We start from the raw sequence: 110,192 nt of genomic DNA, 5'->3' as shown, positions 1-110,192 counted from the left end.
TCGCGCGGGAGGACGGCGACGTCGTCGCCTCGTTCGACCCCGCGGCGGTGTCGGTACCCGAGGAGTACGAACCCGACCAGTCCATTCTCCGCGAGCAGTCGGCGTTCGAGCAGATGCTCGACGCCCTCGTCGCCGCCGGCCACGACAAGCAGGAGGCGGTCGCCGGCGTGAACGAACTCCAGCGAGAACTCGCCGTGAGCGTCGAAGCCGCCGCTGCGGTGTACGCGAAGCGCCGAGGCGTCGACGTGAGCGACGCCGCGAGGAAGGCGGCGGACGAACTCGGCGGGTGAGAGCGAAGGGCGCGAACCGCGCGCCCTAAACCGCGGGGCGACGAACGGCGGGCATGGTCGAGGACAGACTGACGGACGGCAAGCGAATCGCGCAGTTCGTCGCCTCGGAAGTCGAGGGCCACGAGGACCTTCCCCTCGGGGTCTCCGACGCCGACCCGGACGTCGAACCGACCGAGGACGGCGCACTCGCGTACCGAATCGTCCGGACCGGGGCCGACGGCGAGAAGGGGGAGGACGGCGACGCCGTGGCCGAGGTGTACGTCCACCCGGACCGCGCGCGGGCGGAGTTCGTCGCCGCGGTGGACGTCGCCGCCGAGGCGGCCGACGCCGAGGGTCTGCGCGTCCGTCCGAAGGCCGTCCGTCCGCCCCGGACGCTCGTGTTCGTCGAGGACGGCGCGCAGGTGAAGTGGTTGCTGCCGGCGCTTCGGGCCGTCGCAGAAGAATGAACGTGACGGCCGAAAGGGAGTGAAACGGCACGAAACGGCATCTAAGTACCGAGTAACCAAATTGCGTCCCGTGCTTTGCTTGACCGGGGTGTTACTATGCCCCGAAAAGGCGAAGATGCGGACCCACGGCGCGCACAGAGCGACGCAACGGTGACGGAGCGACGGAACCCGCAGGAACCCGCCGGCGAGGTTCGCGCCGAGAATCAACCGGCCACGGACCAACGGCCCGCCGGACGCCGGGCGGAAGCCCGCTCGGGACTCGGCACGCTGTTCGCCAGCGCCGCGTTGCGCTGGGGACTCGGCATCGCCGGCTTCGTGCTGTTCCTGTTCGCCATCGGGCAGGCCGTCGGCCTCAACCTGCTGGGGATGTTCGCAGAGGCCCTCAGCACCGAGACGGGCCGGTGGCTCCTCGTGGCGGTGTTCGCGCTGTTCCTCATCGGCGTGGCCCGCCGCGGAATCGTGAGGACGTTCCGTGCGTAGCGTTCGCGGCTCGCGTCTCGCCTTTTTCTGACGCCGGGTCGGCCGGGCTACAGTTCCGCTAACAGCGTCGGCAGCCGCGTCGTGAGCTCCTCGCGCGGGACGTGCGCCGCCGCCTTCGGGTCGGGCTCCGGGCCGCCCTCGAAGATGACCTGTACTGGGACGAGTCCGGCGGCGGCCGCGCCCCCGATGTCGGCGTCCACGTCGTCGCCGACGTACACCGTCTCCTCGGGCGCGGTGCCGAGCGCTTCGAGGAGCGCCTCGAACGCCGCCGAGTCGGGCTTCCCGGCGGGGAGTTCGCCGGTGACGAGCGCCGCGTCGAACGCGTCGGTCCACCCCAGCGTCTCGAGTTTGTCCCGCTGGGCGACGCGCGGGCCGTTCGTCAGGAGCCCGACGGCGTACGTCTCCCGAAGCGTCGTCAGAAAGTCGCGCGCGCCGTCGATGGGGACGAGGGCGTCGGCGATGCGTTCGCGGTACGCCGAGGCGAGCGCCTCCGGGTCGGCGTCCGACCCCCGCTCCGCGAGCAGGTGCTCGAAGATGGGCGTCCGCGTCTCGCTCGTCAGGTTTTGACTGTGCGCGTCGAGGTACGCGCTCCGCGACAGCTCCGGCGCGCCCGTCGCCGCCGTCGCCTCGTTGAGAATGGTCGTCCGGTCGCTCGTCGGTACCGCGAGCGTGTAGTCTAAGTCGAAACCGACCGCCCGGATAGTCACGCTCCGAGGTTGGGGCGGGACGGGCATGACCCTTATCCTTCCCCGCCGACAGTTCCGCCGCCGTCGGCGTCCGAATCGCCGACGTCCCGTGGCGACGGGATTTTTGGCGATCCGTCGCAACACGAGGGACAATGACGCTCGACCCCGTCCACGTAGACGGCATCGCGAACCTCGCGAGCTACCTCGCGAAGCGCGTGGACGACCACGAACACACCGACCTCGCCCGGCGCGTCTGGGAGGAGTTCCTCGAACCGCTGTACGGCCCCGACGGCGACGTCGTCCTCGACGTGCTCGGAGAGAAGCGCCTGCAGGCGGTCGAAATCGACGATATCGCGCTGACCGACGCGCCGTTCGAGACGGTACACGGCCTCGACTCCGGCACCATCAACCCGACGACGTTCAAGAACGGACTCGTCCTCGACTTGGCGCAGGCGGCGATGGCCGCCGTGCCCTCGGACCTCGACCTGCACCGGTGCCGGAGCATCGTCGCCACCGCCCACGCGAACGACGCGAGCGTCGCACTGGACGAACCGTGGCGCAAACTCGACGACGGGTACTGTCGCTGGCGGGTCGTCCAGTCCCCCCGCGTGAGTCGGTACGCCGAGGGCGTCGTCCACGCCCTCTCGCTGTACCTCGCCGAGAGCACGCACGCCCTCGAACACGCCGACGAGGTGGAGGACTTGCTCGTCCTCGACGGACCACTCTACCCGAAGGAACTGCTGAACTGGCGCGACAGGGACGAGGAACTCAGCGAGTTGGCGCGGGAGGCGAAACCGCGGAGCGTCGTCGAGAACTACGTCCGACTGGTCGAGTCGTTCGTCCGGCGGGACGTCCCCCTCGTGGGGTTCGTGAAGAACCCGAGCGCGAAGCACGTCGTCCGGACCGTCCGCGAGCGAGAGATGGAGGCCCCGTGGACCGACGACACGGCGTTCTTCACGCGCCTGTTGGAACGCCGCGACGCCCCCGGACACGGGAACGAGGGGCGCAGGACGCGCGACCTGACGTTCACGAACTGGTTCCGCTCCCGCGGCGGGTCCGACAGAGCGCTCTCCTCGGACGGCGACGCATACGGCATCGACCGGGAACTCGACGCCGACCTGTACGAGGTGACGTTCTTCGTCGTCTACGACCCCCGGACGGACGTGCTCTACCGCGCGGAAGCGCCGTACGCATTCACCCGGAAGGAGGAGACGCGGCGAGCGCTCACGACGCAGATTCTGCGCGACGTGGCCGCCCAACGCGGCCCGCCGGAGGCCGTCGAGAAGGCCGACGAACTGGCGCGCATCAGCGCGCACGAGAAGGCCGCCCTGCGGCGGAAGTTAGAAGACGAGTTCGAGTCCGACGCGGTGCGCCGGTACGACGACGTTCGGTGGGGTCCAGACGAGTAGCGACTCAGGCGGCGTCCGGTTCGGTCTTGACGACTTCGATGTTCACGTCGTCCTCGGCGACGCCGACGCGGGCGAACTGCGTCTTCACGTGGTCCCTCGCGGCGTTCAGCGCCTGCTCCCGCGTGTCGAACCCGCGCGGCATCGGCGCGTCGAACGCGACGTTCAGCGTCCGGCCGCCGATTTCCGTCTGCGTGCCGCCGCTCTCTACCTCGTAGAACTCGTCGCAGACCCAGACGTACGGCGCGTCCTCGTCGGGCGCGCCCTTGAACGACGGGGCCCGTTCGCCCCGTTCGTATATCGTCCCCGTCAGCGTCGTCCCGCCGCCGTAACCGCGAACTAAGAGCATGGCCCACGGTACGGTCCCGAGGGTGAAAAGGCGCGTGGAGCGAGGAGGAGGCCCACGGGAGGCGACGACGAGGCCCGCGGGGGTCCGCGCGCGAGAGGACGGCGATGGGTGGTGTTTTTAGTCGAGGGACTCCCTGTCGTGGAACGTCATGGTGGACCTCGGCGACTTCGAGGAGGAGATGAACGGGGGGAACGGGTCGTCCGACTCGGCGGACGCGGGCGAGTCGGCGTCGGACGAACCGGCCGCGCCGGCCCCGACCGGTTCGGGCGCGGGGGCGTCCGCGGCGGGGGCACCCGGCGCGCCGAACGGGTCGAGCGAGGACGACCTCTCGTTCGACGAGATGGACGTCGAACCGACGGGGTCGGACCGCGGCATCGGCGCGATAGCCGTCTCGAAGGGACTCCGCGTGGCCGAGGACGGCGAGGACACGTCGCTTCGAGCGTTCGTCACGACGGGGAACCGAGAGAACGTCCGCCTCGGGAAGTACCTCCTCGTCCCGTACCCCGACGACGAACTGCTGTTCTGCCGCATCTGCTCGCTGGAGTACGCCCAAGAGTTCCAAGCCGACGACGCCACCGAGATACACGCCCGCCGCGCGATGCGGCGCGACGACTTCGACGAACGCGACTACAAGTTCGTGGCGACGCTCGACCCCGTGGCCGTCCTCTTTCGGGACGGCGCGGAGATGAAGCGCCGGATGGTGGACCGCGTGCCGAAACCGCGCGCGATAGTCGCGGAGGCCGAAGACGCCGAGCAGATAAAGACGGGGCTGAACATCCCCTCGGAAGGCGTCTTCCTCGGCCACCTCTCCGTCGGCGGCGAGAAGGTTCGAACCGCGGCGGAACCGCCGACCATCGACTACCGCCTGAAGGACGACTACGCGGACGGCGACCCACTCGTCTTCCGGCACACCCTCGTCGCGGGCGGCACCGGGTCGGGGAAGACGCACGCCTCGAAGAACCTGCTGCGGCAACTGCTTGATTCGGACCGGACGTACCGGATGGACGACGGGCGGAACGCGCGGATGGCCGTCGTGCAGTTCGACCCGCAGGACGAGTACGCCCAGATGCACGACGACAACCCGTCAATGTCCGACGACGCGGCCCGCCGGTACGAACGCGAGGGCATCGCCCACGGCGGTCACGACGACACGCTGGCGCTCGTACCGAAGGAGGACGGCGTCCCCTACGGCGGAGAGAACCACGGCGCGGAGCAACTGGAGTTCACGATTCCGTTCTCGATGGCGCGCGAGAGGCCGTGGTTGGTCGCGGGCAGTAGCCTCAACGAGAACCAGTACCCCGCGTTGCGGGAACTCCTGCGGCGGTTCTTCCGCGACCACGGCGACGACGGCACGTACGACGAGTTCCTGACGTTCCTCGATAACCCGGCGTTGAAGGAGGAACTCCACGAGGCGGGGCGCGTCCACGAGGCGACGTACGACGCGGTCAAGCGCCGCGTCCGCGGCGTCCCGAACGGCGTCTTCGACCAGTCCGCCCGGCCCGTCACGGAGTTGGACCACGAACTCGTCCGGCCGGGCGGGTTGACCGTGATTCCGACGTACCACCTCTCTTCGAGTCGCGCGAAGGAGATGTTCGTCCTCGCGGTGTCGAGCATGCTCATCGACGACAAACTGTCGAACGCGCCCGACTCCCGGCGTATCAAGGAGACGCCCCTCGTCCTCGGGATGGACGAGGCGCACAACTTCCTGTCGGACGCCGACACCGTCCAAGCCCGCAAAGTCGTCTCGAAGTTCACGGAGGCGGCGAAACAGGGCCGAAAGGAGCGACTCGGCCTGTTTCTCATCACCCAAGACCCCCAGGACATCGCCGAACCCGTGTTCAAGCAGGTGAATACGAAACTCGTGTTGAACCTCGGCGACGACGACGCGATAAAGAGCGTCAACATCCCGCCGAACCTCGAAGGGAAGGTGCCGTACATGGAGAAGGGCCAGATGGTCGTCTACTCGCCGGACAACTCCGAACCGGTCGAACTGCTCGGCCTCTCGACGTGCGTGACGCGGCACGGCGAGTGACGGCCGCCCCCTCGGAGTCCGGCGAGTCGTATCCGCGAGCCGACAGTTGCGCGGAGTTTTACTCGTCCGTGCCGTACGTTCTCGTATGTCGAAACACCTGCTCCTGCCCGTCGATGGGTCGCCGCAGTCCGTCGAAGCGCTTCACTTCGCGTCGTCGGAGTGGGACGACGCGACGGTGACGCTTCTGCACGTCATCGACCCCGTCGCCACGGACCCGCGCCCGAGCGCCCTGCCAGGCGGGTCCGAGGAGTGGTACGAGGAGATGCGCGAGGAATCCGAGGAACTGTTAGCGAAGGCGCGGGCGGCGTTCGACGACGACGCCGACGTTCGGACGCGAACCGAGGTCGGTCGTCCCGCCCAGAGCATCGTGAGCGTCGCCGGCGACGGGGAGTTCGATCACATCGTCATGGGGAGTCACGGGCGGGAGGGCATCTCGCGCATCCTCCTCGGCAGCACCGCCGAGTACGTCGTCCGGCGGTCGCCGGTGCCCGTCACAATCGTCCGGTGAGGGGTGGGTGTCACCGGCGTAACCGGGTTACACGGGCGGTACGAGGCCTGAGAACACGATCTAGAATCGGCCATCCGCGCCGGTGTCCGCCGGTACTTGTACTCGTCGGCCCTACCGAGACGTGATGGAGTTCAGCGAAGTCGTCGAGAGCAGACGTTCGGTTCACCAGTACGCGGACGAAGCGCTAGACGAGGAGACCATCGAGGGCATCTTCGGACGCGTCCGGCACTCCCCGTCGAGTTACAACCTCCAGCCGTGGGAGTTCCTCGTCCTCACGGAGGACGAGAACCGCGAACGCCTCCGGTCCGTGGCGTACGACCAAGAGCACGTCACCGACGCGCCCGTCGCCGTCGTCGTCCTCGGCAACAAGGACCCCTCGGCGCACGCCGACGCCGTCCTCGACGACTGGGTGAACAAGGGGTACCTCCCGAACGAGAAGGCCCGAGACGCCGTCATGGAGAGCATCGACGGGATGGCCGCCCTCCCGGAGGAGGAGCGCCGCATCTGGACGGTTCGCTCGACGACGCTCGCCGTGTCCGCGCTGATGAACGCCGCGTGGGACGAGGGCGTCGCCACGTGCCCCATGGGCGGGTTCGACGCCGAGGCGCTGGTCGAGGAGTTCGACATCGACGCCGAGCAGTACGAACCCGTGATGCTCGTCACGATGGGCTACCCCGACGAGGACGCCGCCGACGTGGCGAACGAACGGAAGTTCCGCCGCCCCGTGGACGAAATCGTCCATTTCGACGAGTTCGACCCCGTCGATTCGACGCAGCTGCCCGAGGAGACGCCCGCGTCCGCCGACGACTGAATCGGGCGTCGCGTCGGTTCCCTCCCCGTCTTCTCCTTAGCCACTCTTCCCCGGCCCGCCTCCCCCGGCTGGACCGTCTCGCACCCGATTCGCGGACTTCGACTCCCGCCGCGAGAGTTCTCCGCGGACGGACTCGCCGCCAACCTTGTGAATATCATCCACGTTAACGATACTGACTAGATTCAGTTCTGACATACATGCAATTTATCTTGATAGTGCAGGATGGAGATTTAATTCCGTTACCAAGTCGCCTCCGTACGTCAGTTTTCGACCAAAAAGATTGTAAATATAATATCAGAATGTCAGGCACAGATGGCAAATGAATTATACCTGGCCAGAATGTACATCGGGTGCCATGTCCGACAAGACGCTGCAGGACTGTGAAGAGACCACACAATCGGGTGTGGAGCAAGAATCGCGAGACGCACTCGGTCGTCGGGCGTTCGTCGCCGCAGGAGGCACTGCGCTGACGCTGGCACTCGCCGGTTGTTCCGGCGGTGGCGGCGGCGAAGAAACCACGACCGGAGGTGGCGCTGGCGAAGAGACCACGACCGAAGGCGGCGCCATGGGTAACGAGACGACCACCGAAGGCGGTGCTCTCGGTAACGAGACGAACACGACCACCGAAGGCGGCGCTCTCGGTAACGAGACGAACACGACCACCGAAGGCGGCGCTCTCGGCAACGAAACGACCACCGAAGGAGTCTAAGTCGGCGCTCTCGGACTGAGTTCGAGTATCGTTTCTGGGTGGGATCTCCTTCCTTCACGGGATTCTGCGATGGCCGCGAGACGCGAGCGTCGCTGGTGACGCGTCAGAAGATGTTCGCGCGGCCGTAGACGCTGATCCCCTCGTTCGTGAGTTCGTACGGTTTCGTCTCCCGGGAGTGGTTCGCGTCCCGTATCTTCTGAATCTCGATGGCCAGACGCGTCTCGCGGAAGTCGTTTGGACGGACGTACTGGAGCACGAAGACGGCGTCAGCGAGGTATTCGACGATGCCGTGCCGCGAGACGTACGGGTTGTCGTCGCTGGCCTCGGAGGTGAGCATCGTCGTCACGCCCGCCTCCTTGAGCGACCGGGCGAAGTTGAACACGCGGGTGCGGCGCGTCGAGGGGCGGTCGTACATCATCTCCAAGAGCGACACGGAGTCGAGGACGAGGCGGTCCGCGCCGAACTCCTCGACGAGTCTCGGGAGGTCGCTCTGGATGCTCTCTAAGCTGTTGGCCATCTCCACGGGGTCTAAATCGACGACGGCGAGGCGTCCGTCGGACTCGTACCTCCGGAACGGCCAGCCTTTCTCCTCGGCGGTGTCGAGGATGCGCTCTCTGCTCTCTTCGAGGGTGATGAACGCCGCGCTTTCGCCCGCTTCGAGCGCGTGGTTCAGAAACTGGAGGCCGAACGTCGTCTTCCCCGTCCCGGCGGAGCCTATCGCCACCATCAGCGACCTGACGGGGACGCCGCCGAGAATCATCTCGTCGAGGCCGTCGATGCCGATGTCGAGGCGGTCTATCTCCGACTCGAAGTTCTCCTCGTCGAACTCCTCGGGGCCGCCCTGCGGCGGTGCGACGTCGAAGTCGCCGCCCGCGCCGAACGGCGCGCCGCCGTCGTCGGCCCCGAACCCGCCGGAACGGTCGCGGACCGGCCCGCCGAACTCCCCGCCGAAGGGGTCCGAACCGGAACCGGACTCCGCGCCGTTCGGTCCGGGCGCGTTCTCCAACGCCGACGCGAAGTCGTCCCAGTCGGCGTCGGCGTCGGCGTCTCGGGCGTCGGTCCCGTCGGTGACCGAGTCGCCCCCGTCGGCGTCGCTCGATTCGGCGTCCGGGGCGTCGTCGGCCGCCTCCGAGTCGTCGGCGTCGTCGTCCCGGAGAGCGCGTTCGAACCAGTCGTCATCGTCGTCACCCACGTCTCCCACTCCCTCGACGGGTGCGGCCGCGCGGCGTACGGGTCACGTCCATCGCAGTCGTCGGAAGGAGGAAGTCGGAGTGCATGAATGTTGCCCGTGGCTGAACGTACCGCGCCTCACTGCCGAAGGAACCCCGACGGGCCGCGGGACACCGTCTCGCGCCGTCCGCGGACGGGAGTCCGGTCGCCGCCGGACGGTGTGTTTTTCCCGGGGGGACGCAAAGCCGCCTGCACGAACATGAAGGTCGGTATCCTCGCACAGCGTGGCAACAGCCGGGCGGCGTACCTCGCCGACGAACTCCGCGGGCGCCTCCGCGAGTCCGGCGTCGAGGTGCGCGTGGACACGGAGACGGCGGCGACGCTCGACGTCTCGGGGACGCCGGCGGAGGAGTTCGACGCGACGGACCTCGTCGTCAGCATCGGGGGCGACGGGACGTTCCTCTACGCCGCGCGGGGGGCCGGCCGGACGCCCATCCTCGGCGTGAACCTCGGCGAAGTCGGCTTTCTGAACGCCGTCGGCCCGGAGAACGCCGTCGACGCGGTGATGGACGAAGTCGCGGCGTTCGGGGAGGACGGCGACATCGTCGCCCGCGAGGTGCCGCGAATCGCCGCCTCCGGCGACGGATGGACGGAAGATCCGGCGATGAACGAAGTCACCGTCACGGGCGCGCGTCGGGGGCACGGCGGCGGCGTCGGCGTCGAAGTCCGGGTGGACGGGTCGCTCTACACCGGCGGTCACGCCGACGGCGTCCTCGTGGCCACCCCCACCGGAAGCACCGCGTACAACCTCAGCGAGGACGGACCGCTCGTCCACCCCAGCGTCAACGGCCTCGTCGTCAACGAGATGGTCCCCGACAGCGGGATGCCGCCGTTGGTCGTCGCGCCCGACGTGGAGGTGACCATCACGCTCACCGACGCCGAACGGGCGGTGGTCGTCAGCGACGGGCGGACGCGCCGAGAGGTCGAACCGCCGACGGAGGTGACCGTCGCCGCCGCCGACGAACCCGTTCGGCTGGCGGGACCGACCTCGGACTTCTTCGAGGCGCTCGGAAAACTCGACTGAGACGGCGTCGGTACGGACCGAGACGACTCCGTTACGAATATCGAAAAACGGGAGCAGTGCGAAACGAGACGCGTCGGTTACCGCTTACTCGCCGCCCCAGCGGGCCGTCCGCTTCGGGCGGTCGGAGATGGCTTCCACGTCGAGCGGAGCGTCCTTCGCGTCCAGTGCTTCCAGCGCGGCCTTCGCGGAGGCGTGCGTGGAGAAGTACGTCACGTCCTCCTCGACGCAGACTTCGAGCGCGTCGCGGTCGCGCGAGACCACGAGGTCGACTTTGCCCTCGCGGAGCGCCCGCTTGAGGTCCTCGCCCTCGAAGTCGGCTAACTCGAAGTGGTCGGCGTAGGCGTCGCGGAGCGTCTGTCCTTCCTCGGTGTCCGCGCCGGGGAACTCGTCGGCTCCGAGGTCCACGACGGCCGTTCCCTCAGTCGGGATGGTCTTGCTGGTGGCGTCCTGGGCCTTGTCGTACGCCTTCGCGAAGGTGCGGGCGGTTCCCATCACCTCGCCCGTGGACTTCATCTCCGGGCCGAGGCGGGGGTCCGAACCCGGCAGGCGGTCGAACGGCAGGACGACCTCTTTGACGCTGAACTGCTCGGGAATCTGCTCTTGGGCCTTCAGGTCCGCGAGCGACTCGCCCGCCATGACCTTCGCTGCGAGTTTGGCGATGGGGACGCCCGTCGCCTTCGAGACGAACGGGACGGTGCGCGAGGAGCGCGGGTTCGCTTCGAGGACGTACACGTCCGAGGAGCCGTCGTCGCGCTGTTTGACGGCGAGTTGGACGTTCATCAGGCCGACCGTGTCGAGGGCGGCGGCGATGTCCTCGGTCACCTCGCGGACGCGGGCCATCGTCTCCTCGTCGAGCGAGCGCGGCGGAATCATGCAGGCGGAGTCGCCGGAGTGGACGCCCGCGCTCTCGACGTGTTCCATCACACCGCCGATGAGCACGTCGTCGCCGTCGGCGACGGCGTCCACGTCGAGTTCCACCGCGTCGGCGAGGAACTCGTCGATGAGGATGGGCTTGTCGGGGGAGACGCGAACCGCCTCCTCGATGTACTCCTTCAGTTCCTCGTCGGAGTGGACGACGTCCATCGCGCGGCCGCCGAGGACGTAGCTCGGGCGGACGAGCACCGGGTAACCGATGTCGTTCGCCAGTTCGAGCGCTTCGTCCTCGCTCGTCGCGGAGCCACCCTCCGGTTGGAGGATGCCCAGGTCGTCCATCAGGCGGTTGAACCGGTCGCGGTCCTCCGCGAGGTCCATCGCGTCCACGGTGGTGCCGAGAATCTCGCAGTCGAGGCCGCGGCGCTGAATCTCCTCTTCGAGGGGGTGGCCGATGTTGACTGACGTCTGGCCGCCGAACTGCACCATCACGCCGTCGGCGTCCGTCGCCTCTATCACGTCCGCGACTTCCTCGGCCGTGATGGGCTCGAAGAACAGGCCGTCGGAGGTGTCGTAGTCCGTCGAAACCGTCTCGGGGTTGTTGTTCACCACGTGCGCGTCGATGCCCATCTCGCGGAGGGCGCGGATGGCGTGGACCGAGCAGTAGTCGAACTCGACGCCCTGTCCGATGCGGATCGGACCGCCGCCGACGACGACGACGCTCTCAACGTCGCGGTCCACGCGGAGTTCGCCCGCGGCGGCGTCGCCCTCGTACGGACCGGAGAAGTACTCCGGTTTGCGCGAGGAGTAGTAGTACGGCGTCTGCGCCGCGAACTCGCCCGCGCAGGTGTCCACCTGCTTGTAGGTGCGGCCGGGGACCTCCGTCTCGACGGTGCCGACGTCCGCGCCGGTGGCGGCGGCGATTTGGGCGTTCGTGTGCCCCGCCGTCGCCGCGGCGGTGAAGTCGCCCTCCTGGGCGGCGACCACGGAGTCGGTGATGTTCTTGTAGCGCTCGACGTACCACTCCTTGATGCCGGTCAGTTCGACCACGTCGTCGACGGAGTAGCCGCGCTCGAACGCCTCGAAGATGGCGTACGTGCGGTCCGGCGTCGGGCGTTCGAGGTACTGGGCTTCGAGCTCCTCGTCGGACACCTCGTCCCAGTCGGCGGCGGGTTCGTACTCCGTCGAACGGAGCGCCTTCATCATCGACTCCTCGAACGTCCGCCCGATGGCCATCGCCTCGCCGGTGGACTTCATGGCCGTCGAGAGCTCGAAGTCGACGTCGGCGAACTTGTCCTTGGGCCAGCGCGGAATCTTCGTGACGACGTAGTCGATGGCCGGTTCGAAGGCGGCCGTCGTCTGGCCGGTGATCTCGTTCTCTATCTCGTGGAGGCGCTTGCCGAGGGCGACTTTCGCCGTCACGCGGGCGATGGGGTAGCCCGTCGCCTTCGACGCCAGCGCCGAGGACCGGGAGACGCGCGGGTTCACCTCGACGACGCGGTACTCGCCGCCGGGGGTGCCGTCGTCGTGCCACGCGAACTGGATGTTACAGCCGCCTTGGATGCCGAGTTCGCGGATAACTTCGAGCGCCGCGTCGCGCATCTCCTGGTGGCCCTCGTCGGGTATCACCTGCGACGGCGTGACGACGATGGACTCGCCGGTGTGGATGCCCATCGGGTCGATGTTCTCCATGTTGCAGATGATGATACAGGAGTCGTCGGCGTCCCGCATCACCTCGTACTCCAGTTCGACCCACCCCGAGATGGACTCGGTGATGAGCACCTCGCTGTTGCGCGAGAGGCGCAGGCCCTTGCGGACGCGCTCTTTCAGTTCGTCCATGTCGTCGACGACGCCGGACCCCGACCCGCCGAGCGTGTACGTCGTGCGGGCGATGACGGGGAGGCCGCCGACTTCCTCGACGGCCGCCTCCACGCGGTCCGCGAGGTCCTCGTCGGTGATGTTCGACACCGACTCGTCTTCCTCGAGCGAGATGGTCGTCGAACTGGGGACGGGTTGGCCGATGTTCTCCATCCGCTGACGGAAGAGGTCGCGGTCCTCCGTGGCGTAGATGGTGTCCAGCGGCGTCCCCATGATTTCGACGTCGTACTCCTCTAAGACGCCCTCCTCGGCGAGTTCGGCGGTGACGTTGAGTCCCGTCTGGCCGCCGAGGCCGGCGATGACGCCGTCGGGGTTCTCCTTGCGGATGATCTCGGCGATGGCCTCCGTCGTGATCGGTTCGATGTACACCCGGTCGGCCATCTCCGGGTCGGTCATTATCGTCGCCGGGTTCGAGTTGACGAGGACGACTCGCGCACCCTCCTCCTGCAGCGCTCGGCACGCCTGCGCGCCGGAGTAGTCGAACTCGGCCGCCTGTCCGATCTGAATCGGCCCGCTGCCGATGAGCAGTATCGTCCTGTCCTCGGACTCTGCCCGAGAGTCGGTCGAAGTGTCCTCGTCGGTCATCATGCTCTCCAAATCCTCACATCGTAATAAGCCCGGCGAAAAACTACGAGATGCGAAACCGAATTACGAATATCGTAATACTTGCCGAGCGACCGTCCGAGAGCGTTCGCTCGGTCCTCTCGCCGTCGCTCCGCACCTCTCGGGGGAAAACCGAAACCTACACGTCGAAACGTCTTTCTCGGACGGTGACGAGTCGAAGGTGTGTCTCGAACGACGGCGGACGACGAACCGGACGGCGAGGCGCGGGCGGTCATCGACTGTCCGCCGAGCGGAAAGCGCGTCCGGTACCTCGAAGGGGCGGCGGAGACGGGCGGCGCGTACGCGCGCTTCGAGATGTGGCTGGCTCCGCCGCCGAACTCCCACGGGCCGATGCGGCACGTCCACCCCGAACAGGACGAGGTGTTGGCCGTCGTCGCGGGAACGCTCGGCGTCTGGCACGAAGGCGGGACGAAACGCCTCGGTCCGGGCGAGTCGGTGACCGTCCCGAGGGGAGAGAAACACCGGTTCTGGAACGCCGGAACGGACGAACTACACATCGTCGGCGAGGTTCGGCCCGCGCTCCGGACGGAGGAGTTCATGGCGGTGACGTACGGCCTCGCGCGCGACGGCGCGAGCACGCCGTCGGGGATGCCGGTGAACCCGCTCCGACTCGCCGCCGTGGTGGACGATTACGACGACTTGCTCTACCTCGCCGCCCTGCCGGTGCGACTTCAGAAACTCGGCGTCTCGCTTCTGGCACCGCTCGGACGGGCCCTCGGCTACGGCGACTACGAGCGGTATCTCGGAGCGGATGAGAGCAAAGCGGAGTGACGGAGAGTCAGGCGTACAGGTCGTCCTCGGAGAGGTCGCGCTGCGCGCGGTACTCCTCGACGAACTCGGCGACGTCGAAGTCGAGCATCTGCGCTTCGAACTCCGAAATCGCGCTCTCGTCGTCGGCGTGGGAGATGGCGTGTTCCATCAGTTCGACGACGAGTTCGACGAGGATCTCGTGGAGGCGGCGGGAGTCGAAGTCGGTCACCCAGATTATGCCCGCGCCGACTTCGCCGTCGTCGCTCACGTCTTCAGAGACGACCTTCTGCGGGAACTCCTCCAAGGCGATGCCCATGAGGTGCGGCGTGCCGAACTCGGGCATCTCGTCGCTCGTCGTCTCGACGGCCTCGCGGAGAATCTCGACGAGGAACTCCGGGAGGAATCGCTCCGGGGGGTGGACGTCCATCACGACGGCGTGTCGCTCCCCGCAGGAACAGTCGAACTCTCGCATCCCGAGGTCGAGACTGCGGACGCGCTTCGTCTCCCCGCAGGGGAGGTCCAGATCCTCGCCCCCGCCGCCGGGGACGCGCGGTTGTGCCATATCCCGTCGTTGTCGCCCTCGCCGTTTAAACGTCGCGCTCCGGGGGGAGACGCGGGGGAAAACAGGATGCGGCAGTCGCCTTCGCGGTTACCGGTTCGCGGTCGTGAGCAGCATCGGGCCGACGACGAGCAGCGCGATGCCGAGATAGAGGTAGTGCGTCGGCACCAGCGACTGCGGCGTCAGGAGGAAGATGACGCCGAAGGCGGTGACGTTGATGGCGATTATCTTCTGCGATTTCAGCGGGAGCGAGCCCACGAGCGCGAGTATGAAGACGAGCAACAGCGCCTGTCCGACGTTGTAGTCGAGCAGGAAGCTGTCGATGAGCTGTAGGGGTAGCATCCTTTACGGGAGATTCGGCGCGAATCGAGTATTAAAGTTCCGTTCTCTCCGGCGAACTGTCTCGGCTCGTCACTCCTCCGCGGGGCCGGTGATGTCGAGCGGACGTATCCACCCGTACCAGATGGCGACGACCATCCCCGCGTAGCCGAGTAGGAAGACGAGGCGTCCGACCCCGTTGTAGCCGAGTTCGCCGAGCACGCGCCGCGCGATACCCGACCCGGCGATGCCGACGAACAGAATCGCCACGAGGAGGAGTTTGCTGCGCGTGAACGCGAACAGGGTGGATTCCCCGTCCTCGCCGGACGGTGGCTGGCGGGCGGACGAGGCGCTTCGCGTCTCATCAACACCGCCGGACGGACGCGCCTCGCTTTCGTCGTCGCTCATACCCCACCGTCGGAGCCGAACCGTCCTGAAAGGCTCGGTTTCGCGCGTCGGTGCGGCGAGTCGATATCGTTTTGCGACGCCGGAGTATATACGTAGGTATGGCTGCTTTCGCTGGTCGGCCCCTCGATTCTTCCGTCTCCTCTCGGGCGGCCGCGCCTCTCTCGTTCCGACGCGGACGCGAACCGACGTTCGAGCGTACCGACGGCGACGCAGTTCGGTCGCCGGAGAGACAACCTCGTTCGAACGACGCGCGGGGAGTCCGATGGTAAACGTCGTCGTCTCCGGCCTCCAGATTCTCCTCGCGCTCTTCCTCGTGTTCATGAACGGCTTCTTCGTCGCCGCGGAGTTCGCGTTCGTCCGAATCCGTCCCACGCGCGTGGACGCACTCGCCGAGGAGGGGAAGTCTGGGGCGAAGTACGTCGTCGATGCGGTGGAGAACTTAGACGAGTTCCTCGCCGTCTCCCAACTGGGCATCACCCTCTCCTCGCTCGGGCTGGGGTGGATAGGCGAACCCGCCGTGGCGTCGCTCATCGAACCCCTCCTAGGACCTCTCCTGCCCGAATCGGCCGTCCATCTGGTCTCGTTCGCCGTCGGGTTCGGCATCATCACGTTCCTGCACGTCGTCTTCGGCGAACTCGCGCCGAAGACGATGGCCATCCAGGAGGCCGAGAAAATCGCGTTCTTCGTCGCCCTGCCGATGAAGATATTCTACTACATCTTCGTGCCGGGCATCGTCGTGTTCAACGGCACGGCGAACTTCTTCACGCGCCTCGTCGGCGTCTCGCCCGCCTCCGAGTCCGAGGAGGCCCACACGGAAGACGAGATTCTACTCGTCCTCTCTCAGTCGGAGGAGGTGGGTCACATAGACCTCGACGAGGTCGAGATGATAGAGGGGATCTTCGAGTTGGGCGATACGGTCGCCCGCGAGATCATGGTCCCCCGCCCCGACGTGGTGACGGTTCCGCCGGAGATGCCGCTGGACGAACTCCGCTCGTTCGTCGCCGACGGGCAGTTCACGCGGTACCTCGTGTTGGACGCCGAGAACGGCGAACAGGCGGTCGGCTTCGTCCACATCAAAGACGTGCTCCGCGCGACGGAGGCCCGGACGGAGGACGACGCGCGCCCCGCGCCGACGGCCGGGGACATGGCCCGCGAGGTACTCGTCGTCCCCGAGGACCACCGCATCGACGAGCTGCTGGTCGCCTTCCGGAAGCAGGAGATTCAGATGGCCGTCATAATCGACGAGTGGGGCGAACTCGAGGGGATAGTCACCATCGAGGACATCATCGAAGAGGTCGTCGGCGAGATACGCGACGAGTTCGACGCCGAGGAGTTCGAACCGACGGTGACGAGGCTCGAAAACGGCGCGTACGCCGCCGACGGCAACGTCTCCATCGAGATGGTGAACGAGGAGGTCGGTTCGGACTTCGAGAGCGAGGACTTCGAGACTATCGCCGGATTGGTGCTCAGCCACCTCGGACGCGTCCCCGAGGTGGACGACAGGGTGGAGGTGGACGGCTACGCCCTCCGCGTGAACGAAGTGGAGGACACGCGAATCTCCCAGATCACGATAACGGAGACGGACGAACCGACGCCGGAGTCCGAGGAGTAAGCGCCGCCGGTCGCCGTCGGTCGGCCGAAGCTTCCAACACCGCACGCCGGAACCGGTCAGACGAATGACGCCATTCGAAATCGGCGTTCGGCTCCTCGCCGGCGTTCTCCTCATCCTCGCGAACGGCTTCTTCGTCGCGGTCGAGTTCGCCCTCACGCGCGTCCGGCAGTACTCGGCGTCGGAGTTCGACGAACCGGGACTCCGCCGGGCGTGGGAGATGACCGACGATCTGGAGATATACCTCACGAGCTGTCAGGTGGGGATAACCGCCTCCAGCATCGCCGTCGGAATCGTGTCCGAACCGGCGCTGGCGGCGCTGTTCGAGCCGCTCTTCGGCGGCACGGTGTTGGCGAGCGTCGGGGCGGGCGGACTCCTCGCGTTCGCCCTCATCAACCTCGTCCACCTCACCCACGGCGAGCAGACGCCGACGTACCTCGGCGTCGAACGGACCAAGACGGTGTGCCGCTACGGGGCGACGCCGCTGTACTGGTTCGCGTGGATCATCAGACCGGTCATGGCCGTCGGCGACACCGTCGCGAAGTGGACGCTGAGACTGTTCGGCGTCGAGATGACGGGGGCGTGGCTCGAAACCGAGGAGGAGGTCATCGAGACGCGAGCGCAGTTGCACCGACGCCTCGACTCCGTCCTCGAACGGGGGGAACTCTCCGAAGAGCGCCAAGAGGAGGTGTTGGGCGCGCTTGCGGCGGGCACCCAACGCGTCGATAGGGTCATGGTGGACGCCGAGGACGTCGTCTACCTCTCGACGGAGGCGTCCGTCGAGGAGAACCTCCGCCGGTTGGCGGAGTCGCCGCACACCCGGTATCCGCTCGTGGGGAGCGACCCCTCCGACTTCCGCGGCATCGTCTACGTCCCCGCGGTCATCGACGTGATTTCGGAGCTCGAACGCGGCGAGACGACGTTCGAGGACATCGCGGCCCCACCGATGACGCTCTCGCCGGACGTGACGGTCAGCGACGCGATAGACCGGTTCCAAGACGAGCGTCAGGAACTCGCGCTCGTCGCCTCGGACGGGGAAGCGGTCGGCCTACTCACGGCGACGGACACCTTCGAGACGGTGATGGGGGAGTTGGAGGACCCCCTCGACCGGGACGCCCGAGACGAGGAGGCGCGATAGGCGGACATTTTGCTCCGGGCGGAGACGGGCGAGTATGCACCTCCGTACCCTCCCCGACGCGCACCTCGACGCCTTCACCGAGCGAATCAACTACGCGTTCCGCCCGACGGACGGACCGAGCTGGGACCGCGACGAGGAGGACCACCCTGACCTGTTCACCCCCCTCGGGTTCTATGAGACGCCGCCGGGGGAGACGCCCGAGGTATCCGACCTCACCGCCGTCTGCGGCACCTACGACTTCACCGTCCGCGTCCGCGGCGACTGGCACCGGATGCCGGGTCTCGCGGCCGTGGCCTCGCCGCCGGAGACGCGCCGCCGCGGCGTCGTCGCGCGGATGCTCGACGCCCTCCTCGAACGCCACCGCGACGACGGCGTCTCCCTCTCGACGCTTTGGCCCTTCGAGTACCCCTTCTATCGCCGGTTCGGGTGGGCGACGGCGAACAACTACGCCCGACTCGCCGCGCCGCCCGAGCAGTTGTCGGCCGTCGCGTCCGACCCCGCGGGGTCGTTCAGACGCCTCCGCGCCGACGAGGACATCGACGCGATGCGCGCCGTCCACGAGTCGTGGGCGACGGAATCGCTCGCGGTGAAGCGCACCGAGGGGTGGTGGCGCCACGCCGTCTTCGGCGGGGACGAACCGGACTCGTTCGTCTACGGGTGGGAGGACGACGCCGGCTGCCTCCGCGGGTACGTCGTCTACGCGTTCGAGGAACGCGAGGACGGCGACGGCCGGAGACTGAACGTCCGGGAACTCGCGGCCGCGGACGGAGAGGCGGAGGCGCACCTCCACCGGTTCTGCCGCGACCACGACTCGCAGGTCGAGGAGGTTCGGTTCGTCCGCCTCCCCGAGTGGGTCCGACCTATCGACGCGTACCCCGACCCCCGCGCGGCGACGCTGGAAATCCGCCCCGGGCCGATGGTCCGCATCGTGGACGTGGCGTCGGCGCTGACGGACGTCTCGTACGACGCCGAGGGGTCGGTGACGCTGGGCGTGCGCGACGACCGGTGCGAGTGGAACGACGCCGCCTTCCGCCTCGACGTCGCGGACGGGGACGCGACCTGTCGGCGCGTCGAAGGCGGTGCCGAGACGGACGGCGAGGTGGAAATCGGCGCGCTCTCGCAGCTTCTCGTCGGCGCGCGCACCGTCGAGGAGGCGGTTCGCGCGGGCGACGCGTCCGTCGAAGGCGAGGCGGCGCAGACGCTCGAACGCCTCTTCCCGCGGGAACGGACGTTCCTCCGCGAGCGGTTCTGATACGCCGACGGGCGGCGTACACGCTCTCGTCGCGGACGCGACGCTGACGAGGCGGTGACGCGCGGAAAAACGGTTCGAGGGTTCGATTTGGCCGACCGCGGGGGTTCAGTCGGTCGTCTGGTAGCCCATGTCGTGCAGGATGTCGTGGACGCGGTTGGTGTGGTCGCCCTGCAGTTCTATCTCGTCGTCTTCGACGGTCCCGCCGCAGGCAAGTTTCTGCTTCAGCGTGGACGCGACCTCCTTCATCTCGTCGCGGGAGAGGTCGAACCCCGAGACGATGGTCATCGCCTTCCCGTACCGGCGCGTGTCGAGTCGGACCGTCAGTTCCTGCTGCGACTTCTGCAGGTCGGTGTCGATGCCCAGTTCCTCCGGAAGACCGGAAACCGAACCGAGGTCGTCGTTATCTGCCACACCCCCACTACGGGCCGGAGACGTATATACCCGTTCTCCACGTTCGCGGCGGGTACGAACCCTATCGACGGTGATGTTCACTTTCGAACGAACGTCGTGGGACGGACTACCAACCTCGCGCGCGAACGAGTCGATATCGGAGTCGTCGGCCGGCCGAGAAGGGAGAGCGAATCGCCGGCGTCCGGGCAGTCCGCCTCGGTCCGCGGGAGGTTACCGCGGTACGACGAGAGAAACCTGCTTCAGTAGCGACGAGAGCGCGGACGTCGTCGCCCCTTCCCAGTCGAGGACGAAGTGGCCGTCTGCGTCGCGGTTCCCGTGGCCGTCGGCGTCGAAGTCTCGGTGGCGGTCGACGTCGGCGTCGCCGTAACCGTCGATGTCGCGGTTTCGGTGGCCGTCTGCATCGCGGTCTTCGTAGCCGTCTGCGTCGCGGTTCCCGTGGCCGTCGGTGATGATGTCTGGGTGGCCGTCGGTGTTTGAGATACCGTAGCCGTCGGCGTCGAGGTGTTCGTGACTGTCGGCGTCGGCGTGTCCGTAGCCGTCGGCGTCGGCGTGTCCGTCGGCGTCGCGGTGTCCGTAGCCGTCGGCGTGGCCGTCGGAGAGGGGGTCTCTGTGGCCGTCGCAACCTCGTCGTCGTCATCGTTCGCCCTCGACGCCGAATCGGAATCGTCCTCGTCGTCCGCGTCGTCCCCGGACGACGAGTCGGAATCGTCCGCCGTCGGCGTCGGCGTGTCCGTCGGCGTCGCGGTGTCCGTAGCCGTCGGCGTCGGCGTCGGCGTGTCCGTCGGCGTCGCCGTCTCGCCCGAGTCGGTCCCTCCGCTACTCGCGGACGGGTTCGCGCCCTTCGGGGTCGGTTCCGGCGTCTCTATCACGTCGTCGGGTGTAGTCGCGCTTCCTCCATCGCCGGCGCATCCCGCAAGAACGACTGCGAGTACGACGGCGAGCGTTGCGACGGAACGCGTGACTGCCATACTGTATCCACCATTGTTCTCGCCGATGAACGTCACCCACGTCGTCAGATTCGGCGTCTCGGCTTCACCGCGTGATATACGTTATAAATAGAGAACGAGACGAGATCCGACACTTCGAGGCGAGAGGCGGCAGTTACCCGCCGAGGCGACGCTACCGGTAGATTCGGAACGCGGTCGAAAACGGGAGGGAGGAACCGTCAGCGCGGAGTGGGCCGTCTCAGTCGCCGGGCGTGTTACCCCGACTGTAGCGAGCCACCATCTTCCACATCGTCTCGTCTAAGTCCCCCCCGTCGGAGGCGGAGACGAGTTGGCGGTACAGGGGTTCCGAGACGGTTATTTCGGGCACCGGAGAGTCGTATACCGCCGGACAACATAACAGTACTGTGATACGGAATCGAGTAAATAGTGCCGTCGAGCGGGCGAAACGAGGGCGGGGAGTCGGTGGACCGTCGAGTCGGACCGCGAATCGGGTCAGGACTCGTCGAGTGCCTCGGACTCGCTCAGCGTCGCCGACGTCTCGCCGTTCTCGCTGGTCCAGACGGCACGGACGGTTTCGCCCCTTCCGGTCGCCGTCGTACTCTACCGCGGTTACCCCTCGTCGGAGTCCGACTCCTCGTCGCCCAATCGCCGGGAGAGTCGGTCGAACCGAGACTGCGCCGCGTCGCGTCGCTCCCGCGTTCGGTCGGGGTCGTATCTGAACTCCATCGACTCCTCGTCGGCGAGGGAGACGCCGAAGACGGCGTCTCGGTGGCGGCCCGCCTCGGGCAGCATCGCCCGCGGGACGACCGTCTCGTCTACGACCTCCCCCTCTCGTTCGAGGAGGAGGACCGCGCTCTCCTCCTCGAAGCGGTCCAACACGGCGGTGTAGATATGTTCGGTCACGGGTACGCCTCCTCGAAGACGACGGCCCCCGACTCGTCTCTCAGCGTGACGGTGTCGCCGCCGTTGTTCCAAACGGCGCGTTGGGATCCCCAGTACAGGTCGGTTTCGGTGTCCTCGTCGGTTCCGGTGCGGAGGGTGACGCTCTCGCCCGCGCCGAGGGTGAACCCCTCCGGGAACGCGTAGGTGTGACCCGCCGCGTCCTCGACCGTCCACCCCGAGAGGTCCGCCGCCGAGTCGCCGGTGTTTCTGAACACGACGTACTCGTCGTCGAGGTTCTCGTTCTCGTCTCCGGCCGCGTCGGCGTTGACCTCGGCGAGCGAAATCGACGCCGAGTCGGACGGTGCGGGAGTGGGCGTCGGCGTCGCGGTGGGCGTCGGCGTCGGAGATTCTGTCGGCGTCGCGGTGTCCGCGGGAGTTGTCGTCCCGTCTCCGTCGCCCCCAGTCGAGAGGGAGAGGCGACTGCGTTCCGTGACGTTCGGCCCCGTTCCGGGTTCGACCGGCGGTGCCGAGCGCAGTTCGAGGGGGTTCGTCGTCGCGTTCTGCTGCGTCTTCACGACGAGTTCGTCGCCGTCCTCCACGAGGACGACGTTCCCGTGGGTGGCTGTCCAGTAGGTGGGAATCGACCGCGAGGCGAGTCTCCCGAGCGTCTCGTTGTGCGGGTGACCGTACCGGGAGTCGTAGGCGCTGGAGACGACGGCGACGCGCGGCGAACTCTCGTCGAGGAGCGCGTCGCTCGTACTCGACCGACTGCCGTGGTGACCGGCCTGCAGTACGGTCGCGTTCAGTCGCTCCTCGTACTGCCGAGTGAGGTACGCCTCGCCGTCGTTCTCGGCGTCTCCGGGGAGGAGGAACCCGGGCGACCGCGAGTCGTTCCGTATCGAGAGGACGACGCTGTTCTCGTTTCTGTCGCCCTCGGCGAGCGGCGACTCGGGCGGCGCGAGAACCGTGGCGTTGACCCCCGCGAACGGTATCGTGTCGTTCGCGGCGACCTCGTACAGCGGAACGTCGTGCCGTTCCACCGCGTCGAGGTAGCGCTCGTACGTCGCCGACGCGGCGGGGATTCCGGGGTCGTACACCGCCCCCACGCCGCCCTTTTCGGTCTCGTAGTGCTCGATGACCGCCGCGTGCCCGCCGATGTGGTCGGCGTCGGCGTGCGTGGTGACGAGGTGGTCGATGCGCGAGACGTTCTGCCGTTCGAGGTACCGCAACACGTCTTCACCGTCGTCGCGCCAGTCGCCGGAGTCTATCAGCATCGTCTCCCCCGACGGCGAGACGACGAGGACGCTCGAACCCTGCCCGACGTTGATGAAGTGGACTTCGAGGCTCCCGTTCCCGCCGGCCGCGGACGACGACGGCGTTGCACTTGGCGTCGAACCGTCCGTCGCCGCCGGCGCGTCCGTCGGCGCGTTCGTCGCCGCGGACGGCGTCGTCACCGCGTCCTCGGGGGCCGCCGCGGTGCTTCCCTGTCCGACGCACCCCGCGACGACGAGGGAGAGGACGACGACGAACGTTACCACGGCTCTCGGTGATGTCATGCGGTACACACGACGGCTCTCGGCGATGAATGTCGGCCCCGTCGTCAGATTCGGAGTCTCGTCCGCAGGGACTGCGACTCCGGTGCCGAGACGCGTCGAAACCGCCGGAACCGTCGGAACGCGGAGAGAGCGGCGGCGACCCGACGCTTCAGACGGGGCGGCGGCGGTGTGGTAGTGGATGACAGAGTTCGACGTGGCGGACGCGACGCCCCGGGAGAACGCGCGCCTGTTAAAGAGCGCCGTCACCCCGCGGCCGATAGCGTGGATAAGCACAGCGGACGAAGACGGCGCGGACAACCTCGCGCCGTTCAGTTCCTACAACCACGTCTCGTCGGAGCGACCGGTGGTGCTGTTCACCAGTCCGAACGAGGACAACGGCGGCCTGAAGGACACCGCGTGGAACGCCCTCGAAACCGGAGAGTTCGCCGTGAACGTCGTCACCGAACCCCTGTTAGAGCGGATGGATCGCACGTCTGAACGCCTCCCGCCGGGGGAGAGCGAGTTCGACCTCGCGGGCGTCGAACGCGCCGACTGCCGGCGGATCGAACCCTCGCGCGTCGCCGACGCCGTCGTCACGATGGAGTGTACGCTGTACGACTCGATGGAGGTTCACGACCGACTGATGGTCCTCGGCGAGGTGCGGTACGTCCACGTCGCCGACGAGGTGCTGACCGACGGGAAGAGAGACATGACGAAGGTGGACACCGTCGGCCGCCTCGGCGGGCCGTACTACACGGTGTCCGACCCCGTGGAGTTCGAACGGCAGTTCTAACGTCGAACGCGGGGGTCGCCCGTCGTCTGTCGGGCGGAGAGGGCAGAGAGCGGAAGACGAACGCGGCCGACGGTGCGCGGCGACCTCAGAACGGCCGGCTTTGCACCTGTACCTCGGTGAACGAGTCGTGTCCGCAGACGCGGCACTCGCCCGGCGGGTCGAACCGCGCGTAGACTATCGAACACTTCCCGCAAGCGAACAACGGCCTACCGTGTTGGTCTTGCTGGTCTGACACACGGGCGATACTCCGTCCGGGAGTAAAAGGGATGTGCCCGGCCGAGGTGGAGTCTGTGCGACGCGGCCAGTACGGGAGGCGAAAACGGCTACCCGCTCCCGCGACACGAGCGTCCGACGGCGGTCACAACAGTATTGGCCGACGACGCCCTCCGAGTGACCAATGACCGTCTCGAAAGCGGTGAGTCACGACTGATGGCGGACCGCCTCGGCGTCGACCCGCAGGTGCTCGCGCTGGCCGTGGCGCGGATGACCGAGTCGGTCGGCAACTCGTTTCTGGTCGTCGTCCTGCCGCTTTTCATCGGCAGCGAGTACGTCTCCGGGGCGACGCTCGGGTTGCCGGAGGTGGCGATTACGGGTATCATCCTCTCGCTCTTCGGCTTGGTCAACAGCCCGTTGCAGCCGTTCACCGGTCGGCTGTCGGACCGCGCCGGTCGCCGGAAGATATTCGTCCTCGTCGGGCTGGTGCTCATCGGCGTCGCCAGCTTCTCCTACTCGTTCGCCTCCGCGTACTGGCACCTCGTCGGACTCCGCGTCGTCCAAGGCGTCGCGGGCGCGCTGATAATCCCGACAACCGTCGCCCTCGTCAACGACCTCGCGTCGGAGTCGAACCGGGGCGGGAACATGGGGACGTACAACACCTTCCGGCTGGTGGGGTTCGGCGTCGGTCCGATCGCCGCCGGTGCCGTCGTCTCCGCCGGCCCGTACGCCTTCGACGTCGGGGCGACGTCGCTCTCGATGAGCGGCTTCGACGCCGCCTTCTACATCGCGACGCTGACGGCCACCCTGAGTTTCGCCCTCGTCTCGGTGCTCGTCCGCGACCCGGAGGTTCCCGCGACCGACGCCGGCGACTCCCTCGACCTCTCCGTCTTCGACCGGTCGGGTCGGGGCGTGCTCGACCCGGTATTCACGCTCGGCGTCGCCAGTTTCTTCATGGCCGTCGGCATCGCCCTGTTCGCGACCCTCGGCGAGATAGTCAACGAGCGACTCGCGCAGGGCGCGACGATGTTCGGCCTCCAGTTCGCGGCGTTCGTCCTCGCGCAGATTCTCCTCCAAGTCCCCGTCGGCCGGGCGACGGACTTCTTCGGCCGCAAGCCGTTCATCGTCCTCGGGATGGCGCTTCTCGTCCCGACGACGTTCGTTCAGGGCGTCATCCTCGACCCGTGGCTGATGTTCGGCGCGCGGTTCGCCCAAGGCGTCGCCGGGGCGATGGTCTTCGCGCCCGCACTCGCCCTCGCGGGTGACCTCGCGCCCGCAGGACGCTCGGGAGGGACGCTGTCGGTGCTGACGATGGCCTTCGGGTTCGGCATCGCCCTCGGCCCGCTCGCTTCGGGGTTCCTCGTCTCGTTCGGCTTCGCCGTCCCCTTCGCCTTCGGGTCCGCCCTCGCGGTCCTCGGCTTCTTCCTCGTCTGGACGCAGGTCGAGGAGACGGTCGCCGCCCGTCGCTCGCTCCTCGCCCCGTTCACCGACGCCGGCGAAAACGACTAGGCGGTGTCGAACGAGCTAGCGGCTCACTCGCTGGCGATGTCAGCCCAGACCATCCGGTGGTCCGACGCCGTCCGCACGTCGTCGCCGAGTCCGCGCTTCGTCGCCTCCGTGCTCGGCCAGACCACCGACGACGACCGGAGCGAGAGGTCGGGCGAGGGCAGGACCCAATCGACCTTCGACCCGCCGCCGAAGGTGGCCGTCGCGTAGCGGTTCCCCCGTTGGGCGCCGCCCGGACTCGTGGGGAGTTTGTGGGTCTGGAAGTCGTCGTTCTCCAAGAAGTACTTCCTCGCCGGGTCGAGCGGTCGGTCGCCCGCTACTCCGGCGTTCATATCGCCCATCAGGACGTACGCGGCGTCGGCGTCGAGGCCGCCCTCCGTTCCGTCGTCGTCGTAGATGTAGTCCGCGCCCGCGACGTAGTCCGCGAAGAAGCGTATCTCGTCGTGGTTCCACCGACCGTTGAAGTTATTGTCGCCGTCGAACACCGGCGGCGTCGGGTGCGAGAAGAGGCCGTGGACGGTCTCGCCGTCGATTTCGAACGGCACGTCCACGTGCGTCTTCGAGGAGAGGCGGTACACGTCCAACTCCGCCTCCGTCAGGTAGATGTCGTCCGTCTGGACGCCGTCGTCGCCCTCGACCGGAATAAGGTTCCCCGGCATGTCCGCCCACAGGAACTCCCGAAACGTGCGGACGGCCCCCTCGTCGAAGGGGTACCGACTCGCGACGGCGAACGCGTAGTGACCGGGATACCGCCCGAATCCGAAGGCGTCGCCGGGGCGTTTGCCCGCCCGCCCGTCCTTGTTGAAGTCGTACTCCTCCGCCGGGAGGACGCCGGTGTTGCTCTCGGGTTGGAGGGTGTACGGGTAGTCGATGCCCTCCAAATCGTCTCGTTGCGGGACGCTGAGGTAGTTCTCGACGAAGGCGTCCACGTTGGTTTGCCCCGTCCGGTCGCCCTCCTGTAGGTTGTTCGCGAGTTCGTTGAGGACGAGCACGTCCGGGCGTACCTCTTGGATGATGCGGGCGGCCGCCTCCGCCTGCGCGTCGCCGGGTTCCTGAACCTGCTCCGTGCCCAAATCGACGACGTTGAACGTGGCGTATCGCGCGGAAGTCGGTTTCCCGCGGCCGCTTACGGTACCTATCGCGCCGGAAGCGGTCCCGAGTGCACCGATGGCCTTCAGCACACTCCGCCGCGAGGCGTACTGTGTCATACTCTCACAGATAATTTGACAATACATAAAGATAATCCGAGGAGAACGCTTCCGCGGTGACGACACACTTCTCTCGTGCTCCGTGCTTCTCGAATAGAGAGCAGGATTCCTGCAAAGCAATAGAGCCCAATACGGCGAGCAAGCGTCCGTCGAGCGTCAGTCCTCACACGCTCCGACGAGGGGCAATCACGCACTTCCTCTCTAAGGACGTACCCGAGACGATTGTGAGCGATAGGATGAACGTGGGGCTGGACGTACTGGAAGCACACTACGACCGACGCTCCGAGAAAGACAAGGCTGAACAGAGGAGAGGGTATCTGGATAACTTGTAAGGAGTCCTACCCTCTTAGACGGTGAACAGATATTGAAAACGGTACCTTCCTGTTTGATAGGCAAGGGTGCTTACTGACTAACCAATTAACAGCGACAACTAATACTGAAGACCTGAAACTACGCTTATTACACACCTCGCCGAACGCTTAAATTCGTCAACGCATATTGTCGCATTATGGAAAATGGGCCGTCAGAGGCGGTCATACTGCTGGTAGAAGACAACCTCGGTGACGTTCGCCTCATAGAAGAAGCATTCTCGGACGGCAATATAGCGAATGCACTCCACACAGTTGCCGACGGCCAAGCGGCGTTCGACTTCATCTATCAACGCGGAGAGTACGAGGACGCTCCCCGACCGGACATTGTACTACTCGACCTGAACCTGCCGAAAGGAGACGGCGAAGATGTGCTTCACGAAATTAAACACCACTCCGAACTGAATCATGTCCCCGTTATCGTGTTGACTGGAGTAAGCGAAGAACTAATCGAATCCCGTGACCTCGACCACGACGCGGATGAGGACGCAGTTCTGAAAAAGCCGATTGACCCCGGTGAATTCGTCAAAGTAATTCGGTCCCTCCAGCAGTTTCGGTTAGCAGTCATTAAAGATAATAGACTAATTATCCTTCGGCGGTAATTGGTCGTTTTACACCTACTACTTTCCCATCTCCTAATTTCGGTTGTGCGAGAACTGCTTTCCTCTGCCGCCGTTCTGTCGCGCTCAATACGGGCCAGAGTCTGTCAGTCTGGTTGAGTGCTCGGCTGATAACCGGGAGGTAATCGGTTCACCGATTCTCGGCCAAACGAAAGCGCACGACTGCGGTGCCCCGCGTTCGTTCTGCGATTCAAATCACCGAAGACAGAGGGTTCTATTCAGGATAGTTACGAACGAAGTTAGGTGGCTGGGGAGTTTTCAGCCCGCGAAACGGCACGGCAACGCACCGTGCGCGTTGAGAGTGGGCCAACGCGGATTTGAACCGCGGACCTCCCGGTTATCAGCCGAGCGCTCAACCTGACTGAGCTATTGGCCCAGGTGAGCGCATTCAGTCGTTGTCCGGTGTCGAGTTTAAGGGTTTCCTTTCGGGGCGACAGCGTGCCGTGTTACGAATTGTCGTCGTCGCGGCGGCCGTAGCTCTCGGGGTCTAAGTCGATGACGTCGTCGTCGGGGTAGCCGCCCGTCCAGACGCCGCCGGAGACGAACCCGTCGGTCTGTTTCTCGATGTAGGGCTTCACCACGTAGCGCTTCAGCGCCTCGCGGATGGGGTATCGCGTCAGCGGAAGCGCCAGCATGAAGCCCAAGATGTCCGTGACGATGCCCGGCGTGAGGAGGAACGCGCCCGCGGCGATGAGCAAGCCGCCGTCCATCAGTTCGTTCGTCGGCAGGCCGCCGGTCGCCACCTTCTGTTGGAGCCTCGAAATCGTGTGCCGCCCCTCCGCGCGGACGAGGAGCATGCCGACGAGGCCGGTGAGGACGACCAGCAGTACCGTCGCGGCGAACCCGATGGCGTTGGCCACGGGGACGAGGAGCAACGTGTCGGCCAGCGGTATCGCGAGGAGAATCGCGATGACCCAGCGCGTCTGCATGGGGGGTTATTTTCGGCCACCGTTCAAAGCCCTTGTGACGTTCGGGAGTCGTCACCGTACCTCGAAGGGCTTACCCCACGCGCTCCCCGAGAGCGACACATGGCAGACGACCAGACGCGGGTCGAGTGGCGCAGGTGGGGACCCGACGCGTTCGAGGAGGCGCGGACGGCCGAGAAGCCGGTGTTGCTGTCTCTGACCGCGACGTGGTGCGACGGCTGTCACGAGATGGACGTCGAGACGTACGCGGAACCGCGAATCGCCGCCAACGTCAACGACGGGTTCGTCCCCGTCCGGGTGGACGTGGACCGCCACCCGCGGGTGCGAGAGCGGTACAACATGGGCGGGTTCCCCTCGACGGTGTTTCTCACGCCGAGCGGCGACCTCCTGACCGGAGCGACGTACCTCGGCCCCGACGGGATGCGGCAGGTGCTCGAGAAGGTCCGCGACCTCTGGACCGAGAAGGGGTCGGAGGCGGGGCGCATCCCCCGCGCACTCGCCGGGAAGCCGACGCCCGCGGGCGAGGTGACGGCGCGAATCGAGGAACACCTCGCAGGGCAACTCGACGATAAGTACGACCACCGCTTCGCCGGGTGGGGCGACGGCGCGAAGTTCCCGATGCCCCGCACCATCGAGTTCGCGCTGAAACGCGCCCGCGAACAGGGGTTGGAGACGCTCGGCGCGATTCGGGAGTCGCTGTTCGACGACGTGGAGGGGGGCTTCTTCCGGTACGCCGACGCGCCGGACTGGACCGACCCGCACCACGAGAAACTGCTCGACTCGAACGCGGCGCTCTGTCGTGCCTTCGCCAACGGCTACCTCTACACCGGCGACGAGGAGTTCCTCGGGCCGGTCCGTCGGACGCTCGATTTCCTCGCCGAGAGCCTCTGGAACGGCGCGGCCTTCGGCGGGAGTCTCGGCCCCGCGGAGGGGTCCGACTACTACGACGGCGACGACGCCGAGGCGCGCGGCGAGGAGACCGGACCGCGGCGCGACCTCACCGCGTACGCGGGCGCGAACGCCCTCGCCGCGGACGCGTTGCTGACGTTCGCCGCCTACACCGACGACGAGAGGGCGACGGACTACGCCCGCCGCGCGCTGGACTACGTGGAGTCGTCGCTCGTCGAGGACGGCGTCGTCACCCACTACCGCGCGAGCGAGGAGTCGGGCGAGTCGCACCTGCTGGAGGACCACGCGCGCGCCGTCTCCGCGTTCGTCCGCGCCCGACAGGTCGTCGGCGACCGGGATGCGCTCGAAACCGCCCGGAGCGTCGCCGACGTGGCCATCGACGAACTGCAGGAACCGGGCGGCGCGTTCCTCGACGGCCCCGTGACGGACGTGGGACTCCTCGACAAGCCGCTTCGACCCCTCGACGGCAACGTCGAGATGGCCGACGCGCTACTCGACCTCGCGGCGGTGACGGGCGAGGACCGATACGAGGACGCCGCCCACGACGCTATCGCGGCGTTCGGCGGCGCGTGGGACCGCATCGGCGTCCAAGTCGCCGGCTACGGATCGGTCGCCGCGCGACTGACGCACTCGACGCTCGTCGTCGAAGTCGGCGCGCCCGCGGGGTCGGACCTCCACAGGGCGGCGATGCGCGTCGCCGACCACGAGAAGGTGGTGCTCCCCGACGCGGACGCGCCGGAGGGCGAAGCGGTCGTCCGACTCGGCGACGAGGAGGCGTCGGCGACGACGCCGGACGAACTGATGGCCGCCGTCTCGGACCTCGGCGGCGTCTGAGGCGGCCGCCGGACGGCGACTCCCCCGCGGCGGCGGCCGAGTCGGACAAACGCCGGGCAACGGTGATCGGGTGTAAACCTCCGATGCGTTTTTAACGGTAGCAAATGACACGGAGACATGGCCAATCTTCGGGACCTCGGGCTGTCCGAGTACGAAGCCCGGGCGTATCGGTCGCTCCTCCGGACGGGCGCGACAACCGCGAAAGAGTTGTCCCGCGCCAGCGACGTGCCGATGGGCCGCATTTACGACGTGCTGAACAGCCTCGAACAGCACAGTCTCGTGCGGAGTCAGGCCGCCAGTCGGCCCAAGAAGTACGTCGCCGTCGAACCGGACATGGCGTTAGACCGCCTGTTGGAGAGCAAGAAGCGAGAGCTCGACGAGAAGGCCGAGCAGTACGAGGCCGTCGTGGACGAACTCGCCGACGAACTGGAGACCGCCGAACCCGTACAGGGGCAGTTCTGGACCGCCGCCGTCGGCACCGACGAGTCGGTGGATCTCCTCTTGGAACGACTCGCCGCCGCCGACGAATCGCTCGTCATGGTCGCGGGGACGCTCTCCGCGCAGTTCGACCTCGGACGGGTCGGCGACTTAGTGACGGAGGAGTTGGCGACGGCGCTCGACCGGGGCGTGGACGTCTCCGTGCTGATGTCGCCCGACCTCGTCGCGTCCCTCCCCGAGAGCGTGGGCGAACGCTACCTCGACAGCCTCGCGGACCACCCGCGCTTCTCGGTCCGAACGTCGCAGAACCTCTCGGGCACGTTCAACCTCATCGACGACGTGGAGGTGTGCATCGAGGTGCCGAACCCGCTCGACCCCGGCGAGGCGTTCGCCATGATCGATCTGAAGGACCCCGATTTCAGCGCGGACATCCGGTCGATGTTCGATCCGCGGTGGGAGGAGGCGGAACCGCTCTCGCTCTCGGTCGCCGCGTCCGACGAGTGACCGACCGGCGGGTCGGGAACCGAAGGGTGGCGACCGGCGGGTGAGAGAAGGGCCGAACTCGCTTACTGGTCCATCTCGGATCGGAGCTGTCGGAGCGTCACTTCTCGCTCCGCGTGGGCGTTGTGCTGGTGGATGGACTCGTCGTTCGACTGCTTCATGCGGACGACGGCGTCGTCGTCCAAGTGGTCGAGGTCCGCCAGCACGTGGTCGGCCATCGATCGGACGCAGTCCTCGACGAACTTCGCGTTCGCGTGCGCCTCGTACGTCATGTGATCCTCGTCCGGGCGCTTTGCGAGGTTGTAGATGCGCGCGGACATCGAGTCGCGGGCGATGTCGATGAGGTCCATCAAGTCCACGTCGGGCGACCCCTCCGTCTCGACGGTGAGCGTCGCGTGCCCGCGTTGGGAGTGACCCGGTTGGGGCACCCGTTCGAGGAACTCCTCTATGGTGTCGTCGTCGACCGCCAAGTCCTGCAACACGTCGCGCGCGCGGGAGGCGGACATGCCCTGCGAACAGGGACAGACCGTCATCCCGGTCACTTCCGCGCCGATCTCCTCGCGGGTGCCGTCGTCGGTGGCGACGGCGCTGGCGATGATGGTCGCCGTCCCCTGCGTGGCGAGTCCGCTCGCGGGGGTGTCCTCCCGGAGGACGAGTTCGGCTGTCATGCGGACTTCGGCGGTGGAGGTGTACTCGTGCTTCGCGAGCAGTCGCTCCGCGGCGTCGCCGCACATGTCCTCGACGCGGTAGGCGGGTTCGGAGACGGCGGCTTCGAGCGTCTCGTCTATGACCTGCATGTTCCGGCTCATGTCGATTCCCTTCCGACCGCTCGGGAGGTCCACGAACACCTCGAACTCGGCCATCAGAACGAGCGGACGCTTGTCGTCGCGGGCGATTTTGACGAGTTTGTCTACCCCCGTGACGCCGACCTGACTCAGCCCCACGGTCACGTCGGGGCGGCTTGCCTGCACGTCAGGCAACTGGTGACTCATTGAGTGGACGGAAGGACGCGCCGCGATTAGTGCTTTCGCTTCAGGGACGGAGAGTACCGAAAGAACGGCGGTGAGGTCGCCGATATCGCCGGTATCGGTGACGGGCGGGCCGACTCAGGGCCAGTCGTCGCGCCCGTCGGACTCGAAGGGGTCCGGTTCGGGCGACTCGCTCGCGAGGGCCCACTCCGCGGCCTCCGCGGCCTGCGAAAGCGGGAGGTACTCCCACCCGGCGTCCTCGGCGACGGCTTCGTCCTCCTCGGAGGTGCCGACGAAGACGTGCCGGTCGGTGTCGAACTGCTGTTTGACGTTCTCCAGACTCTCCTCGACCCCGCGGGGCCCGGAGAAGAAGTCCTGCCGGATGCGGTGCTTTCGCGTGAAGTTGGTCACCACGTACGTGGGTTTCTCGCTGACGACGCCGACGTACTCGGTCCACTGACGGGCGTCGTTGAAGACGGCGTTCGGGTCCGCGAGCGATTTCAACGCCTCCAACTCGAACGCGAGCGTCATGTCCGTGCTGCCGCCACCATCCATACGTACTCCTCCTCGCGTCTGTCGCAAAACGCCTTCGGTTGCTCCGACGTCCGCCGGTCGGAGCGAACGGCGCGCTCACACCACGCGGTAGTACTCGGTGTACCGGACCACGTCGCCGCGTTCGAGGTCCGACGCCGCCGCGACGTCGGCGGCGTCCCCGGAGACGAACGCTCGCTGCGCGGACTCCGACAGTTGGTCGAAGTCCCGCACCCGCGCGTCCGCCTCGATGCTCTCGGGAGCGATAGCGACCACGTCCGAACGGTCTGCGCTGCCGTCGGACGCTCCGTCTCGCGCCGTCTGTGACATATGGTATCAATGAACATGCATCGGAGATAAATGTTGCGGAAGTGCGGACGGTCGAAGCGAGAGATTCGGCGACGGGATGGGGAAGGAGCGAGGGTGAACGGGAGCGAGGAAGGGAGAAGGAGGACGAGAGCGAGGCCGCTAAGAGAGAGCGGTAGAGAGTCGACGGGCGAGGGCGGAGTTACTCCGCCGGGGCCTCTTCGAGTTCGAGTTCGTCGAGATCGAACTGCTGTTGCATGAGGACGTCCTTCTGGTCGGCGACGACGCGTTCCTCGCGCATGAGCTTCTTGTACTTGCTCTGCGGCGAGAGGTCGCCGATGAGGACGCCGCCGACGATTTTGCCGTCCTTGAAGGCGAGACGCCGCCACTCGTCGTCGGAGTACTTCGCCTCGGCCTCGTCGTCGCCGATGGTCGGGTGACCGAACGAGAGGAACGGGAAGTCGAAGTGGGTGATGGAGTACGAGGAGACCCAGCGGAACTCCTCGGACTGCGGGTTCACCATGTTCTTGGCGGCGATGGTGCCCTGCTCCTTCGCGGAGCCCCACGCGCCGTTCTGCGCGCGGTCGCCGAGGATGACGTCGTGGAACTGCGTGATGTCGCCCGCGGCGTAGATGTCCTCGTCGCTCGTCTGCATGTACTCGTCGACGACGACGCCGTTGTCGCACTCCACGTCGGTCTCCTGCAGAATCTCGGTGTTGAAGTCGAGGCCGATGGCGATGCCGACGAAGTCGGCGTCGTAGCGGTCGCCGTTGGGGTCGACGGCGGCGGTGACGTGGCCGTCGTCGTCGACTTCGAAGTGGTCCACGCCGGACTCGAAGACGGGTTCGACGTTTCGCTCGCGGAGGGCGTCGTGGATTATCTCCGCGCCCCCCTCCGAGAGGGCGTAGCGCCACCACGCGTTCCCGCGCATCAGGTACTTGCCCTCGACGTCGTTCGCGGCGGTGATGGCCGCGAGGTCGATGCCGAGCAGACCCGCGCCGACGACGACGGAGTTGTCCGCACGTTGGATGTGCTCGCGGATACTCCGGGCGTCTTGGAACGTCCAGAAGTGGTGAATACCCTCGGCGTCGGAGTTATCGACCGGAAGCTGCGTCGGCGTCCCGCCCGTCGAGTAGAGGAGCTTGTCGTACGAAATCTCCTCGCCCTCGTGGGTCGTGACGGTGTGGGCGTCGGGGTCGACGTCCACCACGAGCGTGTTGAGTCGGAGGTCGATGTCGCGCTCTTCGTACCACTCCTCTTCGTGGATGGAGATCGGTGCCTCGGGCAACTTGCCCTTCGCGAACTCTTTGATGAGAATCCGATTGTACAGGGCCTCGCCCTCGTCCGTGATGACGATGATGTCGGCGTCGGGTTCCTCCTCCCGGAGGGTCTCTGCGGCGGAACTCCCCGCAATCCCGTCGCCAATAATCACGTACGACTGGGTCATATTCGGATGATTTGAGGCCGGGGTTAATGTGGGTTGCTATCCGTTCATATCCGTGCACTACCGAACGGGCGGCGCTCGTCGCCCGAGAGGCCGGCCGGCGACCGCTCGTCGGTTCCCTGCCGGCCGCGCGGCGGGGTCCGACTCCGCGTCTCGATACGTCGCGCGGACGAGTGCGCACACGTTGGCTTGAAGAGTTCCCGGTCCTAACCCCCGACAACGATGAAGATACGCCAGAACGTCCGCCACTTCGCCGCGAAGAAGGCGCTGACGATGCCCGTCGTCGGCGACATCGCGACGGAGAAACTCGTGAACATGCACGTCAGAATCTTCGGCGAGAAGGCGGACCCGGAACACCGCGAGGAACGCGAACCGCGGATGGAGGCGTTCTTCGACTGCACGTTCGACACGTACGTCCGCGCCCTCGAAGAGGGGTACACCGAGGCGGAGGCCCGCGAGATAACCCACATCCAGTCGAACTTCGACTTCTACAACCACGGCTGGACCGAGATGATGGAGTTCCCCGCGGACGAACTGGAGGACCACTACGAACGCTACCGCGACTTCTTCGAGCGGTACGATATCGACATCGCGGACCCCCTCGGCGACTTCCGCACCCGGGAGATTCCCGACGCGCCCTCGACGCCCGAGAGGCTCGAAAACCCCGAACACCCCCACGCCGAGGGCGGATTCGCCGACGACGTGTACGTCGAAGACGAGTCCGGCGAGGTGCACGTCGGCGGGCGGGAGGAACCCGAGGACGTGGACGTGAGCGCCGCGCCCGGCGTGCGCGACGGGGACGAAGAGACGGCCTGACGCCCCGCTTCTCGGTTCAGTCGTCGGCCGGGGCGTGCGCGCCGCGTTCGACGACGCTGCTTTTCCACGTGCCGCGCGTGAACCACGCCGCCGCCAGCACCGCCGCCGCGACGTTCGAGACGGCGATGCCGTACCAGACGCCCGTCGGGCCCATCGAGAGGAACTCGACGAGCACGTACGAGACGGGGAGGCGGAGCACCCAAAGCGAGACGAGCGAGAACGCCATCGCCGTGCGGGTCGAACCGCTTCCGCGGAAGCCGCCGTTGACCACGTTGAACACCCCGAGGAAGAGGAACGTCGGGCCGATGATGCGGAGGTAGTCCGCGCCGATGGCGATGACCGCCTCCTCGCCGGGGATGAACGCCGCGACGATGGGTTCCGCGAACAGGTACGCCGCCGCGGAGACGAACACGAGGACGGCGGCGATGACGCCGGCGGAGACGTGGACGGCGCGTTCGGCGCGGTCGGACTGTCCCGCCCCGAGGTTCTGGCCCACGACGGTCGAGGTGCCCTGCGCGAGGCCGATGGCCGGGAGGAACACGAGCGAGTTGAGGCGGTTCCCGATGCCGAACGCGGCGACGACGGTCGCCGTATCGACGCCCGCGGCGGCGGTGCCGGCGTACGCCACGAGGGCGGTGAGCACCGTGACGCCGAGGGCGCGGGTGGACTGCTCGACGCTCGACGGCGCGCCGATGCGGACTATCTTCTCGACCGTCTCCCGTTCGGGCAGGAGGTCAGCGGGCGAGATGTCGATGCCGACGCGCCCGGAGAACAGGAGGGCGAAGCCGACGCTCGCGCCCAACGCGCGGGAGAACACCGTCGCGACGGCGGCACCCTGCACGCCGAACCCGGCGAACCCCGTCGCGGCGAACAGCGACGCGCCGAGAGACTCCAGTCCGAGGACGCCGAACACGGGGTTCGCGTCGAACCCGAGGATGAGGAACGGGTCAAGGACGACGTTGACGACGACGCCGAACGCCATCAGGTACATCGGCGTCTTGGTGTCGCCCCACCCGCGCAGCAGCGCCTGAAACATGAAGAATCCGAACATGAAGGCGACGCCGAGGAAGATGGTCCGCGTGTACTCCACGGAGAGTTCGTGTACCGTCGTGCCCGGCGTCGTCCCGATGAGGGGCAGGAGCGTCGGCGTCAGTAGGTAGCCGAGGGCGGCGAACCCCGCCGACAGCAGGATGACGAACCCGAGGGTCTGGGCGGCGACGTGGTTCACCTCGTCGTGGTTGCCCGCGCCCTTGTTCTGGGCGACGAGCACCGTCCCGGCGACGGTGAACCCGCCGCCGAACGAGATCATGAGGAAGACGAGGGGCCACGAGAACGAGAGCGCGGACACCGCCTCGGAGCCGATGCGACCGACCCAGAAGGTGTCCGCGAGGTTGTACGCCACCTGCATCAACTGCGAGAGCACGATGGGGAGCGAGAGCACCAGCATCGGCTTCACGAGGTCGCCGTCCGTCAGGTTCACGTCGCGGTGACTCACTCGGCGTCACGCTCCGCGTCCCCGTCGACCAGAAGCGACGAGAGGACGAACTCATCGAGGGCCGCCGCGGTTTCCGCCGGCGCGTCGTCGTCGCCGAGGGTCACGTGGAAACTCCGCGCCCCGTCGAGGGAGTACAGAAGCAGGCGCGCGGTCCTGTCGGGGTCCACCTCGCGGAAGACGCCCGCCTCGACGCCCTCGCGGATGACGTCCGCGAACCGGTCGCGGAGGGTGCGCATGTTCGTCTGCAACTGCTCGCGGTAGGCTTCCTCGTGGGGGGCGCGCATCCGGAGTTCCATCAGGGCGCGCCCGAACCGCGCGTACTCCTCGCCGTCGTCGTCGGGGAGGAGTCGTTCGACGAGGCTCCGCAACCGGTCGTCCGGACTCTCGCCTTCCGTCTCCTCGAACTTCTCTTCGAACCCGGCCAACAGGTGCGCGAGGAACGAGACCAGCAGATTCCGCTTCGTGTCGTAGTGGTAGTGGAGGAGCGACGTGCTCTTTCCGGCCTCGTCGGCGATGTCCCGCATCGTCAGCGAGGCGAACCCGTTGGCGCAGAGCGCCCGGTAGGTGGCCTCCATAACCTCCTCGTGGACGTCTCGCGGCGCGGGAGTGTCTCTGTCTTCGGTCACTAACTGACTAGTCAGTCAGGGAAGGGAAAAGCAGTTTCGGTTCCGCCCGCGCGAGGCGGCACCCGTCGTTACCGCTCCGTCGTCGCGTCGTCGTCCTCGACTTCGATTCGGTGGGGTTCGCTCTGCGTCTGTTCCGACTCGCCGCCGCCGCCGCTCGCGTTCACCGGCAGCTTCTGTCTGACCTCGTTGGCGAGGGACTCGACGCGGTGTCGGACGGTTCGGACCTCCTCTTCGAACTTCTGGACGTTCCGCTCGACGTAGTGGACTCGGTCGCGGGGGACGCGTCGGACCAGGTCGTTGCCCTCCTCGTCGGTCCCCGACATGAACGCCCAGTGGTCCTGCGCGTAGACGACCTGTTCGTTCGAGACGGTTACCTCCTTTTTCCCCTCCTCGGGGTGTTCGTAGACGATCGTCGCTTTCCCCGTCTCGACGGGTATCTCCGGGGCGTCGTCGTTGTCGCGACTCTCGGTGTCACTCATATGTGCCTAGAAGGTACCGACCACAGGGGCGTATGCTCTATGGCGGTTCTCGCAGAATGTCACGTCTCGAAGGTGATACGGCGGGGTGACGCCGTCGAGACTACTCGCGGCTTCCGCCGTCCGCGGCGGCCGAACTCGCCGAACTCCGTCTGCCGACCGATCCGCCGCCTCCCTCGCCGTCGCGCGCGCGTTTCTCGGCGATGCGGTCGGCGCACTCGTAGCCCGCGACGATGCCGCCGTTGAGGCTTCGCTCGGGGTACTGCGCCTCGCTCGCCATCCCGGCGTAGTAGACGCCCTCGCCGACCTCCTCGCTCAGGTCGTACGGGACGACCAGATCGAGGTAGCCGCGCTCGTACACCGGCGCGGCGCGGGGGTTGCGGGCGACGCGGAACTCCGTGACCGAGGCGGGGTCGAACTCGGGGAACATGTCGGCGATCTCGTTCAGCCACACCCGCCGGAGTTCCTCGTCGTCCATCCGCCAGATGTCCTCCTGTTCGTCCTGCACGTAGGCGGCGACGTAGAGGAGGTGTTGCCCGCCGTATCGCTCCTTCGGGACGAAGTTCGTGTGTTCGATGAGCGCGCCGAACGGCGCGTCGTGGGCCACGTTCAGCCAGTAGGTGTCCATCAGCGACTCCTCCATGGTCACGAGGCCGCAGACCGCGCCTTGGAAGTCGATGTCGCACTCGTAGCCGGTGAGTCCTTCGAGGACGTTCGGCATCGCGGCGACGACGACGTCGTCCACCTCGCGCGTCTCCGCCGCCTCGCCCGTCCCGACGGTCAACGACTCCACCCCGTCGTCGCCCATCGAGAGGCCCGTCACCGGCGCGTCGGTGGTGATGTTCTCGCGGCCGACGGCCTCGACGAGGGCGTCCAAGAGGGGTCTGAACCCGCCGTCGAAGTAGCCGAGAATCTCGCCGCGCAGCAGGTCGCGTTCGCCGCGGAAGCGGACGCGGCCGAGGAACCACGCGGCCGACACGTCGTGCTTCCTGTCGCCGAACTTCCCGTCGAGCAGGGGGTCCACGAAGTTCTCGTAGACGCCGCGGGTGGTGTGTTCGACGACGAACTCCTCGATGCCGACGTGTTCGTACTCGCTCAGGTCGTCGTACGCGTCGAAGTCGGGGACGCCACCGCGGACGTCGATACCCTGCGTGAGCATCCCCAGCCTGAACTTGTCGTAGAGGCTCATGTGGGGGTAGGCGGCGATCTGCCACGCGGTGTCGAGGGGGTGGACGACGCCGTCCACGTAGTAGGCGTTCTTGCCGATGCGCCACTCCAAGTCGTCGCCGAGGCCGAGTTCCTCGGCGAGTTCGACGATGGTCTCCTCGGACTTCGAGAGGTGGTGGTAGAACTTCTCGATGTCGTCGCCCGGCGTCTCGTAGACGGCCGCGAGGCCGCCGACTTGGTCGGACGCCTCGAACACCTGAACCTCGTAGCCTCGCTTCCGCAGTCGGTAGGCCGCGGCGAGTCCCGCGATGCCGCCGCCGACGACGCCAATCATGCACCGGGCTACGAGGCGGCGGGAAAAGTCCCTTCCGTTCGTCCGCACTCGCTGCGTCGGACGGAAATCGAGTGACATCGAGCGGACCGTTTCTCCCGTCGTTCGCTACATTTTTATCCGCACTCTGGTAAGCCGTCTCCCATATGCGCACGGTCAGGGCACCCGCGACGAGCGCGAATCTCGGGAGCGGCTTCGACGTGTTCGGCGTCGCCCTCGACCGACCGGCGGACGTGGTCCGCGTGGAGAAAGCCGACGAGACGACGATAGAGGTGACGGGCGTCGGGAGCCAGTACATCCCCGAGGACCCCCGGAAGAACGTCGTCGGGGCCGTCGCGGATGCCCTCGACGCCCCCGCGCACATCCGCATCGACAAGGGCGTCCGCCCCTCCTCCGGACTCGGCTCCTCGGCGGCGAGTTCCGCGGCGGCGGCACTCGCCCTCAACGGACTGTACGACCGCGGCTACTCCCGACAGGAACTCGTCCCCATCGCCGCCGAGGGCGAAGCCGTCGTCTCCGGCGAGGCTCACTCGGACAACGTCGCGCCCGCGCTCTTGGGCGGGTTCACCGTCGCCCGCCACGGCGGGGTGACGGCGGTGGACGCCGAGATTCCGCTCGTCGCCTGCCTGCCCGAGATAGCCGTCTCGACGCGCGACGCACGGCGCGTCGTCCCCTCCCGGGCCGACATGGACGACGTGGTCCACACCGTCGGGTCGGCGGCGACGCTGGCGGTGGGGATGTGCCGGAGCGACCCCGAACTCGTCGGCGCGGGCATGGACGAACGCATCGTCACGCCCGCCCGCGCGGAGCTGATAAACGGCTACTACGACGTTCGTGACGCCGCCTTGGCGGCCGGCGCGACGGGCGTCACCGTCTCGGGTGCCGGGCCGTCGCTTCTGGCCGTCTGCGGCGGCGCCGACCGCGCCCGCGTCGCCAGCGCGATGCTCGACGCCTTCGAGGACGTGGGCGTGGACGCGCGCGCCTACCAGACGAGAGTCGGCGCCGGCGCGACGTTCCACTGACGCACGTCGCACCGGTCACGCCCTCTCGTCCTTCTGTCTCTCGACCCACAGCGCCCCGTCTCCGGCTATCTGGTCCCCCGGAAACGGACGGCCGTCGATGGGAATCGAACGCCGAGTCGGAAGGAGCGGTGGAGGTGTCGCGTCCGTTGGCCGCGGACGCGTTCGCCGATTTCGTCGGTTCGGAACCCATCGTAATTATCGAATCGTAAATATCCCGCCCCTCTTATTCGTTCTCGCGCAAACCCACCCCATCACTTTTCAGTTGTCGGATGCAAGTGTGTGGTATGGCATCCCGTAACAACGGTTCGACGCCGTTTGAACGCTTGAAGAACCGCTACGACAGAGATATGGTGTGTCCCGAGTGCGGATACGACGACGACGAGGGGGAGTGGCTCTCGGAGACCGACGGCAGACGAATCGTCTATCAGCACATCTGCCCGTCGTGTGGGAAGGTCCGCCAGTCCAGTTACACGCTCGGCCGCTAGTGGATTTTTCGCGCGGCGCGACCGTTCGCCGGACTGAATCGGCGAACGGTCACCGGTGACGAGTCGAACGCTGCTCGCAGCGACCGCGTGGAACCCGGTTCGTTCGCGTCGACCGTTTCGAAGCGTCGATACCCGTCGGTGACGAAACCGACGCGAACGAACGAGAGACGGGGGTGAAAAACCGACGGCGAGTATCGACGGAGAGGGTACGCAGAGCGTTCAGACGCCGCGACCCTGCAGTCGCTCTTCTTCGGGGATGTCGGCGTTGGCCTCGCCCTTCATGCCCTTGCCGATGCCGGAGGCGATGGAGGCGAGCGTCTCGGGGTCGTCCCAGTTGTTGACCGCCTCGACGATGGCCTCGCCCATCCGTTCGGGGTCCTCCGCGCCGAAGATGCCCGATCCGACGAAGATGCCGTCGCAGTCGTGGTACATCATGAGGGCGGCGTCGGCGGGCGTGGCGATGCCGCCGGCCGCGAAGTTGACGACCGGGAGGCGGCCCATCTCGGCCGTCTCGTGGACGAGTTCCGCGGGCGCTTCGTTCTCGCGGGCCCACTTCTCGCGCTCTTGGTGGCTCATCCCTTCGAGTTTGCGGATGGAGCCCTTGATGTTGCGCTGGTGGTGGACGGCCTGGTTCACGTCGCCCGTGCCGGCCTCGCCCTTCGTCCGAATCATCGCCGCGCCTTCGTTGATGCGGCGGAGGGCCTCGCCGAGGTTGCGCGCGCCGCAGACGAACGGCGCGGTGAACTCGCGCTTGTCGATGTGGTAACGGTCGTCGGCCATCGTGAGCACCTCGCTCTCGTCTATCATGTCCACGCCGACGGCCTCCAGAATCTGCGCTTCGGTGTAGTGGCCGATTCGGGCCTTCCCCATCACCGGGATGGAGACGGCGTCGATTATCTCCTCGACCTTCTGCGGGTCCGCCATGCGCGATACGCCGCCGCGCTTGCGGATGTCGGCTGGGACGGCCTCCAGCGCCATGACGGCCACCGCGCCGGCCTCCTCGGCTATCCGTGCCTGTTCGGCGTTCACGACGTCCATGATGACGCCGCCTTTCTGCATCTGCGCGAACCCGCGCTTGACGAGGTCAGTTCCCCGGCGGAGTTCCTCCAAATCAGTCTCCTCGGCCATGCTCGGTGCTTACGGGCGAACGCACTTAAGGGCAACCAGTCCGGCCAAATCGCCCGAACGGCGGCCGAACGCCCCGGGATGGACGGGTACGCGAACCGTGAGGATGAACCGGCATCCATTTGAACGGACCGGCCGTGCCGTGAGTCATGGTTTCGTTTTCCGGGCTCTGGAGACTCGTCTCCGGTGACGACGACGAACTCCCCGAACCTGACGGACTCCCGCGGTGGTTGGCACCGCTTCCGCGGTGGTTGGAGAACGTCGGCCTCCGATTCGCGTGGGTCGTCGTCGCCGTCAACCTCCTCGGAACCGCCTTCGGCTTCTGGTACTACGGCTTCCACCCGATTCCGCTCTCGGGCCCGCTAATAACGTGGCAGTTCGCCGCCGAACCCCTCGTCATGTGGCCGTTCGTCCCCGACAGTCCGATGGCGACGCTGTTCATCGCCGGCGCGTTCGCCGCGTGGAAGCTCGACAGGCCGAACGAGTACCTCAACGCCCTCGCGTTCTTCGGGTGCTGGAAGCTCGGCCTTTGGACGCCGTTCGTCCTCGGGGCGTTCTCGGCCGCGTTCCTCCAGACGACGCTGCTTCCGATGTACGTCTTCCTGTTCGTCAGCCACCTCGCGATGGTCGTCGAGGCGTTCGTCCTGCACCGCGTTTCCGACTTCCCGGTGCGGGCCGTCGGCGTCGCCGTCGTCTGGTACGGCTTCAACGACGTGGTGGACTACTTCGTCCCCATCGTCGGCGAACCCCACCACACGTCGCTTCCCCTCCCCGACGCCACCCCCGTCGGCGAGACGACGGTTCTCCACATCGCCGCCGCCGCCGCGGTCGTCCTCACCATCGTGGCGACGTTCTTCGCCCTGAGCACGCGCGTGAAGAAGGTAGAATTAGAACTGGAACGGGAACGCGAACGCGAACGGGACTGACCCGGCGGCGTCGAACGCGGCGCTAGTAGCCCTTTCGGTGACAGACTTTTGACTCGCGGGACCAAACGACGAGCGATGAGCACCCTGTTCGACGCGGTGGCGGAGTTCCCCCTCGAAATCGAGGAGGTGGCGCGAACGCGCCGCGACCGTGACACGTCGAGCGGTTTCGTCCGGACGACGACCACGTTCCACCTCCGCGGAGGCGTTGACGAACGGCGTTCGTCAGCCCACCAGACGCAGTCTGGTGACGGCGCGGAGGGCCGCGGCGAGGACGTGACCTACGACACTGAGGACCACGACGCCCTCGAAGACGCGCCCGAGGACCCCTTCGACATCGTCGGCGAGTACGAGTCGTTCGCGGAGTTCTCGGACTCCCTCGACGACGCCGACCTGTTCCCAACCGGCGGTCCCGAACGGGAGGCGAGCGAACGCTACCGCCGGTGGGCCGTGGAGTCGGCGGGGTTGGACCTCGCACTGCGGCAGAACGACCGTTCGCTGTCGGACGTTCTCGACGTCGACCCCGACCCGGTTCGGTTCGTCGTCAGCACGAGCCTCGGCGACCCGCCGTCGCGCACCCGCGTCGAGTCGATACTGAGCGAGTACCCCGGTACGGAGTTCAAACTCGACCCGACGACGGAGTGGTCCGAGAACGTCGTCGAATCGTTGGCCACGACGGCGGCCGTCCGCATTCTCGACCTGAAGGGCCACTACGCCGGCACCGACGTACAGCAAGAACCCGACCCGCAACTGTACAGAATCGTGCTCTCGGGGTTCCCCGAGGCCGTCGTGGAGGATCCGGGCATCACCGACGACACCCGGTCGCTGTTCGAGGGCGAGGAGGGGCGCGTCTCGTGGGACGCCCCCGTGACGGGCGTCGAATCCATCGAGGACCTCCCCTTCGAACCGTCGTGGCTGAACGTCAAGCCCTCGCGGTTCGGAACGGTCAAGTCCCTGTTCGAGACCATCGAGTACGCCCGAGAGGAGGAGATAACGCTCTACGGCGGCGGCCAGTTCGAACTCGGCGTCGGACGCCAGCACATCCAACTTCTGGCGTCGCTCTTCTACCCCGACGGCCCGAACGACGTGGCCCCCGGCGGCTACAACGACCCCGAGATACCCGACGGACTGCCCACGAGTCCCCTCGACGCGCCGGAGAACGAAATCGGGCTGAAGTGGTCCTGAGGGGGAGAACTCACCCTTCGAGCACGTCCTCGGAGTCGGCGTGGGCGCGGACCCACAGTTCGCCGATGCGCGAGAGTCTCGTCCGGTAGGACTTCCCGCGTTCCTCCTGTTCGATGTAGCCCTTCCCGCCGGGTCCGAGGCGGTCCACGTTGTAGATGACCTTCGACCGGAAGGAGTCGGTGTACTCCTCGTTCATGTCGCGGGCGAGTCGTTCCGCGAGTTCCGAGACGGAGGCGAACTCGCCGTGTTCGCCGAGTGCGAAGAGGATGACCTCCTCGAACGGCTTGACGTTCGAGAAGGAGGCGACCGGCAGTTCGACGATGTGGTTCCCCTCTATCTGCTTCGCGCCGATGGTCGTCCCGCGTTCGTCGAACTCTTCGAGGAGGTCCGACGCCGTCTCGAACCGCTCTCTGATTCGCTCGTCCGCGACGTCCTCGCCGCTCAACAGGTCGTCCAGCAGGTCGCGGCCCGCCCTGAGTTCCTCGGCCAGTTCGCTCTCTAAGTACTTCTCGGGGGCGGTGTAGTAGGTGTGGATGCGGTCTCTGTCCTCCTGCCGTTCGACCATGATGGAGTGGGCGGCGGTGGCGAACGCGAAGGAGACGGGGCGGGGCATCGCGCTGACGTTCACCCACACCTCGCCGGAGTCGCTGTCGTCTAACTCGGCGTTGATGAGGTCGTACGCCTGCTCGAAGGCGGCGTCGTAGTCGTACACGTCGTCCAGTACGACGCGTTCCGTCTCCGCGCCCAGCAGGTTCCTGAAGTCCTTCTCCAGTTTCCCCGAGAGGCGGCGGGAGTACTCGACGTTCGCCTCGCTCCCCACCGCGCCCTCCAACAGGATGACCCGGTCTACGTCCAACTGGTCGCGGATGAGAGGCGCGATGAGCCGGTCGTAGTCAAACCCGACCGGGACGATGTGGGTCTGCATACCTGATAGGGGGGCCTGGCGAGTATAAAAACCACCAGACTACGAGACGGTTGACGATCACAGAATGGGGCACTCAGACAAAATGATTATATGTAAAACAGCCTACAGGCCACAGAATATATCATTTCTGCAGGAGGTAGCAAGGAGTTGAAGACTAAACCCCATCACGAGGAATGATAGGCCGATTAGGAATGCCACCTGTGTAGCTTCCCCCTCTAATTCTCCTAGATACTGTGTTATCCACTGATCGACCATTGGTCTAGTTTCTATTGTTTCAGAATCATATTTGTCAAGGGGAATTATATCATCCTTCCCATAGTCTCCGTCTGGAGACCAATTCGGCTTTTCCATGAGAAACTGGACGCCACTACCAAACCTGTTAGATGGAACTGCCCTTATTAGATCGGGTATATCCTCTATATCTGCCCTTTGACTGCAGATATGAACGATCTCCCTGAATCCTTCATCACCCCTCTGGAGCCTTCTATTCTCAAATAGTGAATGACGTGCTTCTTTGATTTGGTCTATCCGTCTCGTGGGAACGAACGCTCCTTTAACCACTGGTAGCTCTGGAAAGAGGACTAGAGAAGCACCAATTAGATCTAAAAGTAGACCCTCAAGGGTTGCACCGGTAGTCCAAATCTCGTTAGGAGCCATTTGCCAGAAAGTCGGAAGTAGGCAAAAATTAAAGAGTAGTAAAATTGCTAAGCAGATCGGTACTCCCGCTAGATATCCTTTTCTCATCAATTACATCATGAACTAATTTTACTTATAATTTGCATCGGTTGAGATCTCCATACACTATCTAAATGATAGCACAGGATATTCATCTGCTATTAACACGAGTAGACATTCTAAAATCACACGGCCAACAGAACCGCCGTGTAGCCGACCAACCCCGCCGCGAACGCCCAAAAGCGGCTCTGTCGCTCCTCGGGGAGTTCCTCCTTTATCACGTTCAGAATCACGCCGCCCGCGAGGAACGCCAGCAGGAGACTGGGCAGAACCTCGGGGACGGCGACGAGAGAGCCCACGAGGAACCCAAGTAGGACGGACCCCGCGAGAAGCCACCGCCCGACGCGCGTGTACGCCTCCCGGTGGTGTTCGTGCAGGCCGTAGTCGTTCACGACGAAGTGGAGCGCCATCGCCGTGAAGTAAAAGAGCAGGTTCAGGAGGCCCGTCTCCTCGCGGTGGAGGAGGAGGTAGCCGACGAGGCCGTTGTACGCCGAGAACGACCCGAGGTGTATCCAGAAGACGCTCGCGGGGGTTCGCGTCTCCGCGTCGCCGAGAACCTCGTCCCCGTCCGTCTCGCGGCGCGACCGGGCGGCGAGTCGTTCGAGGGCGTAGAAGAGGGCGAACCCGGCGAGGGCGACGATGAAGAGCGAGAGTTCCCCGCCGGCCGCGGCTACGCCGGTGGCCGACTCGCCGCCGGCCATCTCCGCCTGTCGCGCCGTGATCTCGGGGAGGAGGTGGACGAACACGTACGCGATGGAGACGCCGCCGGCGAGGGAGAGCCACTGGCTCCGGGGGATGACTCAAAGCGAGCGAATCCGTCCGGCGACGACGTGCACCGCGGCCAACCCCGCCGCGAGGAGACCGACTCCGAGGACCATGCGGCAGACCTCGGCCGTCGGCACCGTCAATGCGGTGGCGGAATCGCTCGACGCCTACTCGAGGACGGAGACGTCGAGGTGGACGCCGCCGCGGAGGTAGTCCACGCCGATGAACAGGAGAACCGGGACGCTGGCGACGACGGTGATGGCGGTCACGAGGGTGTCCTCGCCGTGTGCGACCGTCGCCGCGCCGTTTACGAGCAGTCCGAGTGCGAGGGCCACGTCGCCGACGCCCGCGAAGACGTACCACGGGACGGGCGAGGGCCCAACCGCGGCCGACGCGCGGAGTCCGGCGAGGAGGACGACGACGCCCGCGACGGCGAAGCACGCCATCGACGCTACCGCGGAGGGCGTGGCGGGTGGACCGAACACGACGGTGAAGAGGGCGAGACCGAGGAGGACGACGACGCCGGGGACGAGGAACAGGCGGCGCTTCATGTCGGCTGGTCGGGAGTACGGCGGGGTGACTCTGCCGACGCGGGACGCTACTCGGCCAGTATCTCGTCGGTCGTCGCCACGGCGGCGAACTCCCCGCGGAGGTGCGCGAGGGCGGTTCGGTGCGTCGTCTCCGCGTCGTACCGTTCGCCGTCCGGCCCCGCGCGGTCGAACGTCGCCGTCGCGTCGGAGACGACGAGCGGCGAGAACCCGAGGTTCTCGGCCATCCGAGTCGTCGTCGAGACGCAGTGGTCGGTCGTGAGTCCGGCGACGACGAGGCGGTCGAACCCCCGTTCGCGGAGCCACGATTCGAGGCCGGTGCCGACGAACGCGCTGTTGACCCGCTTCGTGAACACCGGTTCGTCGGGGTCGGGTGCCGTCTCGGACTTCCACGCGAAGCCGTCGGCGTCGCGCCGAAGCGGCGAGTCCGCCTCCGTCGAGTCGTGCCGGACGTGGACGCGCGGCGCGTCTCGGGCGCGCCACGCGTCGAGGAGTCGCCCGGTATTTCTCTCCGCGTCGGGGTTGTTCCTCTCGCCCCACCGGGGGTCGTCGAATCCCGATTGGAAGTCCACGAGGACGAGAACGGCGTCGCCGTACTCCCGCGCGACGGACTCGTTCATGTCGGTGGGTCGGCGCAGGCGCAGTTTAACGTTCGGGAACGGCGGGACCCCACGACGGGAGAGGGGAGAGAGCGCTCGCGGTCGGTCTCAGTCCGCCCGCAGACCCACGGAGAAGCGGTCCGCGTCCTCGTCCACGGCGGCCGTCGTCAGCGCGGAGACGGAGACGGTGAGGACTAAAGAGAGGAGCATCCCCCAGAGGGCGTAGTCCCACGCGAAGTACGTCGCGCCCAGCACCGTCGCCCCGGCGACGGTCACCTCGGGGAGGAAGACGTGCGCGAGGTAGAACGCCTGTCCGCCGAGGACGCCGGCGAACATCCCCGCTCGCGTCGTGTTCGACCAGTAGAGCGCGACTATCACCGGGAACGCGAGTTGGGCGAACCCGCCGAACGCCGTGTCGCCCACCTCGACGAGCGTCCCCGGTCGAAAGAGGCTGGCGACGAACGTCAGCAGGGCGAACGCGACGACGCCGCCGCGGGCCACCCACGCCTCCCTGTCGTCCGTCGCGTCCGGGGCGACGAACGGGCGGTACAGGTCGCGGGTGAGGTACGACGACCCGGAGAGGAGCATCGAGTCCGACGACGACATCATCGCCGCCATCGCGCCGGCGACGACGAGGGCTGCGAACCACGCGGGCGTGTACTCGTTCAGGAGGACGGGGACGACGTTCGCGCCCTCGGGGACGGAGACGCCCAACCCGGCCGCCCACGACCCGAGCAGGAACGCCGGGACGAAAAGGAGGAGGACGAGTATCGGCCAGAGCGCGAACGACCGCTTCAGCACGCGGGCGTCCTTCGCCACGAAGAACCGCTGGTTTATCTGCGGGAACATGGTCACGCCGAAGGCGATGGTGACGGCGCTGGAAATCATCCACTGCGGCGAGTAGAGGCCGCCGCCGAGTGCGAGGAACTCCGGCTTCGCGGACGCCATCGACGCCGAGATGCTCCCGAGGCCGCCCGCCGCAGAGACGACCCAGACGACGGCCGCCCAGACGATAGAGAGCATGAAGACGCCCTGTAAGGTGTCCGTCCACGCGACGCCTCGGAGGCCCGCGAGGACGACGTACACGATCATGAACAGGGTGATGAGCGCCGCGCCCGCCCAGTAGGGAACTGCGCCGTTCGTCAGGCCGACGATGGCCTCGCCCGCGCCCATCTGCTGGAGCATCACGTACGGGAACAGCCAAAAGAGGCTGACGCCGGCGACGAGTGCGCGGAGGCGCTTCGACCCGAAGCGGTCCCCGAGCATCTCGCCGAGGGTCACGTACCCCCGGTTGCGGCCGATGAGCCACTGGCGGTAGCCGACGAGGTACCAGAGGATGGCGAAGAGAACGCCGTCCATCAGCCCCATCACGAGAATCCACTCCGGCCCGGCGGCGTACGCGAGGTTCGGCCCGCCGAAGAACGTGAACGCCGACAGCAGCGTCGCGAACGTCGTGAACAGGAGGACGACGGTGCCGAGCGACCGACTGGCGAGGTAGTAGTCCTCCGCGTCGCGACTCGTCAAGCGGTACGCGAGTGCGCCCACGGCGACGGAGACGACGAGGTAGGCGCCGACGACGCCGAGTTGGACCGGCAGGTCCGTCCCCGCCATCTCAGCGCACCTCCCCCGTCTCCGTCGCCATCAGCCTGTCCCACGCGCCGAGCGAGAACGCGTAGAACGCCGCCGACGCGACGAGCATCCAGCCGATGTGCCACCACAACCACAGCGGAAGTCCGGCCCACGTCGTCGCGTCGCGCCACATGAACCACGGGACGGCGAACACGACCAACAGGGCGAACACCCCGTACCAGAGGTAATCCGTCTTCAACCCCGTCATTGGAACCGACTTGTTACCCTCTCGACCTAAATGTTATCGTTCGAGATTCGATTGCGCTAACCGAAGAGAAATATTCTTCGAAAGGGCGAGTCGGGGGGACACCGACTCCCACGGGGTATAAACGCGAGTCGGGCGACTGGACCGACATGCAGACCGCCGTCCAACTGTACACCCTTCGTTCGCTGGACGCCCCGCTCCCGGAAACCGTTCGCCGCGTCGCCGAGGCGGGGTTCGACGGCGTGGAGTTCGCCGGCCTCGGCGACGACGAGAGCGCGGTCGCCGACGCGCTTTCGGACACCGGTATCGCCGCCCCGTCCGCCCACGTCGGCATCGAAGCCCTCGAATCGGACCCCGCGGCCGCCGTCGAGACGTACGGCGCGTTGGGGACCGATTCGCTCGTCGTCCCCTACCTCGACCCCGAGCACTTCGCGGACGCCGACGCCGCCGACGAAACCGCCGCCCGCCTCGACGCCGTCGCCGGGGACGTTCTCGGCCTCGGCTACCACAACCACGAACACGAGTTCGTCGAGGTGGAGGGGGAGTACGCCCTCGAACGCGTCGTCGCCGACGCCGACGTGGCACTCGAACTCGACGCGGGGTGGGCCCACGCCGCCGGCGCGGACCCCGCTTCGCTCGTGGAACGGCACGCCGACCGAATCGACGTGCTCCACCTGAAGGACGTGGTCACGGACGCGGACGCGCCGCGCGGCGGCCGGCCCGTTGACCTCGGAGAGGGCGACGCCCCCCTCGACGCCGTTCTCGACGCCGCGCGGGAGGCGTCCGTCGAGTGGGTCGTCTTCGAACACGACGACCCCGACGACCCCCTGGAATCGCTCGAACGCGCGGCGTCGTGGTTGGCGGAGCGAGGACTGTAACGCCCGAACCGACGACTTCGCGCCCGCCGTCGGAACCGACCGCCGGCGACGCATCAACGACTCTCGAATCGCGTCGCCGGTACGATAGTTATTTGCCGACAGCGAACGAAATATAAGGGTGTCATCGGGCTTCCCATGACGTCATTCACATCATCAAACCTCGAAAGGGGGGTTCATCAATGGACGATACAGCAAAATATCTCATTCACGCCGCCATCACCGCCGACGGCGTCGTCGAACGTTCGGACGTCGTCGGCGCCATCTTCGGGCAGACCGAGGGTCTGCTGGGAGACGAACTCGACCTCCGCGACCTGCAGCAGTCGTCGAAAGTCGGTCGGATAGACGTACAGATAGAGAGCGAGAACGGCCAGTCGTTCGGGCGAGTCACGATAGCGACCAGTCTCGACAAGGTCGAGACGGCCATCCTCGCCGCATCGCTCGAAACCATCACGCGCGTCGGCCCCTGCCAAGCCGACGCCAGAATCACGGACATCGAGGACGTCCGCGAGGCGAAGCGACGGGAAGTCGTCGAACGCGCCAAGGAGCTCCTCGCGGAGTCGTTCGACGACACCGTGATGACCTCCACGGAGATTCTGGAGGAGGTCAGAGAGAGCGTCCGCGTCGAGGACATCACCGAGTACGAGGGCCTCCCCGCCGGACCGCGCGTCGTCGATTCGGACGCGATAATCGTCGTCGAGGGCCGCGCGGACGTCTTGACCCTCCTAAAGTACGGCATCAAGAACGCCGTCGCCGTCGAGGGGACGAACGTCCCCGCCGACGTGGCGGAGCTGACGCAGGACCGGACGGTCACCGCCTTCCTCGACGGCGACAGGGGCGGCGAGCTCATCCTGCGGGAACTGTCGCAGGTGGGCGACGTGGACTACGTCGCGTTCGCCCCCGAGGGCACGTCCGTCGAGGACTTACCCCGCCACGAGTTGATGTCCGTTCTCCGGAACAAGATCGCGTTCGAGATGCTCCCCGACGACGGGAACTTCCGGGACGCCGCGACCGACTCCGCGGCGGACGCCGGAGGTGGGGGGACGGACCCTCGGCAGGGGTCGCCGACGACTGAGTCGGCGACTCCCACCCCCGAGATGGGGTCCGACGGAGACGAGCGAGACGAGGAATCGACATCCGACGACGCCGACGACGCGCCCGCCGAACCCCCCTCGGAGGGCGGGACGCCCCCGGAGGGCGGCGGCGAGACGCCGGACGTGGCGGTGAACGTCGCCGACGCGGAGACGGGCGAGTCCGCCGCCGTGGTGGCGACCACCGCGCGTGACGCCCCGCCCGCCGATATCGGGGGCGGGACTGCGGACTCCGCGCCCGTCGAAGCGGTGACGACGGATGCGGCCGCCGACGCGGGGGCCGGAACCGCGACGAACGGCGTGGCGACGACCGCCGACGCGGCCGCCGGCGCGTCCGAATCGTCCCCCGACTCGCCGGCCGACGAGGGGGACGCGGCGGTCGAAGACGCCAAGAAGTCGCACCCGCCGTCCCTGCGCGACCACGTCCGGGCGGTCGTCGGCGATTCGACCGGGACGGTCCGCCTCCTCGACGACGAGTTGCGGACTGTCGCGGAAGCGCCCGCCGGAGACGCGTTCGACGCGGTCGAGAGCGCCGAATCCGCGCCGTACGCGGTCGTCCTCGACGACGAACTCTCGCAACGCGTCCTCGATGTGGTCGCGCAACGCGGCGTCAGTCACGCCGTCGCCGCGTCCACCGGCGAGTTCGTGAAGCGACCGGTCGGCGTCCGGGTCCTCGCCGCGTCGGACCTGTTGGCCGCCGCCGAGTGAGGGCGTCCGCCGCCCTCGCCGCGCCCGATGAGTTCTCTCAGACGGTTCGCTCGTAGACGAGTGCGTCGCCCGACTCGAAGAAGTCCCGACGCCGCCCGGCGACTTCGAACCCGTGCGCCTCGTAGAGCGACCGGGCCGCCCCGTTGTCGGGCGCGACGGTGACGGTGACCCGCGTACCGGGCGGTCGCTGTCGGAGGTACGCCGTCAGGAGGTCAGACGCGCGCCCCTCGCGGCGGCGGGCGGGGGCGACGACCACCTCCGCGACGTGGCCCTCGCCGTCGGAATCGACCGCGAGAAGGTAGCCCGCCGGCCGGTCCGCCGTTCCGTCGCCGTCGGCGGAGACGAGGAGCGTTCCGACGCCGCCCGCCGGGACCGCACCGCCCTCGTCGCCCGACGCCACCGAGGCGTCGAGGAGCGACGGCGACGGTTCCGCGAGGTGCGACTGGAGGGAGGAGAGCGCGGACCGGTCGGACGGGCGGGCCGGTCGGACGGGCATCAGACGAGTGCGGCGAGGGCGACGACGGTGCTGACGAGTGCGCCGACGACGGTGGCCGCGAAGTTCACCGCCTCGTTGCCGATGCGGTCGCCCTCCACCGTCGCGCCGAGGAGGCTATCGACGGTCATGCCGACGACGCCGCCGAGGAGGACGACCGACGCGCCCGCGAGCGCCACGTCCGAGAAGACGACGTAGGCGAAGGCGGCGACGATGCCCGCGCCGGCGACGCCGGCGAGTTCGCCCTGCCACGTCACGCCGCCGTCGGTGCCGGGCGCGACGGTTTCGAACGTCGTGATGAGGCGGGGGTTGTCGTACAGCCCGCCGATTTCCGAGGAGAGCGTGTCGCTCATCGCCGCCGCCAGCGACCCGGCGAAGGCGTACTGGAAGACGCTCGCGCCGACGGGAAGCCACGGACTCGCGGCGAACAGGACGACGGCGACGAGGGCGACGGCGGCGTTGCCGAGGACGTTGCCGGTGCCGCGCGCCCCGTCGTTGTCCTCGGCGACGCCGCGGTCCTTCTTCGCGTCGTACTTGAACTTCGCCGAGAGGCCGCCGATGGCGAAGAAGGAGATGAGGACGGCGAACCAGCCGAACCCGCCGAAGACGATGGTGAGAAGCCCGAGGAGGACGCCCGTCAGCATCCCCGGGACGGACGCCGTCCCCAGCGCGTACGAGACGTAGCCGAAGAAGACGGTGACGACCAGGGCGAGGGTGATTTCGACCGGCGCGACGGAGTCGGCGAGGAAGTCGAACAGCCACAGCAGGAGTCCCGCAGAGAGCATCACGAGCGGGTCGTCCTGCTCGAAGAGGACTTCGCGGACCAGCGCCGCGACGAGGGCGGCGGCCGCCGCGAGGAAGGCGAAGCGCGGGAGGAGAACCTCCGCGCCGACGTACGACGCGACGGCGGCCTGCGCGAGGACGCCCGCGAGGAAGCCGCCGAAGACGAAGCCGGCGGTGCCGAGGAACGGGTCGTCCGACGTCTCGGCGACCAGCTCCGCGCCGAGGTTGCCGTAGGCGAGGACGACGACGGCGGCGACGAACAGGTCCACCGGGAGGTCCATCACGGTGGCGAAGATAGCCAGTCCGGCCGCGGCGAGCGCGAACCCCGCGAGGCCGTTCAGCCGGCCGTCCTGTCGGTCTCCGGGTCGGGCGAACAGCTCGAACAGCGGACCGTCGGTGATGACGAACGCGGCGAACAGTGCGACGGCCGCGAACGGTGCGAACGCCGCACCGTTCAGCGCCGGCGCCGCCAGAGCCAGCGTCCCCACCACGGCGAACCCACCCGCTCGCCGAAGCGTCGAATGCACACCGTTCGATATCTCAGACTCGCACTTAACGCTCCCGACATTGCCCGTCTCCGTCTGACGGTTCCGGCGCGGCCGGGCGGCCGGGGCGACGGTTCGCCCGAATCGGTGGGATTTACTCGCGCCGCCACGGAGCATGCGGCGTGGGACTGTACGACCGGTACCTCGCCCTCCGCCACAGACGACACGAGTCCGACCCCCCGGAGCACGTCGCGGTGGTCATCACCGAACGCGACCTGTTGGAGCAGGGCGCGTACGACACGTTAGAGGAGTTCCTCGACTGGGCGTTCGAGTACGGCGCAGAACAGGTCACCGTCTCGGTGAGCGTCCTCGACGAAGCCGTCGTGCCGACGCTCGAACGGGAACTCACCGAGGTGCAGAGTCCGCGAACGCTCGCCGTCCGTGGGCCGGGCGACACGGAACGCGTCGATACGCCCGTGCAGGTGAGCATCGGCCTCGGCGGCAAACACGAGTTCGCCGAGGCCGTCCGCTCCATCGCCGCGGAAGTCGAAGCGGGGAGGCTCTCGCCCGACGACGTGGACGAGGAACACGTCGAGGAGCGACTCGTCTTCCCCGACGAACCCGACCTGGTGCTGAAGACCGGCGCGGAACGGCTCTCGGACTTCATGATATGGCAGTCCGTCTACTCGGAGCTGTACTTCACCGACGTGAACTGGCGGGACTTCAGGAAGCGGGACTACCTGCGGGCGGTGCTGGATTACCAGAACCGACAGCGGAGATTTGGTCGCTAAACCGAATCACGCCGGACCAAAGTCCAGCGGCGGTTCGGCCGGTAGGCCGAACGCTGTTGCGAGGGATGCGAGCAACAGAAATTCGGCCGTTAGGTCGAACTCCGTCGGTCCGTTCGCTTCGCTCGCCTCCCGACGGGTTACGCCGTCAGTCCGCGACTTCCTCGCCCTGACGCTCCAACTCCGCGGTGACCTGTTGCGCCCCCGCGGAGGACAACTGCTCCCGGAGGCGGCCCGCGACGGTGCGCGCCTCGGCGAGTTCCGTCTCGGCAACGGCGCGGACGAGGGCCACCGCGCGTTCCGACCGGGTGCGCTGCCACGACATCTCGCGGGACTCGTACGTCCGGAGGCCGCGGAGGAAGTCGGCCTTCGAGAACTCCGGCCAGTAGGGCGCACAGAAGTAGACGGCCGCCTCGTTGCCGTTGGCATGCCACGGGAGGAAGTTCGAGGTGCGCTCGTCGCCCCCGGTGCGGATGATGAGGTCCACGTCGCGGGCGGGTTGGCGGTACAACCGTTCGTCTATCTCCTCGATGCCGATGTCGTCGGACGAGAGGTCGCCGCGTTCGACGGCGCGGGCAACGTCGCGGGCCGCCCCAAGGAGTTCCGCGCGCCCGCCGTACGCGAGAGCGATGTTCAACCGGAAGCCGTCGTACTGGTTGGTTCGACTCTCGGCGTACTCGACGGCCTCCTGCATTCTGTCCGGGAGGAGGTCCACCTCACCGATGGCGGAGATTCGGACCTCGCCGTCGTGGACCCGGTCGGCGTCCGCGAACTCGTACAGTTTCGACTCGATGAGGTCGAAGAGCGCTTCGAGTTGGTCCTCGGGGCGGTCGAAGTTCTCCGTCGAGAAGGTGTACAGCGTGAGTTCCTCGACGCCGAGCTCGTCGCACCAGTTGAGGACCTGTTCGGTCGTCTTCGCGCCCTTCCTGTGGCCGTCGGACACGTCGTCTCCGCTCTTCCGCGCGTACCGTCGGTTCCCGTCTTGGATGATGGCGACGTGGTCGGGACCGTCCCCGACCTCTCGCCGGAGCATCTGCTCGTACGCGCTGGCGAACCGCCGACGAGCCCACTGCAACATATACGACGTACATCCGCCGCAAGAGGTATGTGTCTTTTCGTTGCCGTGAACTGTTTGCACGGGGACACGTCCCGGGGCGACCGTCGGGGTTGGCGGAAACCGCCACCCGTTTATCCCGGGACGACGAGTTTCGCCCATGACCGACGTCGTAGACGACGACCTCTACAAGCGCACGATGGCGCTCCTCGAACCGGGCGATATCGAACTCGTGGGCGCCATCGTCCACACCGACCTCGGCGGGCAGGAGGACTTGGAGATGCAGGAACTGACCGTCGACGCGAACGAAGTCATCGCGGCGCACGCCGGGAAGGGAGAGACGTACATCTACGCCGGCAACGACGACACGGACTTCGCCTCCAACCAGTTCCAAGGCCTGGCGCTGGACGACGAGGAGTTCGTCTGGGAGTGCCAGCAGTTACTCCGGAACGGGACGTTCGACATCGTATTCTACTACGAGGCCACCGCCGACCACGACGCCGTCGTCGAGGAACTCGAAGAACTGGCCCACGTCGAACGCGTGATGCCCGTCCCCTGAGACCGGACGTACACGGTTGACCGGGCTGAACCGGCCGTTAGACCCCCCGAAACGTCACCTGCTTCGAGACGCTTATCCATCCGGACTACCGAAACAGACGTAATGAGTAGGGCCGACGCCGACGTCGAGGACCTGACGGGACTCGACCGAGCCATCGTCAACGCGTTCCAAGGGGGGTTCCCCGTGGTCGAACGCCCGTTCGAACCGGCCGCCGCGGCACTCCGCGAACGCGGCGTCGAGGTGACCGCCGAAGAACTTCTCGAACGCGTCCGGCACCTCGACGAGTCGGGCGTCCTCACCCGGTTCGGCGCACTCGTCAACGCCGAGGAGATAGGCGGGACGGCGACGCTCGTCGCCATGCACGCCCCCGAGGACCGGTTCGACGAGGTGGTCGAGAACGTCAACGCCCACCGCGAAGTCGCGCACAACTACGAACGCGAACACCCGCACCTCAACGTCTGGTTCGTCGTGAGCGTCGCCGACGAGGCGCGCGTCGAGGAGGTTCTCGCCGAGATAGAGGCGGAGACGGGGCAACCGACGTACAACCTGCCGAAGAAGCGCGAATTCCGCGTGGAGGCGAAGTTCATGCTCGACGGCCCCGTCCCCGACGGCGACGTGGACCTCTCGCACCTCGGCCCCGAGGTGGACCCCGAGTCGCGGCGGACGCTGACGCCCGCGGAACGCGACTTGGTGTTGGAGATTCAGGGCGGCCTCCCCGTCACGGAGACGCCGTACGCCGACGTGGCCGAGGCCATCGGCGCGGAGACGGAGTGGGTCGTCCGGACGATAAAGCGGTTCGAGAGGGAGGGGAAAGTTCGGCGCGTCGGCGTCATCCCCAACCACTACGCCCTCGGCTACACGGAGAACGGCATGACCGTCTGGAACGTCCCGGACGAGGTGGTCGAAGAGGTCGGCCCCGCCGTCGCCGGCCTCGACTTCGTGACCCACTGCTACCGGCGGCCCCGCCACGAGGGCGTCTGGCCGTACAACTTCTTCGCGATGACCCACGGTCGGAGCGAGGAGGAGAGCGAGGCGCGAATCGAACGGGTGCGCGAGGAGATGGAGACGTACTGGGACGTGGGCGACGACGACTGGGACACCCTGTTCTCGACGCGCATCCTGAAGAAGACGGGCATCCGGATGGACGAACGCGCGGAGGCGAACACCGAGTGAGACGGCACACGGAGGGAGAAAACGAGTGATACCGCTGTACCACGACTTCGCGGGCGAGACGGTCCTCGTCTTCGGCGGCGGACGCGTCGGCGCGCGGAAGGCGCGCCGGTTCGCCGCGGAGGCGGAGGTTATCGTCGTCAGTCCCGACTTTGCGGACGAGGAGTTCGGCGGGGCCGAACGCGTCCGCGAGGCTCCGAGCCCCGAAGACGTCGAATCGTGGGTCGCCCGGACGGACCCCGCCCTCGTCGTCGCCGCGACGGACGATGAGGCGGTGAACGAGGCGGCCGAACGCGCCGCCCGAGAGCGCGGCGCGTTGGTCAACCGCGCCGACGAGAGCGGCGGCCGGGACGCCGGGAGCGTCGTCGTCCCCGCGACGGCGACGGACGGCGACGTGACGGCGGCCATCTCCACCGGCGGCGCGAGTCCCGCCCTCGCGAAGTACCTCCGCGAACGCGTCGAGTCGGAACTCGACGGCGCGGGGGCGATGGCCGACCTGACCGGCGACCTGCGGGCGGAACTGAAGCGTGACGGCTACGCGCCGGAGAAGCGCCGAGACGCCGTGCGAGCGGTCGTACGGTCTCCGCGCGTTTGGAAGGCTTTACGTACGGGGGAATCTAATCCCCGCCAAGAGGCAGACCGCGTGATACGTAACACGATGGGGGGTGACCGATGAGAGACGCCGGAGTGATAACCGGCGTCCGCGTCTCGCACGAGTCTGCGAGCATCGAGGAGATAGAGTCCGCATCGACGACCGACGCCGAGGACGTCGTCGAGTGTCTTCTCTCCCGCGACGGCGTCGAGGAGGCGTTCGCTATCCAGACCTGCAACAGGGCGGAGGCGTACGTCGTCACCGACGCCGTCGCGCGGGGGCGGGCCGCCCTCGACGACTTCGCGCCCGACGTCCGCGACGGCGCAGTCGTCGAGATGGACCACGAGCAGAGTCTGCGGCACCTCATGCGGGTCGCCGCCGGACTCGAATCGCTCGTCCTCGGCGAGGACCAGATTCTCGGCCAACTCAAGCGCGCCGCCGAGTCGGCGCGGGAGGCCGGGGCGGTCGGACCGGTCCTCGACGACGCCCTGACGAAGGCGGTTCACGTCGGCGAACGCGCGCGGACGGAGACGCGCATCAACGAGGGGGCCGTCTCCCTCGGGTCGGCGGCGGTCAAACTCGCGGCGTCCGAGGTGGACGTGGCGGGGGCGACCGCACTCGTCGTCGGCGCGGGCGAGATGGGCCGCCTCGCCGCGGAGGCGTTGGCCGCCGCGGACGTCGAGGAAGTCGTCGTAGCGAACCGGACGCTCTCGAACGCCGAACACCTCGCGGAGTTGGTGGACAGTCCCGCCCGCGCCGTCCCGTTGGACGCCGTCGAGGGCACCGTCGCGGAGGCGGACGTGGTCATCACCGCCACCGGGAGTCCGACGTACGTCATCTCGGAACCCGAGGTTGCGGACGCGGGCGAGACGATGCTCATCGACATCGCCCAACCCCGCGACGTGGACCCCGCCGCGGACGAGGTGGCGGGCGTCGTCGTCCGCGACATCGACGCCCTCGAAGCGGTGACCGACGAGACGCGGACGCTCCGCGAGGAGGCGGCGCGCCGCGTCGAGGCGATGATAGACGACGAGTTCGACCGCCTCCTGGACTCCTACAAGCGAAAGCGCGCCGACGAGGCCATCGGCGCGATGTACGAGTCCGCCGAACGCGTCAAGGAGCGAGAGGTCCAGACCGCCCTCTCAAAACTGGAGTCGCAGGGCTCTCTCACGCCGGAGCAACGCGAGACGGTGGCGTCGATGGCGGACGCACTCGTCGGGCAGTTGCTCTCGGCGCCGACGAAGAGTCTCCGCGACGCCGCCGCCGAGGACGACTGGTCCACCATCCAAACCGCCATGCGACTGTTCAACCCCGACTTCGAGGGCGAGATGCCCCGCTTCTCGGGCGGCGACGCCTCGGAGGAGTCGTCCGAGGGACGACCGGACGGCGTTCCGGCCGACGCGAACCCGAGTCCCGACGAGGACATCCCGCAGCACGTCCTCGAAAGCCTGTCGGACGACTGACGGGGAGAAGCGTTATCCCGAATCCGTCCGACACTCTCTCACATGGCAGACCTGCTCAGCGACGACGAGATACAGCGAAAGCTCCCGAAGGGGTGGGACCGCGAGGGAGACGAGATAACGAAAACGTACGAGTTCGACGACTACCTGAAGGGAATCGAGTTCGTCACCCGCGTCGGCGAGGTGGCCGAAGAGGAGTTCCACCACCCGGAGATTCGCGTCGGGTACAAGGAGGTCGAAGTCCGCCTGACGAGCCACGAGGAGGGCGGCATCACGGACAAGGACATCCGTCTGGCCGGCCTGTTCGACGACGAGGTGTAGTCCGTTGCGCGCGGCGTACGTCTTCAAGGTGCGATTCGCCCTCGAAACCGCTCCGGGCGTGGAGACGGATCCGCGAGCGTTCGACGCCGTCGTCGAACTGGACGCGGACCCCCCCGGCGAGGGCGATTGGCTGTTCTTCCGGGACGCCCTCTGGCGCGGCGAGGTCAACGACGAGCGATACGCCCGCGAACTCGCCGCCGAGTGGCTCTCGGCCCCCGTCGAGTCCGTCTCGTTCAGGGAGTTGCGGACCGACGAGGAGTACCTCGACGCGTTGAAGTCGGAGATCGCCGACAACCTCGACCTGTTCAACTCCGACGCGGTAGACGAAACGCTCACGAAGTACCTCGGCAGTTCGATACACGTCAGGCCGTGAAGAGGCCGTGGAAGGCGGCCGGGCGGCGGTCGTTCCCGGCGGCGCGAACGGGCGCAACAGACTTATCTCGTCGCTACCTATCGGTTCGTCCATGATTGCCGACGCGTACGACTTCTGGCTGTTCGACCTCGACGGGACGGTCGTCGACGTCGAGTGGTCGTACACCCGCGAGACGTTCGACCGGGTCGGCGACCGGTTGGGCCGGGGGTTCACCGACCGCGAGGCCGAGATCCTCTGGCACGGCCTCGGCGGCGCGCGCGACCCGCGACTCCGCGAGTGGGGTCTCGACCCCGAGGAGTTCTGGGACGCCTTCCACGCCGTCGAGGACCCGCAGGCCCGCGCCGAGGCGACGTTCCTCCACGACGACGCCGCGGCCTTGGTGGCCGACCTCCGGTCGCAGGGCGTGCCGGTCGGAGTCGTGACGCACTGCCAGCAGTTCCTCACGGACCCCGTGGTGGACTATCTCGACATCCGGGAGTGGTTCGACACCATCGTCTGCTGTACGGCCGACCTCGGGTGGAAACCCGACCCCGCGCCGGTCCGACACGCCATCGAACGGTTGGGCCTCGACCCGGACGACGCGGGGGCGGGCGTCCTCGCCGGCGACGGCGCGAGCGATATCGGCGCGGCGTGGAACGCCGGCCTCCACGGCATCCACGTCGAACGGCACCCGCCCGAACGGCGCGGCCGGTGCGTGCTGGCCGACTACCGCGTCGAGTCGTTCGCCGACCTGGGTTCCGACGTCGCCGCCGACGGCGGCTTCGAACGGTAACTACGCTCGATTCGGGTACGACTCGTCGGCTGCGCCGTCCCTCGCCGCTCTGATTCCGATTTCACCCCGACTGGAGACGGTGAACTCCCACGACCGGTACGGGAACCGAACCTGCACGTCGTAGTCACAGTCGTCGCTTGGCGGGCGGAGCAACGCGTCCAACACGTCGGCGTCCACGGTCGGATACAGCGGTCCCGTCTCGTCGGCGTCTCGACCGGTGTAGGCGGCCAACGCGACGACGATGCTCGTGCTGAGTTCGTCGTCGGTCTCCCAGTCGTGCGCGGTGACGAACTCCCACTCGCCGCCGTCGGGCCGGGGTTCTCTCTCCTCCTCGTTCGCTCTGCCCCGCCGGGCGAGCGTCCTCGCCTCCGCTATCACCCGCGCGAAGTCGCCCGGGTCGGCCTTCCGAACGTACGTCTCGACGCGGGCGGCGGCCGCGTCGGAGCGAACGTCGTCCCACTCCTTGGCGGTGAACAGGACGATGGAGACGGCCGGGTGCGCGCGGCGCGCGGCCGCGACGAACGGCGTTCCGTCCGGCATGGCGACCGAGTCGCTGACGATACAGTCCACGCGCCGGGAGTCGAGGACGGCCATCCCCTCGGGACCCGACGCAGCGGTCACCACCGTCACGTCGGCGTCGCCGGCCCGTCGGAACGACGCCCGGGATAACTCCAGCACGCTCGGGTCGTCGTCCACGTGCAACACTGTCTGGGCCGGTATCATGACAGTACCTACCAAGAGGGGTACATAGCGTTTTCCCTCGAACGCGGCAGGCGACCGCCACTTTCCGGGGTTCGAGGGCGTTCGGCGGCGCTCGGAGGGACTCGGCGGCGGTCAGTCGCGGTCGTAGCCCGCGAGCGAATCGAACACGTCCCCGGCGTCGTCAATCGCGCGTTCGAACTCGCGGACGCCGGCCTTCTCCGTCCTGTCGGGGTTCGCCCAGACGCGGACCGTCTCCGTCCCGAGGGGGACGAACCCCAAATCGAGGGACTCGGCGGTCTGCCGCAGGCCGAGGCCCGCGTCCGCGTTCCCGTCTACGACGGCGCGGGCGGGGCTCTCGTACGCCTTCGTCCCCAGTTCGTAGCCGTCGATGGCGTCGGTCAGTTCGGTGCTCGTCGTCTCCCTGTCGGCCGCCACCTCGGCCACCGCGTCGTCCAGACTCGCGCGGAGTCCGGAGTTGGTGTCGCGGTTGACGAACCGCAGGTCCTCGTCGGCGAGGTCCGCGAGACCGGTCACGCCGTCGGGGTTGCCCGGCGGGACGACGAGTCCCCACTCGCGCGTCCACCCGCCGAGTTCGACCGCCTCCACCTCGCGGTCGCTCGGCCCCGCGACCACCGCCGCGTCGGGCACGCCGCCGCGGAGGCGTCTGCGGCCGTCTCGGCTCCCCACCGCGAGGTATCGCGGTCGTTCGAGTCTGTCGAGGATGCGCGAGAGGGCGGGGTCGTCCTCGCCGACGCCGAACAGCGTCGGGGGGCGAACGTCGGGCGAGAACAGGCGCACCTCGACCGATTCGCCCTCGGCGAGGTACTCCGTGTCCGGGTGGACCTCCACCACGCCGTCGGCCTCGACCAAGGAAGTGGTCGCGCCGCTTCCCTTGTCCACGGGGTACACCAGCGTCTCGCCCGCCTCGTCGTCGGCGGTTTCACCAGACTTCGTCTGGTGGCCAGCCGAACTTCGTTCGGCGGCGTCACCGCCTCCGCTTCGGGCCGTTGCCGGCCCGCTTTCGACGAGGCCGACGGGCATCAGACGGAGTCGCCCCTCGCCGTAGCGTTCGCGGACGGCCATCGACCCCTCGACGGTCGCGGTGCGGGGTTCGGGGAGGCCGGCGGCGCGGCGGACGGCGGGCGCGACGAACGTCTGGAAGATGGTGAGTGCGGAGACGGGGTAGCCCGGCAGACCGACGTACGCGGAGTCGCCGACGCGCCCGACGAGCATCGGCTTGCCCGGTTTGACCGCGACGCCGTGAAGCAGGAGTTCGCCGCGTTCCTCGATGACGCGGTAGATGACGTCCACGGCGGAGGCGGACGTCGAACCCGACGAGAGCACCAAGTCGCACTCCTCGGCGGCCTCCACGAGGATTCGCTCCATCTCCTCGTAGTCGTCGCCCGCGTGGGGGTAGAGGCGCGCCTCGCCGCCCGCCTCCTCCACGGCCGCGGCGGTGGTGTAACTGTTCACGTCGTATATCTGTCCGGCTTCGCTCCGCAGTTCCTCGCCCGGGCGGACGAGTTCGTCGCCCGTCGAGACGATGCCGACGGTCGGTCGCCCCCGGACGGGCACCTCGTTGATTCCGAGCGCCGAGAGCAGGCCGATCTCGCGGGGGGTGACGCGTGTTCCGGGTCCCAACGCCCGCGCGCCGGCGGCCACGTCCGCGCCGGCGAGCATCACGCTGTCGCCCGGCGCGACGGCCGTCCGCACGACGACCCGCCCGTCGCGTTCCTCCGTCCGTTCGACGACGACGACGGCGTCCGCGCCGGGCGGCATCACCGCGCCGGTGGAGATTTCGGCCGCCTCGCCCTCGCCGACGGTCACGTCCGGTTCCGCGCCGGCGTGGACCGCGCCCACGAGGTCCAACTTGACGGGGTCGGCCTCGTCCGCGCCGAAGGTGTCCCGGCCGCGGACGGCGTACCCGTCCATGCTCGCGCGGTCGAACCCCGGCACGTCCAACTCGGCGTCGATTCGCTCCGCGAGGACGCGCCCCCGCGCCTCCGAGAGGGGGACCGTCTCCGGGTCCGGTTCGAGGTCCAACGACGCGATGGCCTCGTGGGCCTCCTCCGGCGGTGCTAAATCGCGGAACTCCTTGCGCGAGCTCACGCGGACCACTCCCAGTCTTCGACGGCGACGGTCTCACCCTCGGCGTACCCCTCGCGGTCCTCGGGGACGACGACCCACCCGTCCGCGAGGGCGACGGAGGAGAGGACGCCCGACCCGGAGGCGCGGGTGGGGGTGGCGACCCGGTCGTTCTCGCCCTCCTCGGCGTCCAGACGGACGCGAGCGAACGTCCTGACGCCGGGTTCGCTCGGGATCTTGCGTTCCAGTCGGGCTTCGACGGTCGGGAACGGCGAGTCGGGCAGGCGGCCGACGCGCTTGAGCAGTGGCCTGAGGAACTGCACGGCGTTGACGATGCAGGCGACGGGGTAGCCAGGGAGCATCACGACGGGCGTCTCCTCGACGATACCGAGGGCGACGGGGTGGCCGGGTTTGAGGGCGACGCCGTGGACGAGAACCTCGCCGAGTTCCGCCACCACCTCGGGCACCAAGTCGCGTTCGCCGACGGACGACCCGCCGGTGGTGACGACGATATCCTTCGTCAGGTCGCGTTGGATGGCCGCGCGGAGGGCCGCCTCATCGTCGGTGACGACGCTCCGGTACGTGGGGACGCCGCCCCACCGGTCCACCAGACGGGTGACGGTCAGCCCGTTCGTCTCGACTATCTCGCCGGGGTCGGGGTCGTGTTGGACGAGTTCCTCGCCCGTCGGAATCACGCCGACGGTCGGCCGTTCGTAGACGGACACCTCGTCTACGCCGACCGATTTGAGGAGGCCGAGGTCCGACGGCCGGAGTCTGTGGCCGGCGTCGAACAGGTGTTGCCCCTCCGCGACGTCCTCGCCGACCGGGCCGACGTTCTCGCCCTCGGTGACGGCGTCGAACACTTCGAGTTCGTCGCCGACCGCCTCCGTCTCCTCTATCATCACGACGGCGTCCGCGCCCGGCGGGAGTTCGCTCCCCGTGTGGACCCGAACCGCCTCGCCGGGGGCGACTTCCGCGTCGGGTTCGGCCTCCGCGGCCCCGACGCGGAGAATCTCGGGCGACCGACCCGACGCGCCGAACGTGTCCCGCGCGCGCACCGCCCATCCGTCCATTGCCGCCCGGTCGTACCCGGGGACGGGCCGCGGCGACGCGACCGGTTCCGCCAGCGCCCGTCCGTCCGCGGGTCCGAGGGGGAGTCGTTCCGTCCGTTCGTGGGGCGTCGCCGCCGAGAGAAGCGTCTCCCGGGCGGCGGCGACCCGCGTCCGGTCTTTGAACCCGGCGGCGCGTCGGTCCGCCCCGTGGTCGTCCGAATCGGAGTCCGCTGCGTCCATGTCAGACCGTTGCGCGCCCGGAACCAAAAAGGGGCGTAGCGCCGGGCGGACCGTCCGTCCGGAAAAGGCCTTACGGCCGGAATCGACAGCCGCGACCGGGGGGTTTTAGCCCGAGGCACACTTACGTCGGCGTATGTCTGCACTGCGGGACGCGCTTCAGGAACTCCCCGACGCGGTGTTCGCCGACCTGTTGGAATCCGAAGACGCGTACCTCCTCGTGTTGGACCTCCCCGGCGTCACGGCGGAGACGGCCGAAATCGGAGTCGAAAGCGGCCGCCTCACCATCGAGGCGCGACGCGAGAAGTGGCTTCCGGCTGAGTTTCAGTACGTCCGCGAGGACCGGTCGCTGTTCCTCGACGCCGAACTCCCCCTCCCGCCGGACGCCACCGGCGCGGGGGCGAACGCGGAGATGGAACGCGGCGTCCTCACGATTCGCCTCCCCAAGCGAACCGCCGCGCCCGAACGAACCATCCCGATTACCGCTGACGAGGACGGCGTCTGACCTCGCGGTGAGGTGGTGACGCTGGTCAACTTACGCGCGTACTGGCGGTTCCTCGTCGTCGTCTACCAGTTCTTCCCGCTGATAGTCGCCTACGCGAGAGACCGCCGTCGCTTCTTCCTGTTCGGCGGGTCCCGGAGCGTCACCCCCGACATGCGGGTGCGGCGGGCGGGGATTCTGCTCGACTCGCTTCTGACGCTCGGGCCGACGTTCATCAAACTCGGCCAACTGCTCTCGACGCGCCCGGACATCCTCCCGCCGGAGTACATCGAGGTGCTGTCGAGTTTGCAGGACGACGTGCCGCCGGCCCCGTGGGAGGAGTCGAGTCAGGTCCTGGAGGCGGAACTCGGCCCCGTCTCGGAGGCGTTCGACGTGTTCGACCCCGACCCGATAAGCGGCGCGAGTCTCGGGCAGGTGTACACCGCCGAGTACGACGGCGACCCCGTCGCGGTGAAGGTTCGCCGCCCCGGCATCGAGAAGCTCGTGGAGGCGGACCTCCGGGTCGTCCGGTGGTCGCTGCCGGTCGTCAGGCGCTTCATCGGGGAGGGACGGGCGTTCTCCCTCGAAAATCTCGCCGACGAGTTCGCGAAGACCATCCGACAGGAGATGAACTACAGCCGCGAACGGCGCATCCTCGATCAGATTCGGTCGAACTTCCGGGGCGACGACGCCATCCGCATCCCCGCGCCCGTCGAGGAACGCTCCGGGCCACGCGTCCTCACGATGGAGTACCTCCCGGGGACGAAGATAAACGACGTCGCGGCCCTCGACGAGATGGGCATCGACCGGACGGAACTGGCGACGACGCTCCAACGGGTCTACCTGCAGATGATAATCGACGACGGCGTCTTCCACGCCGACCCCCACCCGGGGAATCTGGCGGTGGACGACGAGGGGCGCATCATCTTCTACGACTTCGGGATGTCCGGAAAGGTCGAACCGTTCATCCAGGACAAGATCGTGGACTTCTACGTCTCCATCGCCAACCAGGACATCGACGGCATCCTGGACGCCCTCATCGAGATGGGGACGCTCTCGCCGGAGGCCGACCGGCAGGTGATGGGCGACGTGATGGAACTGGCCATCGCCGACGCCCGCGGCGAGGACATCGAACAGTACCGCGTCCAGCAGATAATCGAGCAGGTGGAGTCGACCATCTACGAGTTCCCCCTCCGCCTGCCCCGCAATCTCGCCTTGGTCCTCCGCGTCGCTACCGTCGTCGAGGGCGTCTGCGTCACGTTGGACCCTAACTTCGACTTCATCGCGGTGGCGACGGCGTACCTCCGCGAGGAGGGGTACTACGAGGAGACGGCCAGAGAACTGGCCAGAGACGCGGGCAGGCAGGCCAGAGACACCTCGCAGGCGCTGTTCACCGTCCCGCCGAAGCTCGACCGGACGCTCGACCGCCTCGAACGGGAGAACCTCAGCGTCAACATCCGCGTCGAGGACAAAAACGGCGTCTTCGACCGACTCGCGCGCCGCATCGCCTACAGCATCCTCCTCGCCGTGGGCGCGCTCTCGACGTCGATTCTGTACGCGTTCGAGGGGACGAGCGTCGTTCCCGCCGCCGTCGCCGCCCTGCTCACGATTCCCGTCGCCGTCCTCCTGTACCGGTCGTTCCGGTCGAAGCGAGGCGTTCGCGCCACGCCGCAGTTCACCCGCCAGAACCTCCGCGAACGCCGCGGCGACGAGTGACGCGTCGGTATCAGACCTGAGTTTCGGGAGGATGCGTTTATACTGGAGGAGTTTCCATACGCACGGTATGACTCGCTGGCGGGCCGTGCTAGCCGGGTTCGCGCTAGCGGCGTGTAGCGAAGCGCTCGTCTTCGCGATCACGGGTCGCGTGACGCTCGTCGGTGGCCTCGCCGGAAGCGTGTTCGCCGGGTACGTCGTCGGCCCCGAATCCTCCGACGGGGCGTGGCACGGCCTCCTCTCCTCTCTGGCGTGGGGGACGCTCCTCATCCCCGGACTCGTCGTCCTCGCGGTGACGGGCGACGGGACGCTCCCGTTTCCCTACGAGTATCTCGCCCCGTTCTTCACCACGCCGGGCGCGGCGACGACCGGAATCCTCCTCTCCGTGACGCTTCCGAACGCCGTCGCGGGGACGGTCGGCAGTTTCGTCCGCCGACACCGCGAGGACCGCCTCTCCGGCGGCGACGGCCCGGCGGCGGACGGCCGGGTGACGACCGACGGCGGAACGGAGGGCAACGTCGGGTGGTTGGGGACGGACCCGAACGAAGAGACGTGACGGCGGGAGACCGAACGCGGCGGAAGGCGCGAGGGACGACGTCGCTCCGTTGGCTGAGGGAACTCCGAACGTTCGAGCGACGCGTACCGCCTACTCGGCGTCGGACTCGTCGTCGTCGCGGGCGATGTCGTACAGGCGGAAACCGAGTTGCGCCATCGCCTTGTCGGCTTTCAGTCGGCCGAGGTGGTCGCTGACGGCCGCGGCGTCGAACTCCGCGGTGTCGTCGACCGACGCCGAGAGGTCGTCCGGGGAGACGCCGTTCTCCAACGCGTCCAACAGAACGGCGTACGCCGTGATGCGCGAGGAGAGTCGTTCCACGTCGTCTCGGTCGCCGGGTGGCGACAGTTCGGCCTCCAGTTTCCGTTCGGCGGCGAGGGCGTCGCGGGGGTCGATGCCGAGTTCGGCCGCCGCGGCGCACACCTCCGGAACGTCGACGTCGAGGCGACGACTCACCGCGCGAACCGCGCCTAACGCGGCGGAGAACGCGCCGTGACGCTCCATCGCGTCCGCCCCGACGCCCCGGAGGAGCGACCGGGCGAGTTCCGTCCCCGCGGGGACCGAGAGTCGCCTGACCACCGTCTCGACGGGGTCCGCGGCGGAGGCAGAAGGGGGTGTGGACGCTCGCATACCCCCGATCCGCCGTCCGAGTATGTATAGACTCGGACGCAGTTATCGGGAGAGAGAACGGTGGGAGTCGAAATCGGGCGTCCCGGGGGCCCGGACCGCAGGTCGGAGAGAGGTGTTCTCGGGTGTCACGCGTCGCTATCGCCCCTCGCGGCGTTTCCAAACCGTTTATACCCACAACCCGATAACGCGGAGATATGGCGAAAGAGCAGAAGCAGGTCCGCGAACTGCAGGAAGGAAGTTACGTGATGATGGACGACTCTCCCTGTAAGATAAACGCCTACAGCACCGCAAAGCCCGGCAAGCACGGCAGCGCGAAGGCCCGCATCGAGGGCAAGGGCGTCTTCGACAGCCGGAAGCGTTCGCTCTCCCAACCGGTCGACGCGAAGGTGTGGGTCCCCATCATCGAGCGGAAGCAGGGGCAGGTCGTCTCCGTCACCGACGACGACGCTCAGATCATGGACCTCGACACGTACGAGACGTTCACGATGCGCATCCCCGAGGGCGAGGACCTCTCGCCCGAAGACGAGATAGAGTACCTCGAGTACGAGGGACAGCGGAAGATCGTATAATCGAGATGTTCCCCGGGGCGACCGAGTCGCGTGACGACGCCGCGTACGTCGTCGTGGGCGCCCCGCTGGATATCTCGACTTCGTTTCGACCGGGGACCAGATTCGGCCCCGAGAGGATCCGGCGGTTCGCCCGGACGTTCGACGACTACGACCGGCGAACCGGCCTGCGCTTTTCCGACCTCCGAGTGCACGACGAGGGCGACGTCCACCCGTGGGACGACGCCGAGGCGTACGTCGAGTGGGTGAGCGGTACGCTCACGGACGCGGTGTGGGACGACGCCGTCCCCCTGCTTCTCGGCGGCGAGCACACCGTCACCGCGGCGGGCGTCGAAGCGGTCGAACCGGACGTGTTCGTCTGCCTCGACGCGCACCTCGACCTGAGAACCGAGTACGACGGCAACGAGTGGAGTCACGCCACGCTCACGCGCCGCGTCCTCGACGAACTCGGCGCGGAGGAGGCGGTGATCGTCGGCGCTCGAACCGGGTCCGAAGCGGAGTGGGACCGCGCCGAAGACGACGACGTGACCGTGGTCCCGCCGGAGGGGGCGGCGTCGTGGGACCCCGGCGACCGGTTCGACGGCCGGTCGGTCTACCTGAGCGTCGATATCGACGCCGCGGACCCGGCGTTCGCGCCGGGAACGGGGACGCCCGAACCGTTCGGCCTCGAACCCCGCGAGATGCGTGATATCGTCCGCGCCGTCGCCCCGCACGCCGACGGCTTCGACGTCGTGGAGGTCAACGACAGAGACGACGGGCAAGCGGCGTCGCTCTCGGGGAAGCTACTCCGCGAGTTCGTCTTCTCGCACGCCGCCGCGGGGCGGTCGGCGGCGGAGCGTTAATCCGACCCGTCGCTCTCCGGCGAGAACGACGCGAAACACGGCAGACAACGGTGAAGGTCGTGGTCCGCGTCGTGCCCGCCGAACGTTATCCACGAGTCGTCGGGGCGCGTCTTCTTCGTCCACCGCTCGCTCCCGCAGTTCGGACACGGAGGGCCTCGGAACACGGTCGTCGGTCGACGTATCGGCTCACAGGTCCTCTGACGCGCCGACGGAGGCTGGCGGTTTCAGCAGTTCCGGTGGTCAGTCCGGTCCGATTCCGAGCGCGCTACTCCGAACCGGACACCGGGTGGAGAACGCCGTACCAGAGCCGGTAGAGAATCGTCCCCACGAGGCCGCCGGTATCGAACCCGTGTCGGAACTCGTCGCTCGGGAACAGTCGCCGCCGGACCGCAGCCCAGCAGAGACCATACGCGAGCCTTCGATACCTCTTCGACCGTATCCGCCCCCAGTCGCGGTCGGACGCCGAGTGGTAGACGAGTTGGTAGAGCGTGCCGGCGAGTACTCCCTTCGCCGAGAGCGAGGGCGGGTCGTCGTACTCCTCGTGTCGATTCAGAACGTTTCGACTGTACGTTTGGGTGACGAGCGCGGCGACCGAGATGAGGAACTCGGCGACCGCCCGTCGGCGGGACACCATACGTACTCCTGCGACTGTCATCTGATATACATTTCTGTGGAGGCGAGGACGGGTGACCGCGAAAGGGGGGAAAGAGGAAGCGAGCGTGGGCCCTCGCGCGTCACCTTCCGGTGACGCGTCGGACGAGGCGTCGTGCCTTGCTAGTGATGCGACGCTTGTACCGTCGCGGCAGTCGTCGCCAGATGAGGAATGCTTTGCTGAACTTACCCATTGTGGACACCCGCGGCCGAGGCCGCGGAACTCGTTCCGTCCCGTTCTGAGCGAACGGGATCGGTAGTAGCCCGGCGACGTACAAAGGCGTCGTGGCCGTCGGCGAGGCGGTCCACCGGGTCGAACCGGGTGGATACAAGCGTCGGGAGGCCGACCGGAGCGGTATGGACCTCTCGGACGTCGTCTCCCGCTACGACGAGGAACTGAACACCGACGAGTTCGCCGACGTGGACGCCAGCGCTAACGGACTGCAGGTCGGCCCCGCGGAGGGGTCGGTCGAACGCGTCGCCTTCGCCGTGGACGCCGCCGAGGCGACCATCGAGGCGGCCGTCGAGGCGGACGCGGATCTCCTCGTGACGCACCACGGCCTCGTCTGGGGCGGCCTCGACCGGGTGATCGGCCGCGCGTACGATCGGATCGAACCGCTCGTCGAGAACGACCTCGCCCTCTACGTCTCGCACCTCCCCCTCGACGGCCACCAGACGCGCGGGAACGCCGCGGGCGTCGCGGACCACATCGGACTCGAAGCCAGAGAGCCGTTCGGGTCGCTCGGGCCGGTCGAAATCGGGCAGGCGGGCCGCGCCTCGAACTCGTACACGGTCGAGGGACTCCGCGAACGACTCGACGCTCTCGACGACGACGGGAACCCGACGCGGGTGTTCGACTTCGGCCCCGAAGAGGTGACCGACGTGGCGATAGTCACCGGGTCGGGCGTCGATTGGCTGGACGAGGCCGTCGAAGCGGGCGCGGACGCGTTCGTGACGGGCGAGGGGAAACAGAAGGTGTACCATGAGGCCAAGGAGGCCGGAATCAACGTCTTCCTCGCGGGGCACTACGCGACGGAGACGTTCGGCGTCCGGAGCCTCGCCGCCCTCGCCGACGAGTGGGGACTGGAGACGACGTACATCGACCACCCGACCGGACTCTGAGAGGGGAAGTCCCGTTTCGCTCGGACCGGCATCGTCGCGTTCAAATCCGGCCGCCGCGCAAGCGTACGCATGAGCGACGACGACCACGAGTACCAGCCACCGAACCGCGAGGAGTTCGCGGAGAACCCCATCGGTCACGCCCGCGTCGAGGCGGGGATGACCGTCGGCGAACTCGCCGCGGAGTACGGTAAGGCGGGCATCGGGGCGGCGAACGTCAACCGAGCCGTCGACACGTACGCCGAGATGCTGGCCCGCGACGACGTGACGAACTTCTTCGGCCTCGCGGGCGCGATGGTGCCGACGGGGATGCGCCAGATAGTGGTGGACCTCATCCGCGACGGCCACATCGACGCCCTCGTGACGACGGGCGCGAACCTCACCCACGACGCCATCGAGGCCGTCGGCGGCAAGCACCACCACGGCCGGGCGGAACCGCACGACCCCCACCCCTCGAACGAGGACGCCGAACCGACGGGCGAGACGACGCGCGACCACGACGAACACCTCCGCGACGAGGAGGTAGACCGCATCTACAACGTCTACCTGCCGCAGGAGTACTTCGCGCTGTTCGAGGGCCACCTCCGCGAGAACGTCTTCCCGAACGTCGAACGGACCGTCTCCATACAGGAGTTCACCGCCGAACTCGGGCGGGCGAACCTCGAACGGAACAGGGAGGAGGGCATCGAGGAGGACGCCGGCGTCGCCGCCGCGGCCTACGAGAACGACGTGCCCATCTACTGCCCGGCGATTCAGGACTCCGTGCTCGGGATTCAGGCGTGGATATACTCGCAGACCTCGGAGTTCGCGCTGGACGCACTGAAGGACATGACGCACCTCTCTGATCTCGCGTTCGAGGCGGAGAAGGCGGGCGCGATGGTCGTCGGCGGGGGCGTCCCCAAAAATTACGTCCTCCAGACGATGCTGACCATCCCCGACGCCTACGACTACGCCGTCCAACTGACGATGGACCCCGACCACACCGGCGGCCTCTCCGGCGCGACGTTAGACGAGGCCCGGTCGTGGGGGAAACTGGAGAAGTCCGCGAAGAACGTCACCGTCGTCGGCGACGCGACGGTCACGCTCCCGTTGGTCGCCGCCGGGGCGCGCGAACGCGCCGAAGAACTGGAGTTCTGAGCGGTCAACGGAGGTCGGAAGCAGCAGACGCCGAAGTTCAGAACGGATCCGTCTCGGCGACGTACGCCGCGAGCGTCTCCAACGCCTTCGGGTCGTACTCCTCCCCGACGTGGTCGACGTTCCACAGCCCCGACGCACGTATCTCCGCGCTCGGGCTATGTCTCCCGAGCCAGTCCGCTGAACGGCCGTCGATGACGGGACCGTCGTAGTTGCTCGCGAGCGCGATGACGTTCCGCTCGATTCTCGCCCGGTCGCTCTCGGCGGAGGGGGCGTCTGGGACTTCGACCCAGAGAAACGGCTGATTCCGAAGATAGACGCTCACCCACCGCTCGAGCGGGTACTCCTCGTCGCGCACCTCGCCCCGCGGTCGGCCGTCGGGGATTCGAGACGCGCCCCAGTCGGGGTAGTTGTCCGCGAGTCCGTGGCGTTCGACGAGCGCTTCGCCGACGCGTAGTCGGTACACCGACCCGCGGTGATTACCGCCGTGGGGGTGCGCCGAACTCCCGCTCCCCGTCCCGTAATGCTGTTTCAGGCGGTCCCACAGCGTCGTCTTGCTCCCCTCGCTCACGGCGTGGGTTCCGACGCGCGTCAGCCGGAGTTGTCCCGACGACGCCCGCGTCTCGCCCGGCGCGAAGAAGAAGTAGACGCCGCGGTCGGGCCAGTCCATGCGGCCGTGACAGTCGGCCAACCGCCGCGGACCGCCGACGCGCGCGGCGAGGTCGTCGAACAGGTCGTAGAGGTGGTCGAGGTCGGCGGTTCGGGTCGTCTCGGTCACACGCTTCGGTGTCTCGTCCCCCTATTTAACGGTTCGTTCGAGATGACGGATTTTCGCCCTTCGATTTCCGACAGATATAGCAACTCGCGGCGTCGTACCGTCGGGTAACGATGAGTCTCCTCCGCGACCGCCTCCTCGGCATCTCCGTCGTCGTCCTCCTCCTGTCGGCGACGCTTCTGGCCGTCGTCCTCGGATACGGCGCGTTGGTCGTCGGCTCGGCGTTCGTGACCGGCGCGTCGGTCGTCGGCGCGGCCCTCGAACTCGCGTTTCCGTGGGTTCCGCTCGCGGGCCTCGCGCTCCTCGGCGCAGTCTTCGGAAGCGTCGGCTTCGTGTACGCTCTCGCCCGACGCGCGTCCGTCCCGCGCGGCGGGCGCGTCCAACGCCTCGCCGAGTTCGCGGAGCGGACGTACCCGCCGCTCCGAACGCTCGGCCTCTCCGAGGCGGTGTCCGAACCGGAGCCGTCGCCCGAGGAGAGGGCGCAGGACGCGCTGGAGGACCTGAAACGGCGGTACGTCGCCGGCGAGATAGACGAACGGGAGTTCGAACGGCGGGTGGACAGACTCGTCGCGAACGACTCGGTGGACGACGTGCGGGCCGAACGCGAGCGGCGCGAACTGCTCCGCGACGAGCGACGCTGAGCGCCGCGATCGAGGACGAGCGTCGGAGTCGGAAACGAGGCGTCGGCGTCGGGGCCAACCGGCGGGAGGGTGGCCCTGACGTATCTTTTTGCGCCGGCCGTCCGTTGGCCCCGCCATGGAGTACACCACGTTCGGACGGACGGGCACGACGGTGAGCGAAATCTGTCTCGGCTGCATGAGTTTCGGGACGAACTGGGACGAGTGGACGCTCGACAGGGAGGAGAGCCGCGAACTCATCGAACGCGCCATCGAGCTCGGAATCAACTTCTTCGACACCGCGAACGTCTACTCGTACGGCGAATCGGAGGAGATTCTCGGCGAGGTGCTCGGAGAGTACGACCGCGACGAGTTCGTCGTCGCCACGAAGGTGTACGGCCAGATGGACGAGGACGACCCCAACTCGGGGGGCCTCTCGCGGAAGACCATCGAGCAGGAACTCGACAACTCCCTCGAACGGTTGGGGATGGACACCGTGGACCTCTATCAGATCCACCGCTGGGACTACGACACGCCCATCGAGACGACGCTCCGGGCCTTAGACGACGCTGTCCGCCGCGGCAAGGTCCGGCACGTCGGCGCGTCGTCGATGTGGGCGCACCAGTTCGCCGACGCCCTGCACACGTCCGACAGCCTCGGACTCGACCGGTTCGTCTCGATGCAGAACCTCTACAACCTCGCGTACCGCGAGGAGGAACGCGAGATGCTCCCCCTCTGCGAGAAGGAGGACATCGCCGTGATGCCGTGGAGTCCGCTGGCGGCGGGGTTCCTCGCGCGCCCGCACGATGAGTTCGACGCGACGACGCGCGGCGAACACGAATCGTCGCTCGAACGCGGGTACACCCGCGGCGGCGGCCCCGACGTGAACGAACGCGTGCAGGAACTCGCGGAGGAGAGGGGCGTGAAGATGGCCCAAATCGCGCTCGCGTGGCAGTTCCACAAGGAGTGGGTGACGACGCCCATCGTCGGCACCTCCAGCGTCGAACACCTCGAAGACGCCGTCGAGGCCCTCGACATCGACCTCTCGGAGTCGGATATCGAGTACCTCGAAGAGCCGTACGAACCCGTCCCCGTCGCCGGACACGACTGAGACCGCCGCGGCCCGGGCGGCCGAACCCCGAGGCCCGTCGCGCCGCCGTTTTTGTTCTATCAGTAACGTTCATTATAGTCGCGCGTCTCCGTCGAAACGTGATGTCGGTCGTACCCGTACGCCGTTGACTCGTTTTTGGCCCCGCACAGGCGTACGACCGACCCCGGCGAACCCCCACGCACGTGAGCACACACACCCGTAACCCGACAGAACCGCAGTCGAGAACCGACCCCCGACCGACCCCCGACCCGTCCGAGAAGCGAGACGCGACGGCCGCGGAACCGAGTGCGGACGCCGCAGACGACACCGACTCGTGGGTGGATCGCTGTCAGCGGTCGTTTTCGGCGACGGACACGCGCCGCCTGCGGAACTTGGCCGACGACGCCAACGAGGCGATGCCGAACCCCGAGTGACCGGTCTCCTCGAAGTCGCTCCCTTCTCACAGTGACCCGTCGTCCGACCCTGACAGTCGCCGCGACCGAAATAGTAAGTTGTCCGCGGTCCGGTGTGAGCGTATGCGACTCGCACGCGTCCAGACGCCGGACGGCATCCGAACCGGCGAGTACGACGACGGGACGGTCACGGCGGACGGGGACACCTACGGTATCGGCGACGACGGGGACGCGACGCTTCTCGCGCCCTGCGAACCGTCGGCGTGTTACTGCGTCGGTCGGAACTTCGCGGCGACGTTGGACCAGATGGACTACGACGTTCCGGACGCGCCCGACTGGTTCATCAAGCCGCCCGCGTCGGTCCACGACCCGGGCGCGCCCGTCGAGTACCCCTCGTGGACCGAGGAACTAACGTACGCCGGGGAGTTGGCGGCGGTCATCGACCGCAGGTGTCACGATATCGGCGAGGACGAGGTGGACGACGTGGTTCGGGGCTACACCATCCTGAACGACTTGGACGCCCTCGACCAACCAGGACGAACCGCGCGGAAGGCGTTCGACGCGTCCGCGCCCCTCGGCCCGTGGATAGAGACGGACGTCGACCCCTCGGACATCGAGATGACGACGCACGTCGGCGGCGAACGCAGGCAGGAGGCGACGACGGCGCAGATGCTGTTCTCCCCGAAGGAAGTCGTCTCGTTCCTCTCCGAACGGTACACCTTCCGCCCCGGCGACGTCGTCTCGTTCGGCAGTCCGGCAAATCCCGGACTCGTCGAACCGGGTGAGGAGGTCGAAATCCGGTACGAGGGCGTCGGGACGCTTCGGAACACCATCGTTGAGGAGTCGTAAGACACCGGCGTCTCGCCGCTTCGACCGCCCGTACGCATTTGTGGACTGAGAGACAGTAACGGCCATGTCACTTCTCCTCGACGGAAAGACGGCGGTCGTTACCGGCGGTTCGAGCGGATTCGGCAGGGCCATCAGTCGCACGTTCGCGAGGAACGGCGCGGACGTCGTCGTCGCGGACGTCACCGAGTCGCCGCGGGAGGGCGGCGTCCCGACGGCCGAACTCGTCCGGTCGGAGACGGACCGCGAGGCGTACTACGTTGAGTGCGACGTGCGGAACCCCGCGGACACGGAGGTAGCCGTGGAGGCGACCGAGGAGTTGGGCGGAATCGACGTCATGGTGAACAACGCCGGCATCGCCGGCGACGAGGACTTCCTTGACGTCACGGAGGCGGCGTTCGAGCGACTGATGGCGGTCAACGTCAAGGGGACGTTCTTCGGCGCGCAGGCCGCGGCGAAGCGGATGCTCGAAGACGGCGGCGGCACCATCGTCAACATGTCCAGCGCCGGCGGCATCGTCGGCACCGGCGACTTGGTGGCCTACTGCGCGTCGAAGGGCGCGGTTCGGCTGATGACGTACGCGCTGGCGGATCGCTTCGGCGGCGACATCCGCGTCAACGCGATTCACCCCGGTTTCAGTAAGACGCAGATGCTCGCCGACTCGTCGCTCGGACGCGGCGTCCGCGGACGCATCGCCTCGGAGATGCTCAAACAGCGCATCCCCTCCGGCCGGTACGGCGAACCGCAGGAGATAGCCAACGCCGCGCTGTTTCTGGCGAGCGACCTCAGTTCCTACGTCAACGGCGAGTCGTTGGTGGTCGACGGCGGCCTGAGCCACACCTGACGGGCGTGAACGGCAACCGACTTGCCGCCCGAGGGAGTAACGTCTCGTGGCCGATGACGACGGCACCGCTCCGAGCGGGGTGGCACCCGACGGTGACGAGCCCTATGAGTGCCGAGGCCTTCGATTCGTGCGTCTGTTCTCTTTCGTCTACCTTATCTCACACCTGAAGGTACGCGACGGATCTGTCACGGCGATAATAGTTTTCGGTGGCGCGTCCCTACAGTCTACGAGTACTCATGAAACGCCCAACGCTCAGAAGTTCCTCCGGCTCTTCGAGGACCAGCATGGACGAGGAGATTCAGCAAGCAGTGGTAGACGTCATCAAAGAATCAGACGACAAGATAGTCGAAATCAGACCGGCGGACGAGTCGAACGGTTTCGTGACCATTCCGAGGATACTGCTCATCGGCGGCGCTCTCGCGGTCGGCTACTGGATGACAAGGTCGAAGAAATCGGTAAAGAAGCTCAAGAGCGCGGTGGGTAAGACCTCCGACCGGACCGAGAAGATGTCCAAGCAGACCGCTGAGACCATCAAACAGAGCGGCGAGACAGCGGCCGAGCGCGTCGAGAAGGGATCGCAGAAGACCGGCGAACAGGTCCAGAAGATGGGCGAGAAAGTCGCCGAGAAGACCGAACAGACCAGCGAACAGGCCGCTGAGAAAACCGAAGAGGCTGGCGAGAAGGCCGCCGAGAAGACCGAAGAGGCTGGCGAGAAGATGGACGGAGGAAGTAGCTCGTCCGACAGTTCGTCGAGTAGCTAACCGCGCGGTTAGAGCGCGGTCCGACTCCGGTTCGGCGATCTCGTCGGTCGGTGTCGGACTATTTTTCGTCCCGGTTGCGTTTCAGGCCCGGCAGAGGAGGCTACTGGTTCGCACGTCCGCCACCGTCTTCCGGCGCGCGGCATTCACCGACGACGGTAGCAGGCACTCCCCGATGCCAAGTACGTGAGGTTACGGTGCACAGAGAAGGATATCCACCGAATAGGGCTGACTTCTGTAGCGGCGCAATCGGAGCCGAACCGGAACTCCGAGGTCGAATCCGACTCGTCAGTCGTCGGCCACCGTCGGCGACTCGGCGGGGTCGGCGTCGGTCGTCCCGTCGTACCGTCCACTGAGGAGCGCCGTCGCGAACAGGACGAGCGGCGAGAGGAACCCGAAGAAGTAGTACGGGGCGTACGCGAGCGTTCCCACGCCGAAGACGGTGGACATGTAGACTGCGCCGGCGTGCCACGGGAAGAGCGCACCCGTCGGGGTGCCCGCGGACTCGATAGCCCGCGAGAGGTCGTCACCCGCCAGCCCGTACTCGTCGTAGAGGTTCCGGAGGGTGAGCCCCGGGACGACGATGCTCATGTACTGCTGGGCGGAGAACGCGTTGACGAGGACGGCCGAGGCGCCGGTCCCGACGACCAGGCTGCGCGGGCCGCGGACGGCCGACGCGAGCGAGTGGGCGAGCACGGCGAGGACGCCGGTTCGCTCGAGGAGTCCGCCGAGCGAGAGGGCCGCGACGACGACCGAGATGGTCCAGGCCGACCCGGAGAGGCCGCCGCTGGCCAGCAGGTCGTTCACGAGCGTCATCCCCGTCTCGGGGGCCGACCCGTCGAGGAAGACCCCCCAGGAGGCGGTGAACGAGCGGCCCTGGACGAGGACCGTCGTGAAGGTGCCGGCGAAGACGCCGGCGACCAGCGTCGGGAGCGCGGGGACGCCGTAGAGCGCCAGCCCGAAGGTGACGACGAGCGGCACGAAGACCAGCACGGAGAGGTCGTACGTCCCGACGAGAGCGCTCTGGATCTCGCCGACGCGGCCGGCGGGAATCGTGTCGCCCGCACGCAGGCCCAGAATCGCGTAGAGTACGACCGAGAGGCCGAAAGCCAGGATGGTCCCGTTGCGCATCGCGCGGATGTGGTCGTAGAGGTCGGTGTTGGTCACCGCGGCCGCGAGGTTCGTCGTGTCCGAGAGGGGCGACTGCTTGTCACCCGCGTAGGCGCCCGAGAGGATGGCACCCGCGGTCATCGGGGCGGGCACGCCGAGGCCCGAGCCGATGCCGATGAAGGCCACGCCGAGGGTGCCGGCCGTGGTCCAGGACGAACCGATGGAGAAGGCGACCGCCATCGCGAGCAGCGCCGTCGCCGGCAGGAAGACGTCCGGCGTCAACACCGCGAGCCCGTAGTACATGAGCCCGGGAATCGTCCCGGCGCTGATCCACGTCGAGATGAGCGCGTAGATGACGAACAGGATGAGGATGGCCTGCAAGCCCATCAGGAGGCTGTCCGCGAGACCCTCGTAGAGGTCCTCCCACGAGTAGCCGAGCCAGTACTTGCCCACCGCGCCGGTCAGCACGATACTCCAGAGGAGCGGCCCGTGCGGGGCCAGTTTCAGATACCCGGAGCCGACGCCGAGGAACAGGACGACCCCGAGAACGGGGATAAGCGCCTGCAGGAGGCTCGGACGCCGCTCCGACGGGATGTCCTCGTACGTCAGTGGTTCGAGGTTCAGAGATGGCACGTGTACCGGGCGATAATAACTGAAGGGTATTAAGGAGATGGATTTTATTCGCATAGAGCATCAGAGTTGTTACCTCCCCGCACGGTAGCGCGAGGGAGCGAAGAGTGTGCCGACGGGGTCTCCTCGGGTGAGAGTCGCGAGCGTCGCACTCGGTGAGCCTGCAGGCGCAGCGAACGCACTCAGTATCCACACAGTTTCGAGGAGGAGGAACGACCGTACTGCGCTCCTAGTCGTCGTCGGACTTGCCGGGCCACGTCACGGACCCGAGGAACGGGACGCCGATCTGTTCCGCCGCCCGCGATATCATGTGCGCGCCGGTCGGCACCGTCAGAAAGAGGAAGACGATACCGATGAGCGACGAGAGGCCGGCACCCCCGGGACCGAAGTACGCGAACCCGGCGAGGAAGATGGAGACCGTACCGATGGTCGCCGGCTTGCTCGTCGCGTGCATCCGGTTGTACACGTTCGGGAGCCTCAGCAGGCCGATGGTCCCGACCGTGAGGAAGAACGACCCGACGACGACCAGGCCGACGACGACCCACGTCCGTACCGCTTCCACTTCGACCATCAGCGGTCACCTCCGGCGACCCGCTGACTCGTCGGAACGGTCCGTCGCGTTCGGTGTTGGTGGTACATGCTGTGGTCACTCCCGCGTAACGATGATGTCGCCTTCGGTGACGAACTTCGCGACCGCGACCGTCGAGAGGAACGCGATAATCGCGAGGACGAGGCTGACGGTCACGAAGAGGCCCCGGTCGGTCTTGATGGCGAACAGGACGGCGATGGCGACGACGTTCGTCGCGATGGCGTCCAGCGCGACCACGCGGTCGGGGACCGTCGGGCCCCGGACTGCGCGGTAGCCGCACAGCAGGTTCAGAAGCACCACGAGGACGATCGCGGCGTCTACGACCGGCACTATCGTCCCCTCAGCGGCCATCGCCGTCACCTCCCGCCGCCTCCTCAGTCGCCGGATCCGCCTCCGCCTCGGCCTCGCTCTCGGGTTCCGGGGCGGCCTGTTCGAGGACGGGATGCGTCCGGTCGGGCGGGTAGACGGCGAAGTCCGGCGCGGGGTCGCCCGCCGACAGTTCCTCGTCGAAGATGACGAGCGCGTAGTCCTCCCAGTCGCGGATCGGAGCGACGATCTCCTCGGGCGCTCTCCCGTCGATGACGTGGACGTACAGCGCGTTCTCCTCCGGATCGTAGTCGAGCGTGAGCGAACCGGGCGTCATCGTGATGCTGTTGGCGATAGTGGTCACCCCGAGGTCCGTCTGTACCCGCAACGGGATGAGTATCACCTCGGGGTCGATCGGTCCAGAGGGCGCGAGCACGCGGTACGTGACGTCGAGGCTGGAGACGACCGCCTCCCTGACGAACGCGAGCGCGTAGAGTAGCGCGTACGGGACTCCGCGAAGCGACCGACCGAGGTCGACGGTGTCCGCGTACAGGCGCCGGAAGATGTAGGACAGGGGGAACCCGACCGCGAGGCCGACCAAAAGCGCCCCGAGGAGCGGTTCGAACGCGAGCGGTGGCCCCTGGATGAACACCCAGATGACGCCGAACAGGACGCCGATGACCGGCCAACTGCGGGTCACGCGCCACCACCTCCGCCGAGGCCCACGACGTCGACGTAGGCATCGGTGTCGACGGCGGCGTTCGCCGCCGTCTCGGCGAACCGGTAGACCGGGTCGAACCCCACGCCGACGAGGACGACGGCCGCCGCGAGCGCGACGAGGATCGCGACCTGACCGGACTCGACGGTCGCGAGTTCGACCGCCGGCGTCTCGGACCCCCAGAAGCCGCCGACCCACACCCGCGTCGTGTACAGGATCGTGAGCACGGCGCCGAGGAGCAACGCGGCCAACGCGAGTGCCGACAGCGCGCCGGAACCGGACGCGAGTCCCCGAACCGCCGCGTCGAACGCGACGAGCTTCCCGAAGAATCCCGTCAGCGGCGGGAGGCCGATCAGCGAGAGGAGGCCGACGAAGACGGCCCCCGCGAGCACCGGCGAGCGGCCGGCGACGCCGCCGAGGTCCAGCAGGTTGTCCGTCCCGGTCGCATCCTCGACGGCGGCCGCCGAGAGGAAGAGAAGCCCCTTCGCGAGCGCGTGATGGAGCGCGAACACCAGCGCAGCCGCGATGGCGACGCCGCGGAGCGTCCCCCCGGGGTCGGCCGCCGCGGCGATGGCGATGGGGATCGCGATGAAACCGACTTGGCCGATGCTCGAGTACGCGAACACGCCCTCCAGTCGGTCCTGACCGACGGCGCCGAACCCGCCGACGACGATGCTCGCCATCCCCATGACTGCCAGCACCGGCGCGAGGAAGGCGAGCGGCGACACGCCGGCGATGCCGGCCAACTCGACGGAGACGGAGTCGGCGGCGAAGACCGTGAAGTAGAGGCGGACGACCGCGTACATTCCGACCTTCTTCGTGACGCCGGCGAACATCGCGGTGATGGGCGGCGGGGCGGCGGTGTAGGCGGCTGGCACCCAGAACTGGAAGGGGACGAGGCCGGCCTTCAGCGCGAACACCGCGAGCAGCAGGGCCGACAGGCCGACTGCAGGCGCGGGGTCGACGCCGTACGCGGCGGGGTCGGCCAACCGCCGGGCCATGTCGGCCATGTTGAGCGTGCCTATCGTGGCGTACAGGCCGCCGATGGCCACGAGCATGAGTGCGCTTCCGAGGACGTTCATCACCAGATAGCGGAACGACGCCGCGGTGGCGTAGTCGGTTCCGTAGAAAGCGACGAACACGTAACTGACGATCAGCATCACCTCGAACCAGACGAACAGGTTGAACAGGTCGCCGGTGAGGAACGAGCCGGTCACGCCCACCATGAGCACGTGGAACAGCGGGTGATAGTACACGCGCTGGTTCTCGTGACTCACGTACCGGACCGAGAACAGGATCGACGCGAATCCGACGCCCGCCGCGATAGTCAGCATGAACGCCGACAGCCCGTCGAGGACGAGCGTGATTCCGAAGGGGGCGGGCCAGCCGCCGACGTGGTAGGCCGCCGCGCCGGGCGCCGCCGGCGCGAGGACGAACACCCAGACGGCGGTGGCGACGGCCGCGACGTACGCGGCGGCGCCGGCCACGCTCGTCGCGCGCTGAATCTGCGGCCGCTGGCCGAGCGCGAGCGTGAGCACGGCGGTACCGAGCGCGGCTAACAGCGGCGCGATGACGAGCGAACTCATCCCATCCACTCCGTGACGTCCATGGTTCCGTTCTCCTCGTAGGCGCGGTACGACAGGACGAGCGCCAGCGCGGTCGTCCCGAAACTGATGACGATGGCGGTCAGAACGAGCGCCTGCACCACGGGGTCGGCGATTTCGGGGACTCCGCCGCCGTGGGTCGCGAGGACGGGCACCAGGTCGTGGGTCCCCTCGTCGACGCCGCCCATCGCGATGAGGTAGACGAACGTGGCCTGAGAGATGGCTGCGACCCCCAAGACGACACGCACCAGGTCCCGCCGCAACAGCAGGAAGGTTCCGACGGCGAACAACCCGCCGACCGTACCTGCGAGGACGACGCTCATCGGGTATCAACTCCACATCGGAAAGACAGTATCTCTGTGTTGCGTGTCATTCGGCACTCACCACCGAGGTAATCGTCAGGAGGCTACCGACGACGACGAGGTACACGCCCAGATCGAACACGAGCGCGCTGGCGAGTTCGACCTCGTGGTAGATCGGAATGTGCTCGAGGTGGACGTACGTCTGGGTCAAGAACGGGTCGCCGACGAGCATTCCGGCGACGCCGCTGCCGAGGACGACCGCCAGCCCCGAGAGCAACGTGCGGCGGTAGGCGGTGACCGTGCGGTGCTCGAAGATGCTGGTTCCGGGGTCGACCTCCCTGTCGAGCACTCCCGACTCCAAGTAGTCGAGGTCGTAGGCGACGTAGATCAGCACGAACGCCGTCGTGGTGAGGACGCCGCCGATGAACCCGCCGCCGGGCAGGTTGTGACCCTGGAGGAATAGCCAGATCGAGAGGACGAGCACGATGGGGACGGTCATCCGGGCCGTCGTCCGCATTATCGTCGTCGTCACCGCGAGTCACCTCCGTCGGGGATCGGTCCCTCCTCGCTGTCGCCGACGGTCTCCTCGCCTCGGGTCCGCATCGTCACGAGCACGAGGATGGCGAGTGCGGCGACCGTGACGACCAGCAACTCGCCGAGCGTGTCGAACGCCCGGAAGTCCACGAGGATGACGTTGACGACGTTCGTGCCGCCGCCGGCCGGGACCGCCTGCTCCGCGTAGTAGGCGGCGACGCTCGTCGGGTCGGCGTCGGGACCGGGCGCCGTCAGGAGGACGGACGCGAACGCCATCGCGCCCACCAGAACCGACACGCCCGCGTCGCGGGCGAGTACGAGCGGTCGGACGTCCGAGTAGAAGGACGGCAACCGCTGGAGGACGAGCAGGAAGATCAGGAGGACGAGCGTCTCGACGACCAGTTGCGTGAGCGCGAGGTCCGGCGCGCTCGCGAGGATGAAGAAGATGGCGAGCATGAATCCGAGAATCGACAGCGTGAGGACGCCGACGACGTGGGACGAGGCGACGGTCACCGCCACGCCCGCGAGGACGGCTATCGCCAACACGGCGGCGACCGAGAGCGGTACGCCGACCCTCTCGACGCCGGGAACTCCCCCGGTCGCCGCGAAGCCGACCAGCGCGAGCAGGCTCCCGGCCGCCGCGATCCACGTCACGTACGTCCGCAGGAGGCCGTTGTGGACGAACGGGCCGAACCGGGCGCTGGTCGCCGCCGCCGTCGAGACGAGCCAGTCGTACCACCCGCTGGGTCGCACGGGAACCGGAGCATCGACGCCGCGTTCGATGACCGCCGCGAGACGCCCCGTGAATGGGTACGCGGCGACTCCGCCCACGATAGCGACGGCGGACATCGCGACCGGGGGCGAGAGGTGAGTCGGCAGTCCAACTTCGAGGTGCGCCTCGCCGACGGTGGTGGCTTCGACGGCGCTCTGGACGATGGTGTCGACCGCCAGTTGCGGCGCGACGCTGACGACGACCGCCGCGGCGGCCAGCAGGGCGGGGGGTGCGACCAGCGCGACCGGCGGCCGGTGGACGTCCGCGACCGGCGCTCGGCGCTCGCCGAAGAACATCGCGAGGAACTTCAGCGAGTAGACGACGGTGAACACGCTGGCGACAGTCGCCACGACGGGGTACAGCCAGGCGAGTCCGCCGGCCTCGTGGGCGACCTCGTAGGCCGCCTCGAACAGCAGTTCCTTCGAGTAGAAGCCGTTGAACGGGGGGATGCCGGCCATGCTCAACGCGGCGACCCCGCTGACGGCGGCCGTTATCGGGAGGTCCCGCCAGAGCCCCCCGAGGTCGTCGAGCGTGCGGGTGCCGGCCTCGTGGGCGACGATTCCCGCGACGAGGAACAGCGGCGCTTTAAACAGCGCGTGGTTGAGCAGGTGGAACGTGCCCGCCTCGCCGCCGTAGACGACGTCGAAGCCGAAGCCCGCGACCATCAGCCCAAGGTGGCTCGCCGTCGAGTAGGCGAGCAACTGCTTGATGTCGGTCGAGGCCACCGCCAAGAGCGCCCCGACGACCATCGTCAGGAGTCCCAGCGTCGCGACGAGGAGCACCCACTCGGGACTCAAAAACAGGGGGCGCACGCGGCCGATGAAGTAGACGCCCACCTTCACCATCGTGGCGGAGTGGAGGAAGGCGGAGACGGGCGTCGGAGCGACCATCGCGTTCGGCAGCCAGAAGTGGAGCGGCACCTGCGCGGACTTGGCGGCCGCGGCGACGACGACGAGGACGAGTGCCGGCACGAACAGCCCCGACTCGCGGAGGGCGGCGCGCATCGCCTCGTCGTTCGCTATCATCGCCGCCAGGTCGAACGTCACGCGGCCGAGGGCGTCCCGCGCCGCCACCGAGAGTACGAGGAGGCCGGCGAGCAGGCACAGGCCGCCGCCGACGGTCACGACCATGGCCATCCGCGCCGAGTAGCGCGACTCGGCGTCGTCGGTGTGGTGGCCGATGAGCACGAACGAACAGAGGCTGGTCAGCTCCCAGAACAGGAAGATGAGCACGAGGTCGGACGCGAGCGCGACGCCGAGTATCGAGCCCATGAACGCCAGAAGCGCCGTGTAGTAGCGTGCCAGGCCGTCCTCGCCGTGCATGTACCGCGCCGAGTACACGAACACGAGGACGCCGATACCGCTGGCCAAGAGCGCGAAGAGGAGTCCCCACCCGTCGACGGTGAACTGGAACCCCACGTCGAGGGCGGGGACCCACGACGCCCTAACGGTGCCGTGACCGCCGACTTGCGTCACTAGAAGCCCGAAACTCGCCGCCGCGACGAGGGCCGCCGCGTAGCCGGTCCGTTCGCCGAGGACGCGATAGATAAGCGGTGAGAGGAGTGCGGCGACGAAGGGAAGCGCGACGATAGTCGTAACGACTGTTAGGTTTGGTGCCATCAGTGTTCGTCGGTGTCGGCCGGTGCTCAGTTGCCACCGTAGTCGGCCTCTGCCCGCCATTGGATGTCGTCTCCAAAGTACCTGATGACCGTTCTCCGGACAGTAGAATCCCTCCTAAACTCCGCTCTGCCGAGAGAGCCCCGAGCAAACGCGAATTACGCGGAAGCGCCGTCTCTCCTCTACTCGTCGGGGAGGGTTCACGTCGGGTTCGATGGCCGGACGTTACCGCGCGGTGACGCCCGAACGTCACCGCGCGGCGGCTCGATACCACCGCTCCGCCGATTGCCGCGGAGCACCGCCGAGGAGGACGTTCTCCTTGGTGTACGTCTCGGCCTCCGTCGGCGTCAACTCCGCGGACCAATCCGCTCGCTCGTCCGTTTTCGCTCCGGGCCCCCGGTTATCGTACTCGACGTACGTGACCGTCTCTTCGGCCTCCGGGCGGGACCAGTTGTGCCACCCGGCCGGGTGGACGTGCGAACCCATCTCGGTGCGGACGAACGCGACGTGCGCGTGGTCCCGCCACGGGCGGCCCAAGTACACGTCGGAAACCCCCGGGTCCGCGGTCAGGGAACAGTCCGCGAAGACGAATCCGAACGGTTGGTTTCGGGGCGTGGACGCGGCCGTGACGTACGAGTCCGCTTTCGAGTGGATGTCGCACCGCTCGAAGACGGCCGTGGCCCCCCCGAACACGAAGTCGGTCGTCCCCTCGACGTGACAGTCGCGGAAGTACTGTCGAGAGCCTTCGCCGCCGGCGTAGACCGTGTCCTGATTTCCGACGAACCGACAGTCCGCGAACTCGGCTCGGTCGGCCTCCGCGTGAAGCGCGACGGCCTGTCCCTCGTCCGCCCCGGCGGTGTTCCGTACCGTGAGGTTACGCGCTCGGAAGTCGTTCCCGCAGACCTTCAGCGTGTACGTGAAGAACGTGCTGTTCCGCCCCCGTCCTATCTTCTCGAAGTGGTCGTCGTGCGTCAGTATCGTCTCCGTCTCTCCCTCCCCGATCAGGCTGATTTCGGGGTTCCACGAGTGGACCGTCACTTTCTCGTCGTACACGCCCTCCCGCACGAGTATCGAGATACGTTCCCGGGGGAACGACTTCGCCCCGTCGATCGCCGCCTGAATACTCTCGTAATCGCCGCTTCCCTCCGCATCGACGACGTAGTCGTACCCGTCGAGGTCGCCCGAGTCCATCGGCCCGCCACTACGTTCTCCACCTATCCATACTCTTTGTCTCCTGTCCGCGTCCCCCGTCCGAATCCGGACCGGAAGAGTGCCCGTCGCTGGCCGGATAGTACAACCGTCTGGCGCGCGACGACCCGACATGGCCGGACTCGTACAACGAACCGCACGGAGTATCGACGACATGTGGCGGTCGATATGGGACGACTCGAGTCGGGGAGAGAAACTAGTCATCGCCGCGTTCCTCCTCGTCACCGGACTGGCGATACCGGTGATTCCGATCGTCTATCTGGCTCGGTTCATCGCGAACTGACCCGTCGACGCCGGATCGCTCGGGTTTCGGGCCGACCGCCGCGTTCACCGCGTCGGTGCGGAGCGAGAAGCGGCGGCGGGTGCTCCCCGTCGCCGCTCAGAACTCGTTGTTTCGGACTACGTCGGGGTCGACGTCCTGTTCGTCGAGATAGACGTTCAGGTCGTAACGCATCGGCTCGTAATCTAAGTCGAACTCCTCGACGGTCCCCGAGAGGAGGTACCGGTCGCCGAGATACGTCGTTCCCCCCGCGTTCTCGGGTATCGGTCCCGTCTCGTCCGTTGCGGTGACCGTCCCGTCGTCGTTGGTCGTCGTCTCGTCGTCGGAGTCGGCCGAGAAATCCCCGCTGTCGGTCTGTATCTCGCCGCGATCGGCGATGGTCAGCACCTCGTACCGCGTCGGCCCGTTCGCCGTGATCATCAGCGAGTGGTATCCGTCGAGTTCCGGCCCCTCTCCGTCGTCCATGATCTCGGAGACGCTCGTGAGCGACTCGTCGAGGTAGACGTTCGCGTCGTACCCCTCCCGGGGATCGACCTCGAGCGTCGACAGTCGCCCGGTGATGAGCATCCGATCGCCGAGATACGTCGTTCCCCCCGCGTTCTCGGGTATCGGTCCCGTCTCGTCTCTGGCTCCGAAGTATGCATCGCGGGTCGGTCGATACACGTCCTCGTCGGAGTCCGCGGAGAAGTCACCGCCCTCCGTGTCGGGTTCCAGCGTCCCGTCCACGGTGAGCGTGTACTCGACCGGGCCGTTCGCCGAGAGCGTCAGCGTGTGTAGCGATGTCTCCGTCGCTCCCCCGCCCGATCCCGCCACGGTCCCGACGGGCAGTACCGCACCTCCGACGCCGGCCGCGACCGTTTTCAACACCGCCCGCCGCTTCGACTGCCCCTCTCCCCCTTCTCCGACCATCCGTACCCCTTGTCCCGTGGTATCACTGGACATACGTAGTATGACAGTCCGAAATCACTTAGGTTCATCTCAGGAGTGTCTGAAAGACGCCGCGAAAGACAACTCGGGTGTCGTCGGTCGAGCGACCGTCGAGAGTTCGCGTCGGCCGACGGAACCGAGGGTTCGACCGGCCTGCACATACAGCCCGGTCGCTCATGGAGCGGATGCACCAATAGAGTAGACGAACCATGACTACCGACTCGATGGACGAGCTCTTCGTCGAAGGCCTGCAGGAACTGTACTACGCGGAACAACAACTCCTCGATGCGCTGGGGACGCTCGCCGACCAGACGGACGACGAAGCCGCCAGTCAGGCGTTCTCGGAGCACCGCGACGAGACGCAGGAACACGTAAACCGACTGGAGCAGGTGTTCGAGCAGCTGGGCGAAGAGCCCCAGACCAAACAGGAGCAGGTCGTCGATTCGCTCATCGACGAACACGAGCAGTTCGCGCAGGAGAATGACGGCGACGTGCTCGACCGATACAACATGGGCGTCGGACAGAAGACCGAACACTACGAAATCGCCGCCTACGGCAACCTCACGTCGCTGGCTCAGAAGACCGGTCACGACGACGTCGCCGACACGTTGGCCGAGACGCTCCGCGAGGAGGAAGACGCGCTCGAAGAGGTCACCGAGGCGAGCGAGCAGTTCGACCAAGAGGAAGTCGCCGGCTGATTCCGCGCCGACGCTCTTTTTTCTGATTCCGCGCGGAGCGCCTATAGATCGGTCTTCGAGCCGGTGACGATCGAGCGCCGAGGCCGGATTGTCCGTCACGCACCGTCGAAGAGGCTCGTTAGACACTGCACTCGACGATAACAGACACACGGACGTTTGCCCGACGCCGACCGTCGGCTCGTCGCACGGCCGCGGGGTCGAAAACCGGTTCCGCGGCGGCCTATAGCGTCTCCGTCGGCGCCCTCCGGCGGACGGCGTTCACCGCCGCGCCGAGGAGCATCACGATGCTGGCGAAGTACAACCACGTGACGAAGAGCAGGACCGCGCCGATGACGCCGTAGGCGGCGTAGCGTCCCGCGTTGGCCGCGTAGATTCGGAAGCCGATTTGGAGCAGCACCCAGCCGATGGCGGCGATGACTGTTCCCGGTAGCACCTCTCTCACCGACACGTCGACCGGCGGAAGCACGTAGTATATCGGCAGGAACGCGAGCGTCAGCACGATAATCAGCACGACCGTTCCGAGCACGTTCGCGAACGGAATCTGCAGGTTCAGTATCGAGAGCACGATGCCGACGGCGACGACGAGTGCGACGGCGAGCGCGATTCCGACGATTACGACGAGCGCGTCGATTATCTGCTCGACTATCGAGACGTCGATTTCGTCGGCGTACACCTCGTCGAACGCTTGGTCGAGGCCGCGGAACAGTTTCAGCGCGCTCCAGAGCAGCGCGACGAACCCGACCACGGACGCGGCCCCTCGGCCGGCGGTGCTGGTCAGCGTCTGCGTCACGATTTGCGTCCCGGCGGACGATATCTGCTGGCTGAGCATGCTGGTGATTCGGTCGGCCAGCGCCTGCCCCCCGAAGAACGACGCGAGCGCCACGGCGAGCAGCATCAGCGGGATTATCGACACGAACGCGTAGTAGGCGATGCCCGCCGCGAGGTAGGTGAGATTGCGGTCCTTCGCGAGGTCGACGACGGATCGGACGGTTGACATACGAGATTGCACGGACGCTCCGTTGAACCCGGTTGTGGCCGACTCGCGTCGCCGGGGGGCGGAACGCGTCGTCCCGAATGCGACGGGGCCGGGAGATACAAGCGCCCGAGCGGCGTATTCCGGTAAACCGTCGTCACCGAGCGATGCGGACGGGACGGCGGTCGCCGTATCCTACCGATGACTACGTCAGACTACGAACTCCGAGAGCGCATCGAGGCCGTATCGAACGCGTCCGGCGGCGGGGACGACCTGCTCACGGTCGCGGTCCCGCCCGAGAAGTCGCTCGGCGAGACGCTCGAACGGGTCGAGGAGGACCACGCCGAGGCCGAGTACATCCACGCCGACGAGTCGTCGAAGGCCCGGAGGACAGTGCTCGAACGGGCCCAGCAGATCCTCCACGAGTACGACGAGACGCCGGATGGCGGACTCGTCCTCTACGTCGGGGTCACCGGGGACGGAGAGGACGTCAGCGAGTACGTCTTCGACGACCTGCCGACCCCGATTCGGGAGGCGCGCTACGAGTGGTCGAACGAGTTCGACGCGGAGGCGCTGGAGACCGCCGCCGGCGACTCCCCGACGTACGGCCTCCTCGTGGTCGAACGCGGCGGCGCGGCGCTGGGCCGGTTCGACGGCGACCGAGTCGAGGTGGTCGAGACGATAGACAGCGACGTGATGGGGAAGACGAAGGCCGGCGGGCAGTCGGCCGACCGGTTCGAACGCGACAGGGAGCGCCAGAAGGAGGAGTTCTTCGACGACGTCGCCGCCGAGGCGAAGCGAGCGTTCCTCGAAGACGGATCGCGCGAGGACGGAGCGCTCGCGGTGGACGGACTGCTGGTCGGCGGGACGACGGTCACCGTCGAGGAGTTCGCTGACGGCGACCACCTCGACCACAGACTCCGCGACGCGGTCGTCGGCGGGTCGTTCTCCGTCGAGTACGCCACCGAGCAGGGACTGACGCAACTCACCGAGAAGGGGCGAGACGCGATGAACGACGCGGAGGGGGAGGCGGTCCGCGAGGCCCTCGAACGCTTCCGCGACGGCCTCCGAGACGACGGCGACGACGACGTCGCCTACGGCGAGGAGGAAGTCGAGCGAGCCTTGGAGTTCGACGCCGTGGAGACGCTCTTAGTCTCCGGCGCGCCCGGTCGAGGACCTGCGCGAGTACGAGGAACGAGTGACCGAGGAGGGCGGCGCGTTCGTCGCCGTCCCGCCGGACTCCGACGACGGCGCGCGCTTCGAGGAGGCGTTCGGCGTGGCCGCGATTCTCCGCTTCCCCACCGACTGACACGCGGGGGCCGGCGCGGGCCGGCGCAGACCGACGCGGGCCGGCGCAGACCGACGCGGGCCGGCGCAGTCACTGCCGACTCGCCGTCCCTCGGCGCCGAGAAGAGAGAGCGCGGAGCGAAACCCCGACCCGCCGGTGAACCCGCGGGACGTCAGTCGGCGAGGCCGTCGGTCTCGAACAGCGTGTCGAACTCGTCCGGCAGTTGCGACCGCGCGTCCTCCAGTTCGTCTTCGAGGCCGGCGTCCGCGAGCGTCGCGAACACCGCGCGGGCGTGCGTCCTCGCCTCTTCGCCGCCCACGTCGCCGCGTTCGCGTCGGGCGACGCTCCGGACGAACCCCTCCGCGGAGAACTGCTTCGGCGTCGCGTCGCTCCGGTCGGTGACCGTCTCCTCGTAGTCGTCCGGGAGTCTCTCGGCGACGTCCTCGGCCTCCCCCTCGGAGATGTGTTCGCCGAACGTCTGGAGCGTCGCCAGCGTCGCTCGCTCGGCTTCGTCGTGCGATTTTAACTGGGCTCGTCGCGCGACTCCGTCGAGTAGTTCGTCCCGATTCACACCTCCGAAAGTGGGTCGCGCGGCGCTTCAGTCTACTGGCGACGCGGGGGAGGCGGGCACAGCACTTAGGGACGGACGGACCCAACTTCGGGTGTATGGAGGCACCCCGACAGCTGCGTTCCGCGGCGAGCGAGCAAGAGGACATCACCATCGCCCACCGAGACTACGAGGGCGAGAACGTCGTCGCCATCGACTTCGGGGCCGGCGTCGAGGCGACGGTGGACATCCTCGGTGACACGGCCATCGTCGTCGCGGGCGACCGGCAGTTCGAGTTCGACGTGCCGCCGGAAGCGACCGAGATAACCACCAACGACGGCATCCTCCTCATCAAGGAGTGACGCCGAGAGCGTCGGTAGGGCGCGGGAACGACCCTCGAACTCGCGGACGTCGCCTTTCTCGACCGGAACTTCCCCCGTACTCAGCCGGGCGTGTCCGGCGGTTCGACCGTCGGCGACTCGCCCGACCACGCTTCGACGACCGGCGTCGCGGTGACGCCGCCGAGGATACTCGACGTAGCGTGTCGCACGCGCCGGCCGTCAGCGTTCGTCCGACACTCGGTCGGCGTAGCGCGGATACCGGGCGCGGTACCCCCGTCGCCGACCGACGGGAGCCAAGACGGACGTGAGCGCGTTCACGGCGGGGCCGGGGACGGCGGGCGGTCGAATCTCGTCGCGGAACTCGCGTGCGAGGACCGCGGACTGAAGCGGGCTCGGAATCCCTCGCCGGTCGGTCTTTCCATCCCGGGCGAGACCGAACATCGTCTCGAAGAACGACTCGATATCCAACCCCGGACGGAGTTCGACTACCGCGTGCATCTCGTCGTCGCCGGCGTTCCACACCGTGTGCGCCGTCTCCGGCAGGACGGCGAACCGCGTGCCGGGCGTGGCCGTCCACTCGTCGCCGTCGATTCGAACGCCGAGCTCGCCGCTCCGGACGTGGATTCGCTCCTCCTGTCGGGGGTGGACGTGGTCGAACTTCCCGACCGCGAATCCGCCCGGGTCGAGGAAGTAGTCGAACTCGACCGCTCGCCCGCCGGAGTCGGCGGCCGTCGTTCGGAACGCGATTCGCTCTCCGGTCGCGGGGTTCTCGATGACGTCGCCCGTAGATACCATGTCGTCGTCCTCCGACCGGTACTCTCGGTCCGAAGCGTCGTATGCGTTCGTTCGCCGCGTCCGACGGATTCGGCCGCGTCGGGTCAGTCCCGCCCGCCGCCGACGCTCTCCGGTCGGCCGGACTCGTCCGCGTCGACCGTGTACTCGGTTATCCACGGCGGTTCCTCTCGGTCCTTCGACCACTGGAACAGGTGCCGCTTCTCGTTCGCGTAGTAGTAGCGGTAGGCGTCCACGTAGTCCGGCGCGGTCCACTCGCCGGTGACCTGCGGGGGGTCGCTCGCCGCCTCCGTCGGCCACTCCAACTCGCGGACCGCCTCGGGGTCGAGCGTTTCGACGGTGGCCCAACAGCCGTGTCGCCTCTCCGGCGCGTGGTCCCAGCGGTACCGCCACTCGTCGTGCGCCGCCTCGGTGTACGCCCGCAGGCGACGCCAGTTGTCGTACGAGTCGGCGGCCCACTGAGTGAGCGGATGGTTCGGGTGCGTGAAGTACAGGTCCTCGCCCTCGGCCCCGTTCAACTGCGCCGCGGTCGTCAGCACCATCGAACACTCGAAGACGCTGCTCGTCACGTGCTTGTCGACGAGCCATTCGACCGCCGTCTGCAGGTCGCGGTCGAGCCAGAACGCGTTGACCATCACCGAGAGTCGGGGGCGGCGCCAGTTAGTCTCTCGGGCGGGACGTCCCCCGCTCGCTTCCGGCGGCGAACTCTTGGTCGTCGCCGGCGTACCGCCGTGGCACGGATGTCACTCGCAGTCGTCGTAGACGACAGGGAACCCGCCGCCGTGGCGGAGGCGGTTCGCGCGCACCCGGACGTCGCGTCCGTCGAGTCCCGCCGCCTCGCCGCCGGCGACGTGGTGATCGGCGACGTCGGCGTCGAACGGAAGACGCTCTCGGACTACGTGAGCACGCTCATCGGTCGGCGCGCCCCCGACCTCCGCGACCAAGTTCGGAGGCTGAGCGAATCGTACGAACACTCGTACGTCCTCTTGGAGGCCGAACTGCCGGCGGACGGCGACGAGGGGGTGCCCGCCCCGGCGGTCCGGGGGTCGGCGGCGTCGATTACGGCCCGACTCGGGACGCCCGTCATCCCCTGTTCCGACCGGGACCGACTCGTCGACATGGCCGTCCGACTCGGCCGAAAGCACGTCGAGGAACCGTCCGCGCCGGCGCTTCCGAACGGGTCGGTGACGGCGCTCGACGCGCCGACCGCCAAGCGGATGTACGGCTGTATCGACGGCGTGGGCACCGACACGGCGGGACGACTCTACGAGGCGTACCCGGCCGTCGAGGACCTCGTCGCGGCGTCGCCCGAGGAGTTGATGGCCATCAACGGCATCGGCCCCAAGCGGGCGGAGGCCATCCACTCGGCGTTCAGGGACGCGGAGTGACGGCGTTCGGCCGTTGGATCAGAACAGGTCCGAGCGGAGGCGAACCTCCGTGTTCTGCACCGTCGTGAACGCCGACTCCTCGATGGTGTAGGTGTCGTCGTCTTCGTCCCAGCCGAGCGTCCGCTTGAGGCCCTCGTCCACGTTGTCCCACTCGGGCTCTACGTACGCTCGGTCGCCCCGAACGTCCGTCACCACGCCGATGCGCTCGGTTCCGCTCACGACTGTCTTCCCGCGGTCGTCGTCCGAGAGTTCGGCAGTCATGTCGGTTTCGCGTACGCCCGCGACCACCAAAACGTCGGTGCCGGGTCGCTCAAGTGGGTTCGGTGCGTTCACCGGGGGTCGCGCGGCGGCCTCACGCGCTTCGCGCGCCGTCGCCGAGTCGCGCGTCGAACAGTTCCTGAACGACGCCCTCCGGCGCGACCATGCAGACGCCGACGTTCTGTAGTTCGGGGTTCGTCAGGAAGTGCGCCGTCTCCCCCGGCGGGAGGATGGTGACCGTCTCCTCGCGGCCCGCCTCCTGCGACTCGAAGAGGAACGTCGGCACCTCCACCCGTTCGCCCGGGTGAATCTCGCCCGACCCGGCGAGCAACACGCCGTCGTCGTCCTCGAACAGCGACTCGTTGTTGGAGATGTACGCGGCGGGGATGTCCGGGTCGGCCGCCCAGTACACCGAGTCGTCGGCGCTGAGCAGTCCTATCTCGTACACCGCGTCCGGGAGAACGACGCGCCTCTCTTCCGTCTCGATGCCGTGTCTTCCGAGCCAAAACAGCGCGTCCTCCGCGCCGCCGGTCACGTCAAGCATACGTACCGGGCTACACCCCGGAGCGGAAAAAGCGCTGAGGCGGACGAGTAGGGATTCGAGAACGTGTCGCTCCGCGATTCGGCGGTTCGGCGGTCGAAGGCAGCAAGCGACCCACCGCGTCACCAGACATATGCCCGACTCCGCCGAACTGACGGGCGTATGAGCATTCCGAGCCGAACGCTTCCGAACGGCGACGAGATACCGCAGGTCGGAGCGGGCACGTGGGACATCGGCGGCGAGACGGTCAAAGAGTCCGTCGGGGCGGCGCTCGACGCCGGGTACGCCCACGTCGATACGGCTGAGGGGTACGAGAACGAGGCCGAGATCGGGGAGGTCCTCGCGGAGTACGACCGCGAGGAGATATTCCTGACCTCGAAGGTCCTGCCGTCGAACCTGCACTACGAGTCGGTGCTGGAGTCCTGCGAGGCCAGCCTCGACCGATTGGGGACGGACTACCTCGACCTGTATCTGATCCACTGGCCGAACCCGACCATCTCGCTGCGCGAGACGATGCAGGCGCTCGAACGCCTCCACGAGGAGGGAAAGGTGCGGAACATAGGCGTGAGCAACTTCAGCAAGTACCAACTGATGTTCGCGCTGAAGGTGGCCGACGTGCCCATCGCCGTCAATCAGGTGGAGTTCCACCCGTGGCTGTATCAGGAGGACCTCTTGGAGTACTGCGAGGACAACGACGTGGTGCTCACCGCCGCCGCGCCGTTGGCCCGGACGGAAGTGCTTGAGGACCCGGTGATTCGGGACGTGGCCGAGGAGTACGACCGGACGCCCGCGCAGGTGGTCCTGCGGTGGCAGGTTCAGAAGGGCGTCGTCACGATTCCGAAGTCCTCGACGCCCGAGCACATCCGCTCGAACTTCGAGGTGGGCGACTGGGAACTCGACGCCGACGACGTGGGCCGAATCGACGACATCGACACCGAAAAGCGCGTCTACATGATCGACGTGGACGACGAGACGTACGGGATTCCGCGCTGAGGCGGGTTACCGTCGGATCAGAGGTACGAGTCGTCGTACGCCTCTCTCGACCGAGAGGCGTGGCTGTTTCCGCACTCGCTGCACTCCATGCGCTCCATGTCGTCCACGATGACGTCCAGCGACCCGCAGTTCGAGCAGTAGTAGCCGTACCGCTCGCTCATCTCCTCGTCTGTGTACGTCACGAAGAACGGGGCGTCGGTGCCGGACTCCTTGTCCTCCTCGTCGTCGGTGCCGAGGTACACCGTCTGCCCGTCGTCGGTCGTCGCGCGTCTGACGCCGTCCTCCGTTTCGGTGTCGGGGAACTCGAGTTCGTCCGTATCCGTGTTCGCGGCGTCCGTACCCGCGGCGTCCGTCTCGTCGGACGCGGCCGACGGTTCCGTGTAGACGTACTCGACCAGCGACTCGTCGCCGAGTTCGACCGTCCGCTCCTCCGTCCGGACGTAGTCGAACTTCTCGAAGAACTGCTCGCCCTCGGTGTTTTTTTCGAGCGTCGCCGCCTCCACGTGGTCCACGTCTCGGTCCCGGAGCGCCTCCACCGCCGACTCGAACAGTTCCGTGCCGACGCCCGCACCCTGATGTTCGGGGTCTACGAGGAGCCACCGAATCTCGCCGACGTCGTCGCTGACGACGCCGACGACGATACCGGCGACGGCCGTCTCGACGCCGTCTATCTCGTTCTCCGCGACGAACACGATGGCGTTGTCGCTGTCGATCACCTTCGACAGGTGGTCGTCGCTGAACTGGTCGGTGAGGATGGACTCGATCTGCTGGGGGCTCAGCCGATACGACATCGTCATCGAACTTTCGACCATCTCTCGGATTCGCTCCGTCTCGTCCGAGGTGGGTTCGCGGAGTTCCATACCCTCAGTTCAACCACAATCGGGATAAGCGCGGGGGCGGCATTCAGCTCACACTGACATTTCGGCGTTCCTATCGGTATTCCCCGAATCTGGCAGAACTCGTATGTGTGGCCTGTCTGTACACGGTGGCATGCTCGAACGGATTCGGCGCGCGAGGGACCGCATCCGAGCGGCGGGTGTCGGGTCGTTCGCGTACGAGACGGTACGGTCGTCGCTCCCCTTCTGGGATCGGTTCCGGTTGGACCTCCTGATGTTCGAGTGGACGAAGGGCCGGACGGTTCCGCTCGAACCGTGGAATCGCCTCCGGATGCTCCGGCACGGCTTTCTCTCGTCGTCGTACTACCTCTACGACTTCGACGAACGGCGGAACTACGACGACTACGTCTCCGAGTACGAGAAGATGGCCTACACCGCCCACATCAACGGACGGACGCGGAAGTACCTCGACGACAAGTTCGAGTTCTACGCGGCGATGCGAAGTCGGGGCTTCGGCGACAGACTCCCGGAACTGGTCGGGGCCATCGACTCCGGACGGGAGGACGTCGAAGACGTGGGCGCGGACCGGATTCTCGAACTCCTCGACGGCGGCGAGAGACTCGTCCTCAAGAGCGCGACGGGCGCGGGCGGAAGCGGCGTCTACATCTGCCGCGTCGCGGACGACGGCGAGGGCTACGTCGTCAACGGCGACGCCGCCTCCGCCTCGGAGGTGCGGTCCGTCGTCTCGTCGGTGGAGGGGTACCTCGTCACGGAGTACAACGAACAGGCGAACTACGCCGCGGAGGTGTTCCCCGATTCGCCGAACACGGTTCGGGTGATGACGATGCACCCCGGTGACGACGACGCGTTCGTCGCCGCCGTCGTCCACCGGTTCGGCTCGGCGGCGTCCGGCGGCGTGGACAACTGGTCGCGAGGCGGCATCGCCTGCGAGATAGACGAGGAGACGGGCGAACTCCGTCGGGCGACGCGGTACCCGTTCGACGGGGAGTTGCGCTGGTTCGAGGCGCACCCCGACACCGGCTCGACCATCGAGGGGCGGTCGGTCCCCGGATGGGAGCGAGTGAGAGAGGAGGTTCTCGAACTCGCGGAGGCGTTCCCCGACATGCCCTACGTCGGGTGGGATCTGTTGGTCACCGGACCGGGCGAGTTCGTCGTCCTGGAGGGGAACAACCAGTCCGACGTGGACTTGGTGCAGGCGAACCGACCGCTCCTCACCGACGACCGGGTGGTCGACTTCTACGACGAGTTCGTCGCCGCCGACGAGTGGCCGCCCGGCGGTTCGTGACGCCGGAGTCGGTCGTCTCGACTAGATGTCGGCAAGCGGTATCTTCCGTCCGTAGACGACACACCCGAGGAGGAGAAGGACGTCGATATCGACCCGAGCACGGAGGTGGGCGACGACGACTGACTCGACGGACGCGCCGGCACCTTGCGAATGACTGCCGTGTGACTTTGCGTCCGCCGGAGGGAGACACGGCCATGACCAGCGGATACCTCGTATCGTCGCCGCCGAGTCGCACGGGATCGGAGAGACGACGCCCCGAGGGGGGACCGCCCCGCGTCGGCGGCGTCGGACCCGCGGGCGGGCGCGACCGATGAGCGACCGGCCGCGCTACGAAGTCGTCGTCGTGGGCGGCGGGCCCGCGGGGTTGACGACTGCGCTGTACGCGACGCGACTCGGCCACCGAACCGCGGCGTTCGACGAACAGGGCGGCCGACACACGGCGGTCCGAGGCGTGCACAACGTCTACGGCGTCTCCGAGGACGTCTCGGGCAAACAACTGTCGGAACTCGCCGTCCGGCAACTCGAAGAGTACGGCGGCGACTTCCACCCCGACGCCGTCGAACGCATCGAACGGGACGACGACGGCCGGTTCCGGGTGGAGGCGTCCCACGCGACGGTCACGGCCGAACGCGTCGTTCTCGCGACGGGGTTCTCCGACGAGGAACCGGGCGTGCCCGAACTGCGGCGCTTCACCGGTCGGGGGTTACACTACTGCCTCCACTGCGACGCGTACGCCCTCGGGGACGGCCCCGTCTTCGTCCTCGGCCACGGCGAGGACGCGGCGGAGGTGGCGATGCTGATGCTCAACTTCACCGACGACGTGGAGTTGCTGTTGAACGGCGCGGACCCCGAGTGGAGCGACGAGACGGAGGACCGACTCGGCGCGCACCCGATCGAGCGAATCGACACGGACGTCGTCTCCGCGTTTCCGGCGGACGACGACGCCGAGGACCCATGGCTCGGCGGACTGCGCTTCGCCGACCGGTCGGACCGCGAGTACCTCGGCGGGTTCGCCATGTACGGCAAGGAGTACAACACTGCCTTGGCCGAGGCTCTCGGCTGCGAACTCGACGACGACGGAGCAGTCGAGGTGGACGAGAACTTCGAGACGAGCGTCGACGGCGTCTACGCCGTCGGCGACGTGACGCACGGGCAGAACCAGACGGCGGTAGCCGTCGGCGACGGCGCGCGCGCGGGCATCGCGCTGCACAAGAGCCTCCGGACGTACCCCCTCTCGCTCGAAGAACTCGACTCGGCGGAGGACTTCCCGGTTCCGGGCGCGGCGGGCGACGTCCGCGCGCGGATGCGCCGCGTCCGCGGCCTCGACGAACACGCCGGCCTTCGGAGACCCGCGCCGGAGGAGGGGCGCGTAGAGCGCGAGTGACGACCCTCACTCGCGCCGCCGCCGGAGGAAGCGCTGAACCGCGCCGTTCGAGGCGACTTCGAGGCCGACCCTCGACGCCGCGGCGCGGAGACGCCCGCGGACGACGGCGGCGGCGTACGTTCCGAACGCCGCGAGTGCGCCCACTCGGTACGTCGGGTCCGGGCGGTCGGCGGTGGCGGCGGCGACGATCGTCGCCGCGACTCGTTCGGGGCGGTTGATTCCGGGGCCGCCCTCGCGGACGACGCCGATGGATCCGAGGGCGCGGTAGAGGTCGGCGTACGCCGGCGTGTGTTCGACCGACTCGACTTCTTCGAGTGCGCGGTCGTAGAACGGCGTCGCCACCAGCCCGGGTTGGACGCAGACGACGTTCACGCCGGTTCCCGCCGTCTCCTGGCGGAGGGCGTCGCTGACGGACTCCAGCGCGAACTTCGACCCGGTGTAGATTCCCAGTCCCGGCACCGTCAGGCCGCCGAATCCCGCCGTGACGTTGATAATCGTCCCGCGCCCGCGTTCCCGCATCCGGGGGAGGACGGCGCGCATCAGCCGAATCGGGCCGTACGTGTTGACGTCGAACTGCCGTCTGACCTTCTCCATCGGCACGTCCTCCACCGCGCCGAACTGGCCGTAGCCCGCGTTGTTGACGAGGCAGTCGAGGCGGCCCTCCTCCTCGAAGATCCGACTGAGAGCGGTTTCGACCGACGCCTCGTCGGTGACGTCGAGTTCGACGACCCGACAACCCCGGTCTTCGAGCGTGCGCACCTCGTCCGTGTCGCGGGCGGCGGCGTACACCGTCCACCCCGCGTCCCGGAACCGAAGCGCAGTCGCGCGGCCGATACCCGACGAACAACCGGTGACGAGAACCGTCTCTCCCATTCGGTGAGATGCGCCGCCGGGCAGTTAGGCGTAATTCAGGCGAGGTGGTACGCTCGTCCGCGGCGGGCGGCGAGACGCGCGGCGGCGGACGCGAACCGCGACGACGGGGCGCGAGGAGCGACCGGGCCCAAACGCACTTCCTCGCGGGAGAACAACGAAGTGTGTTATGAGTCTGACAGCATTCTTCCGCAAAGACCAGTCAGAGCCGGTGAGCGAGGAGTCGAGCACGATGAGCGAGGAGTCGAGCACGGTGATGGACGCCGTGCGGTCGGAGTCGTCCGGAGGGGCGATGCCGTCCGATTCGGCCCTCCTTCGTAAGGCCGCCATGGTCGGCGGCGGCATGCTCGCGTTGGCGTACCTCGCCACCCGGAAGGCCGGGTCGGGCGCACCGGTCCCGTCCGCCGGCGAGGTGCGCGAGACGGTTCCGGAACCCGACGAGGTGAGACAGACGATCGAAGACGTGCGAGAGGACCCCGAGAGCGTCGTCCCCGCCGGGGGGTCGGACGAATCGCAGGACGAAGGAGAGGCGGCCGAAGGCGGAGACGAGGACGAGGAGAAAGAGGAGATAGAGGTCGAGACGGAGGTGGAAATCGAGGCGGGCGAAGGCGTCGAGGTGGAGGTCGAAGCCGAGACGGAACTGGAGCGCGAGGGAGACGAACTCGAAGTCGAGTCGGAAGTCGAAGTGGAGGCTGAACGGACGGACGACGACGACGAAGAAGACGAAGACGAGGACGAGACAGAAGCGGCCGACGACGAAGAGACCGAAGACGAGGACGAGACGGGAGCGATCGGCGGCGAGGAGGACGAAGACGAGGACGAGACGATGGCGACCGACGGCGAAGGCGCGGTTGACGAGAGCGAGGACCTCCCCGAAGAGGAGCGAAACGCCGAGGAGGTGGACGAACTGGCGGACGGAGACGTCGAATCGGAGTCGCCGGAACCGGGCGAGATGAACGTGGACGAGGACGTGGTCGAAGACGTGATCGGAGAGGACGGCGACGAGAGCGAGGAAGGAGAGGAGTAACCGCGAGCGTCGGTGGTCGGACGGCAGCACGTCGCCGCCGCCCTATTTTACGTCGCCGCTCAGACGCCCCACGGGAACGTCTCCGGCGGCGTCTCTCGGTGGGGTTCGAGGTGAAGCGGATGCAGCGCCGACGTCTCCTCGACGTGGACGAACGAGTCGTAGCGTTCGGGAAGCACCGTCGGCACGTAGTTCCCGAGTTCCCGGTCGGGGTGGTAGACGACGCCGATGGCGCGTTGCCCCCGCGAGGTTTCGAGGGCCGAGGCGTCGAACTCGTCGAACAACAGGTAGGAGTCGTTCACGCCGGCGCGATTGAACACGTCGCCGTAGGAGGTGTCTCTCGCCTCCGGCACCGACATCCGCTCCATCGGCGCGTCCCACGCCCGGCCGGCGATGACCGACCCGCGGTGGGTGCCGAAGCCGACGAGGTGAACCTCGTCCTCGCCGTATCGCTCGCGGGCGAGTTGGCCGATGTTGACCGCGCCCCGGTCCGTCATGTCCGTCGCCCGGGCGTCGCCGACGTGGGTGTTGTGCGCCCAGACGACCGCCGTCCCCTCGGTATCGTCGCGGTTCAGCAGTCTGTCGAGCGTCTCCATCATGTGCTCGTCGCGGACGTTCCACGACGAGGAGTTCCCGCGCGCCATCGACCGGTAGTACTCCTCGGCGTTCTTCGCGACCAAGGCGTTCTGCTCGGCGGCGAAGACGGACTCGTCGTCGTCCCCGTCGTACTCCGGCGCGTTCCGGCGCAGGTCGGCCAGTACCTCGATGACCTCGTCCTCGCAGTCGCCGGGAACGATGCGGGTCGAACGGCCGTACTCGCGGGCGTCCTCGCCGTACGGTTCGAAACACTGGTAGGCGTCCTTCGCCCGTTCGGCCGCCTCGGGGTCCACGTCTTCGAGGTAGTCCAACACCGCCTCCATCGACTCCGTGAGGCTGTACACGTCGAGGCCGTAGAAGCCGACCATCTCCGACCGCGCGCGGCCCTCGTTGTACTCCCGAAGCCACCGCAGGAACTCCGTCACCTCCCAGTTGGCCCACATCCACGTCGGCCAGCGGTCGAACTTGCCGAGGACCGCCATCGTGTCGTCGGACGCGTCCGGCCGGTGTCGAACGTGGCGGTTCACGTCGTAACAGTCCGTCCAGTCGCCCTCGACGCCGACGAACGAGACGTTCGTCTCTCGGATCAGGCGGGCCGTCAGGCGGGCGCGCCAGCGGTAGAACTCGCTGGTTCCGTGGGACGCCTCGCCGATCATGACGACCGACGCGTCCGACGCCGCCTCCACGAGTCTGTCGAGGTCGCTCGGGTCCGAGAGGTCGCGGGCGTTCCGCCGCACCGCCTCGACGGCGGCGTCCATCCCCTCGGCGCGCCGTTCGCCGCGTCCGAGGCTCATCCGTCCGTCACCTCCGGGCGTTCCGTCGGAGTCGCGTTCATACGAGACAGTACCCCACTCCGCGGCAAGTGAACTCCGCCCGCATACGCAAGGGCGACGGTACACGGTGTCGGTGCGCCGGCAGAGTAGCGCGGTCCGACGGTCCGACGGGAACCGCCGCGGCCGAATCGAAGGTGGATATGAGTCTATTGGCCCACTTCTCAAGCGGGTGGGGGACGAAGTGCGAACAGCATGGATATTGACGGAGTCGTCTCGACGGACTACGTCGAACAGGACGCGAAGACGCCGGCGTCGAAACTCCGCGGGGCGTTCGACACGAACGAGGACCGCGTCATCATCATTACGAACGGCGGGTCGTTCGAGGGTGTCGTCTCACAGAAACAGTTACTGTCGTCGCACCACCCGCCGGACGAGACGGCGATGAACGTGGCCATCGACCCGCCGCAGGTGTCCCGTCACGAGGACGTCCGCGAGGTGGCCCGCCTGATGGTCGAGAACGAACTGAAGATACTCCCCGTCTTCGACGAGGGAGACCGGTTCGTCGGCGTCGTGAAGGCGATGGACATCGTCGAGGAGGTTCAGGAGAACCTCAACACCCTCGACGTCGAGGACGTGTACACACGGGACCTCATCTCGGTCGAACGCGAGACGACGGTCGGACAGGTCATCAACCACCTCATCGAGAACAAGATTTCGCGCGTGCCCGTCGTCGAGGACGGCAACGCCGAGGGGATGGTGAGCATCGCGGACCTCGTGGACTTCACCGTCCGACAGGTGGAGAAACAGGAAGGCGGGGACGCCGGCGGCTTCGACGGGCACGGCGGCGAGGGGTCCACCACCGACTTCCGAGCGTCCAGCGGCGGATACGGCGAACGCGCGGGGTTCGAGGATCGGCTCCTCGATCTGCCCGCCCGAGACGTGATGACGCCGACGGTGTACACGACGACGCCCGACCAACAACTCGGCGACGCCATCGGCGAGATGCTGGAGAAGAACTGCTCGTCGCTCGTCGTCGTCGGCGAGGGGACGGGCGAAGTCATCGGCATCGTGACGGTGACGGACGCCTTAGACGCCCTCACGAACACCGACGAGGAGCGCATCCCCGTCCAGATTTTCAACGTGAAGATGCTGGACACCCTCTCGCGGGAGGACGTGGCGAAGCGAATCGAGCAGATAGACGCGAAACGCACCGAGATGAACATCCTCGAAGCGAAGGTGGTCTTCCACGAACACGAGGAACGCCTCCGCGGGATGCCGCTGGTCGAGACGACAGTCAGGCTGTTCACCGACGAGGGGCGGTTCTTCGGCTCCGGTGAGGAGTACGGCGCGGAAGCGTCGTTCGGCACGGCCAGCGAGATAGTCGAGGAGAACGTCCTCGAAGACAAGGGCCGGGACATGACCGAGCGAAACGACCGGCCGACGGCGAAGAAACAAGAGCAGGTAGAGAGCATCGTCGATTGGTGGCTCGAAGGGGAAGAGGAAGAAGGAGAGGCGTAGGGTCGGTCAGTCCGCCGCCGCGTGCGTCGCCTCCGGCGCTCGAATCGCGTCCGACGCCGCACCGGCCGTCGCAGTCGCGTCCGCGTCCGACCTGTTCGACGCCGTCGCGTTCGCGTCGCCCGCCTCGCCGACGACGTAGCGTTGCCCGACCATCGGGTCCAGCAGGGCATCGACGGGCGCCCTGTCGTCGCGGAGCACCGGCACGTCCCCCGTCTTTTCCTCGTCGCGGTACGTCGAAATCTCCTCGGAGAGGTCGATGCCGATGTTCCGCCGCTCGTTCCGGGCTCTGAGTTCCGCCTGCGAGACGTGCGTCGCGTTCTTCGTCGCCACGACTTCGATGTTCTGCACGACGACGCCCTCCCGCGTCGGGAAGCTGTACACCTGCGGGAACACTCGCGACATCGTCTTGTACTGCGCCCGGTAGAACTTCGAGGCCGGACCGCTCGGCGCGGAGATGACGTTGGCGAAGAGCACGCCGTCCTCGGTGAGTCTGTCGTTCGCCAGTCGCATGAACTCCACCGTCGTCAACTGAAACGGCACCTTGTCCTTCTTGTACGCGTCGAGGACGATGAGGTCGTACGTCCGGTTCGTCTCTTGGAGGAACTGGCGGCCGCCCGTCGTGTGGATGGTGAGGTTCTCCGACTCCTCCACCGCGAAGTACTTCTTCGCGACGTCCACGACTTCTGGGTCGATCTCGGCGACGTCCACCGTCACGTTGTACTCCGCGGCGAAGCGCTTCGGCCCGGTGAACCCGCCGCCGCCGATGAACAACACTCGGTCCACGTCGTCGGTCATCAAGAGAGGGAGGTGAAAGTACGGCGTGTAGTCGAAGACGTGGGCGTTCGGGTCGTCCAAGTCCATCGCGCTGTGCGGTTGGCCGTCGAGGTAGAGCGTCCGGGTGTCGCCCCTATCGACCACCTCCAACTCCTGATACGGCGTCTGCGTGTGGTAGACGACGTTCCCCGTCGCGGAGAGGCCGACGCCGCCGGAGGCGGCGGCGACGACGAGGACGGCGGCGACGGCCAAACTCCGCCCCGCGCGCTCCCGACCTATCGAGGGGCGGGCGACGTAGACGGCGGTGCCGACGGAGAGGAGGCCGAAGATCAGACCGATGTGCGCGACGCTCAGCGCGGGGATGAGAAAGTACGTCGTCGCGAACGCGCCGACGATGCTGCCGACGGTGCCGACGGCGTAGACGTGGCCGGACGCCTCGCCGGTTCCCTCCTTCTCGGAGAGTTCCGCGGCGTAGGGGCTGACGAACCCCAGCAGGTACGTCGGCGGTCCGAACAGCAGCGTCACCGCCGGGAGCGAGGCGAACCGACTCGGCAGGGGGAAGGCGACGGCCGACTGCAGCATCACGTCGCCGAAGAAGATGACGCCCGCCACGTAGAGGGCGGTGGCGAGGAACAGTTTCACCAGCCGGTCGTCCGACGCGCGCGAGGCGGCGTGCCGCCCGCCGTGGTAGTAGCCGAGGCTGAGCGCGGCGAGGAACACGCCGATGATGCTCCCCCACGTGTAGATGCTGCTGCCGAACTGGGGGGCTATCATCCGCCCGGCGAGAATCTCCAACCCCATGCTGGCCACGCCGGAGGAGAACACCGCTACCTCCGGTTTCGACAGTCGGAGCGAGGACGCAGGGAGCGTCGCCATGGTCGGAGTACGGACGAGGACCAATTAAGTGTTCGACGGGAGCGGCGGTGCCGCCGAACTATGGTAAGAAACGAGATATTTCTGGCAACCGAATCAGAATAAATTAGATAATTTATGTATGTATCACGCCCGGCTATCTCACAGTATCTAAATTGTCTATATAGAGAAATTATCCACACGTAAGCTATCTACGCCGGATACGCCCGTATTCAACGACGAAAGGTACGGAACGGGCGATGAAGATAATTAGAAATAATTATATTACGTGTATATTGTTAGACACATTATAAAAATAATTATAGTGACAGGGATAGCACATTTGATGCATGGTAGAGTTTAACAGGCGGCAGTTGATGGCGACGTCCCTCGCCGCGTCGGTCGGCGCGAGCGTGGCCGGAGGAGTCGTCAGCGGCGAGCAAGAGGACACAGACACCGAGAAAGCACCGAGCGTAGACGGGGAGATAACGCGGTTCGCCTCGACGGCGCTCGGCGCGGAGGTGACCGGGCCGTTCATCCTTCCGGACGGGACGCTCATCTTCAGCCTGCAACACCCGAGTCGGGAGAACCCCGAACCGTTCAACAGCGGCGGTATCGGGTACGTGAAGGGGTATCAGTTCGAGGAGGGGAGCGACTTCGACGAACTGAGCGTCCCGAACACCGAGGAAGAACGGAGGAGAGTTCGCGCCGCGGAGGGCGAGTACACCCTCCTCGCCAGAGAGGGCGACAACCTCGGCAACAACGAGGACCTCGGCATGCCGCTGACGCCGGACGGACTGAGTATCGACGAGTTCGCCGGCTCTCGGTACTCGGACTTCGGGTATCAGCCCGACATGAACCAGTTCATCCCCACGAACGAAGCGGGCACCGAGGGACTGCTGTTCACGAACTTCGAGACGAGTCCGGGGAACGTCACCCGCATGCCCATCAGTCAGGACGAGAAAGGTGTGTGGAGCGCAGACCTAGAGGAGGCAGTCAACCTCTCGAACACGGAGGAACTGCGGAGCCTCGGTGGCACCCGAATCAACTGTTACGGCGACGTCAGCCCGTGGAACACGCCGCTCACGTCCGAAGAGGAGTACGCTCACACGCGCACCGCGTACACCTCCACCGTCAGCGACATCGTCGAGGACGGCACGGGCGTCGGCCACCGCGGCGGCGCGCAGTTCTGGAACCGACCGAACCCCAGCGAGATACAGGCGGCCATCGACGAGTACTACGGCGAGGAGTCGTGGGACGTGCAGGGGTACTGGGCCCTCGGCGGCGTCGAACTGCTGGCGTACTACCTCGGCGCCGAACGGGTGGACCAGGCGAGCGGATACACGGAGAACACGAAGACGCCCATCCCCGACAACTACCCGAACCCCTACCGGACCGGCTACATCGTCGACTTCCGCGAACCCGAGTCCGAGACGCCGAAGCCCGTGAAGTACCACGTCTTCGGACGGGCGGCGTGGGAGTGCCCGGACATCCAGAGCGACGAGAAGACAGCCTACGTCAGTTCCGACGGCGCGAACAAGGGCTTCTACAAGTTCGTCGCGGACGAACCCATCCCGAGTTACGACGACCCGATGGACGTGGAGGGGACGCTCTACGCCGCGAAGGTGACCAACAAGGAGGCGGCGGCGAAGAAGTCCCCCGCCGAGGCCGAACTCGAAATCGAGTGGCTCCCGCTGAGCAGGGCGAGCAACGCGGAGATAGCGGAGTGGATAGCCGAGTACGACGACGTCTCGCAGGTCGATTACCTCGAAACCCACGCCGACACCGACTGGGAGGAGGACCTCCAGGCGGCCCTCGAAGAGGCCGACAAGGAGGTCGCCGAGAACGGGAACCGGAACTACATCACCGACGAGGAGATCAAAGAGTGGGGCGAACTGTGGAGCGAGGACCCCGAGTCCACCGTCGCCGACAGGGGGCGGGAGGACCTCCGGAAGGTGCCGTTCCTCGAAACCCGCGCCGCCGCCAAGGAGATCGGCGCGACCGTCGAGTTCCGCAAGAGCGAGGGCATCGACAGCGTCGACGACGCCGGACCCGGCGACTACGTCTACATCGGCATCTCCGAGGTCAACGACGGGATGAGCGACGACGCGGGCGACATCCGGACCGAACGCGTGGACGGCGGACTCGTCTACCGCGGGAAACTCGAAGACGACTACAACATCTCGACGCTCGAACCCGTCATCGTCGGCCCGGACGCCACCGACCCCGCCGACGTGGCGAACGACGCACTCGTGAACGTGGACAACGTCTACGTGATGGACGACGGGCGGGTCCTCTGCTGTGAGGACGCCGACCAGTTCGGTCGCTCCTACAAGAACGACTGCATGTACGTCTACACCCCGCCGGAACTGAAAGACGACGGCGACGACGGCGGCGACGAGAGCGAGGAGACGACCGAGGACAGCGGTCACGGAAACGGGAACGGCAGTAACGGTCACGGCAACGGGAACGACGGCAACGGCAGCAACGGAAACGGCCACGGCAACTGAAGCGACTCCGAGAGGGCCGAAACCATCGACGGCGACGGAGGGTTCCGACTCCCGGCGAACCGTCGAAACGGCGCGGTCCGCGCGGACTGCGCCCGGCGCGTTCCGAGTCGCCCGACCGAGCGCTCATCACTCACCTAACCATGGCGAAATTAGACGAGACGACGACGGAGACGACAGAATCGATACACCGCGAGTACATCCTCGGCGTGCGAATCGTCGCGTACGACGCGCCGGAGGGTCGGCGCTACCGGTTCGAAGCGCCGAAGCACCGGGGCGTCGAGTTCGAGGACCCGGAGATGGCGGAGTTGTACGCCGACGTGTACTTCGACGTCAACGGCTTCGAGGAGGCCGGAACTGGGGAACGGGGCGTCCCGCCGGAGGTGATTCAGGCCGGACGTGACACGCTGGCGGCGTACTTCCTCACCCAACCCGGCACCGACGTGAACTGGGTGGCGTCGTTCTACGGCGTGAAACCGGTGAAAGTCGAGAAGTACGTCTCGTGGGTCCGCGAACGGGCGACGGAGATACGCGAGGGCGCGGCGGAGATGGGCGAGACGTAGTCGCCCGCCTCGCCCGTTCGGCGTCGGCACGCCGCGCCGACACGCTATTCCCCGTCGTGCCGTAAGGGACACCCACATGGGTGGCCGAGCGTTCCCCGCCGACGAGACGGACTTCCGCGAGACGGTCCGGTTCTACCTCCTCGACCACCGGACGAGGCTCGGGAAGGCGATAGACGTCGCGTTGCTCCTCGGGAACCTCGTCTTCGTCGGCATCTTCGTCGCGGAGACGTATCCCCTCTCAGAGACGACTCGAACCCTCCTCTGGCGCGCGGAAGTCGGTATCGCGGTGCTGTTTCTCGCGGAGTACCTGCTTCGGTTGTACGGCGCGCGCGACACCGCCGCCGAGTTTCTCAGTCCGTACACGAT

118 protein-coding genes, 1 tRNA gene and 1 pseudogene (2 of these 120 cut by a window edge) are annotated in these 110,192 nt (G+C 67.3%); 59 read left to right on the top strand and 61 right to left on the bottom strand.

Annotation, left to right across the window (positions count from 1 at the left end):
* From ACFQEV_RS04725 to ACFQEV_RS04715, 3 genes are all read left to right on the top strand, one after another.
* Positions 1-290: the 3' portion of a DUF2240 family protein gene (locus ACFQEV_RS04725; RefSeq protein ID WP_379693055.1), read on the top strand. Its footprint begins 157 nt before the window's first position; 290 of the gene's 447 nt are visible here — the last part of the coding sequence; the start codon falls outside the window, past its left edge; its stop codon occupies positions 288-290.
* Between the two features lie 53 nt (positions 291-343).
* Positions 344-736: a hypothetical protein gene (locus ACFQEV_RS04720; RefSeq protein WP_379693053.1), complete on the top strand. Its 393-nt coding sequence runs from the start codon at positions 344-346 to the stop codon at positions 734-736.
* Positions 737-832: 96 nt separating this feature from the next.
* Positions 833-1,216, top strand: coding sequence for a hypothetical protein (locus ACFQEV_RS04715; protein ID WP_379693051.1), 384 nt, complete (start codon positions 833-835; stop codon positions 1,214-1,216).
* Between the two features lie 47 nt (positions 1,217-1,263).
* Here ACFQEV_RS04715 and ACFQEV_RS04710 read toward each other — a convergent pair whose 3' ends face one another.
* Positions 1,264-1,923, bottom strand: a complete 660-nt coding sequence (locus tag ACFQEV_RS04710) for an HAD family hydrolase (protein ID WP_379693049.1) — start codon at positions 1,921-1,923, stop codon at positions 1,264-1,266.
* Positions 1,924-2,054: 131 nt separating this feature from the next.
* Between ACFQEV_RS04710 and ACFQEV_RS04705 the strand changes: the two genes are divergently transcribed.
* Positions 2,055-3,311 carry a DNA double-strand break repair nuclease NurA gene (locus ACFQEV_RS04705; RefSeq protein WP_379693047.1) on the top strand — a complete coding sequence of 419 codons (1,257 nt, stop codon included), beginning with the start codon at positions 2,055-2,057 and terminating at the stop codon, positions 3,309-3,311.
* A 4-nt stretch (positions 3,312-3,315) separates the two neighbouring features.
* On the opposite strand, the gene ACFQEV_RS04700 is transcribed toward ACFQEV_RS04705, so the two are convergent.
* On the bottom strand, positions 3,316-3,657 hold the full coding sequence (locus tag ACFQEV_RS04700) for a DUF7113 family protein (protein ID WP_379693045.1): 342 nt from the start codon (positions 3,655-3,657) through the stop codon (positions 3,316-3,318).
* 148 nt (positions 3,658-3,805) lie between these two features.
* Between ACFQEV_RS04700 and ACFQEV_RS04695 the strand changes: the two genes are divergently transcribed.
* From ACFQEV_RS04695 to ACFQEV_RS04680, 4 genes are all read left to right on the top strand, one after another.
* A complete protein-coding gene (locus ACFQEV_RS04695) occupies positions 3,806-5,689 on the top strand; it encodes an ATP-binding protein (RefSeq protein ID WP_379693043.1) in 1,884 nt (627 codons plus the stop codon).
* An 85-nt stretch (positions 5,690-5,774) separates the two neighbouring features.
* Positions 5,775-6,197: a universal stress protein gene (locus tag ACFQEV_RS04690; RefSeq protein ID WP_379693041.1), complete on the top strand. Its 423-nt coding sequence runs from the start codon at positions 5,775-5,777 to the stop codon at positions 6,195-6,197.
* 124 nt (positions 6,198-6,321) lie between these two features.
* Positions 6,322-7,008, top strand: a complete 687-nt coding sequence (locus tag ACFQEV_RS04685; protein WP_379693039.1) for a nitroreductase family protein — start codon at positions 6,322-6,324, stop codon at positions 7,006-7,008.
* 355 nt (positions 7,009-7,363) lie between these two features.
* Positions 7,364-7,717 (top strand): hypothetical protein, encoded by a 354-nt coding sequence (locus ACFQEV_RS04680; protein ID WP_379693037.1) that lies wholly within the window; start codon positions 7,364-7,366, stop codon positions 7,715-7,717.
* 103 nt (positions 7,718-7,820) lie between these two features.
* Here ACFQEV_RS04680 and ACFQEV_RS04675 read toward each other — a convergent pair whose 3' ends face one another.
* On the bottom strand, positions 7,821-8,909 hold the full coding sequence (locus tag ACFQEV_RS04675; protein WP_379693035.1) for a KaiC domain-containing protein: 1,089 nt from the start codon (positions 8,907-8,909) through the stop codon (positions 7,821-7,823).
* A gap of 237 nt (positions 8,910-9,146) precedes the next feature.
* On the opposite strand from ACFQEV_RS04675, the gene ACFQEV_RS04670 reads away from it, so the two are divergent.
* Positions 9,147-9,971 (top strand): NAD(+)/NADH kinase, encoded by an 825-nt coding sequence (locus ACFQEV_RS04670; protein WP_379693033.1) that lies wholly within the window; start codon positions 9,147-9,149, stop codon positions 9,969-9,971.
* A gap of 84 nt (positions 9,972-10,055) precedes the next feature.
* On the opposite strand, the gene carB is transcribed toward ACFQEV_RS04670, so the two are convergent.
* A complete protein-coding gene (gene carB / locus ACFQEV_RS04665) occupies positions 10,056-13,304 on the bottom strand; it encodes a carbamoyl-phosphate synthase large subunit (protein WP_379693031.1) in 3,249 nt (1,082 codons plus the stop codon).
* A gap of 201 nt (positions 13,305-13,505) precedes the next feature.
* Between carB and ACFQEV_RS04660 the strand changes: the two genes are divergently transcribed.
* Positions 13,506-14,114 (top strand): cupin domain-containing protein, encoded by a 609-nt coding sequence (locus tag ACFQEV_RS04660; protein WP_379693029.1) that lies wholly within the window; start codon positions 13,506-13,508, stop codon positions 14,112-14,114.
* A gap of 7 nt (positions 14,115-14,121) precedes the next feature.
* On the opposite strand, the gene ACFQEV_RS04655 is transcribed toward ACFQEV_RS04660, so the two are convergent.
* The 3 genes from ACFQEV_RS04655 to ACFQEV_RS04645 all read right to left on the bottom strand — a co-directional run bounded on the left by ACFQEV_RS04655 (position 14,122) and on the right by ACFQEV_RS04645 (position 15,273).
* On the bottom strand, positions 14,122-14,655 hold the full coding sequence (locus ACFQEV_RS04655; protein ID WP_379693027.1) for a DUF5815 family protein: 534 nt from the start codon (positions 14,653-14,655) through the stop codon (positions 14,122-14,124).
* 87 nt (positions 14,656-14,742) lie between these two features.
* Positions 14,743-14,994: a hypothetical protein gene (locus tag ACFQEV_RS04650; protein ID WP_379693025.1), complete on the bottom strand. Its 252-nt coding sequence runs from the start codon at positions 14,992-14,994 to the stop codon at positions 14,743-14,745.
* Between the two features lie 69 nt (positions 14,995-15,063).
* Complete coding sequence (locus tag ACFQEV_RS04645; protein WP_379694536.1) at positions 15,064-15,273, bottom strand: hypothetical protein; 210 nt, start codon at positions 15,271-15,273, stop codon at positions 15,064-15,066.
* A gap of 367 nt (positions 15,274-15,640) precedes the next feature.
* On the opposite strand from ACFQEV_RS04645, the gene ACFQEV_RS04640 reads away from it, so the two are divergent.
* From ACFQEV_RS04640 to ACFQEV_RS04630, 3 genes are all read left to right on the top strand, one after another.
* Positions 15,641-16,990 carry a hemolysin family protein gene (locus tag ACFQEV_RS04640; protein WP_379693023.1) on the top strand — a complete coding sequence of 450 codons (1,350 nt, stop codon included), beginning with the start codon at positions 15,641-15,643 and terminating at the stop codon, positions 16,988-16,990.
* A 64-nt stretch (positions 16,991-17,054) separates the two neighbouring features.
* On the top strand, positions 17,055-18,125 hold the full coding sequence (locus tag ACFQEV_RS04635) for a CNNM domain-containing protein (protein ID WP_379693021.1): 1,071 nt from the start codon (positions 17,055-17,057) through the stop codon (positions 18,123-18,125).
* Between the two features lie 34 nt (positions 18,126-18,159).
* Complete coding sequence (locus ACFQEV_RS04630) at positions 18,160-19,377, top strand: GNAT family N-acetyltransferase (RefSeq protein WP_379693019.1); 1,218 nt, start codon at positions 18,160-18,162, stop codon at positions 19,375-19,377.
* A 105-nt stretch (positions 19,378-19,482) separates the two neighbouring features.
* Here the strand turns inward: ACFQEV_RS04630 and yciH are convergent, their stop codons facing one another.
* From yciH to ACFQEV_RS04605, 5 genes are all read right to left on the bottom strand, one after another.
* Positions 19,483-19,788 carry a stress response translation initiation inhibitor YciH gene (gene yciH / locus ACFQEV_RS04625; protein WP_379693017.1) on the bottom strand — a complete coding sequence of 102 codons (306 nt, stop codon included), beginning with the start codon at positions 19,786-19,788 and terminating at the stop codon, positions 19,483-19,485.
* A 239-nt stretch (positions 19,789-20,027) separates the two neighbouring features.
* Positions 20,028-20,756 (bottom strand): hypothetical protein, encoded by a 729-nt coding sequence (locus tag ACFQEV_RS04620; protein ID WP_379693015.1) that lies wholly within the window; start codon positions 20,754-20,756, stop codon positions 20,028-20,030.
* A 217-nt stretch (positions 20,757-20,973) separates the two neighbouring features.
* A complete protein-coding gene (locus tag ACFQEV_RS04615) occupies positions 20,974-21,102 on the bottom strand; it encodes a hypothetical protein (protein ID WP_379693013.1) in 129 nt (42 codons plus the stop codon).
* Positions 21,103-21,344: 242 nt separating this feature from the next.
* Positions 21,345-21,638, bottom strand: coding sequence for a DUF3006 domain-containing protein (locus ACFQEV_RS04610; RefSeq protein WP_379693011.1), 294 nt, complete (start codon positions 21,636-21,638; stop codon positions 21,345-21,347).
* Positions 21,635-23,173, bottom strand: coding sequence for a lamin tail domain-containing protein (locus ACFQEV_RS04605; RefSeq protein ID WP_379693009.1), 1,539 nt, complete (start codon positions 23,171-23,173; stop codon positions 21,635-21,637). Before ACFQEV_RS04605 ends, ACFQEV_RS04610 begins: the two co-directional genes overlap by 4 nt.
* 178 nt (positions 23,174-23,351) lie before the next feature.
* Between ACFQEV_RS04605 and ACFQEV_RS04600 the strand changes: the two genes are divergently transcribed.
* Positions 23,352-23,945 carry a flavin reductase family protein gene (locus ACFQEV_RS04600; protein WP_379693007.1) on the top strand — a complete coding sequence of 198 codons (594 nt, stop codon included), beginning with the start codon at positions 23,352-23,354 and terminating at the stop codon, positions 23,943-23,945.
* Positions 23,946-24,030: 85 nt separating this feature from the next.
* Here the strand turns inward: ACFQEV_RS04600 and ACFQEV_RS04595 are convergent, their stop codons facing one another.
* Positions 24,031-24,180, bottom strand: a complete 150-nt coding sequence (locus ACFQEV_RS04595) for a hypothetical protein (protein ID WP_379693005.1) — start codon at positions 24,178-24,180, stop codon at positions 24,031-24,033.
* Between the two features lie 194 nt (positions 24,181-24,374).
* Between ACFQEV_RS04595 and ACFQEV_RS04590 the strand changes: the two genes are divergently transcribed.
* On the top strand, positions 24,375-25,667 hold the full coding sequence (locus tag ACFQEV_RS04590; protein WP_379693003.1) for an MFS transporter: 1,293 nt from the start codon (positions 24,375-24,377) through the stop codon (positions 25,665-25,667).
* A gap of 23 nt (positions 25,668-25,690) precedes the next feature.
* On the opposite strand, the gene ACFQEV_RS04585 is transcribed toward ACFQEV_RS04590, so the two are convergent.
* A complete protein-coding gene (locus tag ACFQEV_RS04585) occupies positions 25,691-26,872 on the bottom strand; it encodes an endonuclease/exonuclease/phosphatase family protein (RefSeq protein WP_379693001.1) in 1,182 nt (393 codons plus the stop codon).
* Between the two features lie 508 nt (positions 26,873-27,380).
* Between ACFQEV_RS04585 and ACFQEV_RS04580 the strand changes: the two genes are divergently transcribed.
* Complete coding sequence (locus ACFQEV_RS04580) at positions 27,381-27,842, top strand: response regulator (RefSeq protein WP_379692999.1); 462 nt, start codon at positions 27,381-27,383, stop codon at positions 27,840-27,842.
* Between the two features lie 320 nt (positions 27,843-28,162).
* Here ACFQEV_RS04580 and ACFQEV_RS04575 read toward each other — a convergent pair.
* Together ACFQEV_RS04575 and ACFQEV_RS04570 are read right to left on the bottom strand one after the other, a co-directional pair.
* A tRNA-Ile gene (locus ACFQEV_RS04575) sits at positions 28,163-28,236 on the bottom strand.
* Positions 28,237-28,306: 70 nt separating this feature from the next.
* Positions 28,307-28,789 (bottom strand): FxsA family protein, encoded by a 483-nt coding sequence (locus tag ACFQEV_RS04570; RefSeq protein ID WP_379692997.1) that lies wholly within the window; start codon positions 28,787-28,789, stop codon positions 28,307-28,309.
* A 99-nt stretch (positions 28,790-28,888) separates the two neighbouring features.
* Here ACFQEV_RS04570 and ACFQEV_RS04565 point away from each other — a divergent pair, with 99 nt between their 5' ends.
* Positions 28,889-30,529: a DUF255 domain-containing protein gene (locus ACFQEV_RS04565; protein ID WP_379692995.1), complete on the top strand. Its 1,641-nt coding sequence runs from the start codon at positions 28,889-28,891 to the stop codon at positions 30,527-30,529.
* A 117-nt stretch (positions 30,530-30,646) separates the two neighbouring features.
* The gene (locus tag ACFQEV_RS04560) at positions 30,647-31,471 is read left to right on the top strand and encodes a TrmB family transcriptional regulator (protein ID WP_379692993.1); all 825 of its coding nucleotides are present in this window, start codon (positions 30,647-30,649) and stop codon (positions 31,469-31,471) included.
* Between the two features lie 62 nt (positions 31,472-31,533).
* Here the strand turns inward: ACFQEV_RS04560 and mptA are convergent, their stop codons facing one another.
* The 4 genes from mptA to ACFQEV_RS04540 form a co-directional block, all read right to left on the bottom strand.
* Complete coding sequence (gene mptA, locus ACFQEV_RS04555; protein WP_379692992.1) at positions 31,534-32,460, bottom strand: GTP cyclohydrolase MptA; 927 nt, start codon at positions 32,458-32,460, stop codon at positions 31,534-31,536.
* A 114-nt stretch (positions 32,461-32,574) separates the two neighbouring features.
* Positions 32,575-32,991 (bottom strand): DUF7124 domain-containing protein, encoded by a 417-nt coding sequence (locus ACFQEV_RS04550; RefSeq protein WP_379692990.1) that lies wholly within the window; start codon positions 32,989-32,991, stop codon positions 32,575-32,577.
* 75 nt (positions 32,992-33,066) lie between these two features.
* Positions 33,067-33,297: a DUF7979 domain-containing protein gene (locus tag ACFQEV_RS04545; protein ID WP_379692988.1), complete on the bottom strand. Its 231-nt coding sequence runs from the start codon at positions 33,295-33,297 to the stop codon at positions 33,067-33,069.
* Between the two features lie 178 nt (positions 33,298-33,475).
* On the bottom strand, positions 33,476-34,720 hold the full coding sequence (locus ACFQEV_RS04540) for an NAD(P)/FAD-dependent oxidoreductase (RefSeq protein WP_379692986.1): 1,245 nt from the start codon (positions 34,718-34,720) through the stop codon (positions 33,476-33,478).
* 219 nt (positions 34,721-34,939) lie between these two features.
* Here ACFQEV_RS04540 and ACFQEV_RS04535 point away from each other — a divergent pair, with 219 nt between their 5' ends.
* Positions 34,940-35,533, top strand: coding sequence for a DUF6149 family protein (locus ACFQEV_RS04535; protein WP_379692984.1), 594 nt, complete (start codon positions 34,940-34,942; stop codon positions 35,531-35,533).
* Positions 35,534-35,549: 16 nt separating this feature from the next.
* On the opposite strand, the gene ACFQEV_RS04530 is transcribed toward ACFQEV_RS04535, so the two are convergent.
* From ACFQEV_RS04530 to ACFQEV_RS04515, 4 genes are all read right to left on the bottom strand, one after another.
* A complete protein-coding gene (locus ACFQEV_RS04530) occupies positions 35,550-36,980 on the bottom strand; it encodes an MATE family efflux transporter (RefSeq protein WP_379694533.1) in 1,431 nt (476 codons plus the stop codon).
* A gap of 44 nt (positions 36,981-37,024) precedes the next feature.
* Positions 37,025-37,603 (bottom strand): TetR/AcrR family transcriptional regulator, encoded by a 579-nt coding sequence (locus tag ACFQEV_RS04525; protein WP_379694530.1) that lies wholly within the window; start codon positions 37,601-37,603, stop codon positions 37,025-37,027.
* 119 nt (positions 37,604-37,722) lie between these two features.
* Positions 37,723-38,133, bottom strand: coding sequence for a hypothetical protein (locus ACFQEV_RS04520; RefSeq protein ID WP_379692982.1), 411 nt, complete (start codon positions 38,131-38,133; stop codon positions 37,723-37,725).
* 100 nt (positions 38,134-38,233) lie between these two features.
* Complete coding sequence (locus tag ACFQEV_RS04515) at positions 38,234-39,631, bottom strand: NAD(P)/FAD-dependent oxidoreductase (protein WP_379692980.1); 1,398 nt, start codon at positions 39,629-39,631, stop codon at positions 38,234-38,236.
* A gap of 143 nt (positions 39,632-39,774) precedes the next feature.
* On the opposite strand from ACFQEV_RS04515, the gene ACFQEV_RS04510 reads away from it, so the two are divergent.
* Together ACFQEV_RS04510 and ACFQEV_RS04505 are read left to right on the top strand one after the other, a co-directional pair.
* Positions 39,775-40,650, top strand: a complete 876-nt coding sequence (locus tag ACFQEV_RS04510) for a homoserine kinase (protein WP_379692978.1) — start codon at positions 39,775-39,777, stop codon at positions 40,648-40,650.
* Positions 40,651-40,934: 284 nt separating this feature from the next.
* Positions 40,935-41,135 (top strand): HVO_0649 family zinc finger protein, encoded by a 201-nt coding sequence (locus ACFQEV_RS04505; RefSeq protein WP_379692976.1) that lies wholly within the window; start codon positions 40,935-40,937, stop codon positions 41,133-41,135.
* 219 nt (positions 41,136-41,354) lie between these two features.
* Here ACFQEV_RS04505 and pdxS read toward each other — a convergent pair whose 3' ends face one another.
* Positions 41,355-42,263, bottom strand: a complete 909-nt coding sequence (gene pdxS / locus ACFQEV_RS04500; protein ID WP_379692974.1) for a pyridoxal 5'-phosphate synthase lyase subunit PdxS — start codon at positions 42,261-42,263, stop codon at positions 41,355-41,357.
* A 146-nt stretch (positions 42,264-42,409) separates the two neighbouring features.
* On the opposite strand from pdxS, the gene ACFQEV_RS04495 reads away from it, so the two are divergent.
* Entirely contained in the window at positions 42,410-43,186 is a 777-nt protein-coding gene (locus tag ACFQEV_RS04495; protein ID WP_379692972.1) for a DUF1405 domain-containing protein, read from the top strand.
* Positions 43,187-43,261: 75 nt separating this feature from the next.
* Positions 43,262-44,368: a hypothetical protein gene (locus ACFQEV_RS04490; RefSeq protein WP_379692970.1), complete on the top strand. Its 1,107-nt coding sequence runs from the start codon at positions 43,262-43,264 to the stop codon at positions 44,366-44,368.
* 10 nt (positions 44,369-44,378) lie between these two features.
* Here the strand turns inward: ACFQEV_RS04490 and ACFQEV_RS04485 are convergent, their stop codons facing one another.
* The 7 genes from ACFQEV_RS04485 to ACFQEV_RS04455 form a co-directional block, all read right to left on the bottom strand.
* Entirely contained in the window at positions 44,379-45,293 is a 915-nt protein-coding gene (locus tag ACFQEV_RS04485) for an HFX_2341 family transcriptional regulator (RefSeq protein WP_379692968.1), read from the bottom strand.
* Between the two features lie 102 nt (positions 45,294-45,395).
* On the bottom strand, positions 45,396-45,950 hold the full coding sequence (locus tag ACFQEV_RS04480) for a hypothetical protein (protein WP_379692966.1): 555 nt from the start codon (positions 45,948-45,950) through the stop codon (positions 45,396-45,398).
* 203 nt (positions 45,951-46,153) lie between these two features.
* Positions 46,154-46,774: a hypothetical protein gene (locus ACFQEV_RS04475; protein WP_379692964.1), complete on the bottom strand. Its 621-nt coding sequence runs from the start codon at positions 46,772-46,774 to the stop codon at positions 46,154-46,156.
* Between the two features lie 186 nt (positions 46,775-46,960).
* Positions 46,961-47,344 (bottom strand): hypothetical protein, encoded by a 384-nt coding sequence (locus tag ACFQEV_RS04470; RefSeq protein ID WP_379692962.1) that lies wholly within the window; start codon positions 47,342-47,344, stop codon positions 46,961-46,963.
* 47 nt (positions 47,345-47,391) lie between these two features.
* Positions 47,392-47,961, bottom strand: coding sequence for a cysteine hydrolase family protein (locus ACFQEV_RS04465; RefSeq protein WP_379692960.1), 570 nt, complete (start codon positions 47,959-47,961; stop codon positions 47,392-47,394).
* 87 nt (positions 47,962-48,048) lie between these two features.
* Positions 48,049-49,551: a sodium:solute symporter family protein gene (locus ACFQEV_RS04460; protein ID WP_379692958.1), complete on the bottom strand. Its 1,503-nt coding sequence runs from the start codon at positions 49,549-49,551 to the stop codon at positions 48,049-48,051.
* Position 49,552: 1 nt separating this feature from the next.
* Complete coding sequence (locus tag ACFQEV_RS04455; RefSeq protein WP_379692955.1) at positions 49,553-49,777, bottom strand: DUF3311 domain-containing protein; 225 nt, start codon at positions 49,775-49,777, stop codon at positions 49,553-49,555.
* 146 nt (positions 49,778-49,923) lie between these two features.
* Between ACFQEV_RS04455 and ACFQEV_RS04450 the strand changes: the two genes are divergently transcribed.
* Both ACFQEV_RS04450 and dnaG read left to right on the top strand, forming a co-directional pair.
* Complete coding sequence (locus ACFQEV_RS04450) at positions 49,924-50,652, top strand: sugar phosphate isomerase/epimerase family protein (protein WP_379692953.1); 729 nt, start codon at positions 49,924-49,926, stop codon at positions 50,650-50,652.
* A 179-nt stretch (positions 50,653-50,831) separates the two neighbouring features.
* Positions 50,832-52,448, top strand: a complete 1,617-nt coding sequence (gene dnaG, locus ACFQEV_RS04445; protein ID WP_379692951.1) for a DNA primase DnaG — start codon at positions 50,832-50,834, stop codon at positions 52,446-52,448.
* A gap of 37 nt (positions 52,449-52,485) precedes the next feature.
* Here the strand turns inward: dnaG and ACFQEV_RS04440 are convergent, their stop codons facing one another.
* Both ACFQEV_RS04440 and ACFQEV_RS04435 read right to left on the bottom strand, forming a co-directional pair.
* Entirely contained in the window at positions 52,486-52,944 is a 459-nt protein-coding gene (locus ACFQEV_RS04440; protein ID WP_379692949.1) for a GNAT family N-acetyltransferase, read from the bottom strand.
* Positions 52,944-54,251: a DUF92 domain-containing protein gene (locus tag ACFQEV_RS04435; RefSeq protein WP_379692947.1), complete on the bottom strand. Its 1,308-nt coding sequence runs from the start codon at positions 54,249-54,251 to the stop codon at positions 52,944-52,946. Before ACFQEV_RS04435 ends, ACFQEV_RS04440 begins: the two co-directional genes overlap by 1 nt.
* 140 nt (positions 54,252-54,391) lie before the next feature.
* Here ACFQEV_RS04435 and ACFQEV_RS04430 point away from each other — a divergent pair, with 140 nt between their 5' ends.
* The gene (locus ACFQEV_RS04430) at positions 54,392-55,000 is read left to right on the top strand and encodes an undecaprenyl diphosphate synthase family protein (RefSeq protein ID WP_379692945.1); all 609 of its coding nucleotides are present in this window, start codon (positions 54,392-54,394) and stop codon (positions 54,998-55,000) included.
* Positions 55,001-55,145: 145 nt separating this feature from the next.
* On the opposite strand, the gene uppS is transcribed toward ACFQEV_RS04430, so the two are convergent.
* On the bottom strand, positions 55,146-56,075 hold the full coding sequence (gene uppS, locus ACFQEV_RS04425; RefSeq protein ID WP_379692943.1) for a polyprenyl diphosphate synthase: 930 nt from the start codon (positions 56,073-56,075) through the stop codon (positions 55,146-55,148).
* Between the two features lie 136 nt (positions 56,076-56,211).
* Between uppS and ACFQEV_RS04420 the strand changes: the two genes are divergently transcribed.
* From ACFQEV_RS04420 to ACFQEV_RS04390, 7 genes are all read left to right on the top strand, one after another.
* Positions 56,212-56,610, top strand: coding sequence for a DUF5778 family protein (locus ACFQEV_RS04420; RefSeq protein WP_379692941.1), 399 nt, complete (start codon positions 56,212-56,214; stop codon positions 56,608-56,610).
* A 102-nt stretch (positions 56,611-56,712) separates the two neighbouring features.
* The gene (ahbB, locus tag ACFQEV_RS04415) at positions 56,713-57,783 is read left to right on the top strand and encodes a siroheme decarboxylase subunit beta (protein WP_379692939.1); all 1,071 of its coding nucleotides are present in this window, start codon (positions 56,713-56,715) and stop codon (positions 57,781-57,783) included.
* A 25-nt stretch (positions 57,784-57,808) separates the two neighbouring features.
* Entirely contained in the window at positions 57,809-58,456 is a 648-nt protein-coding gene (locus tag ACFQEV_RS04410; protein ID WP_379692937.1) for a precorrin-2 dehydrogenase/sirohydrochlorin ferrochelatase family protein, read from the top strand.
* Entirely contained in the window at positions 58,453-59,835 is a 1,383-nt protein-coding gene (gene hemA / locus ACFQEV_RS04405; protein WP_379692935.1) for a glutamyl-tRNA reductase, read from the top strand. The genes ACFQEV_RS04410 and hemA overlap by 4 nt, the downstream gene beginning before the upstream one ends.
* A gap of 42 nt (positions 59,836-59,877) precedes the next feature.
* Positions 59,878-60,153 carry a 4a-hydroxytetrahydrobiopterin dehydratase gene (locus ACFQEV_RS04400; RefSeq protein ID WP_379692933.1) on the top strand — a complete coding sequence of 92 codons (276 nt, stop codon included), beginning with the start codon at positions 59,878-59,880 and terminating at the stop codon, positions 60,151-60,153.
* Between the two features lie 4 nt (positions 60,154-60,157).
* Positions 60,158-60,526, top strand: a complete 369-nt coding sequence (lwrS, locus tag ACFQEV_RS04395; protein ID WP_379692931.1) for an LWR-salt protein — start codon at positions 60,158-60,160, stop codon at positions 60,524-60,526.
* Positions 60,527-60,617: 91 nt separating this feature from the next.
* Entirely contained in the window at positions 60,618-61,298 is a 681-nt protein-coding gene (locus tag ACFQEV_RS04390; protein WP_379692929.1) for an HAD family hydrolase, read from the top strand.
* Here ACFQEV_RS04390 and ACFQEV_RS04385 read toward each other — a convergent pair whose 3' ends face one another.
* The 3 genes from ACFQEV_RS04385 to ACFQEV_RS04375 all read right to left on the bottom strand — a co-directional run bounded on the left by ACFQEV_RS04385 (position 61,299) and on the right by ACFQEV_RS04375 (position 65,377).
* On the bottom strand, positions 61,299-62,021 hold the full coding sequence (locus ACFQEV_RS04385) for a HalOD1 output domain-containing protein (protein ID WP_379692927.1): 723 nt from the start codon (positions 62,019-62,021) through the stop codon (positions 61,299-61,301).
* Between the two features lie 111 nt (positions 62,022-62,132).
* Complete coding sequence (locus tag ACFQEV_RS04380) at positions 62,133-64,109, bottom strand: molybdopterin biosynthesis protein (RefSeq protein WP_379692925.1); 1,977 nt, start codon at positions 64,107-64,109, stop codon at positions 62,133-62,135.
* Complete coding sequence (locus tag ACFQEV_RS04375) at positions 64,106-65,377, bottom strand: molybdopterin molybdotransferase MoeA (RefSeq protein ID WP_379692923.1); 1,272 nt, start codon at positions 65,375-65,377, stop codon at positions 64,106-64,108. The genes ACFQEV_RS04380 and ACFQEV_RS04375 overlap by 4 nt, the downstream gene beginning before the upstream one ends.
* A gap of 133 nt (positions 65,378-65,510) precedes the next feature.
* Here ACFQEV_RS04375 and ACFQEV_RS04370 point away from each other — a divergent pair, with 133 nt between their 5' ends.
* The 3 genes from ACFQEV_RS04370 to ACFQEV_RS04360 all read left to right on the top strand — a co-directional run bounded on the left by ACFQEV_RS04370 (position 65,511) and on the right by ACFQEV_RS04360 (position 68,124).
* Positions 65,511-65,879, top strand: a complete 369-nt coding sequence (locus ACFQEV_RS04370; protein WP_379692921.1) for an Hsp20/alpha crystallin family protein — start codon at positions 65,511-65,513, stop codon at positions 65,877-65,879.
* A gap of 12 nt (positions 65,880-65,891) precedes the next feature.
* Positions 65,892-67,571 carry an ABC1 kinase family protein gene (locus tag ACFQEV_RS04365; RefSeq protein ID WP_379692919.1) on the top strand — a complete coding sequence of 560 codons (1,680 nt, stop codon included), beginning with the start codon at positions 65,892-65,894 and terminating at the stop codon, positions 67,569-67,571.
* A 67-nt stretch (positions 67,572-67,638) separates the two neighbouring features.
* Positions 67,639-68,124, top strand: coding sequence for a DUF5518 domain-containing protein (locus tag ACFQEV_RS04360; protein ID WP_379692917.1), 486 nt, complete (start codon positions 67,639-67,641; stop codon positions 68,122-68,124).
* Between the two features lie 90 nt (positions 68,125-68,214).
* On the opposite strand, the gene ACFQEV_RS04355 is transcribed toward ACFQEV_RS04360, so the two are convergent.
* Complete coding sequence (locus ACFQEV_RS04355; protein WP_379692915.1) at positions 68,215-68,751, bottom strand: hypothetical protein; 537 nt, start codon at positions 68,749-68,751, stop codon at positions 68,215-68,217.
* 194 nt (positions 68,752-68,945) lie between these two features.
* On the opposite strand from ACFQEV_RS04355, the gene ACFQEV_RS04350 reads away from it, so the two are divergent.
* Positions 68,946-69,320 (top strand): translation initiation factor IF-5A, encoded by a 375-nt coding sequence (locus ACFQEV_RS04350; RefSeq protein ID WP_379692913.1) that lies wholly within the window; start codon positions 68,946-68,948, stop codon positions 69,318-69,320.
* 5 nt (positions 69,321-69,325) lie between these two features.
* Complete coding sequence (speB, locus tag ACFQEV_RS04345; RefSeq protein WP_379692911.1) at positions 69,326-70,159, top strand: agmatinase; 834 nt, start codon at positions 69,326-69,328, stop codon at positions 70,157-70,159.
* Positions 70,160-70,424: 265 nt separating this feature from the next.
* Here the strand turns inward: speB and ACFQEV_RS04340 are convergent, their stop codons facing one another.
* A complete protein-coding gene (locus ACFQEV_RS04340) occupies positions 70,425-70,793 on the bottom strand; it encodes a DUF8097 family protein (RefSeq protein ID WP_379692909.1) in 369 nt (122 codons plus the stop codon).
* Positions 70,794-71,167: 374 nt separating this feature from the next.
* Here ACFQEV_RS04340 and ACFQEV_RS04335 point away from each other — a divergent pair, with 374 nt between their 5' ends.
* Both ACFQEV_RS04335 and ACFQEV_RS04330 read left to right on the top strand, forming a co-directional pair.
* Complete coding sequence (locus ACFQEV_RS04335) at positions 71,168-71,932, top strand: Nif3-like dinuclear metal center hexameric protein (protein WP_379694528.1); 765 nt, start codon at positions 71,168-71,170, stop codon at positions 71,930-71,932.
* A gap of 69 nt (positions 71,933-72,001) precedes the next feature.
* Positions 72,002-73,066, top strand: a complete 1,065-nt coding sequence (locus tag ACFQEV_RS04330; protein WP_379692907.1) for a deoxyhypusine synthase — start codon at positions 72,002-72,004, stop codon at positions 73,064-73,066.
* 37 nt (positions 73,067-73,103) lie between these two features.
* Here the strand turns inward: ACFQEV_RS04330 and ACFQEV_RS04325 are convergent, their stop codons facing one another.
* Complete coding sequence (locus tag ACFQEV_RS04325; RefSeq protein WP_379692905.1) at positions 73,104-73,841, bottom strand: GIY-YIG domain-containing protein; 738 nt, start codon at positions 73,839-73,841, stop codon at positions 73,104-73,106.
* A 110-nt stretch (positions 73,842-73,951) separates the two neighbouring features.
* Between ACFQEV_RS04325 and ACFQEV_RS04320 the strand changes: the two genes are divergently transcribed.
* The 6 genes from ACFQEV_RS04320 (at position 73,952) to ACFQEV_RS04295 (ending at position 78,409) form a co-directional block, all read left to right on the top strand.
* The gene (locus tag ACFQEV_RS04320) at positions 73,952-74,479 is read left to right on the top strand and encodes an SHOCT domain-containing protein (RefSeq protein ID WP_379692903.1); all 528 of its coding nucleotides are present in this window, start codon (positions 73,952-73,954) and stop codon (positions 74,477-74,479) included.
* Between the two features lie 115 nt (positions 74,480-74,594).
* Positions 74,595-75,566 (top strand): aldo/keto reductase, encoded by a 972-nt coding sequence (locus tag ACFQEV_RS04315; RefSeq protein ID WP_379692901.1) that lies wholly within the window; start codon positions 74,595-74,597, stop codon positions 75,564-75,566.
* Between the two features lie 182 nt (positions 75,567-75,748).
* Entirely contained in the window at positions 75,749-75,979 is a 231-nt protein-coding gene (locus ACFQEV_RS04310) for a hypothetical protein (RefSeq protein ID WP_379692899.1), read from the top strand.
* A gap of 102 nt (positions 75,980-76,081) precedes the next feature.
* Entirely contained in the window at positions 76,082-76,807 is a 726-nt protein-coding gene (locus ACFQEV_RS04305) for a fumarylacetoacetate hydrolase family protein (RefSeq protein WP_379692897.1), read from the top strand.
* Between the two features lie 64 nt (positions 76,808-76,871).
* Positions 76,872-77,648, top strand: coding sequence for an SDR family oxidoreductase (locus ACFQEV_RS04300; RefSeq protein WP_379692895.1), 777 nt, complete (start codon positions 76,872-76,874; stop codon positions 77,646-77,648).
* A 284-nt stretch (positions 77,649-77,932) separates the two neighbouring features.
* Positions 77,933-78,409: a hypothetical protein gene (locus tag ACFQEV_RS04295; RefSeq protein ID WP_379692893.1), complete on the top strand. Its 477-nt coding sequence runs from the start codon at positions 77,933-77,935 to the stop codon at positions 78,407-78,409.
* Between the two features lie 285 nt (positions 78,410-78,694).
* Here ACFQEV_RS04295 and arcD read toward each other — a convergent pair whose 3' ends face one another.
* From arcD to ACFQEV_RS04250, 9 genes are all read right to left on the bottom strand, one after another.
* Positions 78,695-80,149, bottom strand: a complete 1,455-nt coding sequence (arcD, locus tag ACFQEV_RS04290) for an arginine/ornithine antiporter ArcD (protein WP_379692891.1) — start codon at positions 80,147-80,149, stop codon at positions 78,695-78,697.
* 226 nt (positions 80,150-80,375) lie between these two features.
* Positions 80,376-80,717: a monovalent cation/H(+) antiporter subunit G gene (mnhG, locus tag ACFQEV_RS04285; RefSeq protein ID WP_379692889.1), complete on the bottom strand. Its 342-nt coding sequence runs from the start codon at positions 80,715-80,717 to the stop codon at positions 80,376-80,378.
* A 75-nt stretch (positions 80,718-80,792) separates the two neighbouring features.
* Entirely contained in the window at positions 80,793-81,086 is a 294-nt protein-coding gene (locus tag ACFQEV_RS04280) for an MrpF/PhaF family protein (RefSeq protein ID WP_379692887.1), read from the bottom strand.
* Positions 81,076-81,741, bottom strand: a complete 666-nt coding sequence (locus ACFQEV_RS04275; RefSeq protein WP_379692885.1) for a Na+/H+ antiporter subunit E — start codon at positions 81,739-81,741, stop codon at positions 81,076-81,078. The genes ACFQEV_RS04280 and ACFQEV_RS04275 overlap by 11 nt, the downstream gene beginning before the upstream one ends.
* Positions 81,738-83,345, bottom strand: coding sequence for a complex I subunit 5 family protein (locus tag ACFQEV_RS04270; protein WP_379692883.1), 1,608 nt, complete (start codon positions 83,343-83,345; stop codon positions 81,738-81,740). Before ACFQEV_RS04270 ends, ACFQEV_RS04275 begins: the two co-directional genes overlap by 4 nt.
* On the bottom strand, positions 83,342-83,686 hold the full coding sequence (locus ACFQEV_RS04265; RefSeq protein WP_379692881.1) for a sodium:proton antiporter: 345 nt from the start codon (positions 83,684-83,686) through the stop codon (positions 83,342-83,344). The genes ACFQEV_RS04270 and ACFQEV_RS04265 overlap by 4 nt, the downstream gene beginning before the upstream one ends.
* Before the next feature lie 46 nt (positions 83,687-83,732).
* The gene (locus ACFQEV_RS04260; RefSeq protein ID WP_379692879.1) at positions 83,733-84,197 is read right to left on the bottom strand and encodes an MnhB domain-containing protein; all 465 of its coding nucleotides are present in this window, start codon (positions 84,195-84,197) and stop codon (positions 83,733-83,735) included.
* Entirely contained in the window at positions 84,194-86,590 is a 2,397-nt protein-coding gene (mbhE, locus tag ACFQEV_RS04255) for a hydrogen gas-evolving membrane-bound hydrogenase subunit E (protein ID WP_379692877.1), read from the bottom strand. The genes ACFQEV_RS04260 and mbhE overlap by 4 nt, the downstream gene beginning before the upstream one ends.
* 246 nt (positions 86,591-86,836) lie before the next feature.
* Positions 86,837-87,778 carry a pectinesterase family protein gene (locus ACFQEV_RS04250; RefSeq protein WP_379692875.1) on the bottom strand — a complete coding sequence of 314 codons (942 nt, stop codon included), beginning with the start codon at positions 87,776-87,778 and terminating at the stop codon, positions 86,837-86,839.
* Between the two features lie 130 nt (positions 87,779-87,908).
* Here ACFQEV_RS04250 and ACFQEV_RS04245 point away from each other — a divergent pair, with 130 nt between their 5' ends.
* Positions 87,909-88,079 carry a hypothetical protein gene (locus tag ACFQEV_RS04245; protein ID WP_379692873.1) on the top strand — a complete coding sequence of 57 codons (171 nt, stop codon included), beginning with the start codon at positions 87,909-87,911 and terminating at the stop codon, positions 88,077-88,079.
* A 96-nt stretch (positions 88,080-88,175) separates the two neighbouring features.
* Here the strand turns inward: ACFQEV_RS04245 and ACFQEV_RS04240 are convergent, their stop codons facing one another.
* Positions 88,176-89,018: a hypothetical protein gene (locus ACFQEV_RS04240; protein ID WP_379692872.1), complete on the bottom strand. Its 843-nt coding sequence runs from the start codon at positions 89,016-89,018 to the stop codon at positions 88,176-88,178.
* A 194-nt stretch (positions 89,019-89,212) separates the two neighbouring features.
* Here ACFQEV_RS04240 and ACFQEV_RS04235 point away from each other — a divergent pair, with 194 nt between their 5' ends.
* The gene (locus tag ACFQEV_RS04235; RefSeq protein WP_379692870.1) at positions 89,213-89,701 is read left to right on the top strand and encodes a YciE/YciF ferroxidase family protein; all 489 of its coding nucleotides are present in this window, start codon (positions 89,213-89,215) and stop codon (positions 89,699-89,701) included.
* Positions 89,702-89,921: 220 nt separating this feature from the next.
* Here ACFQEV_RS04235 and ACFQEV_RS04230 read toward each other — a convergent pair whose 3' ends face one another.
* Complete coding sequence (locus ACFQEV_RS04230; protein ID WP_379692868.1) at positions 89,922-90,698, bottom strand: YihY/virulence factor BrkB family protein; 777 nt, start codon at positions 90,696-90,698, stop codon at positions 89,922-89,924.
* Between the two features lie 177 nt (positions 90,699-90,875).
* On the opposite strand from ACFQEV_RS04230, the pseudogene ACFQEV_RS04225 reads away from it, so the two are divergent.
* A pseudogene (locus ACFQEV_RS04225) lies at positions 90,876-91,778 on the top strand (baeRF10 domain-containing protein); the annotation flags it as partial.
* 356 nt (positions 91,779-92,134) lie between these two features.
* Here the strand turns inward: ACFQEV_RS04225 and ACFQEV_RS04220 are convergent.
* The gene (locus tag ACFQEV_RS04220; RefSeq protein WP_379692866.1) at positions 92,135-92,533 is read right to left on the bottom strand and encodes a DUF2267 domain-containing protein; all 399 of its coding nucleotides are present in this window, start codon (positions 92,531-92,533) and stop codon (positions 92,135-92,137) included.
* 95 nt (positions 92,534-92,628) lie between these two features.
* Between ACFQEV_RS04220 and ACFQEV_RS04215 the strand changes: the two genes are divergently transcribed.
* A complete protein-coding gene (locus ACFQEV_RS04215; RefSeq protein ID WP_379692864.1) occupies positions 92,629-92,871 on the top strand; it encodes a DUF7127 family protein in 243 nt (80 codons plus the stop codon).
* Between the two features lie 198 nt (positions 92,872-93,069).
* Here ACFQEV_RS04215 and ACFQEV_RS04210 read toward each other — a convergent pair whose 3' ends face one another.
* Together ACFQEV_RS04210 and ACFQEV_RS04205 are read right to left on the bottom strand one after the other, a co-directional pair.
* A complete protein-coding gene (locus ACFQEV_RS04210) occupies positions 93,070-93,645 on the bottom strand; it encodes a cupin domain-containing protein (RefSeq protein ID WP_379692862.1) in 576 nt (191 codons plus the stop codon).
* A gap of 83 nt (positions 93,646-93,728) precedes the next feature.
* Positions 93,729-94,277 carry a hypothetical protein gene (locus ACFQEV_RS04205; protein WP_379692860.1) on the bottom strand — a complete coding sequence of 183 codons (549 nt, stop codon included), beginning with the start codon at positions 94,275-94,277 and terminating at the stop codon, positions 93,729-93,731.
* Between the two features lie 105 nt (positions 94,278-94,382).
* On the opposite strand from ACFQEV_RS04205, the gene ACFQEV_RS04200 reads away from it, so the two are divergent.
* Entirely contained in the window at positions 94,383-95,030 is a 648-nt protein-coding gene (locus ACFQEV_RS04200; protein WP_379692858.1) for an ERCC4 domain-containing protein, read from the top strand.
* Positions 95,031-95,048: 18 nt separating this feature from the next.
* Here the strand turns inward: ACFQEV_RS04200 and ACFQEV_RS04195 are convergent, their stop codons facing one another.
* Both ACFQEV_RS04195 and ACFQEV_RS04190 read right to left on the bottom strand, forming a co-directional pair.
* Positions 95,049-95,291, bottom strand: a complete 243-nt coding sequence (locus tag ACFQEV_RS04195; protein ID WP_379692856.1) for a PRC-barrel domain containing protein — start codon at positions 95,289-95,291, stop codon at positions 95,049-95,051.
* A 91-nt stretch (positions 95,292-95,382) separates the two neighbouring features.
* The gene (locus tag ACFQEV_RS04190) at positions 95,383-95,832 is read right to left on the bottom strand and encodes a hypothetical protein (protein WP_379692854.1); all 450 of its coding nucleotides are present in this window, start codon (positions 95,830-95,832) and stop codon (positions 95,383-95,385) included.
* A 159-nt stretch (positions 95,833-95,991) separates the two neighbouring features.
* On the opposite strand from ACFQEV_RS04190, the gene ACFQEV_RS04185 reads away from it, so the two are divergent.
* Positions 95,992-96,822, top strand: a complete 831-nt coding sequence (locus tag ACFQEV_RS04185) for an aldo/keto reductase (protein WP_379692852.1) — start codon at positions 95,992-95,994, stop codon at positions 96,820-96,822.
* A gap of 17 nt (positions 96,823-96,839) precedes the next feature.
* Here ACFQEV_RS04185 and ACFQEV_RS04180 read toward each other — a convergent pair whose 3' ends face one another.
* Positions 96,840-97,682, bottom strand: coding sequence for a GNAT family N-acetyltransferase (locus ACFQEV_RS04180; protein ID WP_379692850.1), 843 nt, complete (start codon positions 97,680-97,682; stop codon positions 96,840-96,842).
* A gap of 130 nt (positions 97,683-97,812) precedes the next feature.
* Here ACFQEV_RS04180 and ACFQEV_RS04175 point away from each other — a divergent pair, with 130 nt between their 5' ends.
* Both ACFQEV_RS04175 and ACFQEV_RS04170 read left to right on the top strand, forming a co-directional pair.
* Complete coding sequence (locus tag ACFQEV_RS04175) at positions 97,813-98,964, top strand: sugar-transfer associated ATP-grasp domain-containing protein (RefSeq protein WP_379692848.1); 1,152 nt, start codon at positions 97,813-97,815, stop codon at positions 98,962-98,964.
* A gap of 310 nt (positions 98,965-99,274) precedes the next feature.
* Positions 99,275-100,348, top strand: coding sequence for an NAD(P)/FAD-dependent oxidoreductase (locus tag ACFQEV_RS04170; protein WP_379692846.1), 1,074 nt, complete (start codon positions 99,275-99,277; stop codon positions 100,346-100,348).
* Between the two features lie 6 nt (positions 100,349-100,354).
* On the opposite strand, the gene ACFQEV_RS04165 is transcribed toward ACFQEV_RS04170, so the two are convergent.
* Entirely contained in the window at positions 100,355-101,221 is an 867-nt protein-coding gene (locus tag ACFQEV_RS04165) for an SDR family oxidoreductase (RefSeq protein WP_379692844.1), read from the bottom strand.
* A 166-nt stretch (positions 101,222-101,387) separates the two neighbouring features.
* Here ACFQEV_RS04165 and ACFQEV_RS04160 point away from each other — a divergent pair, with 166 nt between their 5' ends.
* Positions 101,388-102,245 carry a hypothetical protein gene (locus ACFQEV_RS04160; RefSeq protein ID WP_379692842.1) on the top strand — a complete coding sequence of 286 codons (858 nt, stop codon included), beginning with the start codon at positions 101,388-101,390 and terminating at the stop codon, positions 102,243-102,245.
* 59 nt (positions 102,246-102,304) lie between these two features.
* Here ACFQEV_RS04160 and ACFQEV_RS04155 read toward each other — a convergent pair whose 3' ends face one another.
* Positions 102,305-103,633 (bottom strand): erythromycin esterase family protein, encoded by a 1,329-nt coding sequence (locus tag ACFQEV_RS04155; protein ID WP_379692840.1) that lies wholly within the window; start codon positions 103,631-103,633, stop codon positions 102,305-102,307.
* Between the two features lie 231 nt (positions 103,634-103,864).
* On the opposite strand from ACFQEV_RS04155, the gene ACFQEV_RS04150 reads away from it, so the two are divergent.
* Entirely contained in the window at positions 103,865-105,130 is a 1,266-nt protein-coding gene (locus ACFQEV_RS04150) for a CBS domain-containing protein (RefSeq protein WP_379692838.1), read from the top strand.
* A gap of 6 nt (positions 105,131-105,136) precedes the next feature.
* Here ACFQEV_RS04150 and ACFQEV_RS04145 read toward each other — a convergent pair whose 3' ends face one another.
* The gene (locus ACFQEV_RS04145) at positions 105,137-106,780 is read right to left on the bottom strand and encodes a spermidine synthase (RefSeq protein WP_379692836.1); all 1,644 of its coding nucleotides are present in this window, start codon (positions 106,778-106,780) and stop codon (positions 105,137-105,139) included.
* Positions 106,781-107,106: 326 nt separating this feature from the next.
* Between ACFQEV_RS04145 and ACFQEV_RS04140 the strand changes: the two genes are divergently transcribed.
* From ACFQEV_RS04140 to ACFQEV_RS04130, 3 genes are all read left to right on the top strand, one after another.
* Positions 107,107-109,266 (top strand): alkaline phosphatase PhoX, encoded by a 2,160-nt coding sequence (locus ACFQEV_RS04140; RefSeq protein WP_379692834.1) that lies wholly within the window; start codon positions 107,107-107,109, stop codon positions 109,264-109,266.
* A 140-nt stretch (positions 109,267-109,406) separates the two neighbouring features.
* Positions 109,407-109,826: a hypothetical protein gene (locus ACFQEV_RS04135; protein ID WP_379692832.1), complete on the top strand. Its 420-nt coding sequence runs from the start codon at positions 109,407-109,409 to the stop codon at positions 109,824-109,826.
* Between the two features lie 76 nt (positions 109,827-109,902).
* Positions 109,903-110,192, top strand: the beginning of a protein-coding gene (locus ACFQEV_RS04130) for an ion transporter (RefSeq protein WP_379692830.1). 550 nt of this gene lie beyond the right edge of the window; the window shows 290 of its 840 coding nt (coding positions 1-290); its start codon is at positions 109,903-109,905; the stop codon falls past the right edge of the window.

Origin of the sequence: Halopelagius fulvigenes (genome assembly GCF_042662625.1) — an archaeon.
Classification (GTDB): Archaea; Halobacteriota; Halobacteria; order Halobacteriales; family Haloferacaceae; genus Halopelagius; species Halopelagius fulvigenes.
This window is presented reverse-complemented; position numbering and strand designations above follow the sequence as displayed.

Coding starts and splice junctions, on each gene's coding strand:
- ACFQEV_RS04720 (WP_379693053.1), top strand. CDS start 344: ATGGTCGAGGACAGACTGACGGACGGCAAGCGAATCGCGCAGTTCGTC.
- ACFQEV_RS04715 (WP_379693051.1), top strand. CDS start 833: ATGCCCCGAAAAGGCGAAGATGCGGACCCACGGCGCGCACAGAGCGAC.
- ACFQEV_RS04705 (WP_379693047.1), top strand. CDS start 2,055: ATGACGCTCGACCCCGTCCACGTAGACGGCATCGCGAACCTCGCGAGC.
- ACFQEV_RS04700 (WP_379693045.1), bottom strand. CDS start 3,657: ATGCTCTTAGTTCGCGGTTACGGCGGCGGGACGACGCTGACGGGGACG.
- ACFQEV_RS04695 (WP_379693043.1), top strand. CDS start 3,806: ATGGTGGACCTCGGCGACTTCGAGGAGGAGATGAACGGGGGGAACGGG.
- ACFQEV_RS04690 (WP_379693041.1), top strand. CDS start 5,775: ATGTCGAAACACCTGCTCCTGCCCGTCGATGGGTCGCCGCAGTCCGTC.
- ACFQEV_RS04685 (WP_379693039.1), top strand. CDS start 6,322: ATGGAGTTCAGCGAAGTCGTCGAGAGCAGACGTTCGGTTCACCAGTAC.
- ACFQEV_RS04680 (WP_379693037.1), top strand. CDS start 7,364: ATGTCCGACAAGACGCTGCAGGACTGTGAAGAGACCACACAATCGGGT.
- ACFQEV_RS04670 (WP_379693033.1), top strand. CDS start 9,147: ATGAAGGTCGGTATCCTCGCACAGCGTGGCAACAGCCGGGCGGCGTAC.
- carB (WP_379693031.1), bottom strand. CDS start 13,304: ATGACCGACGAGGACACTTCGACCGACTCTCGGGCAGAGTCCGAGGAC.
- ACFQEV_RS04655 (WP_379693027.1), bottom strand. CDS start 14,655: ATGGCACAACCGCGCGTCCCCGGCGGCGGGGGCGAGGATCTGGACCTC.
- ACFQEV_RS04650 (WP_379693025.1), bottom strand. CDS start 14,994: ATGCTACCCCTACAGCTCATCGACAGCTTCCTGCTCGACTACAACGTC.
- ACFQEV_RS04640 (WP_379693023.1), top strand. CDS start 15,641: ATGGTAAACGTCGTCGTCTCCGGCCTCCAGATTCTCCTCGCGCTCTTC.
- ACFQEV_RS04635 (WP_379693021.1), top strand. CDS start 17,055: ATGACGCCATTCGAAATCGGCGTTCGGCTCCTCGCCGGCGTTCTCCTC.
- ACFQEV_RS04630 (WP_379693019.1), top strand. CDS start 18,160: ATGCACCTCCGTACCCTCCCCGACGCGCACCTCGACGCCTTCACCGAG.
- ACFQEV_RS04620 (WP_379693015.1), bottom strand. CDS start 20,756: ATGGCAGTCACGCGTTCCGTCGCAACGCTCGCCGTCGTACTCGCAGTC.
- ACFQEV_RS04605 (WP_379693009.1), bottom strand. CDS start 23,173: ATGACATCACCGAGAGCCGTGGTAACGTTCGTCGTCGTCCTCTCCCTC.
- ACFQEV_RS04600 (WP_379693007.1), top strand. CDS start 23,352: ATGACAGAGTTCGACGTGGCGGACGCGACGCCCCGGGAGAACGCGCGC.
- ACFQEV_RS04590 (WP_379693003.1), top strand. CDS start 24,375: ATGGCGGACCGCCTCGGCGTCGACCCGCAGGTGCTCGCGCTGGCCGTG.
- ACFQEV_RS04585 (WP_379693001.1), bottom strand. CDS start 26,872: ATGACACAGTACGCCTCGCGGCGGAGTGTGCTGAAGGCCATCGGTGCA.
- ACFQEV_RS04580 (WP_379692999.1), top strand. CDS start 27,381: ATGGAAAATGGGCCGTCAGAGGCGGTCATACTGCTGGTAGAAGACAAC.
- ACFQEV_RS04570 (WP_379692997.1), bottom strand. CDS start 28,789: ATGCAGACGCGCTGGGTCATCGCGATTCTCCTCGCGATACCGCTGGCC.
- ACFQEV_RS04565 (WP_379692995.1), top strand. CDS start 28,889: ATGGCAGACGACCAGACGCGGGTCGAGTGGCGCAGGTGGGGACCCGAC.
- ACFQEV_RS04560 (WP_379692993.1), top strand. CDS start 30,647: ATGGCCAATCTTCGGGACCTCGGGCTGTCCGAGTACGAAGCCCGGGCG.
- mptA (WP_379692992.1), bottom strand. CDS start 32,460: ATGAGTCACCAGTTGCCTGACGTGCAGGCAAGCCGCCCCGACGTGACC.
- ACFQEV_RS04550 (WP_379692990.1), bottom strand. CDS start 32,991: ATGGATGGTGGCGGCAGCACGGACATGACGCTCGCGTTCGAGTTGGAG.
- ACFQEV_RS04545 (WP_379692988.1), bottom strand. CDS start 33,297: ATGTCACAGACGGCGCGAGACGGAGCGTCCGACGGCAGCGCAGACCGT.
- ACFQEV_RS04540 (WP_379692986.1), bottom strand. CDS start 34,720: ATGACCCAGTCGTACGTGATTATTGGCGACGGGATTGCGGGGAGTTCC.
- ACFQEV_RS04535 (WP_379692984.1), top strand. CDS start 34,940: ATGAAGATACGCCAGAACGTCCGCCACTTCGCCGCGAAGAAGGCGCTG.
- ACFQEV_RS04530 (WP_379694533.1), bottom strand. CDS start 36,980: ATGCTGGTGCTCTCGCTCCCCATCGTGCTCTCGCAGTTGATGCAGGTG.
- ACFQEV_RS04525 (WP_379694530.1), bottom strand. CDS start 37,603: ATGGAGGCCACCTACCGGGCGCTCTGCGCCAACGGGTTCGCCTCGCTG.
- ACFQEV_RS04520 (WP_379692982.1), bottom strand. CDS start 38,133: ATGAGTGACACCGAGAGTCGCGACAACGACGACGCCCCGGAGATACCC.
- ACFQEV_RS04515 (WP_379692980.1), bottom strand. CDS start 39,631: ATGATTGGCGTCGTCGGCGGCGGCATCGCGGGACTCGCCGCGGCCTAC.
- ACFQEV_RS04510 (WP_379692978.1), top strand. CDS start 39,775: ATGCGCACGGTCAGGGCACCCGCGACGAGCGCGAATCTCGGGAGCGGC.
- ACFQEV_RS04505 (WP_379692976.1), top strand. CDS start 40,935: ATGGCATCCCGTAACAACGGTTCGACGCCGTTTGAACGCTTGAAGAAC.
- pdxS (WP_379692974.1), bottom strand. CDS start 42,263: ATGGCCGAGGAGACTGATTTGGAGGAACTCCGCCGGGGAACTGACCTC.
- ACFQEV_RS04495 (WP_379692972.1), top strand. CDS start 42,410: ATGGTTTCGTTTTCCGGGCTCTGGAGACTCGTCTCCGGTGACGACGAC.
- ACFQEV_RS04490 (WP_379692970.1), top strand. CDS start 43,262: ATGAGCACCCTGTTCGACGCGGTGGCGGAGTTCCCCCTCGAAATCGAG.
- ACFQEV_RS04485 (WP_379692968.1), bottom strand. CDS start 45,293: ATGCAGACCCACATCGTCCCGGTCGGGTTTGACTACGACCGGCTCATC.
- ACFQEV_RS04480 (WP_379692966.1), bottom strand. CDS start 45,950: ATGGCTCCTAACGAGATTTGGACTACCGGTGCAACCCTTGAGGGTCTA.
- ACFQEV_RS04470 (WP_379692962.1), bottom strand. CDS start 47,344: ATGAAGCGCCGCCTGTTCCTCGTCCCCGGCGTCGTCGTCCTCCTCGGT.
- ACFQEV_RS04465 (WP_379692960.1), bottom strand. CDS start 47,961: ATGAACGAGTCCGTCGCGCGGGAGTACGGCGACGCCGTTCTCGTCCTC.
- ACFQEV_RS04460 (WP_379692958.1), bottom strand. CDS start 49,551: ATGGCGGGGACGGACCTGCCGGTCCAACTCGGCGTCGTCGGCGCCTAC.
- ACFQEV_RS04455 (WP_379692955.1), bottom strand. CDS start 49,777: ATGACGGGGTTGAAGACGGATTACCTCTGGTACGGGGTGTTCGCCCTG.
- ACFQEV_RS04450 (WP_379692953.1), top strand. CDS start 49,924: ATGCAGACCGCCGTCCAACTGTACACCCTTCGTTCGCTGGACGCCCCG.
- dnaG (WP_379692951.1), top strand. CDS start 50,832: ATGGACGATACAGCAAAATATCTCATTCACGCCGCCATCACCGCCGAC.
- ACFQEV_RS04440 (WP_379692949.1), bottom strand. CDS start 52,944: ATGCCCGTCCGACCGGCCCGCCCGTCCGACCGGTCCGCGCTCTCCTCC.
- uppS (WP_379692943.1), bottom strand. CDS start 56,075: ATGTTGCAGTGGGCTCGTCGGCGGTTCGCCAGCGCGTACGAGCAGATG.
- ACFQEV_RS04420 (WP_379692941.1), top strand. CDS start 56,212: ATGACCGACGTCGTAGACGACGACCTCTACAAGCGCACGATGGCGCTC.
- ahbB (WP_379692939.1), top strand. CDS start 56,713: ATGAGTAGGGCCGACGCCGACGTCGAGGACCTGACGGGACTCGACCGA.
- hemA (WP_379692935.1), top strand. CDS start 58,453: ATGAGAGACGCCGGAGTGATAACCGGCGTCCGCGTCTCGCACGAGTCT.
- ACFQEV_RS04400 (WP_379692933.1), top strand. CDS start 59,878: ATGGCAGACCTGCTCAGCGACGACGAGATACAGCGAAAGCTCCCGAAG.
- ACFQEV_RS04390 (WP_379692929.1), top strand. CDS start 60,618: ATGATTGCCGACGCGTACGACTTCTGGCTGTTCGACCTCGACGGGACG.
- ACFQEV_RS04385 (WP_379692927.1), bottom strand. CDS start 62,021: ATGATACCGGCCCAGACAGTGTTGCACGTGGACGACGACCCGAGCGTG.
- ACFQEV_RS04375 (WP_379692923.1), bottom strand. CDS start 65,377: ATGGACGCAGCGGACTCCGATTCGGACGACCACGGGGCGGACCGACGC.
- ACFQEV_RS04370 (WP_379692921.1), top strand. CDS start 65,511: ATGTCTGCACTGCGGGACGCGCTTCAGGAACTCCCCGACGCGGTGTTC.
- ACFQEV_RS04360 (WP_379692917.1), top strand. CDS start 67,639: ATGACTCGCTGGCGGGCCGTGCTAGCCGGGTTCGCGCTAGCGGCGTGT.
- ACFQEV_RS04355 (WP_379692915.1), bottom strand. CDS start 68,751: ATGCGAGCGTCCACACCCCCTTCTGCCTCCGCCGCGGACCCCGTCGAG.
- ACFQEV_RS04350 (WP_379692913.1), top strand. CDS start 68,946: ATGGCGAAAGAGCAGAAGCAGGTCCGCGAACTGCAGGAAGGAAGTTAC.
- speB (WP_379692911.1), top strand. CDS start 69,326: ATGTTCCCCGGGGCGACCGAGTCGCGTGACGACGCCGCGTACGTCGTC.
- ACFQEV_RS04340 (WP_379692909.1), bottom strand. CDS start 70,793: ATGGTGTCCCGCCGACGGGCGGTCGCCGAGTTCCTCATCTCGGTCGCC.
- ACFQEV_RS04335 (WP_379694528.1), top strand. CDS start 71,168: ATGGACCTCTCGGACGTCGTCTCCCGCTACGACGAGGAACTGAACACC.
- ACFQEV_RS04330 (WP_379692907.1), top strand. CDS start 72,002: ATGAGCGACGACGACCACGAGTACCAGCCACCGAACCGCGAGGAGTTC.
- ACFQEV_RS04320 (WP_379692903.1), top strand. CDS start 73,952: ATGAGTCTCCTCCGCGACCGCCTCCTCGGCATCTCCGTCGTCGTCCTC.
- ACFQEV_RS04315 (WP_379692901.1), top strand. CDS start 74,595: ATGGAGTACACCACGTTCGGACGGACGGGCACGACGGTGAGCGAAATC.
- ACFQEV_RS04305 (WP_379692897.1), top strand. CDS start 76,082: ATGCGACTCGCACGCGTCCAGACGCCGGACGGCATCCGAACCGGCGAG.
- ACFQEV_RS04300 (WP_379692895.1), top strand. CDS start 76,872: ATGTCACTTCTCCTCGACGGAAAGACGGCGGTCGTTACCGGCGGTTCG.
- ACFQEV_RS04295 (WP_379692893.1), top strand. CDS start 77,933: ATGGACGAGGAGATTCAGCAAGCAGTGGTAGACGTCATCAAAGAATCA.
- mnhG (WP_379692889.1), bottom strand. CDS start 80,717: ATGGTCGAAGTGGAAGCGGTACGGACGTGGGTCGTCGTCGGCCTGGTC.
- ACFQEV_RS04280 (WP_379692887.1), bottom strand. CDS start 81,086: ATGGCCGCTGAGGGGACGATAGTGCCGGTCGTAGACGCCGCGATCGTC.
- ACFQEV_RS04270 (WP_379692883.1), bottom strand. CDS start 83,345: ATGAGTTCGCTCGTCATCGCGCCGCTGTTAGCCGCGCTCGGTACCGCC.
- ACFQEV_RS04265 (WP_379692881.1), bottom strand. CDS start 83,686: ATGAGCGTCGTCCTCGCAGGTACGGTCGGCGGGTTGTTCGCCGTCGGA.
- mbhE (WP_379692877.1), bottom strand. CDS start 86,590: ATGGCACCAAACCTAACAGTCGTTACGACTATCGTCGCGCTTCCCTTC.
- ACFQEV_RS04250 (WP_379692875.1), bottom strand. CDS start 87,778: ATGGACTCGGGCGACCTCGACGGGTACGACTACGTCGTCGATGCGGAG.
- ACFQEV_RS04245 (WP_379692873.1), top strand. CDS start 87,909: ATGGCCGGACTCGTACAACGAACCGCACGGAGTATCGACGACATGTGG.
- ACFQEV_RS04240 (WP_379692872.1), bottom strand. CDS start 89,018: ATGTCCAGTGATACCACGGGACAAGGGGTACGGATGGTCGGAGAAGGG.
- ACFQEV_RS04235 (WP_379692870.1), top strand. CDS start 89,213: ATGACTACCGACTCGATGGACGAGCTCTTCGTCGAAGGCCTGCAGGAA.
- ACFQEV_RS04230 (WP_379692868.1), bottom strand. CDS start 90,698: ATGTCAACCGTCCGATCCGTCGTCGACCTCGCGAAGGACCGCAATCTC.
- ACFQEV_RS04215 (WP_379692864.1), top strand. CDS start 92,629: ATGGAGGCACCCCGACAGCTGCGTTCCGCGGCGAGCGAGCAAGAGGAC.
- ACFQEV_RS04210 (WP_379692862.1), bottom strand. CDS start 93,645: ATGGTATCTACGGGCGACGTCATCGAGAACCCCGCGACCGGAGAGCGA.
- ACFQEV_RS04205 (WP_379692860.1), bottom strand. CDS start 94,277: ATGGTCAACGCGTTCTGGCTCGACCGCGACCTGCAGACGGCGGTCGAA.
- ACFQEV_RS04200 (WP_379692858.1), top strand. CDS start 94,383: ATGTCACTCGCAGTCGTCGTAGACGACAGGGAACCCGCCGCCGTGGCG.
- ACFQEV_RS04195 (WP_379692856.1), bottom strand. CDS start 95,291: ATGACTGCCGAACTCTCGGACGACGACCGCGGGAAGACAGTCGTGAGC.
- ACFQEV_RS04190 (WP_379692854.1), bottom strand. CDS start 95,832: ATGCTTGACGTGACCGGCGGCGCGGAGGACGCGCTGTTTTGGCTCGGA.
- ACFQEV_RS04185 (WP_379692852.1), top strand. CDS start 95,992: ATGAGCATTCCGAGCCGAACGCTTCCGAACGGCGACGAGATACCGCAG.
- ACFQEV_RS04180 (WP_379692850.1), bottom strand. CDS start 97,682: ATGGAACTCCGCGAACCCACCTCGGACGAGACGGAGCGAATCCGAGAG.
- ACFQEV_RS04175 (WP_379692848.1), top strand. CDS start 97,813: ATGCTCGAACGGATTCGGCGCGCGAGGGACCGCATCCGAGCGGCGGGT.
- ACFQEV_RS04170 (WP_379692846.1), top strand. CDS start 99,275: ATGAGCGACCGGCCGCGCTACGAAGTCGTCGTCGTGGGCGGCGGGCCC.
- ACFQEV_RS04165 (WP_379692844.1), bottom strand. CDS start 101,221: ATGGGAGAGACGGTTCTCGTCACCGGTTGTTCGTCGGGTATCGGCCGC.
- ACFQEV_RS04160 (WP_379692842.1), top strand. CDS start 101,388: ATGAGTCTGACAGCATTCTTCCGCAAAGACCAGTCAGAGCCGGTGAGC.
- ACFQEV_RS04155 (WP_379692840.1), bottom strand. CDS start 103,633: ATGAGCCTCGGACGCGGCGAACGGCGCGCCGAGGGGATGGACGCCGCC.
- ACFQEV_RS04150 (WP_379692838.1), top strand. CDS start 103,865: ATGGATATTGACGGAGTCGTCTCGACGGACTACGTCGAACAGGACGCG.
- ACFQEV_RS04145 (WP_379692836.1), bottom strand. CDS start 106,780: ATGGCGACGCTCCCTGCGTCCTCGCTCCGACTGTCGAAACCGGAGGTA.
- ACFQEV_RS04140 (WP_379692834.1), top strand. CDS start 107,107: ATGGTAGAGTTTAACAGGCGGCAGTTGATGGCGACGTCCCTCGCCGCG.
- ACFQEV_RS04135 (WP_379692832.1), top strand. CDS start 109,407: ATGGCGAAATTAGACGAGACGACGACGGAGACGACAGAATCGATACAC.